General features: G+C 35.8%; 128 protein-coding genes, 1 tRNA gene, 1 pseudogene and 2 riboswitches (2 of these 132 cut by a window edge). Of the genes and pseudogenes, 103 read left to right on the top strand and 27 right to left on the bottom strand.

The window, feature by feature from the left end; genetic code table 11:
* Both MNO09_RS08045 and MNO09_RS08050 read right to left on the bottom strand, forming a co-directional pair.
* A protein-coding gene (locus tag MNO09_RS08045) for an alpha/beta fold hydrolase (protein WP_088107367.1) crosses the window boundary here: on the bottom strand, positions 1-87 show its beginning. Its footprint begins 792 nt before the window's first position; 87 of the gene's 879 nt are visible here — the first part of the coding sequence; it begins with the start codon at positions 85-87; the stop codon falls past the left edge of the window.
* A 15-nt stretch (positions 88-102) separates the two neighbouring features.
* Positions 103-936: a GNAT family N-acetyltransferase gene (locus tag MNO09_RS08050; protein WP_000848980.1), complete on the bottom strand. Its 834-nt coding sequence runs from the start codon at positions 934-936 to the stop codon at positions 103-105.
* 261 nt (positions 937-1,197) lie between these two features.
* Between MNO09_RS08050 and MNO09_RS08055 the strand changes: the two genes are divergently transcribed.
* The gene (locus tag MNO09_RS08055; protein ID WP_000714910.1) at positions 1,198-2,583 is read left to right on the top strand and encodes an alkaline phosphatase; all 1,386 of its coding nucleotides are present in this window, start codon (positions 1,198-1,200) and stop codon (positions 2,581-2,583) included.
* 54 nt (positions 2,584-2,637) lie between these two features.
* Positions 2,638-3,105, top strand: a complete 468-nt coding sequence (locus tag MNO09_RS08060; protein ID WP_070169125.1) for a hypothetical protein — start codon at positions 2,638-2,640, stop codon at positions 3,103-3,105.
* Positions 3,106-3,174: 69 nt separating this feature from the next.
* On the opposite strand, the gene MNO09_RS08065 is transcribed toward MNO09_RS08060, so the two are convergent.
* Positions 3,175-3,825 carry a GTP pyrophosphokinase gene (locus tag MNO09_RS08065; RefSeq protein ID WP_000456213.1) on the bottom strand — a complete coding sequence of 217 codons (651 nt, stop codon included), beginning with the start codon at positions 3,823-3,825 and terminating at the stop codon, positions 3,175-3,177.
* Positions 3,826-4,177: 352 nt separating this feature from the next.
* Here MNO09_RS08065 and MNO09_RS08070 point away from each other — a divergent pair, with 352 nt between their 5' ends.
* From MNO09_RS08070 to MNO09_RS08080, 3 genes are all read left to right on the top strand, one after another.
* Positions 4,178-4,801, top strand: coding sequence for a nitroreductase family protein (locus MNO09_RS08070; protein ID WP_001008509.1), 624 nt, complete (start codon positions 4,178-4,180; stop codon positions 4,799-4,801).
* 143 nt (positions 4,802-4,944) lie between these two features.
* Complete coding sequence (gene rpmG, locus MNO09_RS08075; protein WP_001265617.1) at positions 4,945-5,094, top strand: 50S ribosomal protein L33; 150 nt, start codon at positions 4,945-4,947, stop codon at positions 5,092-5,094.
* A 132-nt stretch (positions 5,095-5,226) separates the two neighbouring features.
* Positions 5,227-6,684 (top strand): YcdB/YcdC domain-containing protein, encoded by a 1,458-nt coding sequence (locus tag MNO09_RS08080; protein WP_088107366.1) that lies wholly within the window; start codon positions 5,227-5,229, stop codon positions 6,682-6,684.
* Positions 6,685-6,739: 55 nt separating this feature from the next.
* Here the strand turns inward: MNO09_RS08080 and MNO09_RS08085 are convergent, their stop codons facing one another.
* Positions 6,740-7,516: a hypothetical protein gene (locus tag MNO09_RS08085; protein WP_241950111.1), complete on the bottom strand. Its 777-nt coding sequence runs from the start codon at positions 7,514-7,516 to the stop codon at positions 6,740-6,742.
* A gap of 187 nt (positions 7,517-7,703) precedes the next feature.
* Here MNO09_RS08085 and sigK point away from each other — a divergent pair, with 187 nt between their 5' ends.
* Together sigK and MNO09_RS08095 are read left to right on the top strand one after the other, a co-directional pair.
* Positions 7,704-8,417, top strand: coding sequence for an RNA polymerase sporulation sigma factor SigK (gene sigK, locus MNO09_RS08090; protein ID WP_000051382.1), 714 nt, complete (start codon positions 7,704-7,706; stop codon positions 8,415-8,417).
* A gap of 290 nt (positions 8,418-8,707) precedes the next feature.
* The gene (locus tag MNO09_RS08095; protein WP_001255006.1) at positions 8,708-9,496 is read left to right on the top strand and encodes a phosphatidylserine decarboxylase; all 789 of its coding nucleotides are present in this window, start codon (positions 8,708-8,710) and stop codon (positions 9,494-9,496) included.
* Positions 9,497-9,644: 148 nt separating this feature from the next.
* On the opposite strand, the gene MNO09_RS08100 is transcribed toward MNO09_RS08095, so the two are convergent.
* The gene (locus MNO09_RS08100; protein ID WP_000853283.1) at positions 9,645-9,800 is read right to left on the bottom strand and encodes a sporulation histidine kinase inhibitor Sda; all 156 of its coding nucleotides are present in this window, start codon (positions 9,798-9,800) and stop codon (positions 9,645-9,647) included.
* A 247-nt stretch (positions 9,801-10,047) separates the two neighbouring features.
* Here MNO09_RS08100 and MNO09_RS08105 point away from each other — a divergent pair, with 247 nt between their 5' ends.
* The 8 genes from MNO09_RS08105 to MNO09_RS08140 all read left to right on the top strand — a co-directional run bounded on the left by MNO09_RS08105 (position 10,048) and on the right by MNO09_RS08140 (position 15,184).
* Positions 10,048-10,560 (top strand): YqeG family HAD IIIA-type phosphatase, encoded by a 513-nt coding sequence (locus MNO09_RS08105; protein ID WP_000765308.1) that lies wholly within the window; start codon positions 10,048-10,050, stop codon positions 10,558-10,560.
* 3 nt (positions 10,561-10,563) lie between these two features.
* Positions 10,564-11,670: a ribosome biogenesis GTPase YqeH gene (yqeH, locus tag MNO09_RS08110; RefSeq protein WP_000140794.1), complete on the top strand. Its 1,107-nt coding sequence runs from the start codon at positions 10,564-10,566 to the stop codon at positions 11,668-11,670.
* 15 nt (positions 11,671-11,685) lie between these two features.
* Entirely contained in the window at positions 11,686-12,519 is an 834-nt protein-coding gene (gene aroE, locus MNO09_RS08115) for a shikimate dehydrogenase (RefSeq protein ID WP_000812085.1), read from the top strand.
* 5 nt (positions 12,520-12,524) lie between these two features.
* Entirely contained in the window at positions 12,525-12,827 is a 303-nt protein-coding gene (gene yhbY, locus MNO09_RS08120; RefSeq protein WP_000955225.1) for a ribosome assembly RNA-binding protein YhbY, read from the top strand.
* 129 nt (positions 12,828-12,956) lie between these two features.
* On the top strand, positions 12,957-13,526 hold the full coding sequence (gene nadD, locus MNO09_RS08125; RefSeq protein WP_001226041.1) for a nicotinate-nucleotide adenylyltransferase: 570 nt from the start codon (positions 12,957-12,959) through the stop codon (positions 13,524-13,526).
* Positions 13,516-14,085, top strand: a complete 570-nt coding sequence (gene yqeK, locus MNO09_RS08130) for a bis(5'-nucleosyl)-tetraphosphatase (symmetrical) YqeK (protein WP_001078363.1) — start codon at positions 13,516-13,518, stop codon at positions 14,083-14,085. The genes nadD and yqeK overlap by 11 nt, the downstream gene beginning before the upstream one ends.
* A complete protein-coding gene (gene rsfS / locus MNO09_RS08135; RefSeq protein WP_000653202.1) occupies positions 14,082-14,438 on the top strand; it encodes a ribosome silencing factor in 357 nt (118 codons plus the stop codon). The genes yqeK and rsfS overlap by 4 nt, the downstream gene beginning before the upstream one ends.
* Positions 14,435-15,184 (top strand): class I SAM-dependent methyltransferase, encoded by a 750-nt coding sequence (locus MNO09_RS08140; RefSeq protein WP_000873068.1) that lies wholly within the window; start codon positions 14,435-14,437, stop codon positions 15,182-15,184. Before rsfS ends, MNO09_RS08140 begins: the two co-directional genes overlap by 4 nt.
* Positions 15,185-15,355: 171 nt before the next feature.
* Here MNO09_RS08140 and comER read toward each other — a convergent pair whose 3' ends face one another.
* Complete coding sequence (comER, locus tag MNO09_RS08145; protein WP_001020548.1) at positions 15,356-16,183, bottom strand: late competence protein ComER; 828 nt, start codon at positions 16,181-16,183, stop codon at positions 15,356-15,358.
* 77 nt (positions 16,184-16,260) lie between these two features.
* Here comER and MNO09_RS08150 point away from each other — a divergent pair, with 77 nt between their 5' ends.
* The 3 genes from MNO09_RS08150 (at position 16,261) to MNO09_RS08160 (ending at position 19,817) form a co-directional block, all read left to right on the top strand.
* Positions 16,261-16,860, top strand: coding sequence for a helix-hairpin-helix domain-containing protein (locus tag MNO09_RS08150; RefSeq protein ID WP_000989938.1), 600 nt, complete (start codon positions 16,261-16,263; stop codon positions 16,858-16,860).
* 63 nt (positions 16,861-16,923) lie between these two features.
* The gene (locus tag MNO09_RS08155) at positions 16,924-17,481 is read left to right on the top strand and encodes a ComE operon protein 2 (protein WP_000439786.1); all 558 of its coding nucleotides are present in this window, start codon (positions 16,924-16,926) and stop codon (positions 17,479-17,481) included.
* A gap of 14 nt (positions 17,482-17,495) precedes the next feature.
* Complete coding sequence (locus MNO09_RS08160) at positions 17,496-19,817, top strand: DNA internalization-related competence protein ComEC/Rec2 (RefSeq protein WP_241950112.1); 2,322 nt, start codon at positions 17,496-17,498, stop codon at positions 19,815-19,817.
* 29 nt (positions 19,818-19,846) lie between these two features.
* Here the strand turns inward: MNO09_RS08160 and MNO09_RS08165 are convergent, their stop codons facing one another.
* Entirely contained in the window at positions 19,847-19,981 is a 135-nt protein-coding gene (locus MNO09_RS08165) for a YqzM family protein (RefSeq protein ID WP_000997609.1), read from the bottom strand.
* Positions 19,982-20,327: 346 nt separating this feature from the next.
* Between MNO09_RS08165 and holA the strand changes: the two genes are divergently transcribed.
* A complete protein-coding gene (holA, locus tag MNO09_RS08170) occupies positions 20,328-21,338 on the top strand; it encodes a DNA polymerase III subunit delta (protein WP_001279911.1) in 1,011 nt (336 codons plus the stop codon).
* A gap of 81 nt (positions 21,339-21,419) precedes the next feature.
* Here the strand turns inward: holA and rpsT are convergent, their stop codons facing one another.
* Positions 21,420-21,677 carry a 30S ribosomal protein S20 gene (gene rpsT, locus MNO09_RS08175; protein WP_001274014.1) on the bottom strand — a complete coding sequence of 86 codons (258 nt, stop codon included), beginning with the start codon at positions 21,675-21,677 and terminating at the stop codon, positions 21,420-21,422.
* A 181-nt stretch (positions 21,678-21,858) separates the two neighbouring features.
* Here rpsT and gpr point away from each other — a divergent pair, with 181 nt between their 5' ends.
* The 31 genes from gpr (at position 21,859) to MNO09_RS08330 (ending at position 52,944) form a co-directional block, all read left to right on the top strand.
* A complete protein-coding gene (gene gpr / locus MNO09_RS08180; RefSeq protein WP_000662624.1) occupies positions 21,859-22,962 on the top strand; it encodes a GPR endopeptidase in 1,104 nt (367 codons plus the stop codon).
* The gene (locus MNO09_RS08185) at positions 22,959-23,324 is read left to right on the top strand and encodes a YqxA family protein (protein WP_002096303.1); all 366 of its coding nucleotides are present in this window, start codon (positions 22,959-22,961) and stop codon (positions 23,322-23,324) included. The genes gpr and MNO09_RS08185 overlap by 4 nt, the downstream gene beginning before the upstream one ends.
* Before the next feature lie 210 nt (positions 23,325-23,534).
* Positions 23,535-25,358: an elongation factor 4 gene (lepA, locus tag MNO09_RS08190; RefSeq protein ID WP_001030960.1), complete on the top strand. Its 1,824-nt coding sequence runs from the start codon at positions 23,535-23,537 to the stop codon at positions 25,356-25,358.
* A gap of 160 nt (positions 25,359-25,518) precedes the next feature.
* Positions 25,519-25,893: a winged helix-turn-helix transcriptional regulator gene (locus tag MNO09_RS08195; protein ID WP_001293536.1), complete on the top strand. Its 375-nt coding sequence runs from the start codon at positions 25,519-25,521 to the stop codon at positions 25,891-25,893.
* 51 nt (positions 25,894-25,944) lie between these two features.
* Positions 25,945-27,084: a radical SAM family heme chaperone HemW gene (hemW, locus tag MNO09_RS08200; protein WP_033657623.1), complete on the top strand. Its 1,140-nt coding sequence runs from the start codon at positions 25,945-25,947 to the stop codon at positions 27,082-27,084.
* Positions 27,085-27,217: 133 nt separating this feature from the next.
* A complete protein-coding gene (hrcA, locus tag MNO09_RS08205; protein WP_000954947.1) occupies positions 27,218-28,234 on the top strand; it encodes a heat-inducible transcriptional repressor HrcA in 1,017 nt (338 codons plus the stop codon).
* Positions 28,235-28,348: 114 nt separating this feature from the next.
* Positions 28,349-28,915: a nucleotide exchange factor GrpE gene (grpE, locus tag MNO09_RS08210; protein WP_000392716.1), complete on the top strand. Its 567-nt coding sequence runs from the start codon at positions 28,349-28,351 to the stop codon at positions 28,913-28,915.
* A gap of 26 nt (positions 28,916-28,941) precedes the next feature.
* Complete coding sequence (gene dnaK, locus MNO09_RS08215) at positions 28,942-30,777, top strand: chaperone protein DnaK (RefSeq protein ID WP_000034697.1); 1,836 nt, start codon at positions 28,942-28,944, stop codon at positions 30,775-30,777.
* A 193-nt stretch (positions 30,778-30,970) separates the two neighbouring features.
* Positions 30,971-32,086: a molecular chaperone DnaJ gene (gene dnaJ, locus MNO09_RS08220; protein WP_000043953.1), complete on the top strand. Its 1,116-nt coding sequence runs from the start codon at positions 30,971-30,973 to the stop codon at positions 32,084-32,086.
* Between the two features lie 28 nt (positions 32,087-32,114).
* Positions 32,115-33,053: a 50S ribosomal protein L11 methyltransferase gene (gene prmA, locus MNO09_RS08225; RefSeq protein ID WP_088107364.1), complete on the top strand. Its 939-nt coding sequence runs from the start codon at positions 32,115-32,117 to the stop codon at positions 33,051-33,053.
* A 145-nt stretch (positions 33,054-33,198) separates the two neighbouring features.
* A complete protein-coding gene (locus tag MNO09_RS08230) occupies positions 33,199-33,948 on the top strand; it encodes a 16S rRNA (uracil(1498)-N(3))-methyltransferase (protein WP_001190160.1) in 750 nt (249 codons plus the stop codon).
* 6 nt (positions 33,949-33,954) lie between these two features.
* A complete protein-coding gene (gene mtaB / locus MNO09_RS08235) occupies positions 33,955-35,307 on the top strand; it encodes a tRNA (N(6)-L-threonylcarbamoyladenosine(37)-C(2))-methylthiotransferase MtaB (protein WP_000108686.1) in 1,353 nt (450 codons plus the stop codon).
* 461 nt (positions 35,308-35,768) lie between these two features.
* Positions 35,769-35,942, top strand: a complete 174-nt coding sequence (gene rpsU, locus MNO09_RS08240) for a 30S ribosomal protein S21 (RefSeq protein ID WP_000048061.1) — start codon at positions 35,769-35,771, stop codon at positions 35,940-35,942.
* A 15-nt stretch (positions 35,943-35,957) separates the two neighbouring features.
* A complete protein-coding gene (locus MNO09_RS08245; protein ID WP_000054579.1) occupies positions 35,958-36,401 on the top strand; it encodes a GatB/YqeY domain-containing protein in 444 nt (147 codons plus the stop codon).
* A 108-nt stretch (positions 36,402-36,509) separates the two neighbouring features.
* Positions 36,510-36,803 (top strand): sporulation protein YqfC, encoded by a 294-nt coding sequence (gene yqfC / locus MNO09_RS08250; RefSeq protein ID WP_000732264.1) that lies wholly within the window; start codon positions 36,510-36,512, stop codon positions 36,801-36,803.
* 178 nt (positions 36,804-36,981) lie between these two features.
* On the top strand, positions 36,982-38,181 hold the full coding sequence (gene yqfD / locus MNO09_RS08255; protein WP_000792474.1) for a sporulation protein YqfD: 1,200 nt from the start codon (positions 36,982-36,984) through the stop codon (positions 38,179-38,181).
* A gap of 3 nt (positions 38,182-38,184) precedes the next feature.
* The gene (locus MNO09_RS08260; RefSeq protein ID WP_000840500.1) at positions 38,185-39,144 is read left to right on the top strand and encodes a PhoH family protein; all 960 of its coding nucleotides are present in this window, start codon (positions 38,185-38,187) and stop codon (positions 39,142-39,144) included.
* Between the two features lie 193 nt (positions 39,145-39,337).
* On the top strand, positions 39,338-41,482 hold the full coding sequence (locus MNO09_RS08265; RefSeq protein ID WP_000946269.1) for an HD family phosphohydrolase: 2,145 nt from the start codon (positions 39,338-39,340) through the stop codon (positions 41,480-41,482).
* Positions 41,479-41,949 (top strand): rRNA maturation RNase YbeY, encoded by a 471-nt coding sequence (gene ybeY / locus MNO09_RS08270; protein ID WP_000054689.1) that lies wholly within the window; start codon positions 41,479-41,481, stop codon positions 41,947-41,949. The genes MNO09_RS08265 and ybeY overlap by 4 nt, the downstream gene beginning before the upstream one ends.
* Positions 41,946-42,299 carry a diacylglycerol kinase family protein gene (locus MNO09_RS08275; protein WP_000715484.1) on the top strand — a complete coding sequence of 118 codons (354 nt, stop codon included), beginning with the start codon at positions 41,946-41,948 and terminating at the stop codon, positions 42,297-42,299. The genes ybeY and MNO09_RS08275 overlap by 4 nt, the downstream gene beginning before the upstream one ends.
* Positions 42,300-42,398: 99 nt before the next feature.
* Positions 42,399-42,797: a cytidine deaminase gene (locus tag MNO09_RS08280; protein ID WP_001086293.1), complete on the top strand. Its 399-nt coding sequence runs from the start codon at positions 42,399-42,401 to the stop codon at positions 42,795-42,797.
* Positions 42,790-43,695, top strand: coding sequence for a GTPase Era (gene era / locus MNO09_RS08285; protein ID WP_001080239.1), 906 nt, complete (start codon positions 42,790-42,792; stop codon positions 43,693-43,695). Before MNO09_RS08280 ends, era begins: the two co-directional genes overlap by 8 nt.
* 176 nt (positions 43,696-43,871) lie before the next feature.
* The gene (locus MNO09_RS08290) at positions 43,872-44,015 is read left to right on the top strand and encodes a YqzL family protein (RefSeq protein WP_000883924.1); all 144 of its coding nucleotides are present in this window, start codon (positions 43,872-43,874) and stop codon (positions 44,013-44,015) included.
* A gap of 33 nt (positions 44,016-44,048) precedes the next feature.
* Entirely contained in the window at positions 44,049-44,795 is a 747-nt protein-coding gene (recO, locus tag MNO09_RS08295) for a DNA repair protein RecO (RefSeq protein WP_000487012.1), read from the top strand.
* Between the two features lie 107 nt (positions 44,796-44,902).
* Positions 44,903-45,535, top strand: coding sequence for a transcriptional regulator CcpN (gene ccpN / locus MNO09_RS08300; protein ID WP_002077328.1), 633 nt, complete (start codon positions 44,903-44,905; stop codon positions 45,533-45,535).
* A gap of 29 nt (positions 45,536-45,564) precedes the next feature.
* A complete protein-coding gene (locus MNO09_RS08305) occupies positions 45,565-46,377 on the top strand; it encodes a pyruvate, water dikinase regulatory protein (RefSeq protein ID WP_000368940.1) in 813 nt (270 codons plus the stop codon).
* An 850-nt stretch (positions 46,378-47,227) separates the two neighbouring features.
* The gene (gene dnaG / locus MNO09_RS08310; RefSeq protein ID WP_000528234.1) at positions 47,228-49,024 is read left to right on the top strand and encodes a DNA primase; all 1,797 of its coding nucleotides are present in this window, start codon (positions 47,228-47,230) and stop codon (positions 49,022-49,024) included.
* 59 nt (positions 49,025-49,083) lie between these two features.
* The gene (gene rpoD, locus MNO09_RS08315; RefSeq protein ID WP_000764061.1) at positions 49,084-50,211 is read left to right on the top strand and encodes an RNA polymerase sigma factor RpoD; all 1,128 of its coding nucleotides are present in this window, start codon (positions 49,084-49,086) and stop codon (positions 50,209-50,211) included.
* A 385-nt stretch (positions 50,212-50,596) separates the two neighbouring features.
* Positions 50,597-50,953: a cytochrome c550 gene (gene cccA, locus MNO09_RS08320; RefSeq protein WP_000828147.1), complete on the top strand. Its 357-nt coding sequence runs from the start codon at positions 50,597-50,599 to the stop codon at positions 50,951-50,953.
* Between the two features lie 165 nt (positions 50,954-51,118).
* Positions 51,119-51,826: a tRNA (adenine(22)-N(1))-methyltransferase gene (locus MNO09_RS08325; RefSeq protein WP_001006530.1), complete on the top strand. Its 708-nt coding sequence runs from the start codon at positions 51,119-51,121 to the stop codon at positions 51,824-51,826.
* On the top strand, positions 51,823-52,944 hold the full coding sequence (locus MNO09_RS08330; RefSeq protein ID WP_000036228.1) for a Nif3-like dinuclear metal center hexameric protein: 1,122 nt from the start codon (positions 51,823-51,825) through the stop codon (positions 52,942-52,944). The genes MNO09_RS08325 and MNO09_RS08330 overlap by 4 nt, the downstream gene beginning before the upstream one ends.
* A 40-nt stretch (positions 52,945-52,984) precedes the next feature.
* Here MNO09_RS08330 and MNO09_RS08335 read toward each other — a convergent pair whose 3' ends face one another.
* Together MNO09_RS08335 and vrrA are read right to left on the bottom strand one after the other, a co-directional pair.
* Positions 52,985-53,935: a 4-hydroxy-3-methylbut-2-enyl diphosphate reductase gene (locus MNO09_RS08335; protein ID WP_000706674.1), complete on the bottom strand. Its 951-nt coding sequence runs from the start codon at positions 53,933-53,935 to the stop codon at positions 52,985-52,987.
* An 89-nt stretch (positions 53,936-54,024) separates the two neighbouring features.
* Complete coding sequence (gene vrrA / locus MNO09_RS08340) at positions 54,025-54,765, bottom strand: VrrA/YqfQ family protein (RefSeq protein ID WP_000484131.1); 741 nt, start codon at positions 54,763-54,765, stop codon at positions 54,025-54,027.
* 180 nt (positions 54,766-54,945) lie between these two features.
* Between vrrA and MNO09_RS08345 the strand changes: the two genes are divergently transcribed.
* On the top strand, positions 54,946-56,256 hold the full coding sequence (locus MNO09_RS08345; protein ID WP_000194012.1) for a DEAD/DEAH box helicase: 1,311 nt from the start codon (positions 54,946-54,948) through the stop codon (positions 56,254-56,256).
* A 191-nt stretch (positions 56,257-56,447) separates the two neighbouring features.
* Positions 56,448-57,344: a deoxyribonuclease IV gene (locus tag MNO09_RS08350; RefSeq protein WP_000912444.1), complete on the top strand. Its 897-nt coding sequence runs from the start codon at positions 56,448-56,450 to the stop codon at positions 57,342-57,344.
* Between the two features lie 26 nt (positions 57,345-57,370).
* Here the strand turns inward: MNO09_RS08350 and MNO09_RS08355 are convergent, their stop codons facing one another.
* The gene (locus MNO09_RS08355; RefSeq protein ID WP_001048965.1) at positions 57,371-57,625 is read right to left on the bottom strand and encodes a DUF2624 domain-containing protein; all 255 of its coding nucleotides are present in this window, start codon (positions 57,623-57,625) and stop codon (positions 57,371-57,373) included.
* A gap of 149 nt (positions 57,626-57,774) precedes the next feature.
* Here MNO09_RS08355 and MNO09_RS08360 point away from each other — a divergent pair, with 149 nt between their 5' ends.
* From MNO09_RS08360 to MNO09_RS08375, 4 genes are all read left to right on the top strand, one after another.
* Entirely contained in the window at positions 57,775-58,653 is an 879-nt protein-coding gene (locus MNO09_RS08360; RefSeq protein ID WP_000435954.1) for a YitT family protein, read from the top strand.
* A 396-nt stretch (positions 58,654-59,049) separates the two neighbouring features.
* Positions 59,050-59,820: a metal ABC transporter ATP-binding protein gene (locus tag MNO09_RS08365; protein WP_001059649.1), complete on the top strand. Its 771-nt coding sequence runs from the start codon at positions 59,050-59,052 to the stop codon at positions 59,818-59,820.
* Complete coding sequence (locus MNO09_RS08370) at positions 59,820-60,653, top strand: metal ABC transporter permease (protein ID WP_000613831.1); 834 nt, start codon at positions 59,820-59,822, stop codon at positions 60,651-60,653. The genes MNO09_RS08365 and MNO09_RS08370 overlap by 1 nt, the downstream gene beginning before the upstream one ends.
* Positions 60,654-60,666: 13 nt before the next feature.
* On the top strand, positions 60,667-61,080 hold the full coding sequence (locus tag MNO09_RS08375; protein WP_001054512.1) for a Fur family transcriptional regulator: 414 nt from the start codon (positions 60,667-60,669) through the stop codon (positions 61,078-61,080).
* Between the two features lie 79 nt (positions 61,081-61,159).
* On the opposite strand, the gene ispG is transcribed toward MNO09_RS08375, so the two are convergent.
* The 3 genes from ispG to MNO09_RS08390 form a co-directional block, all read right to left on the bottom strand.
* Positions 61,160-62,263: a flavodoxin-dependent (E)-4-hydroxy-3-methylbut-2-enyl-diphosphate synthase gene (ispG, locus tag MNO09_RS08380; protein ID WP_075308387.1), complete on the bottom strand. Its 1,104-nt coding sequence runs from the start codon at positions 62,261-62,263 to the stop codon at positions 61,160-61,162.
* A gap of 164 nt (positions 62,264-62,427) precedes the next feature.
* On the bottom strand, positions 62,428-62,793 hold the full coding sequence (yqfZ, locus tag MNO09_RS08385; protein ID WP_000825407.1) for a protein YqfZ: 366 nt from the start codon (positions 62,791-62,793) through the stop codon (positions 62,428-62,430).
* Positions 62,794-62,866: 73 nt separating this feature from the next.
* Positions 62,867-63,625, bottom strand: coding sequence for a DUF1189 domain-containing protein (locus MNO09_RS08390; protein WP_000021902.1), 759 nt, complete (start codon positions 63,623-63,625; stop codon positions 62,867-62,869).
* A gap of 242 nt (positions 63,626-63,867) precedes the next feature.
* Here MNO09_RS08390 and MNO09_RS08395 point away from each other — a divergent pair.
* The 14 genes from MNO09_RS08395 (at position 63,868) to glcK (ending at position 78,111) form a co-directional block, all read left to right on the top strand.
* Positions 63,868-63,941: transfer RNA gene (locus tag MNO09_RS08395), tRNA-Ile, on the top strand.
* A gap of 221 nt (positions 63,942-64,162) precedes the next feature.
* Positions 64,163-64,774: a superoxide dismutase [Mn] gene (sodA, locus tag MNO09_RS08400; protein WP_001052034.1), complete on the top strand. Its 612-nt coding sequence runs from the start codon at positions 64,163-64,165 to the stop codon at positions 64,772-64,774.
* A gap of 116 nt (positions 64,775-64,890) precedes the next feature.
* Positions 64,891-66,168, top strand: a complete 1,278-nt coding sequence (locus tag MNO09_RS08405; RefSeq protein ID WP_000871366.1) for an MFS transporter — start codon at positions 64,891-64,893, stop codon at positions 66,166-66,168.
* Positions 66,169-66,277: 109 nt separating this feature from the next.
* On the top strand, positions 66,278-68,404 hold the full coding sequence (locus MNO09_RS08410; protein ID WP_070169123.1) for a peptidoglycan D,D-transpeptidase FtsI family protein: 2,127 nt from the start codon (positions 66,278-66,280) through the stop codon (positions 68,402-68,404).
* A 330-nt stretch (positions 68,405-68,734) separates the two neighbouring features.
* Complete coding sequence (gene phoX / locus MNO09_RS08415; protein WP_070169122.1) at positions 68,735-69,652, top strand: phosphate ABC transporter substrate-binding protein PhoX; 918 nt, start codon at positions 68,735-68,737, stop codon at positions 69,650-69,652.
* A gap of 27 nt (positions 69,653-69,679) precedes the next feature.
* Positions 69,680-70,630: a phosphate ABC transporter permease subunit PstC gene (pstC, locus tag MNO09_RS08420; RefSeq protein ID WP_070169121.1), complete on the top strand. Its 951-nt coding sequence runs from the start codon at positions 69,680-69,682 to the stop codon at positions 70,628-70,630.
* A 1-nt stretch (position 70,631) separates the two neighbouring features.
* Positions 70,632-71,498 carry a phosphate ABC transporter permease PstA gene (gene pstA / locus MNO09_RS08425; RefSeq protein ID WP_001242550.1) on the top strand — a complete coding sequence of 289 codons (867 nt, stop codon included), beginning with the start codon at positions 70,632-70,634 and terminating at the stop codon, positions 71,496-71,498.
* A 28-nt stretch (positions 71,499-71,526) separates the two neighbouring features.
* On the top strand, positions 71,527-72,342 hold the full coding sequence (pstB, locus tag MNO09_RS08430; protein ID WP_000226688.1) for a phosphate ABC transporter ATP-binding protein: 816 nt from the start codon (positions 71,527-71,529) through the stop codon (positions 72,340-72,342).
* A gap of 165 nt (positions 72,343-72,507) precedes the next feature.
* Positions 72,508-73,164 (top strand): phosphate signaling complex protein PhoU, encoded by a 657-nt coding sequence (phoU, locus tag MNO09_RS08435; RefSeq protein WP_033657724.1) that lies wholly within the window; start codon positions 72,508-72,510, stop codon positions 73,162-73,164.
* A gap of 384 nt (positions 73,165-73,548) precedes the next feature.
* On the top strand, positions 73,549-75,903 hold the full coding sequence (locus tag MNO09_RS08440; protein ID WP_000679319.1) for a sugar phosphate nucleotidyltransferase: 2,355 nt from the start codon (positions 73,549-73,551) through the stop codon (positions 75,901-75,903).
* A gap of 68 nt (positions 75,904-75,971) precedes the next feature.
* Complete coding sequence (rpmG, locus tag MNO09_RS08445; RefSeq protein ID WP_001265616.1) at positions 75,972-76,121, top strand: 50S ribosomal protein L33; 150 nt, start codon at positions 75,972-75,974, stop codon at positions 76,119-76,121.
* Between the two features lie 104 nt (positions 76,122-76,225).
* A complete protein-coding gene (locus tag MNO09_RS08450) occupies positions 76,226-76,804 on the top strand; it encodes a 5-formyltetrahydrofolate cyclo-ligase (RefSeq protein ID WP_001206434.1) in 579 nt (192 codons plus the stop codon).
* 103 nt (positions 76,805-76,907) lie between these two features.
* A complete protein-coding gene (locus tag MNO09_RS08455) occupies positions 76,908-77,108 on the top strand; it encodes a YqgQ family protein (protein ID WP_000253699.1) in 201 nt (66 codons plus the stop codon).
* 19 nt (positions 77,109-77,127) lie between these two features.
* Positions 77,128-78,111, top strand: a complete 984-nt coding sequence (gene glcK, locus MNO09_RS08460; protein WP_000391711.1) for a glucokinase — start codon at positions 77,128-77,130, stop codon at positions 78,109-78,111.
* 81 nt (positions 78,112-78,192) lie between these two features.
* Here glcK and MNO09_RS08465 read toward each other — a convergent pair whose 3' ends face one another.
* Positions 78,193-78,366, bottom strand: a complete 174-nt coding sequence (locus MNO09_RS08465) for a DUF2759 domain-containing protein (protein ID WP_000524847.1) — start codon at positions 78,364-78,366, stop codon at positions 78,193-78,195.
* Positions 78,367-78,536: 170 nt separating this feature from the next.
* On the opposite strand from MNO09_RS08465, the gene MNO09_RS08470 reads away from it, so the two are divergent.
* Positions 78,537-79,166: an MBL fold metallo-hydrolase gene (locus tag MNO09_RS08470; protein ID WP_000871246.1), complete on the top strand. Its 630-nt coding sequence runs from the start codon at positions 78,537-78,539 to the stop codon at positions 79,164-79,166.
* A 9-nt stretch (positions 79,167-79,175) separates the two neighbouring features.
* Positions 79,176-80,288, top strand: a complete 1,113-nt coding sequence (locus MNO09_RS08475) for a class I SAM-dependent methyltransferase (RefSeq protein WP_000425116.1) — start codon at positions 79,176-79,178, stop codon at positions 80,286-80,288.
* Positions 80,289-80,439: 151 nt separating this feature from the next.
* Here MNO09_RS08475 and MNO09_RS08480 read toward each other — a convergent pair whose 3' ends face one another.
* The 4 genes from MNO09_RS08480 to metI form a co-directional block, all read right to left on the bottom strand.
* The gene (locus MNO09_RS08480; RefSeq protein ID WP_000894375.1) at positions 80,440-80,730 is read right to left on the bottom strand and encodes an ArsR/SmtB family transcription factor; all 291 of its coding nucleotides are present in this window, start codon (positions 80,728-80,730) and stop codon (positions 80,440-80,442) included.
* A gap of 433 nt (positions 80,731-81,163) precedes the next feature.
* Positions 81,164-81,676 (bottom strand): cysteine hydrolase family protein, encoded by a 513-nt coding sequence (locus MNO09_RS08485; RefSeq protein ID WP_000379163.1) that lies wholly within the window; start codon positions 81,674-81,676, stop codon positions 81,164-81,166.
* Between the two features lie 161 nt (positions 81,677-81,837).
* Positions 81,838-83,001, bottom strand: a complete 1,164-nt coding sequence (gene metC / locus MNO09_RS08490; protein WP_000122282.1) for a cystathionine beta-lyase — start codon at positions 82,999-83,001, stop codon at positions 81,838-81,840.
* Positions 82,998-84,110 (bottom strand): cystathionine gamma-synthase/O-acetylhomoserine thiolyase, encoded by a 1,113-nt coding sequence (gene metI / locus MNO09_RS08495; RefSeq protein ID WP_000103902.1) that lies wholly within the window; start codon positions 84,108-84,110, stop codon positions 82,998-83,000. Before metI ends, metC begins: the two co-directional genes overlap by 4 nt.
* A 242-nt stretch (positions 84,111-84,352) precedes the next feature.
* A riboswitch (SAM riboswitch) is annotated at positions 84,353-84,462 on the bottom strand.
* Between the two features lie 203 nt (positions 84,463-84,665).
* A riboswitch (SAM riboswitch) is annotated at positions 84,666-84,775 on the top strand.
* Between the two features lie 70 nt (positions 84,776-84,845).
* On the opposite strand from metI, the gene MNO09_RS08500 reads away from it, so the two are divergent.
* The 6 genes from MNO09_RS08500 (at position 84,846) to MNO09_RS08525 (ending at position 92,699) form a co-directional block, all read left to right on the top strand.
* Complete coding sequence (locus MNO09_RS08500; RefSeq protein WP_000770340.1) at positions 84,846-86,678, top strand: bifunctional homocysteine S-methyltransferase/methylenetetrahydrofolate reductase; 1,833 nt, start codon at positions 84,846-84,848, stop codon at positions 86,676-86,678.
* Positions 86,678-90,076 carry a methionine synthase gene (metH, locus tag MNO09_RS08505; protein WP_070169119.1) on the top strand — a complete coding sequence of 1,133 codons (3,399 nt, stop codon included), beginning with the start codon at positions 86,678-86,680 and terminating at the stop codon, positions 90,074-90,076. The genes MNO09_RS08500 and metH overlap by 1 nt, the downstream gene beginning before the upstream one ends.
* A gap of 18 nt (positions 90,077-90,094) precedes the next feature.
* Positions 90,095-91,153 (top strand): undecaprenyldiphospho-muramoylpentapeptide beta-N-acetylglucosaminyltransferase, encoded by a 1,059-nt coding sequence (gene murG, locus MNO09_RS08510; RefSeq protein WP_000724751.1) that lies wholly within the window; start codon positions 90,095-90,097, stop codon positions 91,151-91,153.
* Positions 91,154-91,400: 247 nt separating this feature from the next.
* Positions 91,401-91,661, top strand: a complete 261-nt coding sequence (locus MNO09_RS08515) for a DUF3966 domain-containing protein (RefSeq protein WP_000817963.1) — start codon at positions 91,401-91,403, stop codon at positions 91,659-91,661.
* A 95-nt stretch (positions 91,662-91,756) separates the two neighbouring features.
* A complete protein-coding gene (locus MNO09_RS08520; RefSeq protein ID WP_001012498.1) occupies positions 91,757-92,131 on the top strand; it encodes a nucleoside 2-deoxyribosyltransferase in 375 nt (124 codons plus the stop codon).
* A 79-nt stretch (positions 92,132-92,210) separates the two neighbouring features.
* On the top strand, positions 92,211-92,699 hold the full coding sequence (locus tag MNO09_RS08525) for a hypothetical protein (protein WP_000764275.1): 489 nt from the start codon (positions 92,211-92,213) through the stop codon (positions 92,697-92,699).
* A 38-nt stretch (positions 92,700-92,737) separates the two neighbouring features.
* Here MNO09_RS08525 and MNO09_RS08530 read toward each other — a convergent pair whose 3' ends face one another.
* Positions 92,738-93,049, bottom strand: a complete 312-nt coding sequence (locus MNO09_RS08530; protein ID WP_001093232.1) for a hypothetical protein — start codon at positions 93,047-93,049, stop codon at positions 92,738-92,740.
* A 254-nt stretch (positions 93,050-93,303) separates the two neighbouring features.
* Between MNO09_RS08530 and MNO09_RS08535 the strand changes: the two genes are divergently transcribed.
* Complete coding sequence (locus MNO09_RS08535; RefSeq protein ID WP_001008334.1) at positions 93,304-93,519, top strand: DUF3912 family protein; 216 nt, start codon at positions 93,304-93,306, stop codon at positions 93,517-93,519.
* A gap of 98 nt (positions 93,520-93,617) precedes the next feature.
* On the top strand, positions 93,618-94,025 hold the full coding sequence (locus MNO09_RS08540; RefSeq protein ID WP_000875386.1) for a hypothetical protein: 408 nt from the start codon (positions 93,618-93,620) through the stop codon (positions 94,023-94,025).
* A 233-nt stretch (positions 94,026-94,258) separates the two neighbouring features.
* Here the strand turns inward: MNO09_RS08540 and MNO09_RS08545 are convergent, their stop codons facing one another.
* The 3 genes from MNO09_RS08545 to MNO09_RS08555 all read right to left on the bottom strand — a co-directional run bounded on the left by MNO09_RS08545 (position 94,259) and on the right by MNO09_RS08555 (position 96,824).
* Positions 94,259-95,653, bottom strand: coding sequence for an L-cystine transporter (locus tag MNO09_RS08545; RefSeq protein ID WP_001094342.1), 1,395 nt, complete (start codon positions 95,651-95,653; stop codon positions 94,259-94,261).
* A 106-nt stretch (positions 95,654-95,759) separates the two neighbouring features.
* Positions 95,760-96,002, bottom strand: coding sequence for a DUF2626 domain-containing protein (locus MNO09_RS08550; RefSeq protein WP_000440714.1), 243 nt, complete (start codon positions 96,000-96,002; stop codon positions 95,760-95,762).
* A gap of 126 nt (positions 96,003-96,128) precedes the next feature.
* Positions 96,129-96,824, bottom strand: a complete 696-nt coding sequence (locus tag MNO09_RS08555) for a helix-turn-helix transcriptional regulator (protein ID WP_000434122.1) — start codon at positions 96,822-96,824, stop codon at positions 96,129-96,131.
* Positions 96,825-97,030: 206 nt separating this feature from the next.
* On the opposite strand from MNO09_RS08555, the gene comGA reads away from it, so the two are divergent.
* The 10 genes from comGA (at position 97,031) to MNO09_RS08605 (ending at position 102,645) form a co-directional block, all read left to right on the top strand.
* Entirely contained in the window at positions 97,031-98,074 is a 1,044-nt protein-coding gene (comGA, locus tag MNO09_RS08560; protein WP_033657726.1) for a competence protein ComGA, read from the top strand.
* On the top strand, positions 98,067-99,098 hold the full coding sequence (gene comGB / locus MNO09_RS08565) for a competence type IV pilus assembly protein ComGB (protein WP_000471915.1): 1,032 nt from the start codon (positions 98,067-98,069) through the stop codon (positions 99,096-99,098). The genes comGA and comGB overlap by 8 nt, the downstream gene beginning before the upstream one ends.
* An 11-nt stretch (positions 99,099-99,109) precedes the next feature.
* Complete coding sequence (gene comGC / locus MNO09_RS08570; RefSeq protein WP_001178693.1) at positions 99,110-99,409, top strand: competence type IV pilus major pilin ComGC; 300 nt, start codon at positions 99,110-99,112, stop codon at positions 99,407-99,409.
* Positions 99,406-99,861: a comG operon protein ComGD gene (comGD, locus tag MNO09_RS08575; RefSeq protein ID WP_000810391.1), complete on the top strand. Its 456-nt coding sequence runs from the start codon at positions 99,406-99,408 to the stop codon at positions 99,859-99,861. The genes comGC and comGD overlap by 4 nt, the downstream gene beginning before the upstream one ends.
* Complete coding sequence (locus MNO09_RS08580; RefSeq protein WP_000829519.1) at positions 99,854-100,156, top strand: hypothetical protein; 303 nt, start codon at positions 99,854-99,856, stop codon at positions 100,154-100,156. The genes comGD and MNO09_RS08580 overlap by 8 nt, the downstream gene beginning before the upstream one ends.
* Positions 100,126-100,596, top strand: coding sequence for a competence type IV pilus minor pilin ComGF (gene comGF, locus MNO09_RS08585; RefSeq protein WP_000923107.1), 471 nt, complete (start codon positions 100,126-100,128; stop codon positions 100,594-100,596). The genes MNO09_RS08580 and comGF overlap by 31 nt, the downstream gene beginning before the upstream one ends.
* Entirely contained in the window at positions 100,593-100,964 is a 372-nt protein-coding gene (comGG, locus tag MNO09_RS08590) for a competence type IV pilus minor pilin ComGG (RefSeq protein WP_001231189.1), read from the top strand. Before comGF ends, comGG begins: the two co-directional genes overlap by 4 nt.
* 175 nt (positions 100,965-101,139) lie before the next feature.
* The gene (locus tag MNO09_RS08595; RefSeq protein WP_000183839.1) at positions 101,140-101,790 is read left to right on the top strand and encodes a 2OG-Fe(II) oxygenase; all 651 of its coding nucleotides are present in this window, start codon (positions 101,140-101,142) and stop codon (positions 101,788-101,790) included.
* 118 nt (positions 101,791-101,908) lie between these two features.
* Positions 101,909-102,406, top strand: a complete 498-nt coding sequence (locus tag MNO09_RS08600) for a shikimate kinase (RefSeq protein ID WP_000836644.1) — start codon at positions 101,909-101,911, stop codon at positions 102,404-102,406.
* 38 nt (positions 102,407-102,444) lie between these two features.
* Complete coding sequence (locus tag MNO09_RS08605) at positions 102,445-102,645, top strand: YqzE family protein (RefSeq protein WP_000106080.1); 201 nt, start codon at positions 102,445-102,447, stop codon at positions 102,643-102,645.
* Between the two features lie 67 nt (positions 102,646-102,712).
* On the opposite strand, the gene MNO09_RS08610 is transcribed toward MNO09_RS08605, so the two are convergent.
* A complete protein-coding gene (locus MNO09_RS08610) occupies positions 102,713-103,345 on the bottom strand; it encodes a VC0807 family protein (protein WP_001073110.1) in 633 nt (210 codons plus the stop codon).
* 140 nt (positions 103,346-103,485) lie between these two features.
* Positions 103,486-103,603 (bottom strand): annotated as a pseudogene (locus MNO09_RS08615) (GTP pyrophosphokinase).
* A gap of 73 nt (positions 103,604-103,676) precedes the next feature.
* Between MNO09_RS08615 and MNO09_RS08620 the strand changes: the two are divergent.
* Together MNO09_RS08620 and MNO09_RS08625 are read left to right on the top strand one after the other, a co-directional pair.
* Positions 103,677-103,904 (top strand): hypothetical protein, encoded by a 228-nt coding sequence (locus MNO09_RS08620; RefSeq protein ID WP_000032702.1) that lies wholly within the window; start codon positions 103,677-103,679, stop codon positions 103,902-103,904.
* 97 nt (positions 103,905-104,001) lie between these two features.
* A complete protein-coding gene (locus MNO09_RS08625) occupies positions 104,002-104,133 on the top strand; it encodes a hypothetical protein (protein ID WP_000064661.1) in 132 nt (43 codons plus the stop codon).
* A 36-nt stretch (positions 104,134-104,169) separates the two neighbouring features.
* Here MNO09_RS08625 and MNO09_RS08630 read toward each other — a convergent pair whose 3' ends face one another.
* Positions 104,170-104,964 (bottom strand): YqhG family protein, encoded by a 795-nt coding sequence (locus MNO09_RS08630; protein ID WP_001183977.1) that lies wholly within the window; start codon positions 104,962-104,964, stop codon positions 104,170-104,172.
* Positions 104,951-106,633, bottom strand: coding sequence for a DEAD/DEAH box helicase (locus MNO09_RS08635; protein ID WP_001100048.1), 1,683 nt, complete (start codon positions 106,631-106,633; stop codon positions 104,951-104,953). The genes MNO09_RS08630 and MNO09_RS08635 overlap by 14 nt, the downstream gene beginning before the upstream one ends.
* Before the next feature lie 392 nt (positions 106,634-107,025).
* Between MNO09_RS08635 and gcvT the strand changes: the two genes are divergently transcribed.
* The 11 genes from gcvT to MNO09_RS08690 all read left to right on the top strand — a co-directional run.
* Complete coding sequence (gcvT, locus tag MNO09_RS08640; RefSeq protein WP_000631766.1) at positions 107,026-108,126, top strand: glycine cleavage system aminomethyltransferase GcvT; 1,101 nt, start codon at positions 107,026-107,028, stop codon at positions 108,124-108,126.
* 20 nt (positions 108,127-108,146) lie between these two features.
* On the top strand, positions 108,147-109,490 hold the full coding sequence (gene gcvPA / locus MNO09_RS08645) for an aminomethyl-transferring glycine dehydrogenase subunit 1 (protein ID WP_000903245.1): 1,344 nt from the start codon (positions 108,147-108,149) through the stop codon (positions 109,488-109,490).
* Entirely contained in the window at positions 109,487-110,962 is a 1,476-nt protein-coding gene (gcvPB, locus tag MNO09_RS08650) for an aminomethyl-transferring glycine dehydrogenase subunit 2 (RefSeq protein WP_000795692.1), read from the top strand. Before gcvPA ends, gcvPB begins: the two co-directional genes overlap by 4 nt.
* 293 nt (positions 110,963-111,255) lie before the next feature.
* Positions 111,256-111,459: a DUF3929 family protein gene (locus tag MNO09_RS08655; protein ID WP_000639160.1), complete on the top strand. Its 204-nt coding sequence runs from the start codon at positions 111,256-111,258 to the stop codon at positions 111,457-111,459.
* Positions 111,460-111,529: 70 nt separating this feature from the next.
* On the top strand, positions 111,530-111,721 hold the full coding sequence (locus MNO09_RS08660) for a hypothetical protein (RefSeq protein ID WP_000535935.1): 192 nt from the start codon (positions 111,530-111,532) through the stop codon (positions 111,719-111,721).
* A 118-nt stretch (positions 111,722-111,839) separates the two neighbouring features.
* Positions 111,840-112,214 (top strand): GntR family transcriptional regulator, encoded by a 375-nt coding sequence (locus tag MNO09_RS08665; RefSeq protein WP_001021362.1) that lies wholly within the window; start codon positions 111,840-111,842, stop codon positions 112,212-112,214.
* A gap of 3 nt (positions 112,215-112,217) precedes the next feature.
* Positions 112,218-113,090 carry an ABC transporter ATP-binding protein gene (locus tag MNO09_RS08670; RefSeq protein ID WP_000891313.1) on the top strand — a complete coding sequence of 291 codons (873 nt, stop codon included), beginning with the start codon at positions 112,218-112,220 and terminating at the stop codon, positions 113,088-113,090.
* Positions 113,071-113,739, top strand: a complete 669-nt coding sequence (locus MNO09_RS08675; RefSeq protein WP_001249422.1) for an ABC-2 transporter permease — start codon at positions 113,071-113,073, stop codon at positions 113,737-113,739. Before MNO09_RS08670 ends, MNO09_RS08675 begins: the two co-directional genes overlap by 20 nt.
* Before the next feature lie 14 nt (positions 113,740-113,753).
* Positions 113,754-114,386, top strand: coding sequence for an ABC-2 transporter permease (locus MNO09_RS08680; protein ID WP_001186567.1), 633 nt, complete (start codon positions 113,754-113,756; stop codon positions 114,384-114,386).
* 31 nt (positions 114,387-114,417) lie between these two features.
* Complete coding sequence (locus tag MNO09_RS08685) at positions 114,418-115,041, top strand: ABC-2 transporter permease (protein ID WP_000595364.1); 624 nt, start codon at positions 114,418-114,420, stop codon at positions 115,039-115,041.
* 10 nt (positions 115,042-115,051) lie between these two features.
* Positions 115,052-115,343, top strand: partial view of an ABC-2 transporter permease gene (locus MNO09_RS08690; protein WP_033657727.1) — the 5' end (the start) only. Its footprint extends 305 nt past the window's final position; the window shows 292 of its 597 coding nt (coding positions 1-292); its start codon is at positions 115,052-115,054; its stop codon lies off the right edge, out of view.

The following is a 115,343-nucleotide window of genomic DNA, read 5'->3' on the forward strand; positions in this document are numbered from 1 at the left end:
TTGTTCTACTGGCTTTTCTGCTGCACTACATCCTACTAATAGTGTAAGAGTAAGACAACCTACCATAAAATAGCTAAATCGCTTCAATTAGGTGTCCCCTTTCTAACATAACGCTGTGTCTATCATAGCAAATAGCATATTACGATTTCCAGGAAGTTGGCTACCATTTTTCATCATAAGAGGTGAAAGGAGCGTTTCTTGGAAATTTTCTGTTTGAAGAAATTTGCGAAATGAAAATTGTGAATGTGGGACATCAATCCTTACTGTGCCATTCCAATATTCACAGATCTTCTTGATTAATTGAATAGCATCCTTCTCTTGTTTTGCGATAAGCGGATTGACGCATAATATATTACCTTTTTGTATACATAAGGAAAAAGCTTCTACACAGTTATTTCTCTCAATTTTAAAAGAGTGGCTCGTTCTTGGTAATAGTAATGAATAAAGTAAAGAACGATTCGCACCAGTTGTAATTTGATCGAGAGAAATAAGTGATACAAGATCGGGTTCTGTCACTTGTTGTGTATGAGAAATATGTGTCTTAGTAGTTTGTTTTTCAAAACGATGAATCGTCGTTACTGTTTGAAATTCGCATGATGTATAAAGAGGCTCGCCAGCTTTTGTTGCAATAAGTGCAATTGGTTGTTTTGGGAGAGTGTGTTCTAAGCAACGATTTAGCAAAATACGCCCGATGCCTCGGCCTTGAAAATTAGGATGAACGATTAACATGCCAATAGTAGAAAAACTATCTTTAAAAGGAAATACTCCTCCAGCTGCAATCAGTTTATTTTCATGCATATAACCGATAAGTGTGCCGAGAGAGAGATACATTTCAAATTGTTTTTTCATAAATGCTTTATCTTGTAACCATCCAATAGATTTGCAAAGGTCGAGTAAATCAAAAATAAAAGTTTCATCTAGCTTTATTGTTTTCATAAATGCTCACCACTTTTCTATTAATTTTCATAAAAGTAGATTGAAAATGTTAAATAAGAGATTTACTTTAAATGAAATCCAACTTATTTATATTTTGATTGTAAAGGGGAAGGAGGTTGCTATGAAAGGACAAAGTTATACAAATTATAACTGATATTTACATAAGTTAACAAAAAATTTACATATAACTAATTTTCTCTTAATAGTCTTCTATTAAATTTGATAGTGGGAAATGAATAACCTAATTAGGGGGACAATATAGTGAAAAAGTTTGTAAAAAAAGCATGGCCATTTGCAGTTGTGGCGTCGTTAGCAGTTACTTCGGTAGCAACATGGAATTTTACTCGTTCTAGTGAGGTTAATGCAGATGAGAACGGAAGCAATGCAAAGATTAAAAATGTCATCGTATTAATTGGGGATGGTATGGGACCTTCATATATGACGGCTCACCGTTATATGAAAGATAATCCAAAAACTTTTGAGATGGAATCTACAGAATTTGATAAGCATCTTGTAGGAACGCAAAAGACATATCCGGAAGATGAACATGAAAATATTACAGACTCTGCATCTGCAGCAACAGCTATGTCAGCAGGAATTAAAACATATAATGCAGCAATTGCAGTTGATAATGATAAAGCAGAAGTGAAAACTGTACTTGAACAAGCGAAAGAAAAAGGGAAATCAACGGGACTCGTTGCTACTTCTGAAATTACACATGCAACACCAGCTGCTTTCGGTGCGCATGACATTAGTCGTAAAAATATGGATGCAATTGCAAATGATTATTTTGATGAGAAAATTAAAGGGAAGCATAAAGTAGATGTTATGCTTGGCGGCGGCGTAAAAAACTTTGTTAGAAAAGATCGTAATCTTACAGAAGAGTTTAAGAAATCTGGTTATAGCTACGTAACAGATCGAGATCAATTGTTAAATGATAAAAATGATCAAATTCTTGGTTTATTTGCACCAGGTGGATTAGATAAAATGATTGATCGTAATGAGAAGACACCTTCATTAGAAGAAATGACAAATGCAGCAATTGAGCGTTTGAACAAAAATAAAAATGGTTTCTTCTTAATGGTTGAAGGAAGCCAAATTGACTGGGCTGGACACGATAATGATATCGTTGGTGCAATGAGTGAAATGGAAGACTTTGAAAAAGCATTTAAAGCAGCGATTGAGTTTGCGAAAAAAGATAAAAATACGTTAGTCGTTGCAACGGCGGACCACGCTACTGGCGGATTATCTTTAGGTGCAAATGGTGAGTATAACTTTAAAGTAGATCCAATTAAAGCTGCAAAACGCACACCAGACTTCATGGCAAATGAGATTGCAAAAGGTGCAAATGTAGAAGAAACATTGAAAAAATATATTGATTTACAATTAACACCAGAAGAAATTAAAGCGGTAAATGATATAGCTCCTTCAAAAGATGTAACAAAGATTGATAATACGATTGAGGATATTTTCAATAAACGTTCGGTTACAGGATGGACGACAGGTGGACATACAGGGGAAGATGTAAACGTATATGCATTTGGCCCAGGTAAATACTTGTTCTCTGGCGTTCAAGAGAATACAAATATCGCTAAACGTGTCTTTGATATTGTTGGCGGTGGCGATCCGAATAAAGGAAGACGCTAATTATAAATGAAAGTGAGGCGAAATGCCTCACTTTTCTTTTTAGGAGATGGAAAGATGAGATCTTTTTTCATGGGAATCGGACCTTTGCTAGTAGGTATATTATTGCTCGCTGGATGTCAATCTCAAGAGAATCATATAGAACAAAAATCTACTACTAAAAAAATTGAGGAAAAGGTACAAATAACGAAAGAAGAAGAGAAATCGATTCAAGATGTTATGGAGAAATTTGTACGGACGACAAATGAAAAAAATCTGGCTGAACATATGGAATTATTTTCAAAGAAGATGCCTAGTGCTGAAGACTTAAAAACACAAAAAGAAGCAGCTTTTCAAAAGGGAAATAAGAAAATTGAATTGGAACATATAGACATGAAAGCTAGTAAAGCAGGATATGTCGTAGTTGAAACAAAGGAAAAGGAAATAGATGGGGAGGTCACTCTTCAGAAAAATGTACAGTATGCGCTTGGAAAAGAAGAAGATGGATGGAAAATTGAAGAAGTTCGCACGATAGGAAAAAAATAACGTAAAACTTGGGAGCTTACTGCCCGTAAATAGCGAAATAAAAAAGGTTCTCATTGGAGAGAACCTTTTTTATAGTGGTAACATAATTTGATTTGAACATGCTTCGATATCATCAATATCTTGGCGAATTGTTGCCATTTTATTATCAAGATCTTCAGCCTTCATTGCCGCATCATGAAGTTCATCTTTTAAATATTCAGGTATTTTCCCTTCATATTTATAGTAAAGTTTATGTTCTAAACTTGCCCAAAAGTCCATTGCTAGCGTACGTAACTGGATTTCTGCAAAGACATCTTTTGTACCAGAATTCAGTGATAAAGGATACTTAATGATCATGTGTAAACTTTTATATCCGTTGCCCTTTGGATTAGCGATATAATCTTTTACTTCTATGATTTCCATATCCTCACGCTTTTGAATGACTTCTTTTAAATGATAAATATCTTCTACGAAGCAACATGTAATACGAATGCCGATGATATCTTGTAAATGCGTTTGCGCATTCTCAACTGTCGGTAATAAATTTTTACGCTCAAGCTTTTTAATAATACTTTCAGGTTGTTTTAATCTTGTTTTTATATGTTCAAACGGGTTGTAATCCTCTAAAAATTGAGCTTCCCGGTTCATAATTTCAAATTTAGTTTTTAACTCTTCTAAAGCAAATGTATACGGTAGTACAAAAGCTTTCCAGTAGTTAACTGTTGATTGATTATATTCCATTTATATACACACCTTTTCCTATTTACAAGTGAGGTTGTTGTTATACTAAATACCAAAGCATATAAGCGCAAGCAGCAAATGATGAGATCATAAAACGATATTTAGTTTTCATACTTTCAACTCCTTTCGAGTAAGATTCTATATGAATAAACGTGATTGTTAATAAATTCACTATGTACAATTCTTATAGTAATAGATTCGTGTGAATTTCGTATGAACTAATTGTTTCAGATTTTTGTCTTTTTCTTGTAAAGCATCATTATTATCCATAATTTAAAGTGTTTTCATTTGATTTATTTAATTATATAAATTGATGTATATTTGAATTTGCGGTTATTAAGGAGGCTATACGGTGAACTTTGAAGAATTAGCAATTGCCAGACGTTCCGCAATGAAATTTGTACAAGGAATAGAAATCCCTGATGAGGATTTTAAAAAAATATTTGAGCTAACAAAGCTTTCGCCATCTTGTTACAATTTGCAACATACACATTATGTTGTAATTCGTGATCAAGAGCGAAAAGAAAGATTAAAAGAGTTAGCTTTCAGACAATATAAAGTTTCAAGTGCATCTGCGGTAATACTTGTTTGTGGTGATAAGAGAGCATACCAAAATGTCGAAAATATTTATTTTGGTATGAAGGTTTTAAAGATGATTGATGAATGTGAATATGAAGATACAATTAAGCAAACGAAAGGGCTATATGAAGGAAAAGGAGAACGCTTCATGGAAGAGGAAGCGATTAGAAATGCATCGTTAAGTGCGATGACTTTTATGTATGCAGCTAAATATTACGGCTATGATACGTGCCCAATGATCGGTTTCGATGAAAAAGCAGTGCAAAGTGAATTAAATATGCCGGGGCATGTAGTACCTGTTTTAATGATTACGATAGGAAAAAGCGATACTACTAAAATTCGCCCACGAGGATATCGAAAGCCGATTAGTGAGTTTGTTACATATGAAACATTTTAAAAAAGGTATAGATTACTTAAACAAAAGGGTTCTATTTAGATCCCTTTTGTTTTGTAATTGACAAATAGAATAAAGTTATATAACATATAAATCGTAATCATTACGTTTTAGTTTGCAGTCTTTGAAAGAAAGGAGAATTACATATGCGTGTAAATATTACATTGGCTTGTACAGAGTGCGGTGATCGTAATTATATTTCTAAAAAAAATAAACGAAACAATCCAGAGCGCATCGAACTAAAAAAATATTGTCCACGATTAAAGCGAGTAACGCTACATCGTGAGACGAAGTAGAAGACTAGAGATATCTCTAGTCTTTTTTGTTTATAGCCATTTAGTTTTATTTGTTATAATTACCTTAAATTGTAATAAAGGAGAGGTATGGTGAATCAAAAAGATAAAGAAAGAAAAGAGTAAGTGGCTCATATGATTGATATTCCAGATGATTATAGGCTTGTCGTAGATGATCAAGAAGGTGTGGATGACCCATATCATCTATTATGGTGGGAACATAAAGAGGATGAGGAGAGAACGATACAAATTACGCTGAATAGACATACTGGTAATTTAATCGAATTTAGTATAGATGATAAAAAATATTTTTCGAGTGGTAAGGAAGCGATAGGAGAGAATAAAGCAAGAGAGATTGCAAATGCATTCTTAAAAAAATATACAAAAGAAGGATATGAATTTTATACATATGTAATGGTTAAGGACGACAGGCGTGGTCGGAAAGAAGTAAATTATATGCAAGAAGTGAATGGTTATCCATTGCCGAATACAGGCTGTATTGTGCACGTTCATTCCTCAGGGGAAGTTGTCCACTTTTATTATAATGGAAAAAAAGCTATACAAGAAAAACCGCTATGGCCAAATAAAATTGTTGAGAAGAACATCGTTTTAGAGAATTTAAAAGCTAGACAAGATATGAGACTTGTATTTGTAGATTTGACATTCTCTTCATGTAAATATGAAAGTGGAGAAGAAGGAACCGGGTACCATCTTGTATATGAGCCAGAACCTAGCCATGCGTTTATTGATGCCAGTACGGGAGAAGATTTATTTGAACCGGAACACTATAAATTAGCTCCTACAGTACCTGTTGAAAAAACGGTAAAAAGTAGGCAGAAAAAAGATGTTTTCGATTTATTAGATTGGGACGTAGAAAAGTTTATAAAAGTAGATGAAAAAGAAGATGAGTATGAAGTCCAAATGAAATTTGTATTGAAAGAAGCAGTGCAAAAAGAAATAGAAGTGAAGGATCCATATTCAATGAATGAGTTCTATAAAAAGAATTTTCCTATGTTGCAGCATGATAAATTCGTTGTAATTACTGTAGATAAAAAAACAAATCAATTGATCTCCTGTTTAATGTGGACGGACGAGAAGGACAGGAAATCAATATTATCAAGAGAGCAATGTTTAGAAAAAGCACTTCAATTTTTAGAGGTAATTATTCCAAACGCAACAAAGTATGTTCAGCTTTGGGATGATTATGATTATGAATCGGAAGAGGGGGTAGAGAGATTTTCCTTTTCGATATATGTAAATGGCTTTTGTGTAGCGGGAAAATATATCATGCTCAACATTAATACAGAAAATGGTGCTGTGATGCACTACTCTGGAGAATCTAGCAATTTTATAAAAGAATTGCTTACATATGAAACAACACCAAAAGTTACAAAAGAAAAAGCGTTACAAATATACAAAGAGGCCATCCGAGTTAATTTAGAATGGGACATAGATAATGATGCAGAAGAAACGGTATATAAATTATTGTATAAACAAACGACAGATGAAAATTATAAAGAACCTTTCGAGTGTAGTCGAGAAATTCGTTATATTGATGCGCATACTGGGGAGAAAATTTGGAGTGAGTATTAGTAAAAGCCAATCGATACGTATCGATTGGCTTTTACTATGTTCTTAGAATCATTTATTAATTGCCGTTAAGTGGTTGAAGAATACCATCTTGAGCTTTTGACCAATCATATAGGTTTCCATCAGATCCCACTGCAAAATTTAGCGCACGAGAGTTTTCAGGAGATTCGCGTCCGTATAATACGTCGTATAGCTTAATACCATTTATTGTGCCAATTAGTTTGTCTTCGCTGGAGCCGTAACGAATTTCATTTGAGCGAGCTCCCATTCTTTTTTCTAGAACTTTTATAGCATCTTCACTTGTGAATGTAATAGTATCAGTTTGTTTATTTGGTTGCTTAGCTGGTTGTTGCTCTTTTTGTGTGTTTTTAGATTCTGCTTCAGGTTTCGTATTATTTTCAGTTTTTGTGTTGTTCTCAGTTTTTGCATTGTTTTTAGTTGTTGTGCTGTTCTCAGTTTTTGTGTTGTTCTCAGTTTTTGCATTGTTTTTAGTTGTTGTGCTGTTCTCAGCTTTTGCGTTGTTCTCAGCTTTTGCGCTGTTTTTAGTTGTTGTGTTGTTCTCAGCTTTTGCGTTGTTTTCAGCTTTTGTGTTGTTCTCAGTTTTTGTGTTACTCTCAGTTTTTACGTTGTTCTCGGTTTTTGCGTTGTTCTCAGCTTTTGCACTGTCTTCAGTTTTTTGGGTATCTTCCGTTTTTGTACTGTCTTTTGATACGGCAGTATCTTGTTTAGTAGCCTCGGTTTTTGTAGGAGACGTTTGTTGTCCACAAGCTGAAAGTAAGAAAAATGATGATGTGAGTATTACAAGGTTTCTGATTTTTGATGTAGCGTATCGCATGAAAACACCTCTTTCAAAATTTTGGAATCTTACATATTGTAATACATTGGAAAAAATATTCAAGGTATGAAAGACTTATTTCGTTCGACAAAAAGCTAAGGATTCCATATTTATATCGTACAGACACAAACAACCTCACGCCCACATACACATAATAAAGACCACTATTTTGGCGGAGGTGAAAGGTTTGAGTCTATTCGCCGCAATTGGATATATGGTTCGAGAAGTGTTTGTCTTTGTTTCTTATGTGAAGAATAATGCGTTTCCGCAGCCGTTATCATCAGACGATGAGAGAAAGTACTTAGAGTTAATGGAGCAAGGTGATGCTCAAGCGAGAAATCTGTTAATTGAACATAATTTACGGCTTGTAGCTCATATCGTTAAAAAATTTGAAAACACAGGGGAAGATGCAGAAGATTTAATTTCAATTGGTACAATTGGGCTCATCAAAGCCATCGAGAGCTATTCGGCTGGAAAAGGAACAAAACTTGCGACGTATGCAGCACGCTGTATTGAAAATGAAATTTTGATGCATTTACGTGTACTGAAAAAAACGAAAAAAGACGTTTCACTTCATGATCCAATCGGGCAAGATAAAGAGGGGAATGAAATATCGCTTATTGATATATTAAAATCAGAGTCTGAAGATGTAATTGATATGATTCAGCTTAGTATGGAGTTAGAAAAGATTAAAGAGTATATCGATATTTTAGACGAACGAGAGAAAGAAGTAATCGTGAAGCGTTTTGGACTGGGGCTTGATAAGGAGAAAACGCAACGAGAGATTGCGAAGGCACTTGGTATTTCCAGAAGCTACGTATCAAGAATTGAAAAGCGCGCTTTAATGAAAATGTTCCATGAATTTGTAAGAGCTGAGAAAGAGAAAAAAGCGAAAGAATAATGTACATTGCAAGCAGCCATATTTTAAAATGGGCTGCTTTTCTTTTTGTAAATAAGGAAAGAAAAAGAGTTGTGTTCAGAATAAATCTATGTTCACTGTTGAAAATGACGGATTCTATCTGTAATATTAGAGGGTGCTAAACAATTTAAGAATAATACCATACTTAGTTTTCCGCATGTATAATGAAACAGTTCTATATGATATGTGGGAATAAGAACCAATTTTACATATGATATAGAAGGAAAAGAAGGGGAAGCTAAAGTTATAGACTGATTAGGAGGTTTCGCAATTTGCGACGTACATTATATCGACTTATGATCGAACTTACAAATGGTCGTTTTACTTCTTATATATTACGTAAATTTGCACAATCTCGTTTGAGTTCTATCATTATTCCATCGTATGCGAAAGTTTTTCAAATTAACCAAGATGAGATGGAAAAGGGTTTGAAGGAATATAGAACATTGCATGAATTATTTACGCGTAAGCTAAAAGAAGGAAAGCGTAGTGTTGATACAGATGCATCGAGTATCGTTAGTCCTGTTGATGGTGTTTTTGCTGATCACGGTCCTATTGAGGACACAAAAACATTTGATATTAAAGGTAAGCGTTATTCAATCGTGGATATGCTAGGTAATGAAGAACGTGCAAAGCGATATGCAGGTGGTACATACATAGTTATTTATTTAAGCCCAAGTCATTATCATCGTATTCATAGTCCGCTTTCTGGTTCTGTGACTGAAAGGTTTGTACTTGGTAGAAAATCATATCCGGTAAATGCAGCTGGTATGGAATACGGGAAAGAGCCATTATCAAAAAATTATCGCTCTGTTACAGAAGTAAATAGTGACGGTGAACATATGGCACTTGTAAAAGTAGGAGCTATGTTTGTCAATAGTATTGAGCTGTTGCATGAAAGAAGTACTGTTCAAAAAGGTGAAGAAATGGCATACTTTACATTTGGCTCAACAGTTGTGTTATTGTTTGAAAAAGATATGATAGAAGTAGTGCAGAATTTGAAGAGTGGACAAGAGCTTCGTCTTGGTGAAAAAATTGCTACTCGTTCGGCTCATAAGTAAAGAAAACATTTTATAACTGTAAGCAAGAGTTATGGACAAAGATGCTTAATGATGAAATTCCCTAGATGGGAGTACTTGTTTATTCGAGAGCCATCGCAGGATGGCTCTTTTTACAAGGTAGCTCATTAAAATTTCACTTTATATGTAATCAAGACGATTTGACAAGCTTGTCCTCTAATGAGCGTCTAATCATTTCTTGTTTTATAAGTAAAATGAAGTCGGGATTTAATTTTAGTTCTTTTGCTTTATAATAAGACTCAGTGAGTAACTCAGTAGATAACTGTTCCATATATTTTGTTTTCAAGGTGAGTCACCTCCTAATAATTTAAGGATTGATTCGTTGTTGCATTTAATGTACCAAAAAAATATGACAGTCACAAACGAGTGGTTATCCACATACCTAGGTGGATAAAATGTGTATAGATTGTTAGTAAATTCCAAATTGGCTGAAAAATTAATGTGGAAAATGTGTACAATTTTATCCACAGGTCATATATCGAAATATGTTGTCGAAAAATTTTTATGAAAACTCCTCAAAGAGGTGAAAGAAATTGAAGCTATTTTTACCAAATGAATATGTGAAAAATGTATATCATGTTCAACCAGAAGATTTGAAAAAACGTGGAATTAAAGGTGTCATTACTGATTTAGATAACACGTTAATTGAATGGGATCGTCCAAATGCAACGCCACAACTTGAAGAATGGTTTTTGAAAATGAAAGAGCAAGGCATTCAAGTAACGGTCGTTTCAAATAATAATGAGCAACGTGTGAAAGACTTTGCTGATCCATTAGGTATTCCATTTATTCATAGTGCGCGTAAGCCATTTGTTCGCGCGTTTAAGCGTGCGATACAAGAAATGCACCTGCAGCCAGATGAAGTTGTAGTAATTGGGGATCAGTTACTAACGGATGTGTTAGGTGGAAACCGAGTGGGACTTCATACGATTTTAGTTGTACCGGTAGCACAAACGGACGGATTAGTAACGCGCTTTAATCGAAAAATTGAACGAAGAATTATGAGAAATATGAAGAAAAAAGGTTTAATTAACTGGGAGGAATAAAGTTTGACTGAAACAATTAAATGTATTGGTTGCGGTGTAGAAATTCAAACAGAAGATAAAAATGAAGTAGGATATGCTCCTGCCTCATCTTTAGAGAAAGAACAAGTAATTTGTCAACGCTGTTTTCGCTTGAAGCATTACAACGAAATTCAAGATGTATCATTAACAGATGATGACTTCCTACGTATTCTAAACGGAATTGGAAAATCAGATGCATTAGTAGTTAAGATTGTAGATATTTTTGATTTTAATGGTAGCTGGTTACCTGGCTTACATCGTTTCGTGGGAAATAATAAAGTATTACTTGTTGGAAATAAAGCTGATTTAATTCCTAAGTCAGTAAAACATGATAAAGTAAAGCATTGGATGCGCTATAGTGCAAAGCAGCTAGGATTAAAGCCAGAAGATGTCTTTTTAATTAGTGCAGCAAAGGGACAAGGGATTGCTGAGCTGGCGGATGCTATTGAGTATTACCGCGGCGGAAAAGATGTTTACGTTGTTGGATGTACGAATGTAGGAAAATCAACATTTATTAATCGTATGATTAAAGAATTTAGTGATGAGACTGAAAATGTAATTACAACATCTCATTTCCCAGGAACAACACTGGATTTAATTGATATTCCGTTAGACGAAGAATCCTCTTTATATGATACGCCAGGTATTATTAACCACCATCAAATGGCTCATTATGTTGGAAAAGAAAGCTTAAAGCTTATTACACCAACAAAAGAAATTAAGCCAATGGTGTTCCAATTAAATGAAGAACAAACATTATTCTTCAGTGGATTGGCACGTTTTGATTATGTAAGTGGTGGTCGTCGTGCATTTACTTGTCACTTCTCGAATCGTTTAACAATCCATCGTACAAAGCTTGAGAAAGCAGATGAATTGTATAAAAATCATGCTGGGGATTTACTAAGCCCGCCAACACCAGAAGAATTAGAAAATATGCCAGAGTTAGTGAAATACGAATTTAATATTCGTGAACCAAAAACGGATGTTGTATTCTCTGGATTAGGATGGGTTACGGTAAACGAACCGGGAGCAAAAATTGTTGCACACGTACCAAAAGGAGTAAGTGTTTCGCTACGTAAATCTTTAATTTAATATGGAGAGGGATTTATGAAACAATTATATGGTGTAATCGGAAATCCAATTGGACATTCATTATCACCCGTTATGCATAACGATGCATTTGAACACTTGAATATGGATGCCCATTATCATGCATTTCTTGTTAAAGAGGAAGTGCTAGGGGAAGCAGTAAGAGGTTTAAAAGCATTAGGTATTTCAGGATTTAATGTAACAACTCCGCACAAAGTTGCTATTATGGATTATTTGGATGAGATTGACCCACTAGCAAAAAAAATTGGTGCAGTAAATACAGTGGTTCATAATGATGGGAAATTGATTGGCTACAATACAGATGGAATTGGTTTTGTCCGAGCGCTGCAGTCAATTAGTAGTGAACCACTTCAGGAGAAACGTATTTTATTGCTTGGCGCAGGTGGTGCTAGTCGAGCTATTTATTTTTCTCTTGCTGATGTAGGTGTGAAAGAGATTGATGTAGCTAATCGTACAGTAGATAAGGCGAAAGAACTTATTGCTGCATGTACGGCTACTGTTAATTCTGTTGCTTTATCGCTAGAAAAAGCAACGGAAGAACAAGGGAATTATGATATTATCATTCAGACGACAACAATAGGTATGCATCCACGCGTTGAACATACGCCATTACAAATTTCTTCGTTAAAAAAAGGGACGATTGTATCAGATATAATTTATAATCCATTTGAAACGAAAATTTTATGTGAGGCAAAAGAGCAAGGTGCAATGATTCAAAATGGTATTGATATGTTTGTTTATCAAGGTGCGCTTGCATTTGAAATGTGGACAGGGCGTGTACCAAATATCGATAGAATGAAACAATTAGTTATAAGAAAGCTTGGAGGCTAACATATATGTTAACAGGAAAACAAAAAAGATTTTTACGTGCACAAGCACATCATTTAACACCAATTTTTCAAGTAGGAAAAGGCGGAGTAAATGAAAATATGATTAAACAAATCGCAGATACTTTAGAAGTTCGTGAACTATTTAAAGTAAGTGTGCTACAAAACTGTGAATTCGATCGTCGTGAAGTTGCAGAAGAACTTGCAAAAGGCGCACGTGCTGAAATCGTTCAAGTAATTGGAAGTACAATCGTTTTATACAAAGAATCTAGAGAAAATAAACAAATTAAACTTCCGCGATCAAAAGAATAGCATATGCTATTTTTTATCGTTAGTGCGTAATGATGTAGAGAGCGAAACCAATTGAACTTTTATTAACGGTAACTCTCTTCGGATAGGAATGAAGAGAGTTACTGTAGGTAAAAGGAAGGGGCGTTTCTTTTGAGAAAAATTGGCATCATTGGCGGTACATTTGATCCGCCGCATTATGGGCATTTGCTAATTGCAAATGAAGTATATCACGCTTTGAATTTAGAAGAAGTATGGTTCTTACCGAACCAAATTCCGCCGCATAAACAAGGGCGTAATATTACAAGTGTAGAAAATCGCTTACAAATGTTAGAGCTTGCGACTGAGGCAGAGGAACATTTTTCTATTTGTTTAGAAGAGCTAAGCAGGAAGGGCCCATCTTATACGTATGACACTATGTTACAATTGACGAAGAAGTATCCGGATGTGCAGTTTCACTTTATTATTGGTGGAGATATGGTTGAGTATTTACCGAAGTGGTATAACATTGAAGCGTTACTCGATCTTGTGACGTTTGTTGGGGTTGCAAGACCTGGTTATACATTGCGTACGCCTTATCCTATCACCACTGTGGAAATTCCGGAGTTTGCAGTTTCTTCATCTTTATTGCGTGAGAGATATAAAGAGAAGAGAACATGTAAATATTTACTTCCTGAAAAAGTACAGGTGTATATCGAGAGGAATGGGTTGTATGAATCGTGAGAAAGCACTTCATATTGTCAAACAACAAATGCATGAAAAACGTTATATACACACAATAGGTGTAATGGAGACAGCAATTGAACTTGCTAAGTTATACGGTGTGGATGAAAAAAAGGCTGAAGTTGCAGCTATATTCCATGATTATGCGAAGTGTAGAGCGATTTCTGAGATGGAAGAGATTATTAAAAGTGAAGATTTGCCGAAAGATTTACTTTGTTATAACAAAGAGTTATGGCATGCACCTGTTGGGGCATACTTAGTAGAAAAAGAAGTAGGCATTACGGATCCTGAAATCCTGCAAGCTATTACATATCATACAAGTGGTCATGAGAAAATGACGATGTTAGATAAAGTAATTTATGTAGCTGATTACATTGAGCCTGGGCGAAAGTTTCCAGGGGTGGAGGAAGCTCGTAAACTCGCATATACGGATATAAATCAAGCTTTATTATTTGCGTTAAAGCGAACAATTCAATTTTTAATGGAAAAAAATCAAACGATTTATCCATTAACATTCCAAACATACAACGCAGTTATCAAGGAGGAAATTAGTAAATGAAAGATAAAGATTTATTAGTATTAGCAGCAAAAGCGGCTGATGATAAGAGAGCAGAAGATATGGTTGTCCTAAATATGCAAGGTATTTCACCAATTGCAGATTATTTCATTATTTGTCACGGTAACTCAGATAAGCAAGTGCAAGCAATTGCGCGTGAAATTAAATCAAAAGCACATGAGTTTGAAATCGACGTACAACGTATGGAAGGTTTTGACGAAGCACGCTGGGTACTAGTTGACCTTGGAGATGTAGTTGCTCATGTATTCCATAAAGATGAGCGTAATCACTATAATTTAGAGCGTCTTTGGGGCGATGTGCCACGTGAGGATATTACAGACGAGCTAGACCAATGAAATACGAACAATTTGCATTGTTGTACGACGAACTAATGAATGATGTTCCTTATGATAAATGGGTGGAATTCACAGAGGAAAGTTTACAGCAAGCGGATATGAAAGAGGCGAAGATTCTTGATGTAGCATGCGGTACTGGTAATGTAACACTTCCGCTTGTACAAAAGGGTTACGATTTAATCGGTGTCGATCTTTCAGAAGAGATGTTAACGGTCGCTCAGCAAAAACTAGGCGGAGAAGGATACTTTATTCCTTTTTACCAACAAGACATGCGAGAGCTTGATGTTCCAGGTGAGTTTGACTGTGTAACGATCTTTTGTGATTCATTAAATTATGTATTGCAAGAAGATGGAGTGCAAGAAACATTTCGAAGAGTGTTTCACCATTTACGTCAAGATGGTTTGTTTTTATTTGATGTACATTCTTTATATAAAATACATCATGTATTTCAAAATGAAACATACACAGTGAATGGAGAAGAAATATCTCTTATTTGGAATTGCTTCCCTGGTGAAGAATCAAATAGTGTAGAACATGATTTAACATTCTTTGTTCAAGACCCAGAAGAAGATGTGTACCATCGTTTTGACGAATGTCACGTGCAACGTGCATATCAGGTTGAAGAGTTAACGAAATGGCTTGAAGAAGCTGGTTTTACAGTGCTTCGTGTGACTGGTGACTTTGAGCGACTTGAAGTTACAGAACAAACAGAGCGTATTTTCTTCATGGCGAAGAAAAACGCATAAAACAAAAGCAACCGAGAAGGTTGCTTTTGTTTTATAAAGAAGTTGTAATTTTAGTTCTAGCATAATAGGAAGATGATATACGTGAAGTGTGAAAATGCTAGTTTAAGTGAAAATGTAATGTAAAAAAGTAAGTATTTATAAAAAGGATTTGGAATGACGATGACGTATTTATTATGTGTGTTTATTGAATTGTTGATCGACGCATTTTAAATCTTCATCAAATTTCTCATGTGTCCGCTCAATTAATTTATGAAACATATCCCCAACATGTTCTTCTAAAACACGAATGCCTTCTCCTGTAACGCCGCCTTTAACACATACTTTTTCTTGTAAAGTAGGCAATGTGAAAATCTCTTTTTCAAGTAGTTTCCCCATTCCAACGACCATTTCACTTACTAAAGTAGTGGCTTCTTCATGTGTAATATTTGTTTTATCTACAGCAGCGTTAATGAAACATTGTAATAAATAACTAAAGAATGCAGGGCCGCAGCTTGCTATATCAGATGAAACGCGCGTTATATCTTCTTCTATCATAAGAGGAGTAGAAATGTTTTTGAATAGGCGAAATAGCTTTTGTTGCCACTCTTCAGAGCATTTACTTCCAAATGTAAATAGTGATGCGCCAGACAGGGCGCGGTTTGTAATGCTCGGAATGATACGTGCAATGTGGCAAGGTACAAGCGTCTCTAATTGTGACGGAGATATTGGACTTGTGATAGAAACTAAGCACTTTTCATCAGAAAAATGTTCAGCGTATTTTTGTAGGATCGGGTATATATCTATCGGCTTTACGCAAATAAAAATAAGATGTGATCGTTCGATTACCTCATCGATAGTTTTGGCTATATGAACAGAAGGGTATTTTTCCTTTATATGATATGCTTTGGCGGGCGTTCGATTAATGATTGTAAGGCACGAAGGTTTGACAGCACGGGTTTCTAAAAATGCGTCGATTAGTATATTCCCCATGTTCCCTGTCCCTATAATTCCTATGTTCAATGTTTCATCCCTCCTTCGTAACAGCTTTCTCCTAAACAATATGAATGATGTTATAAATTTATGATTAGAGGTGTAAAATGATGTGGGATTTTCCAAAGAAATGGTTAGGATTAGTAGCTATTATTGGAACTGTATTTTTTCTTCTTTTTTGGAAAACGAACCAGCATACAGAGCGAACGGTCATTGCAACGGATGTTCAAGCGAAAGAGCTAGAGAAGAAAAGTAAACCGAAAATATCGGATACAAAGCAGCAGAAAAAAATAATTGTAATTGATATGAAAGGTGCTGTTGTTAAAGAGGGGGTGTATGAAATGAAAGAAGGGGACCGGGTCAAGGATGCTATTGAAAAGGCAGGTGGTTTTTTACCCGAGGCAGATAGGAAGAAGGTAAATTTAGCACAAATGGTACAAGACCAAATGATCCTTTATGTACCGAATGAAAACGAACAAGTGCAAGAGGTAGCTGCTATTGCAAAGGGGGAGGGGAAAGTTCAAATAAATGCAGCTTCTAAAGAACAACTTGAAAAAATTACAGGCATTGGTTCTCGGAAAGCAGAAAGTATTTTGAAATATCGAGAAGAACATGGTCCTTTTCAGAAAATAGAAGATTTGTTAGAGATTGATGGGATCGGTGTGAAGTCATTGGAAAAAATAAAAGATCAAATTATTATTCCGTAAAAGATTGACGAAGTTTTTCTTCATTCGCTACACTACAAGTAGACAAAAAAGTAGGTGAAAAATATGGAACGAATTTCATGGGATCAATATTTTATGACGCAAAGCCATCTGCTATCTTTACGTAGTACATGTACAAGGCTTGCAGTAGGAGCGACAATCGTTCGTGATAAACGAATTATTGCTGGTGGATATAATGGTTCAATTAAAGGTGGCGTACATTGTATAGATGATGGATGCTACGTTATTGATAATCATTGTGTTCGTACAATTCACGCAGAAATGAATGCTTTATTACAGTGTGCAAAATTCGGTGTGAAAACGGAGGAAGCGGAAATTTATGTTACGCATTTCCCTTGTTTACAATGCTGTAAGGCGATTATTCAAAGTGGTATTACAGCAGTTTATTATGCGCAGGATTATAAAAATCATCCATATGCCGTAGAGTTATTTGAAAAAGCGAATGTAACAGTGAAACACGTTCCGCTAGAATATAATATTGCAGCATTAGAGGATCAAAAGCGTCATATGGAGTTAAAAGAACTATTTGCATCTTTAGAAAAAGAAAACTTATCAATGGAAGAATTACAGCATGTATTCACGAAAGCAAAAATGATGCTATAAGGAGTGAGTATGAGTTGTATGGACAATGGGGCTATGTTGCAATCTCGTTTATCATAGGGATTGCAATTGCCTTTTCCACTTCAGTTTTATTGCTGACTTGTTGTCTCGTTTTGTATGTTTTCTATTGTTTATACCGTGCTTCGCGTAAAACCTTCTTTTTTTGTATGTTAGCGTGTTTTAGTGGCGCTATGTACACTACGTATATTCAAGGGCAAAACAAGCCTCTAGGAGAATCTTACGAAGTTACAAGGGGATTAATACAAAATACACCTCTTATTAACGGGGATCGCCTAACATTTCAAGTTGAAGATCAGAATAAAAATATAGTGCAGTTAAGTTACAAAATTAAATCGGCCTTGGAAAAGAAACAACTGCGACAATTACATGCAGGAGTATCATGTGTATTCGAAGGTGAGAGGAAAGAACCACCAATAGCTCGGAATTTTCATGGTTTTAATTATCGTGATTATTTGCATAAGCAAAATATTCATTTCATATTGGAGGCTACATATATTTCTGAATGCCAAAAAACTTCGTTGTCACTCGTGCAATGGATTCTTCTTTTGAGACAGCAAGCAATCTCGGGCGTTACAGAAATGTTTCCAGCGCAATCAGGTGCTTTTATGAATGCATTAGTATTCGGTGATAGACAACAAATGACATTTGAAGTTGAAGAGCAATATCAGCAATTTGGTCTTGTACATTTGTTGGCGATTTCAGGATCGCATATCGTATTGTTAATGGTGATTGTGTATTTTGTTTTGCTAAGAAGTGGTGTAACGAGGGAGGTAGCGACAGTATGTCTTATCTTTTGTATTCCTCTATATATGATTTTAGCAGGAGCATCACCGTCTGTTATAAGAGCTTCTATAACAGGAGTTTTGATGTTGATTGCTTTCATATGTTCTATTCGTTTATCTAGCTTAGATGCTTTAAGCGTTACAGCTATATGCATGCTTATATTTGATCCGTATCTTGTTTTTAATATTGGCTTTCAGTTTTCGTTCGTTGGTAGTTTCGCCTTGCTTTTGTCAGCCCCGCTTTTACTAGATAGTAGTAATGGAGTAATCCGAAATTCCATTTATATTTCTTTTATTTCACAACTCGTTAGTACTCCGATTTTGTTATATCACTTCGGTTATTTTTCTCCATATAGTATTTTTCTTAATATCCTATACGTTCCGTTTTTATCTCTTATTGTATTGCCGGGTAGTATTATCGTTTTGGTATGTATACCGATCGTCCCGTTTCTTGCAAAAGGACTTGCGAATGTACTATCAATAGGTTTGAATCTTTCTAATGATTTTCTAAGTTATTGTGAAAATTTACCGTTTATCCGCCTTGTTTTCGGGCAAACACCTATATTTCTTGTAGCTCTATATTACGCGAGTATTGTTAGTATATTGATGGTTTGGGAAAGGCGGGTGTCGAAGAAAATTATGTTCGTAGCTTCGGGTATATTTCTTTTTGTTTGTACATGTCATTATGTATATCCGTATTTTAGAGAAAGTGGGAGTGTTACATTTCTTGATGTTGGACAGGGAGACGCAATTTTAATTCGCCTCCCGTACGATAAAGAGACTTACCTCATTGATACTGGTGGAACAATGCGTGCAAATAAGGAAGAATGGCAACGGAAAAAGCATGAATTTTCTGTTGGAAATGATATTTTAATCCCTTATTTACAAAAGGAAGGGATTAAAACAATCGATAAATTAATCGTAACGCATGGAGATGCGGATCATATAGGTGCTGCGCAAGAGTTATTATCAAATATAACCGTAAAAGAAGTTGTATTTGGCCGAAAAGAACAAGATGCGGTATTAGAAAAAGTATTAAAGAAACAGGCATTAGAAAAGGAAGTGAAAATAAGTGAAGTGGGAGAAGGAGAGAGTTGGAGCGTAAATGAAGCGGAATTTTTTGTGTTAGCTCCAACAGGAAAAGCGAGGAGTGAAAATAACGCTTCAATTGTAATATGGGCAAATTTAGGAGGGGTAACGTGGCTGTTTACAGGTGATTTAGAAGAAGAAGGAGAGAAATTTTTAATAGCTACGTATCCAGATTTACGGGCGGATGTTTTAAAGGTTGCTCATCATGGGAGTAATACGTCATCTATAGTGCCTTTTTTGAGCGCTGTACAGCCTGATGTAGCGATTATTTCTGTCGGTGAGCGTAATAGGTATGGGCATCCTCATAAGGAGGTGATAGAGCGTTTAGAGAAGATGGGGATTGAAATATGGCGTACGGATAAGCAAGGCGCTATTTCCTATGTTTTTAAAGTGGAACACGGAACCTTTCGTAGCAAAATCACATATGATGAAACACATAATAGATAAAAAAGAAGACTGCCAGTAAGCAGCAGTCTTTAAGAACCGATAAATTTAATAACAGTTGCAATGATGAAAAGTGTTGCGAAAAAACCAAATGAGACGATAAATCCTACCCCTGAATCAATAGCGTCATTGCGTTTACTTTGAACGTTTTGTTCAAAATCATTCATTTAGAATCCCTCCCCAACATTCCACTTTAGTATAAAATATTGTCAGAAAAAAATCTACAATTTCCATATGAAGAGAAATCGAGCGTTTTTACTACTTTTAAATCGTTAAGGAACGTGAGTTTTTTGTTTCCAAGCATGTTAACAGTTGGCACTTATACTTGAATTTTTATTGTGAATAATAAAGGGAAGGTGATTACCGCACACCAATAAGAAACCCGGGGCTTATTGCGTGGCGTTTAATATAAATAAAGGAACGGGTCATAAAGCCTGTTCCTTTGTACTTGTAAAACGAAAGCTAGGGCATTAGTATAAATATATATTGCCAAGTTAGGGAGTAGGAAAAAGTATGAGTGATATACATAAAAAGATTAAAAAGAAGCAGTTTGCGCCGTTGTATTTACTGTATGGAACGGAAGCGTTTTTTATAAATGAAACGATAAAGCTTATTACAACAGAAGCGCTTGAAGAGGAAGATCGCGAGTTTAATGTTGTGACATATGATTTAGAAGAAGCGTATTTAGAAGATGTGGTTGAGGATGCACGTACACTTCCTTTTTTCGGGGAACGTAAAGTGATAGTAATAAAATCACCACTATTTTTAACTTCACAAAAAGAAAAATTAGAGCAAAATATAAAAATTTTAGAAGAATATATTGGGGAGCCTTCTCCATTTTCTATTCTTGTTTTTGTTGCGCCTTACGAAAAACTTGATGAACGAAAAAAAATTACAAAACTATTAAAGAAAACAGCGGACTTAGTAGAAGCGAATGCGATGCAAGTGCAGGATGTTCAGAAGTGGATTGTTGCTCGTGCAGATGAAGTGCATGTGCATATAGATAATGCAGCTGTTAGTTTGTTGTTAGAGCTTGTGGGAAGTAATGTAACGATGTTGGCGAAGGAAATGGACAAGTTAACGTTATACGTCGGTATGGGCGGAGAGATTACACCGAAACTTGTTGCGGAGCTTGTGCCAAAATCGGTTGAACAAAATGTGTTTGCTTTGACAGAAAAAGTGGTAAAAAAAGATATCGCGGGTGCGATGCAAATTTTGGATGGATTATTTACGCAGCAAGAGGAACCCATTAAACTGCTTGCGTTATTAGTAAGTCAATTCCGCTTGCTCTATCAAGTGAAAGAGTTACAGCAGCGTGGTTATGGACAAAATCAAATTGCGTCTCATATTGGTGTGCATCCATATCGTGTAAAGTTAGCGATGAATCAAACGAAGTTTTTCTCTTTTGAAGAATTAAAAAAAGTGATTATAGAATTAGCGGAAGCTGATTATAGTATGAAGACTGGAAAAATGGATAAGAAACTTGTACTTGAGTTTTTCTTAATGCGGTTAAATCATATGTGATGAAACAAAAAGTTCACGTGCTAAGCACGTGAACTTTTTGTATATAAAAAAACGATCCAAATGGATCGTTTTTTAAACGCCTTACGCGTTTACTTGTTTCGCTAAGCGAGATTTTTGACGAGCTGCAGCGTTTTGGTGGATAAGACCTTTACGAGCTGCTTTGTCAAGTTTTTTAGAAGCAGTTTTGAAAGCTTCTTTAGCATTTTCAAGATCGTTATTAGTAACTAAAGCTTCTACAGTTTTAACAGCAGAACGCATGTCAGACTTGATAGAAGCGTTATGTGAACGACGCTCTTCGCTAAGTTTAGCGCGTTTGATAGCAGATTTGATGTTTGCCATACTTTTCACCTCCCTGGTGCAATCGAATGACTCGATTCTTAACATAGAACAAGTGATATTCTATCAAACGGTGAAGAGAATTGCAATAGTATATCAATGAAATTTCACGTAAAGGAAAGAATGACCTTATATAACTTTGGGAAATCTAACGATATTTACTATGAATTACGGAGGAGATACGATGAAAGAACCATTAGATTTAAGTAAATATAGTGTTAGAACGGACCTTGCTGTAGAGGCACATGAAATGCTGCAAGAGAGTCAAGAAGAGCAAAAAGGGATACAAGGAGTTATTGTAAAAGAGAGGGAAGAAGAAGGTATTACCATTACAAAAGTAACGATTGATGAAATTGCCTCTGAATCGATGGGTAAAAAACCTGGAAGTTATTTAACGCTTGAAGTACAAGGCATACGTCAACAAGATACGGAACTGCAACAAAAAGTAGAGCGCATTTTTGCAAAAGAATTTTCTTATTTCTTAGAAGAGGTTGGCGTTACGAAAGAAGCGAGTTGTTTAATTGTTGGTCTTGGGAATTGGAATGTAACGCCAGATGCGCTTGGACCGATCGTTGTAGAAAATGTATTGGTAACGAGACATTTGTTTCAATTGCAGCCTGAAAGTGTAGAAGAAGGGTTTAGGCCTGTTAGTGCAATTCGGCCGGGAGTAATGGGAATTACAGGAATCGAAACGAGCGATGTCATTTATGGAATCATTGAGAAGACGAAGCCAGACTTTGTCATTGCAATTGATGCATTAGCTGCCCGCTCTATTGAACGAGTAAATAGTACGATACAAATTTCTGATACGGGAATTCATCCTGGATCGGGTGTTGGGAATAAGCGTAAGGAACTCAGTAAAGAAACATTGGGTATTCCTGTTATCGCGATTGGTGTCCCGACTGTGGTTGATGCAGTTTCGATTACAAGCGATACAATTGATTTTATTTTGAAACATTTTGGACGGGAGATGAAAGAAGGAAACAAACCTTCCCGTTCTTTGTTGCCAGCCGGTTTTACATTTGGAGAAAAGAAAAAATTAACAGAAGAAGATATGCCGGATGACAAGAGTCGGAATATGTTTTTAGGTGCTGTAGGTACACTGGAAGATGAAGAGAAGAGAAAATTAATTTATGAAGTGTTATCTCCTCTTGGCCATAATTTAATGGTGACTCCGAAAGAAGTGGATGCTTTCATAGAAGATATGGCAAATGTAATAGCGAGTGGTTTAAATGCAGCCTTGCATCATCAAATTGACCAAGATAATACAGGAGCATATACACATTGATGGGAAGAGACGATAATCGTTTAAGCCGTTTTTCGCTTTTATGTATATGTAGTGCGGCCTTATGTTTACTTATGATAATAGCAGGGGTGGCACTTGCTAATCATGGTTTGAAAAGTATGAAAGGTTATCAGCAAATGTCGTATGAACAAATAGCTCATATGACAGGAACAGAGGGTGCGGGTGCTGAATCAGAAATTTTGGGAAGTTCGTTTTCCGTTACTGAAAAACAAAAACAATTAGAAAGCTTAAAAAGCTTTAATGTTGTAGAAGGAATTGGTATGGCAATAGCAAGTGCTACTTATGAAGTAACAAAGTTTGGAACGGATATAGTTGTTGGGAAAGTGAGAGATATTTTTAGTTAAGGGTAGCAGGAAGAACGGTTGTCTTACCATTTTGTACGACAGCCGTTTTTAAATTTGAAAAAGGTTTGTCTCTTATGGTTTGTTCGCATAAGATATAGATAGAATGATTTGTATTGTAAGCAGCACGAGTTTTCATTGAATCTTTGCTGCTCTATTGATATAATCAGTGCTAGTGTATATTGGCGAGACTATTAGGAGTTGAGAACATAGATGAACAAAGAAGAAAGAGCAAAAAGACAGTCCAAAATCCGTAATTTCTCTATCATTGCTCATATTGACCACGGAAAATCAACGTTAGCAGACCGTATTTTAGAGAAAACAAACGCGTTAACACAACGTGAAATGAAAGCTCAATTGCTTGACTCTATGGATTTAGAGCGTGAGCGCGGTATTACAATTAAATTAAATGCAGTACAACTAACGTATAAAGCGAAAGACGGCGAAGAATATATTCTTCACTTAATTGATACACCAGGACATGTCGACTTTACGTACGAAGTATCTCGTAGTTTAGCGGCTTGTGAAGGTGCAATTCTTGTTGTGGATGCAGCACAAGGGATTGAGGCGCAAACATTAGCGAACGTATATTTAGCGCTTGATAATAATTTGGAAATATTACCAGTTATTAATAAAATCGACTTACCAAGTGCGGACCCAGAGCGTGTACGTCAAGAGGTAGAAGATGTAATTGGTTTAGATGCATCGGAAGCTGTACTTGCTTCAGCGAAAGCTGGTATTGGTATTGAAGATATTTTAGAACAAATCGTTGAAAAGGTACCGGCTCCAACGGGGGATTCAGAAGAGCCTTTACAATGTATGATTTTCGATTCTTTATATGACCCGTACCGCGGTGTAATTGCATATATCCGTGTTGTAAATGGAACGGTAAAAGTTGGCGATAAAGTACGTATGATGGCAACTGGAAAAGAATTTGAAGTAACAGAAGTAGGTGTGTTTACACCGAAAACAACGCAACGTGACGAGTTAACAGTAGGTGATGTAGGTTTCTTAGCGGCATCTATTAAAAACGTAGGTGATACACGCGTAGGTGATACGATTACACATGCGAAACGTCCGGCTGCAGAGGCGTTAGCAGGGTATCGTAAGTTAAACCCGATGGTATTCTGTGGTTTATATCCAATTGATTCTGCCCGTTACAACGACTTACGTGATGCGTTAGAAAAATTAGAGTTAAATGATTCTGCTCTTGAGTTTGAACCAGAAACATCTCAAGCGCTAGGATTTGGTTTCCGTTGTGGCTTCTTAGGACTTCTTCACATGGAAATCATTCAAGAACGTATTGAACGTGAATTTAAAATCGATTTAATTACAACAGCACCAAGCGTTATTTATAAAGTTTATTTAACAAACGGTGAAGATGTTATTGTTGATAATCCATCTAATATGCCAGATCCACAGTCTATCGATCGTGTAGAGGAGCCGTTTGTGAAGGCTTCAATTATGGTTCCGAATGACTATGTGGGAGCTGTAATGGAAATTTGCCAAGGTAAACGTGGAACGTTTATTGATATGCAATATTTAGATGAAACACGTGTTACACTAACATACGAAATTCCGTTATCAGAAATCGTATATGACTTCTTCGATCAGTTGAAATCAAATACGAAAGGATATGCATCGTTTGACTACGAGTTAATTGGTTACAAACCATCGAAACTTGTGAAAATGGATATTCTTTTAAATAACGAACAAGTCGATGCTCTATCATTTATCGTACACCGTGATTCAGCATATGACCGTGGTAAAGTAATCGTAGAGAAATTAAAAGAATTAATTCCAAGACAACAGTTCGAAGTACCAATTCAGGCGACTATCGGAAACAAGGTTGTAGCACGTTCTACAATTAAGGCGATGCGTAAAAACGTACTTGCGAAATGTTATGGTGGTGACATTTCTCGTAAGCGTAAACTTCTTGATAAGCAAAAAGAAGGTAAAAAACGTATGAAGTCTGTTGGTTCTGTAGAAGTACCGCAAGAAGCATTCATGGCTGTACTGAAAATGGATGACAACTAATAATTGATTGTTATTTCGTACGAATTGAGATAAAAAAAGAAGTCGTTTATACGGCTTCTTTTTTATGTATAATTACTTTTTAGACAACGTAGCTTCTCTCATTTACAATAGTGAGGTGGCTATATTTATGAATGATTGATATAGAGTTAGGAGACTATTAATGTCCGAAAATATTCGAAAAGATATTCACGAGAAAATACAAAATGGCAATTTTAATTGTGAAAAGGAATTGACGCTTTCTATTATTAGCGGGAAGTGGAAAGTTGTGATACTGTGGCATCTTGGTGTGGAAGGGCCTCATCGTTTTAGTGAATTACAACGATTATTCCCAAGCATTTCTCATAAAGTTTTGTCGAACCAATTAAAAGAGTTAATGGAAGATGGGATTGTTGACCGAACAGTATACCCAGAAATTCCTCCGCGAGTAGAGTATTATATGACGGAATTAGGCATGTCGCTTTTACCGATCGTTGAAATGATGTATGATTGGGGAAAAATGCGAATGGAACAAATTCGTAATACGTTAGAGAAGTGAAGATTCCTCCGGAGTGCGGAGGTTTTCTTTTTAGAAAGGTAGGAGTTATATTTGGTGCAAGCTGCATATATTCATATTCCATTTTGTCAGCATATTTGTCACTATTGTGATTTTAATAAAGTGTTTATTGAACGCCAACCGGTCGATCAATATTTAGAGTATTTAGAGAAAGAAATAATAAATACAGTTCAAAAAGTACCGTTTGATAGTATGAAAACGATTTTTGTTGGTGGAGGAACTCCGACAGCTTTAAATATGGAACAGACAAAAAAGTTACTAGATATTATAAACCGTCGCTTACGTCCGTTTGCTCCAAATTGTGAATTAACATTTGAAGCGAATCCAGGTGATTTACCGAAAGAGAAGTTAAATGTATTGCTAGAAGGTGGAGTGAACCGAATTAGTTTTGGTGTGCAAACATTTCGGGATGAGTTGCTTGAGAAAATTGGGCGTAAGCATACGAGGGAAGATGCGTTTGTAGCAATTAGAGAAGCGCAGGAAGTGGGCTTTAAAAATATAAATGTAGATATTATTTATGCTCTGCCAGGGCAGACGATAGAAGATGTAAAAGAAACATTAGACATTGCTTTTACGCTTGGTGTACAACATTTCTCGGCATATTCATTAATTGTGGAACCGAAAACTGTGTTTTATAACTTAATGAATAAAGGGAAATTAAGACTTCCAGGTGAAGATCATGAAGCGAAAATGTATGAAATGGTAATGGATGAAATGGAGAAACACGGCTATACTCAGTATGAAATTAGCAATTTCTCAAAAGGTGATAATGAAAGTAGACACAATCTCACATACTGGAATAATGAAGAGTATTATGGATTTGGAGCTGGAGCGCACAGTTATGTAAATGGAGAACGTATCCAAAATGTAGGGCCGCTCAAGCAATATTTCAATAAAATTGATGAAACTGGATTTCCATATTTAGATGTTCACGCGGTGACGGAGAAAGAAAGAATGGAAGAAGAGTTGTTCTTAGGACTTCGAAAAACACAAGGTGTATCTAAAATATTGTTTCAAAAGAAATTTAATATGGAGATGAATCAAGTTTTCGCGAAGCAGTTGCAAAAAAATCAAGAACAAGGATTGCTTGAAGAGAAAGATGGATATGTTCGTTTAACGCGAAAAGGAAAATTATTAGGGAATGAAGTATTCCAATCATTTTTGATTGACTAATTAAATGTTCCATAAACGTGAAAAAGTTTCATTATTTCGTGACGTTTCCGTTGACAATTGAATGTCAATTTTGGTAAGTTATTAATAGATTTAGCACTCGAAGACAAAGAGTGCTAACAGAGGTGATGATGAGATGCTTACGGAACGTCAGCTCTTAATTTTACAAACAATTATTGATGACTTTATTGGATCAGCGCAACCTGTTGGGTCGAGGACGTTGGCTAAGAAAGATGAAATTACGTTTAGTTCAGCTACTATTCGAAATGAAATGGCTGATTTAGAGGAACTAGGATTTATTGAGAAAACGCATAGTTCTTCAGGACGTGTTCCTTCTGAAAAAGGATATCGTTTTTATGTAGACCATCTTTTAGCGCCGCAAAACTTACCGAACGATGAAATTGTACAAATTAAAGATTTATTTGCTGAAAGAATTTTTGAAGCGGAAAAGATTGCACAGCAATCGGCTCAAATTTTATCAGAGCTTACGAATTATACGGCCATTGTTCTTGGACCGAAGTTAAGCACAAATAAACTTAAAAACGTACAAATTGTACCGCTTGATCGTCAAACTGCAGTCGCTATTATTGTAACGGATACAGGGCATGTACAAAGCAAAACGATTACCGTTCCGGAATCTGTTGATTTATCAGATTTAGAAAAAATGGTTAATATTTTAAATGAAAAGCTGTCGGGTGTACCGATGGCAGAACTGCATAACAAAATCTTTAAAGAGATTGTTACAGTTTTACGTGGATATGTTCATAATTACGATAGTGCAATAAAAATGTTAGATGGTACATTTCAAGTTCCTTTATCGGAAAAGATATACTTTGGAGGCAAAGCAAATATGCTTTCGCAACCAGAGTTCCATGACATTCACAAAGTAAGATCCTTGCTGACGATGATTGATAATGAAGCCGAGTTTTATGACATTTTGCGTCATAAACAAGTAGGTATTCAAGTGAACATTGGTAGGGAAAACTCTGCGACGGCCATGGAAGATTGTAGTTTAATTTCTGCAACATATTCGATTGGAGAAGAACAGCTTGGAACAATTGCTATTTTAGGTCCGACAAGAATGCAATACTCTCGGGTAATTAGTTTGTTACAGTTATTTACGAGACAATTTACTGATGGACTTAAAAAGTAAATGAGAGTAATACATTCGCTCAAGTAATGAAATTTTCATTGCTGTGTGTAATATATAATGCTTAGGTAATTGTGTTCAGCATAATACCTAATACCTTTTAAGGAGGTGAATATTGTGGAAGAGCGTAACGAACAAGTGGTAGAAGAAGTAAAAGAAGCGCAAGTTGAAGAAGCTGTCACGACAGAAAACAGTGAAAAAACTGTAGAAGAAAAAAGTGAGGCTGCTCTTTTACAAGAAAAAGTAGATGAGTTACAAGCGAAGCTAACGGAAACGGAAGGTCGCACATTACGTCTACAAGCTGATTTTGAAAATTATAAGCGTCGTGTCCAAATGGATAAACAGGCTGCTGAAAAATATAGAGCACAAAGTCTAGTTTCAGATATTTTGCCAGCTCTTGATAATTTTGAAAGAGCGATGCAAGTGGAAGCGACTGATGAGCAAACGAAATCCTTGTTACAAGGTATGGAAATGGTGCATCGTCAATTGCTAGAAGCGTTGACTAAAGAAGGTGTTGAAGCGATTGAAGCTGTTGGTAAACAGTTTGATCCTAATGAACACCAAGCTATTATGCAAGTGGAAGATAGTGAATTTGAATCGAACGCGGTAGTTGAAGAATTCCAAAAAGGTTATAAACTAAAAGACCGCGTGATTCGCCCATCAATGGTAAAAGTAAATCAATAATTTACATAAAAGTAGGAGGATTCGCCATGAGTAAAATTATCGGTATTGACTTAGGTACAACAAACTCTTGTGTAGCTGTTATGGAAGGTGGAGAACCGAAGGTTATCCCAAATCCAGAAGGAAACCGTACAACACCTTCTGTTGTAGCTTTCAAAAATGAAGAGCGTCAAGTTGGGGAAGTTGCAAAGCGTCAAGCAATTACAAACCCAAATACAATCATGTCTGTTAAACGTCATATGGGTACAGACTACAAAGTAGAAGTTGAAGGTAAAGATTATACACCTCAAGAAATTTCTGCAATCATTTTACAAAACTTAAAAGCTTCTGCTGAAGCATACTTAGGTGAAACAGTAACGAAAGCTGTTATTACAGTACCTGCATACTTCAACGATGCAGAACGTCAAGCAACAAAAGATGCTGGTCGTATCGCTGGTTTAGAAGTTGAGCGTATCATTAACGAACCAACAGCAGCAGCGCTTGCTTACGGTTTAGAAAAACAAGATGAAGAGCAAAAAATCTTAGTATATGACTTAGGTGGCGGTACATTTGACGTATCTATCCTTGAGTTAGCAGATGGAACATTTGAAGTTATTTCAACTGCTGGTGACAACCGTCTTGGTGGAGATGACTTTGACCAAGTTATTATTGACCACTTAGTAGCTGAGTTCAAAAAAGAAAATAACATTGATTTAAGCCAAGATAAAATGGCACTTCAACGTTTGAAAGATGCAGCTGAAAAAGCGAAAAAAGATCTTTCTGGCGTAACACAAACACAAATTTCATTACCATTCATTAGTGCTGGAGCTGCTGGTCCATTACACTTAGAATTAACGTTAACAAGAGCGAAATTCGAAGAGATTTCAGCAGGTCTTGTTGAAAGAACGTTAGAGCCAACTCGTCGTGCATTAAAAGACGCTGGTTTTGCTCCAAGCGAATTAGATAAAGTTATCCTTGTTGGTGGATCTACTCGTATCCCAGCTGTACAAGAAGCTATTAAACGTGAAACTGGTAAAGAACCATATAAAGGTGTAAACCCTGATGAAGTTGTAGCATTAGGTGCTGCAGTTCAAGGTGGCGTACTTACTGGTGATGTAGAAGGCGTACTATTATTAGACGTAACTCCACTTTCTTTAGGTATTGAAACTATGGGTGGTGTGTTCACGAAATTAATCGAGCGTAACACTACAATTCCAACAAGTAAGTCACAAGTATTCTCAACAGCTGCTGATAACCAACCGGCAGTAGACATTCACGTATTACAAGGTGAGCGTCCAATGTCAGCTGACAACAAAACATTAGGTCGTTTCCAATTAACAGACCTTCCACCAGCACCACGTGGTATTCCACAAATCGAAGTAACATTCGATATTGATGCGAACGGTATCGTTAACGTACGTGCAAAAGACTTAGGAACAAGCAAAGAGCAAACTATTACAATCCAATCTTCTTCAGGTCTTTCTGATGAAGAAGTAGATCGTATGGTACAAGAAGCAGAAGCAAATGCTGACGCTGACCAAAAACGTAAGGAAGAAGTTGAACTTCGTAACGAAGCTGACCAACTTGTATTCCAAACGGATAAAGTTGTAAAAGATTTAGAAGGTAAAGTGGATGCGGCTGAAGTTGCAAAAGCAACAGAAGCGAAAGAAGCATTACAAGCTGCGATCGAGAAGAACGAGCTTGAGGAAATCCGTGCGAAAAAAGACGCTTTACAAGAAATCGTACAACAATTAACTGTTAAATTATACGAGCAAGCTCAAGCAGCTGCAGGGCAAGCGGAAGGTGCACAAGGAGCACAAGATGCTGGCGCGAAGAAAGACAATGTAGTAGACGCTGAGTTTGAAGAAGTAAAAGAAGATAAGTAATATAAATAAGTAAGATGACAAAAAGTCAAAGTCAAGCGTGCCTTGACTTTGGCTTTTTTCACGAATGAAAAGAAAAGTGTGAGGTTCTTAAGTTTTTTACTTTGCATACTGTAAGTGAGGAAACTTTGTTGCAAAGCACTTTCTTTCGGTGTTAAAATTACGTTTATGTGAAAGATTCGGGGGTTGTAAATTTATGAGTAAACGAGACTATTATGAGGTCCTTGGACTTAGCCAGGGTGCTTCAAAAGATGAAATAAAAAAAGCGTATCGTCGTTTGGCTAAAAAATATCATCCAGACGTAAGTAAAGAAGAAAATGCAATTGAAAAGTTTAAAGAAGTACAAGAAGCATACGAAGTATTAAGCGACGATCAAAAGCGCGCGCAATATGATCAATTTGGTCATGCTGGTGCAAATCAAGGTTTCGGTGGCTTTGGCGGCGGAGGAGACTTCGGCGGTGGCTTCGGTTTCGAAGATATCTTTAGTTCGTTCTTTGGCGGCGGCGGTGGTAGACGTCGTGATCCAAATGCTCCACGTCAAGGTGCTGACTTACAATATCAAGTTACTTTAGAGTTTGAGGAAGCTATTTTTGGTAAAGAATTAAATGTTGAGATTCCAGTAGAAGATCCATGTGATACTTGTAAAGGTAGCGGAGCGAAACCAGGAACTTCAAAAGAAACATGTAAACATTGTTCAGGATCAGGGCAAGTAAGTGTAGAACAAAATACACCATTTGGTCGTATCGTAAACCGTCAAGCTTGTGGTCATTGTTCAGGAACTGGTCAAATGATTAAAGAAAAATGTACGACATGTCACGGTTCTGGTAAAGTACGTAAACGTAAAAAAATCAACGTTAAGATTCCGGCAGGTATCGATAATGGTCAACAAATTCGTGTATCTGGAAAAGGCGAAGCGGGCGTAAATGGCGGACCGGCAGGAGATTTATATGTTGTTGTTCATGTGAGAAATCATGAATTCTTTGAGCGTGAAGGAGATCACATTATTTGTGAAATGCCATTAACATTTGCGCAAATGGCACTTGGTGCTGAAGTGGAAGTTCCTACTGTACATGGGAAAGTGAAGCTGAAAATTCCAGCAGGAACACAAACAGGAACAGAATTCCGCTTAAAAGGAAAAGGTGCTCCGAACGTACGTGGATACGGTCAAGGAGATCAATATGTAGTCGTTCGTGTTGTTGTACCGACGAAATTAACTTCACATCAAAAAGATTTATTACGTGAATTTGCGGGACAAGAAGAGCAGGATGATAGTTTATTTGGAAAGCTTAAACGTGCTTTCAAAGGGGAATAATGGAAATGAAAAATGGAGTTGGTAAATTGTGAAATGGTCAGAAGTTAGTATTCATACAACAGAAGAAGCAGTAGAAGCTGTCTCTCATATTTTACATGAAGCTGGTGCTAGTGGAGTTGCGATTGAGGATCCAGCGGAGTTGACGAAAGAGCGCGAGCAACAATATGGTGAAATTTATGCATTGAACCCAGGTGAATATCCGGCGGAAGGTGTATTAATAAAAGCATATTTCCCACAAACGGATTCTTTACAGGAAACGATTGCGGGTGTAAAATCATCTATTGATATGCTTCCATCTTACGACATCGAAATTGGTACTGGAAATATTACCGTTAACGAAGTCAATGAAGAAGATTGGGCTACTGCTTGGAAAAAATATTACCATCCAGTACAAATTTCTGATACATTCACAATTGTGCCGACGTGGGAAGAATATACACCAGCTTCTCCGGAAGAAAAAATTATTGAATTAGATCCAGGTATGGCGTTTGGGACAGGAACTCATCCGACAACAACGATGTGTATTCGTGCTTTAGAAAAAACAGTTCAGCCAGGTGATACTGTCATTGATGTAGGAACAGGTTCTGGTGTACTTAGTATTGCAGCGGCAAAATTAGGTGCGTCTTCTGTTCAAGCGTATGATTTAGATCCGGTTGCAGTGGAAAGTGCAGAAATGAATGTACGTTTAAATAAAACAGATGATATCGTGTCTGTGGGACAAAATAGTCTTTTAGAAGGTATTGAAGGTCCTGTTGATTTAATCGTAGCTAATTTATTAGCGGAAATTATTCTTTTATTCCCTGAAGATGCAGCAAGAGTTGTGAAGTCGGACGGATTATTTATTACATCGGGCATTATTGCAGCGAAGGAAAAGATAATTTCTGAAGCGCTAGAAAAAGCTGGATTTACAATTGAAGAAGTATTACGAATGGAAGATTGGGTAGCAATTATTGCACGAAATGCGTAATATAGATTTTAGTTTATAATGAAAAGGGGAGTCTCTCACTATAAGGTGAGGGACTTGCCGTTTGTTATATGAAAAAATGATAACGTTTCGTTCTTTTCGTAAGTGTTGACTTACGAAAGGAACGAAACTCTACTAAGGTGATTATATGCAACGTTATTTTGTAGAAGAGAAATATGTAAATGAGACAAGTATTCGCATTGTAGGTGATGACGTACATCATATCGCAAGAGTGATGCGTATGTCAGCTGGTGATCACATTTATTGCTGTGTAAACGGAAAAACAGCAGTATGTTCAATTGATGAAATTACCAGTGAATTTATTAATACGGCTATTGTAGAATGGGTAGAGGCGTCAAGTGAACTTCCTGTTTTCGTGACGATTGCAAGTGGACTGCCGAAAGGAGACAAGCTAGAGTTAATTTTCCAAAAAGGAACTGAGCTTGGGGCGGCCGCATTTTTACCATTTCAAGCATCTCGCTCTATTGTAAAATGGGATGCGAAAAAAGCTGATAAAAAAGTTGAGCGTTTAAGAAAAATTGTGAAAGAAGCTGCGGAACAATCGCATAGAAGCGAAATTCCAGAAGTGCATGCTCCGGCATCATTTAAGCAATTGCTTTCAATGAGTAATGAGTATGATGTATGTCTTGTTGCGTACGAAGAGGAAGCAAAACAAGGTGAGAAATCCAATTTTGCTAAAGCTTTAACGACGATGAAACCAGGCCAAAAACTATTGATTGTATTTGGACCAGAAGGTGGTTTAGCGGAGGAAGAGATTACTGCGCTTCGTGAACATAAATTTGTACCATGTAGTTTAGGACCAAGAATTTTAAGAACAGAAACGGCGCCGTTATACGCGTTAAGTGCTGCTTCGTATCATTTTGAATTGATGGGGTGATGATCAATGTCAACTGTTGCGTTCCATACGTTAGGTTGTAAAGTAAACCACTATGAAACAGAAGCCATTTGGCAATTGTTTAAACAAGGTGGATATGAAAGAACTGAATATGAAAAAAAAGCTGATGTATATGTTATTAATACGTGTACAGTAACGAATACGGGAGATAAGAAAAGCCGTCAAGTTATTAGACGTGCTGTTCGTCAAAATCCGGATGCGGTTATTTGTGTAACGGGATGTTATGCACAAACATCTCCAGCGGAAATTATGGCGATTCCAGGTGTAGATATTGTAGTTGGTACACAGGATCGTGAAAAGATGTTAGGATACATCGAAGAATTCCGCAAAGAGCGTCAACCAATTAATGCTGTCCGCAACATTATGAAAACACGTGTATACGAAGAACTGGATGTACCTTATTTCACGGATCGTACACGTGCATCTTTAAAAATACAAGAAGGTTGTAATAATTTCTGTACATTCTGTATTATTCCTTGGGCACGTGGTTTAATGCGTTCTCGTGATGGGAAAGAAGTTATTAAACAAGCGCAGCAATTAGTAGATGCAGGTTATAAAGAAATCGTATTAACAGGTATTCATACAGGTGGGTACGGTGAAGATATTAAAGATTATAACTTAGCTGGATTACTTCGTGACATGGAAGCGGAAGTAGGCGGATTAAAACGTCTTCGTATTTCTTCTATTGAAGCGAGTCAAATTTCAGATGAAGTAATTGAAGTGTTAGATAAGTCTGAAGTAGTTGTACGTCACTTGCACATTCCATTGCAATCTGGATCTAATACTGTATTAAAGCGTATGCGTCGTAAATATACGATGGAATTTTTCCAAGAGCGTTTAGATCGATTGAAAGAAGCGTTACCAGGCCTTGCAATTACATCGGATGTAATTGTTGGTTTCCCAGGTGAAACAGAAGAAGAATTCATGGAAACATACAATTTCATTAAAGAGAATCGCTTCTCTGAGTTACACGTATTCCCTTACTCAAAGCGTACAGGAACACCTGCAGCACGTATGGAAGATCAAGTTCCTGAAGATGTGAAGAATGATCGTGTTCATCGCTTAATTGAATTATCTAACCAATTAGCGAAAGAGTATGCGTCACAGTTTGAAGGGGAAGTGCTTGAAATCATTCCGGAAGAGCAATTTAAAGAGGGCGACCGTGAAGGGTTATATGTAGGCTATACGGATAACTACTTAAAAATTGTATTTGAAGGATCAGAAGAATTAATTGGTAAGCTAGTGAAAGTGAAAATTACGAAAGCTGGTTATCCATATAACGAAGCACAATTTGTTCGTGTTCTTGAAGATGATGTAAAAAAAGAATCAGCAAGCGCATAAAATGAAACTTTAATCAGTGGGGATTTTGTTCCTCCCCACTAATTATCAGCCGGACTCCCACCTAAGTTCTTTGCTTTTGCTGAATTTTGAGATTGGGGTCTTACTGCCCGGCAAATAGCGGGATAAAAAAAGCATGCAAACGGAAACGATTTGCATGCTTTTTTTTCGTGGAGAAGTTAAGTACTGAAAAGGCAGGTACGTCGAATGAGTAGTTATTTAATATTTTCTTGTATTAAAAAAGATGTAATGATAAAAATATAGTTGTCTTCAGGGGAAAAGGATAATAGCTATCTACATAGCTTTTGAACAGGGAAAGGCATCTATTCTTCTTTTATTCTGCCAAATAGTTGACCTGAAGTGATAAAATGTATTATAATCGTAAAAGACATGCTGAAGAAGGGTTTCTTTTTGCATGCTGAAATTAGTATGTAAGTGTGATGTTTCGGAGGGAGGGAAAGAGAATGTCAAAAACAGTCGTTCGTAAAAACGAGTCTTTGGAGGATGCACTTCGCCGTTTTAAAAGATCGGTTTCTAAAACTGGTACACTTGCTGAAGCAAGAAAGCGCGAGTTTTATGAAAAACCAAGTGTAAAACGTAAGAAGAAATCTGAAGCGGCAAGAAAGCGTAAATTCTAAGAGAGGGTGTAAGTTATGAGTCTTCTCGGTCGTTTAAACGATGATATGAAACAAGCGATGAAGAATAAACAAAAAGAAAAATTAACCGTTATTCGTATGGTTAAGGCTGCTTTACAAAATGAAGGTATTAAACTGCAACATACTCTTACTGAAGAAGAGGAATTAACAGTTTTAGCTCGTGAAGTAAAACAGTATAAGGACTCCCTCCTTGAATTTAAAAAAGCTGGTCGTGAAGACCTTGTTAATAAACTGCAAAGTGAAATTCAGATTTTAAGCGCATATTTGCCGGAGCAATTAACAGAAGAAGAACTAGCGAATGTAATTAAGCAAGTTATTTCTGAAGTTGGTGCGACTTCTAAAGCAGATATGGGTAAGGTGATGACTGCTGTTATGCCGAAAGTAAAAGGTAAAACAGACGGATCACTTGTGAATAAGCTGGTTATCCAGCTATTAGCATAAAAAAACGTCTCATTTCGTATGAGACGTTTTTTTATGCTTTTTTTCAGTTTGGACGTGATATTACAAGCTCTTTTTTCATACATATGGGATGAGAGGGGGTCTTTTGAGATGAAAAAATTAGAACAAATGAAGAATTGGTTAACAAAGCAAATAGACCTGCCAGTGGATGTGCTAATGGATCTACCTCGGATCACGCTTGTTGGGCAAGTGCATATCTATATAGAGAATCATCGGGGTTTATTAGTGTTTTCAGATAAAGAAGTAAGATTGTTATTAAAGCACGGTCAATTATTAATTAAAGGGCAATCCTTTATTATTAAAACAATCCTTCCAGAAGAACTTTTGCTTGAAGGAATAATTGAGCAAGTGACGTTTTTAGAAAACGAAAAAAAAGAGGAGTGAGGGAAACTTCCATATGTGAAGTTTTTCTTCGTTATTTTCGTAATTCGACCTTACTATTCAGTTTATCTCGCTATTTATGGGTGGTAGAACTCTTTATTTCATTTTCGTACGAGCTATTTTGCTAATTAAAGTGAAAAAAGTAGTGTGTATACTTTTGGAAAGGTAGTGGAGATAGTAGATGAAAAATAAATGGTTTATAAAGTGGCTTGGATATGTAAAAGTACGAATTGAAGGTAGAGGTGCGGAACGGTTCGTTAACGAATGTGTACGTAGAAAATTATTAGTTTGGGATGTTAAGAAGATTGCTGATGAAACGTTAGTTTTTTGTATGTTATTACGAGATGTGAAGAAAATAAAACCAATTTATAGAAAAAATGAATGTAAACTATATTTTATTGGGCGTTACGGTTTTCCTTTTTTGAATAAGCGTTTAATTAAAAATAGTGGATTCTTAATTGGTTTTTTAATTTTCTTTTTTGGCATGATTGCATTATCCAATATGGTTTGGAAAATTGAAATTACAGGAGCGAAACCTGAAACAGAATATATATTGATGAAAGAATTGGACAAAATGGGTATTAAAAAAGGGAAATTACAATTCCAAATGCCTAATGTAGAAGATGTACAACGTCATTTGACAGACAATATTAATGCGATTACTTGGGCGGGATTAGAAATAAGAGGAACGACGTACCATTTTAAAATTGTTGAAAAAAACGAGCCGAAAAAAGAAAAGGAACAAAGGCCGCAAAATTTAGTTGCAAAAAAAGAAGCGATTGTGACAAAAACATTTGTTGAAGTAGGAAAACCAGTCGTCTTGAAAAATGACCATGTTGAAAAAGGACAGCTTCTCGTATCAGGGATATACGGTAATGAGGAGAGTCCGACGATTGTTTCGGCGAAAGGTATTGTATATGGAGAAACGTGGTACACATCTGAGGTGAGTGTGCCACTAAAGACGCAATTTCAAGTATATACTGGCAATGCATATAATGAGCATTACCTTACATTTGGGAGTGTGAAAATAAAAATATGGGGATTTCAACATGATAAGTATAAACGCTCTCGTACTGAAAGTGTAAAACACGATGTGAAACTATTTGGTTTTACACTGCCGATCGCGTATGAAAAAGATATTGTACGAGAAGAGGAAGAAGCGAATCGGGAATATACAGAAAAACAGGCAATGAAAGTAGCGAAAGAGATGGCTGAAAAAGAACTAAAGAAAAAATTGGATGAACATGCTATGATTGTAAGTGATAAGATTTTGAGTAAAGAGGTTGAGGCGGATCAACTAAAAGTCACATTGCATTATACTGTGATCGAAAATATTGCAGAGCCACAACCAATATCCGAATCCGATATTCAAGGAGACTGAGTAATGGCAGAACAATTAGTAGAAATGAACCAACAATTGGAAAATGCTAACGAAGCAATCGCTCTTTTTGGAGTCAATGATGCTCATTTGAAAGTAATTGAACGGGAACTGAATGTATCGATTGTAACTAGAGGTGAAACTGTTCATGCATCTGGAGCAGTTGAAACTGTGACACTCGTAGAAAAAATCTTACAGCAATTACTTGTTGTTATTCGAAAAGGTATATCAATTACAGAAAGAGATGTTGCGTATGCAATTCAGCTCGCACAACAAGGGAAAATTGCTCAATTTGAAGAGTTATATGAAGAAGAAATCTTTAAAACGGCAAAAGGTAAATCCATTCGTGTAAAAACAATGGGGCAAAGAAGATATATTCATGCAATGAAGAAGAATGATATTGTATTTGGAATGGGACCTGCTGGGACTGGGAAAACATACTTAGCTGTAGTAATGGCTGTGAGAGCTTTAAAGCAAGGGTATGTAAAGAAAATTATTTTAACGAGACCGGCTGTAGAAGCTGGAGAAAGTTTAGGTTTTTTACCAGGAGATTTGAAAGAGAAGGTAGATCCGTATTTACGTCCATTGTATGATGCTTTGCACGATATTCTTGGACAAGAATATACGCAACGTATGATGGAGCGAGGGGTAATTGAAATTGCACCTCTTGCTTATATGAGGGGGCGTACGCTCGATGATTCATTTGTTATTTTAGATGAAGCGCAAAATACAACGGGTGCACAAATAAAAATGTTTTTAACTAGATTAGGTTTTAGCTCTAAAATGGTTATTACGGGGGACCCTTCACAAGTAGACTTACCAAAAGGGGTAAAATCAGGGCTTTCGCTAGCTTCTAACATTTTATCTGGTGTATCAGGTCTTTCATTCATTACATTAGAACAAACGGACGTTGTGAGGCATCCGCTGGTGCAACGTATTATTGAGGCATATGATAAAATGGAATGATCCTATTTGTCAGGATCATTTCTTTTTGTATTAAGGTTGGCGAACGGCATATTTTTTACTATCATAAAAGATAAGAGAAATAAACTAAAGGTACTGGTGTATCAAAATGTTACTTAAAAGTATCGTTGGCTAGAAGAAATGAAAGCTATAAATAGTTTCACTTTATTTCTGGAGAGGAGAAGGTATTGAAATCATGTTAAGATCTGAAGAAATTTCTAAGTGGTTTCGTAATTTACAACATTCGAAAAAACTAAGTTGGATTTCTTACGTTTTATTAGGAGCAGTGCTGTTTTTTGCACTTATGAATAATGTAAAACCAGAGCAATTAGATGTTGATATGTATTCTATTGCGAAAAAAACAATTCATTCTCCTATTAAAATTGAAGATAAGGTTATAACGGACAGAAAAAAACAAGAGGCCGCTCAAAAAGTTGGGGATCAATATACATATAGAAGTGAATATAAACAAAATAGAGTAGATATTGTAAATGATGTTTTTGCTAAGGTAAATGAAGCAATTCAAGAGATGAAAGCTGCTGGACCTGAAGAGCAAAAAAAGATGACCGATGCAAATAAATTAGAAAAATTGAAGAAGAAGTTGCCATCTAATTTAACAAAGGAATTATCTGATGAGAATTTATTATATTTTATTAATGCAGAACCGGATCAATTAGAATTAGCAAAGAACGCGGCTCTAACGTCTATTAGTGTTATTATGGGTGGAAATATTAAAATGTCCGAAGAAATAGCAGCAAAAGAGCGATTTGTTAATGAAATGAAAAGCCTCAATGTGAATAGCGGATTGAAGGAAGCTGTGAACGCGCTAGGATCATATGCGATTACAGCAAATTATTTTTATGATCCGACTGTAACGAAAGAGAAGAAGAAAGCGGAAGAAGATTTAATTCCACCTGTTTATATTCTTCAAGGACAAGTTATTGTTAGAGAAGGTGAAACAATTTCAAGTGATATGTATAATCAGTTGAAATTAGTCGGTTTATTAGAGAAAGGTAATAGTTTTCAGCCTTATGTTGGATTAGCAGTGCTCATTGGTGTGTTACTGTACTTTATGCATAAGCAGTTTGAAGTATTTTTACAGCGTAAAAGAGAAGATAGACCGTATATTTTAGCGTATATTACAATTTTATCTATCACGATTGTTTTAATGAAAACGATTAGTTTGTTTCAAAAGCTTGAATATGCAGGAATTGCGTATGTTGTCCCGGTTGCGATGGGAACAATACTTGTAAAACTAATGATTGGCGATCGATTTGTATTTTTAACAAGTATGATTTTTTCTGTGTGCGGAAGTATTATGTTTAATGAAGGGGTAACAAGTACACTGAATTATAGTGTTGGTATTTATGTGTTGTTAAGTTCATTATCAGTAAGCATTTTCTTAAGGGAAAAAAATCGTCGTACGATGATTTTGCAAGCTGGTATACTCGTTTCTATCTTAAATGTGGTCGTCTTAGCGGCGTTATTATTATTACGTAATGGGAATTTTTCACCTCTTGAAATTGGAACGCAATTATTGATGGCTTCCGTTTCGGGAATTATCTCATCCGTTTTGGCTATGGGGATATTACCATATTTAGAGAGTGGACTTGGAATTGTATCAAGCATGAAGCTTATGGAACTATCAAGTCCGAATCATCCGCTTTTGCGTAGAATTTTGTTAGAAGCGCCAGGAACGTATCACCACAGTGTAATGGTAGCGAATCTTTCTGAGGCAGCGTGTGAAGCGGTTGGAGCAAATGGTGTATTAGCACGTGTAGGGGCGTATTATCATGATGTAGGAAAAACGGTACAACCGCAATTCTTTATTGAAAACCAGATGGGAATTGAAAATCCACATGATAAATTAGATCCTGTGACGAGTAAAGATATTATCATTGCTCATGTAACAGATGGAGTCAGAATGCTCGAAGAACACCATATTCCGCAAGAAATTATCGATATTGCTGGACAACACCATGGTACAACATTACTTAAATATTTTTATTATAAGGCGATTAAAGAAGATAAAGAAAAATATACAGAAGAGATGTTTCGCTATCCGGGATCAAAAGCAACTTCTAAAGAGTCGGCAATTGTTGGTATTGCTGATAGTGTTGAGGCGGCGGTACGTTCTATGAATCACCCAACGCCAGATCAAATTAATAATTTAGTACAAAGTATTATTAAAGATCGCCTGCAAGATGGGCAATTTAGTGAATGTGATTTGACGTTTAAGGAACTACAAATCGTTGGAAAAACGTTATGTGAAACGTTAAATGGTATTTTCCATTCGCGTATTACATATCCGGAACCACCGGAAGAGAAGGAGAAAGAATGAGTTTATTAATTGATTTCATTGATGAAACAGAAGAAGTGAAAGAAGAATATGTGAATTTAATTCGTGAGATATTAGAAAAAGCAGCTCAAATGGAAAAAATAGAGGATGGTGCGGAGTTATCAGTGACATTTGTAGATAACGAACGCATTCGCGAGATTAATCGTGATTACCGAGATAAGGATCAGCCTACTGATGTCATTTCCTTTGCTATGGAAGAAATGGGAGAAGGAGAAATGGAAATTGTAGGTGCAGAGATGCCTCGTATGTTAGGTGACCTTATTATTTCTATTCCGAGAGCGAAAGAACAAGCTGAAGAGTATGGACATTCTTTTGATCGTGAACTTGGCTTTTTAGCGTTACATGGCTTTTTACATTTACTTGGTTATGACCACATGACAGAAGAGGATGAAAAAGAAATGTTTGGAAGACAAAAAGAAATTTTAGAGGCATTTGGATTAGGTCGATGAAAAAAGGAAAACTTATAAATAGTTTTGGATATGCTATAGCAGGTATATTCTTTTGTCTTCGTCATGAACGAAATATGAAAATTCATTATTTAGCCGCAGTCATTGTTATATGCTGCGGCTTTTATTTCCATATTACGAAGGTAGAGTGGATGGTATTACTTATTGTAATAGGAATTGTAATGAGTTTAGAGATGGTAAATACGGCTGTGGAAAAAACAGTAGATTTAGCGACTACCGATATACATCCGTTTGCGAAAATTGCAAAGGATGTCGCAGCCGGATCGGTTTTATTGTTTGCGATAATAGCCGTTATAATTGGTGCTATTATCTTTTTGCCGTATGTGGTATAGTTGCATTCCAAAGCTTTTATGAAGCTTTGAAAGTGCTGTAAAGGCCTTTAATAAGAGAGTGTATCTATTCACAGCTGTGGACAGGAAGGATGCGGGAATATGAATAGTAAACAATTAATTCAAGAAGCAATCGAAGCGCGTAAACAAGCGTACGTACCATATTCTAAATTTCAAGTAGGTGCAGCATTATTAACACAGGATGGAAAAGTATATCGTGGATGTAATGTTGAAAATGCATCATATGGTTTATGTAACTGTGCAGAAAGAACAGCTTTATTTAAGGCGATTTCTGAAGGAGATAAAGAGTTTGTAGCTATTGCAGTTGTAGCGGATACAAAGCGTCCGGTACCTCCTTGTGGAGCATGCCGACAAGTTATGGTAGAATTATGTAAACAGGATACGAAAGTATACCTATCAAATTTACATGGTGACGTTCAAGAGACTACAGTTGGAGAATTGTTACCAGGAGCATTTTTAGCGGAGGATTTACATGAATAGAAAAGGTTATAAATCAGGTTTTGTCTCTATTATTGGCAGACCGAATGTTGGAAAATCTACATTTTTAAATCGTATTATCGGCCAGAAAATTGCCATTATGAGTGACAAGCCACAAACAACTCGTAATAAAATTCAAGGCGTATATACAGAAAATGATTCACAAGTAATTTTCATTGATACACCAGGAATACATAAACCTAAACATAAATTAGGCGACTTCATGGTGAAGATGGCTCAAACGACATTAAAAGAAGTTGATATTGTTCTGTTTATGGTCAATGCAGTTGAAGGATTTGGTCGTGGTGAGGAATTCATTATTGAGAAATTAAAAGAAACGAAACAACCAGTATTTTTAGTAATTAATAAAATTGACCAACTTCATCCAGAGCAATTATTAGAGTTAATTGATCAATACCGTAAACTATATGAGTTTGCAGAGATTGTACCAATTTCTGCATTAGACGGCAATAATGTGGATGCTTTAATTGGAACAATTAAAAAGTATTTACCAGAAGGACCGCAATACTACCCAGATAATCAAGTAACGGATCATCCAGAGCGATTTATTATTTCAGAGCTTATTCGTGAAAAAGTATTACATTTAACACGTGAAGAAGTGCCGCACTCTGTAGCGGTTGTTATTGATGCAATTCAAAAACGTGAGGGCGGAGCGGTTTATATAAACGCAACGATTGTTGTTGAACGTGCATCACAAAAAGGAATTATTATAGGTAAGCAAGGAAAGATGTTAAAAGAAGTCGGTAAGCGAGCTCGTTTTGACATTGAAGCATTACTTGGTTCTAAAGTATTTTTAGAAGTATGGGTAAAAGTGCAAAAAGATTGGCGTAATAAAATGTCTCAGCTTCGTGACCTTGGTTTCCGCGAAGACGAGTACTAAAATAGAGTAAAGCTGTAATCAGCGGATGTTTTGTTCATCCGCTGATTATTGGTTTTTATGAGTTTTGATAAATTAGGAAAAATTTTTCTCACATGAAAATGGACAAAATGGGTCAATTTAATAACAACAAAGGAAATTGGTTTATAGGCTACGCTTATTGAGAAAGGTGGATTCTTATGCTAGATTTTACCTGGAAGTTTTTCTCCAAAACAGGAAGCATTGAAACGTACTTGCTTTTGAAAGAAATGGAAAAAGACGTAAACGATGAGATGGATCAACATGAAGAGGAGCTAGCGCATCTAGACTCTCCAATTTCTTGACCCGTTTTGTTCAAACCTTGGATGGTGACGAACATGTTTCAAAAAGTTGAGGGCATCGTTATCCGTACGACAGATTACGGAGAAACGAACAAGATTGTTACAATATTCTCAAGAGAATTGGGTAAGGTAAGTGCAATGGCAAGAGGAGCGAAAAAACCGAAAAGCCGGTTAGCATCTGTTTCGCAACTTATGACCCATGGTAATTTTCTTATTCAAATGGGATCTGGACTTGGAACTTTGCAACAAGGCGAGATTATTTCAACTATGAAAGAAATTCGCGAGGATATATTTTTAACTGCTTATGCATCATTTATTGTTGAGTTAACTGATAAAGCAACAGAAGATAAAAAACATAATCCATATTTATTTGAAATGTTATATCAAACGTTGCATTATATGTGTGAGGGTGTTGATTCAGAAGTATTATCATTAATTTATCAAACGAAAATGCTTCCGGTATTAGGGATGCGCCCGTACTTTGATACATGTGCGATTTGTCATCAAGAAACAGATTTTGTCGCCTTCTCTGTCCGGGAAGGCGGTTTTCTGTGCTCGCGTCATGCTGAGCAAGACCAGTATCGTATACCAGTGGGGGAAGCTGTTCATAAATTATTACGTCTTTTCTACCACTTCGATTTACATAGACTTGGCAATGTATCGGTGAAGGATAGCACAAAAAAACAAATGCGTTTAGTATTGAATACATATTATGATGAATATTGTGGGATTTATTTGAAGTCAAGACGTTTCTTAGAACAACTTGATAAGTTTCAAATATAATTTTGGGCCGTATACGGTCCTTTTTACATCCTATCTTTTTCAAATAGCATATTTAGTATATAATATTTAAGAGATAGTATAACTTTTTTCGTTGTGCATTAAAGGTGGTGATTATCATAGAGCTGAATAAACGGCAAGAACATATCATTCAGATTGTAAAAGATCACGGTCCTATTACAGGGGAGTCAATTGCTGCGCAATTAGGATTAACACGTGCAACACTAAGACCAGACTTAGCAATTTTAACGATGGCTGGTTATTTAGAAGCGCGTCCACGCGTAGGTTATTTTTATACGGGTAAAACCGGGGGGCAGCTATTATCTGAGGCTGTTAAGAAAATTAAAGTACAAGATTATCAATCTAGACCAGCTGTAATTGATAAAAATGTATCAGTATACGATGCGATTTGTACAATGTTTTTAGAGGACGTAGGTACCTTATTTGTTGTAGATCAGGCGATTCTATTAGTTGGTGTTGTATCTCGTAAAGATTTATTAAGAGCTAGCCTTGGAAAGCAGGATTTAACCTCTCTTCCGGTTAATATTATCATGACAAGGATGCCAAACATTGCGATGTGTCGTAGAGAAGATTCTTTATATGATATTGCGATGGAATTAATAGAAAGACAGATTGATGCGATGCCAGTTGTAAAAGATACGAAACAAGGTTTAGAAGTGATTGGACGAATTACAAAAACAAATATTACACGTGCGTTTGTAAACTTAGTAAATAACGAATAAGTGTAATTTGTTTAAAGTGAGGTAATGTAATGGATAATAAAATCGTATATGTCGTATCCGACTCTGTTGGAGAAACGGCTGATTTGGTTGTTCGAGCAGCGATGGGACAATTCCCATTTGCTCCTGATATTAGACGTGTACCGTATGTAGAAGATACAGGGACATTAAAAGAAGTGATTTCGATTGCTAAGAGCAATCAAGCACTTATTTGTTTTACGTTAGTAAAGCCTGACATGCGTCAGTATTTAGTGACAGAGGCTGCGAAAGAAGGCGTAGAGGCATATGATATTATCGGGCCTCTTATCGATCAAATTGAAGAAATTACAGGGCAAGTACCAAGATATGAGCCGGGTGTTGTTCGTAGATTAGATGAAGAATACTTTAAAAAGATTGAAGCGATTGAGTTTGCTGTAAAGTATGATGATGGTAGAGACGCACGTGGTATTTTAAAAGCAGATATCGTGTTGATTGGGATTTCGCGCACATCAAAAACACCGCTTTCTCAATATTTAGCTCATAACAAACGTTTGAAAGTTGCCAATGTACCGCTCGTACCAGAAGTAGATCCGCCTGAAGAATTATATCAAGTGGCTAAAGAAAAATGCTTCGGTTTGAAAATTACGCCAGATAAGTTGAATCATATTCGAAAAGAGCGATTGAAATCACTTGGACTAAGTGATGGTGCAACATATGCCAATATTAATCGTATTAAAGAAGAAATTGATCACTTTGAGAATGTAGTTGGTAAAATAAATTGTCAAGTAATTGATGTATCGAATAAAGCGATTGAAGAAACAGCCAACATTATTGTGAATGCAGTGCAAAACCAAAAATTGTTTTAGCACATTTACCAAAGGTGAATGTGCTTTTTTCGCTCGTGAGAAACACAATACCTGTTGATTTCGTAATAGATTATAGCGGAGTGGTTATACTTATATTCTTCTGTCTTTTTATTATGCTAAAGGCAGGGTTTCGTTATCCTGAAATAGAAGATGAAAAAATAAAGGGATATGTAGCGTAGTTGAAGAAAATATATTATAATAAAAAATTGTGATAAAAACCTATATTTTACGTTTAGACTTTAATTTTTCAGAATAAACTAGGGATAGGATTTACGAAAAGACATGTAATTACGTTAAATCGACAAAATCTATACAAGAAAACGCACATTATGGAAGGATTCGCAGAAGGGATGTAGAATACAGAAATATGCAAAACATCAATATCGTATTAGTTGATGCAGATGCATAGCCTGTGAATGCTGAAAATTGTGCAAGTTGGAACGAAAGTTCATGTCGAAATTTTGTTTGTCACATCGTATGCTCATCGTTTAAGGAAGTAGCAAGGAAAATTGGATCTATGTAGATACTGAATAAGCTAAAGTTGATTTTTTATATGTATCAACATGCAAAAAACAGATCTCGTGATCACATAGGATATGGTGCTTGCTAGTCTTCTTGTAAAAAAGTGTATATGTATTGTCTCCAGGAGGTACATTTGTAACAGGTGAGCAAATGGATACAATTTTATATAGTAGGTACGTATGTGCGAAATTACGCAGAAAAGGGCCTACAAAATCGTTTGATAACGTGATCGACAACACTTTCTAATAAGTTTAGAAAAAATATTGTCGAATTATAAAGGAATTTTTTAATTTTTATCGAATACAAAATACGACACGGAGATGGATTTATGGGGAACAGAATTCCCGAAGAAGTTGTTGAACAGATTCGGACGTCATCGGATATTGTAGAAGTGATTGGTGAATACGTTCAACTTAGAAAACAGGGGCGTAACTATTTTGGCCTTTGTCCATTTCATGGTGAGAATTCTCCTTCATTCTCTGTTTCATCTGATAAGCAAATTTTTCATTGCTTCGGATGTGGAGAAGGTGGAAATGTATTTTCCTTTCTAATGAAAATGGAAGGATTGGCTTTTACCGAGGCTGTTCAAAAGCTAGGTGAAAGAAATGGAATGGCGGTTGCAGAGTATACATCAGGGCAAGGACAACAAGAAGATATATCTGATGACACTGTCATCATGCAACAGGCTCATGAACTTTTGAAAAAGTATTATCATCATTTATTAGTAAATACAGAAGAAGGAAATGAAGCACTTTCGTATTTGTTAAAACGTGGTATTACGAAAGAGATGATTGAGAAGTTTGAAATTGGTTATGCGTCACCTGCTTGGGATGCAGCAACGAAAATTTTACAAAAAAGAGGTTTATCGCTGTCTAGTATGGAACAAGCTGGTCTTCTCATAAGAAGCGAGAAGGATGGTAGTCATTATGATCGCTTCCGTGGAAGAGTTATGTTTCCAATCTATACGTTACAAGGTAAAGTGATAGCGTTTAGTGGAAGGGCATTAGGAGATGACACTCCGAAATATTTAAATAGCCCTGAAACACCGATTTTTCATAAAAGTAAATTGTTGTATAACTTCCACCAAGCGAGGCCGTTTATTAGAAAACGTGGGCAAGTGGTCCTTTTTGAAGGGTATGCCGACGTAATGGCTGCGGTAAAAAGTGGTGTGGAAGAAGCTGTCGCGACAATGGGAACAGCTTTAACTGAAGAACAAGCAAAACTTCTGCGACGTAACGTTGAAACTGTTGTTCTTTGCTATGATGGTGATAAAGCAGGGCGAGAAGCAACGATGAAAGCAGGGCAATTATTGCTAAAAGTTGGTTGCCAAGTGAAAGTTACATCCTTGCCAGATAAGCTTGATCCTGATGAATATGTGCAACAATATGGGACAACTGCTTTTGAAAATCTTGTGAAATCAAGTATAAGTTTTGTTGGTTTTAAAATAAATTATTTGCGTTTAGGGAAAAATTTGCAAGATGAGTCTGGCAAAGAAGAATATGTGAAAAGTGTTTTAAAAGAGTTATCGTTGCTACAGGATGCGATGCAGGCAGAATCATATTTGAAGTCATTATCGCAAGAATTTTCGTATTCAATGGAAACTCTTTTGAATCAATTGCACCAATATCGCAAAGAACAAAAGGTACAGCAAAAACAAGTAAAGCAGGTTTCTAAGCCGTCTCAAATTGTTCAAACAAAACCGAAGTTAACAGGTTTTGAAAGGGCAGAAAGAGAAATTATTTATCATATGTTGCAAAGTCCAGAAGTGGCTGTTCGTATGGAATCCCACATAGAAGATTTTCATACAGAAGAACATAAAGGGATTTTATATGAACTATACGCATATTATGAAAAGGGAAATGAACCTTCAGTCGGAACATTTTTAAGTTGGCTCTCTGATGAGAAGTTGAAAAATATTATCACTGATATTTCGACGGATGAATTTATTAATCCAGAATACACAGAAGAAGTGTTACAAGGCCATTTGGAGACGCTCAGCCGTCATCAAGAAAAACTTGAAAAGATGGAAATCATCTTTAAGGTAAAACAAATGGAAAAAACAGATCCTGTAGAGGCTGCTAAATATTATGTAGCATATTTACAAAATCAAAAAGCGAGAAAATAGCTTTTTTGATAAATTTTTAGTATAATGAATGTTTGTATCTCGCGTAAGGAGGGGAACAGATGGCTGACAAACCAGCTCGTTCTAAACAAATTGAAACTGAAATGACCCTTGAGCAAGTGAAAGAACAACTCACTGAGCTCGGAAAAAAACGTGGCGTTCTTACATATGAAGAGATTGCAGAACGCATGAATGGATTTGAAATTGAATCCGATCAAATGGATGAATACTATGAATATTTAGGTGAACAAGGAATTGACTTAGTTGGTGACAATGACAACGACGAAGGTCCTAATAATCGCCAAATTACAAAAGCGGAAGAAGAATTTGACCTTAATGATTTAAGTGTACCACCTGGGGTTAAAATCAATGATCCCGTTCGTATGTATTTAAAAGAAATTGGTCGTGTAGATTTACTATCTGCAGAAGAAGAAATTCGACTTGCAACGCGTATTGAAGAAGGCGATGAAGAAGCGAAACGTCGTCTTGCAGAAGCAAACTTACGTCTTGTAGTAAGTATTGCAAAGCGCTACGTGGGCCGTGGTATGCTTTTCTTAGACTTAATCCAAGAAGGGAATATGGGTCTAATTAAAGCGGTTGAAAAGTTCGATTATCGTAAAGGTTTCAAATTTAGTACGTATGCAACTTGGTGGATTCGCCAAGCGATTACACGTGCGATTGCAGACCAAGCACGAACAATTCGTATCCCAGTTCATATGGTTGAAACGATTAATAAGTTGATTCGTGTACAACGTCAATTACTACAAGATTTAGGACGCGAACCATCTCCTGAAGAGATTGGTGAAGAAATGGATCTTGCTCCAGAAAAAGTACGCGAAATCTTAAAAATTGCACAGGAGCCAGTTTCTCTTGAAACACCGATTGGTGAAGAAGATGACTCCCATTTAGGTGATTTTATTGAAGACCAAGAAGCAACATCGCCTGCGGACCATGCAGCGTATGAATTGCTAAAAGAACAATTAGAAGATGTGTTAGATACACTAACAGATCGTGAAGAAAATGTTCTACGTCTTCGTTTTGGTTTAGATGATGGACGAACTCGTACGCTTGAAGAAGTTGGGAAAGTATTCGGCGTAACGAGAGAACGTATCCGTCAAATTGAAGCAAAAGCACTTCGTAAATTAAGACATCCAAGCCGTAGTAAGCGTCTTAAGGATTTCTTAGAATAGGCTACCTTTAAGTTTACTTCACCTTTGTGAAGTAAACTTTTTTATTTTGTTAACTTTTGTTAAACTTTAGCTATCGGCAACGATTACAATTTCTTGTAATTTATTTTACAGAATTGTCTTTTGATTTGCAAATGCTCATTTTTCGATTTTTCGATTAATTTTGTGTATTCTATACAAAAATATATGTAGAAAAGTGAAAAATATGATGAGAAACGTTAATAATTATCGAAATAATAAGCGATATAACAATAAAAAACAATAAACTGAATTTATGGAATATTTTTAACGATTAGTAGTTTACTCTTTTCTGATAGAGCGTTTTCAAGTACAATGGAAATGACTGAATCATCTAACTATTTAGGGGTATAGAGGGGGGAGAAGAGATATGAAACGTAATCCGCTGATTCCGTTCGCTCTTATTGCAGCATTAGGTATTATCGTTATGTTTGTATTTTCATTTCAGGGGCTAAATAAATCTAAAGAGTTAGCTGATGCAAAAAATGGCGGGAAGCCAGCACAAACAGCATCAAAACCAGAGGATATTGTGAAGCAAAGCTGTACGAGCTGCCACGGTGATCAGTTACAAGGGGCGGTAGGGCCTAATTTACAAAAAATTGGTGGGAAACTTTCGAAAGAAGAGATTCAAGAAGTTATTTCGAAAGGAAAAGGAAATATGCCACCAAATATAGTTCCAGCTGATCAAGCCGCTAAAGTAGCTGATTGGTTATCGAAGAAAAAATAAAGTTCCGTATGAGAAGCCTTTTGCTTATGCAAAGGGCTTGTTTTTCTATATTTTCTAAAATACGATGAGTGATAGAGAATGGAATTGTTGTTATAGGCTTGCAACAACTACTATAAATTCATTATCATGGAGACAGACTGACAAGAGAAGGAGTAATGGAAATACATGAATGAAGTAAAGCTTTCAAAACGATTAGAAGAAGTTGTGCGTGAAATACCGGCAGGATCTACAGTTGCTGATATTGGATCGGATCATGCGTATTTACCGTGTTATACAATTATAAATAATATTGCTACAAAAGCAGTTGCTGGAGAGGTTGTAGATGGGCCATTTCGCTCTGCGCAAGCAACTGTAGCTGAAAGTGGCTTACAAGATAAAGTAGATGTGCGTAAAGGGAATGGATTAGCTGTTATCGCGCCAGGAGAAGTAGATGTAATTACGGTTGCTGGAATGGGCGGAGCGTTAATTCGTGACATTTTAGAAAGTGGTAAAGAAAAATTAGAAGGGGTAACTCGTTTAATTTTACAGCCGAATATTGCAGCGCATCACATTCGTGAATGGTTTATTGAGAATGGATGGGAGCTTATCCATGAAAAAATCGTAAAAGAAGATGGGAAAATTTACGAGATTTTAGTAGGCGAGCGAGGAAACATTGCGGTGCCTTATTCTGAAAATAAACAAGCGGAATTATTTATGGGACCATTCTTAATAAAAGAAAAAGGGGAGGCTTTTGTTGAAAAATGGGAAGGGGAATTGAAAAACTTCCAAAATATTTTAAAGCAGTTAGAACGTGCGGCTGATTCTGAAGAAACAAAAGCGAAGCGTGCGGAAGTAGAAGCGAAAATGAAAATGATACGGGAGGTTTTATCATGAGTAAAATTCCAAATGGCCATGAAATTATTTCTTTATTTGAAAGTATGTATCCGAAGCATTTGGCGATGGAAGGGGATAAGATTGGCCTGCAAATTGGAGCGCTTAATAAACCCGTACAACACGTATTGATTGCGTTAGATGTAACGGAGGAAGTTGTGGATGAAGCAATTCAATTAGGGGCGAATGTCATTATTGCACATCACCCTTTAATTTTTAATCCGTTAAAAGCGATTCATACAGATAAAGCGTACGGAAGAATTATTGAAACGTGTATTAAAAATGATATTGCCATTTATGCAGCACATACAAATGTGGATGTTGCTAAGGGCGGGGTAAATGATTTACTTGCTGAGGCGTTAGGATTGCAAAATACAGAAGTTTTGGCACCGACATATGCAGAAGAAATGAAAAAAGTTGTTGTGTTTGTGCCAGTAACTCATGCAGAAGAAGTACGAAAAGCATTAGGAGACGCAGGTGCTGGTCATATCGGCAATTATAGCCACTGTACGTTTAATAGCGAGGGTACAGGCACGTTTGTACCTCAAGAGGGAACAAATCCTTATATCGGGGAAACTGGGCAGTTAGAACGCGTAGAAGAAGTGCGAATCGAAACGATAATTCCAGCTTCACTACAACGAAAAGTGATTAAAGCAATGGTAACTGCACATCCATATGAAGAAGTAGCATATGATGTGTATCCACTTGATAACAAAGGTGAAACATTAGGGCTTGGAAAAATAGGATATTTACAAGAAGAAATGACACTTGGACAGTTTGCGGAACATGTAAAGAAAGCATTAGATGTAAAGGGTGCACGAGTAGTTGGGGATTTAAATGATAAAGTGCGCAAAGTAGCTGTACTTGGTGGCGATGGTAACAAATACATCAATCAAGCTAAATTTAAAGGAGCGGATGTATATGTAACAGGTGACATGTATTATCATGTTGCTCATGATGCGATGATGCTCGGTTTAAATATAGTTGACCCAGGACATAACGTTGAAAAAGTAATGAAGCAAGGTGTACAAAAGCAATTACAAGAAAAAGTGGATACAAAGAAATTCAATGCACACATTCATGCTTCGCAATTACATACAGATCCATTTACATTTGTATAAGAAAAATAAAAACCGTTGCTCGTATAGGCAACGGTTTTTATTATTGTTCTTTTTTCACTTTTACACGAGGTAATATTTTTTGTAACGGTACTTTTCGAACTCTCTCCCATGTAGCGGGATTCATTGGATCATATTGATCTAAGAAAGCGATAACTTCTTTCGTAATTGGCGTTGGAGTAGAAGCACCTGCTGTAACAGCTACGTTTTCTACACCTTGTAGCCATTCTAATTTAATCTCACTTACGTCTGCAACACGGTATGCTTTCGTACCAGCGATTTCTTGTGATACTTGTGCTAAACGGTTTGAGTTGTTACTTTTCGGATCACCGACAACAATTGTTAAGTCTGCAACATCAGCTTGTTTAGCGACAGCTTCTTGGCGAACTTGAGTTGCTAAACAAATTTCCTTATGGAATTCTGCTGTTGGGAATTTTTTCTGAATGTCCTCCATTAAATGTTGAACATCCCATTGGCTCATCGTTGTTTGATTTGTAACTAAAATTTTATCTGTTGGAATTTCTAATGTTTTTAAATCATCAGCTCTTTCGATAAGGTGAACGATGTCAGGTGCAATACCAACTGCGCCTTCTGGTTCTGGATGATTTTTTTTGCCGATATAAATGACATGGTAACCTTCAGCTTTCTTTGCTTCAATAAGGTCATGTGTTTTTGTAACATCTGGACAAGTGGCATCGATTGTCGTTAAACCTTTTTCTTTTGCACGTTGTTTAACTTCTGGAGAAACACCGTGTGCAGTGAAAATAACAGTACCAGATTCGATTTTATCTAAAATTTCTAATCGACTTGGACCGTCTAATGTAATGATGCCATCTTCTTCGAATGCATCTGTTACATGTTTGTTGTGAACAATCATACCTAAAATATAAATAGGTCTTGGTAATGATGTATCTAATGCGGCGTTACGTGCAATAACCATCGCGTCCACAACACCGTAGCAATAACCACGAGGGGAAATTTTAACAATTTTCATATGAGTAATCCTCTCCTTCTAAACAAGGGATACTTTTGTGCATAGTCTTTTACATTATAAAGGAGGAATGGATAGAAAACAAAGGATTGTTACACATATAGTTTTGGTTTTGTTGCTATTTTTTGAACAGGCTCCTCTCGTAATTCTTTTTCTATGACAGGCTCAATCACTATTTTTTTTCTTTTTCTTTTTTTTTGTGGAGGAGGCGGAGTTGCTACCTCAACCTTTTCTGTTATGTCTTCAGTTGGATTTTCAGTGGGATCTTCTTCCGTACTTTTTCCAGAGGTGAGGATTTTAACAATGCTTGGTAGGTTACGCATAATAGGACCGTACTGTTCGACGACAGGGCTTACAGATTGAACGACTTGGGATACTTTTTCAATATTGTTTATCATATTAGTTGGATTCGAAATTAAATTTGCAAAAAAACTGCCGATGCCGCTACTTGATGCTGCTGTAGTTGCTGCACCGCCGCGCGTTTCATTTGATTCATACATTTGAGGGGGGATCATTTGCTCTGGATGTTGCTGCATGTATGGTTGATATTGTTGTGAGTATTGCTGCGGATATTGTTGTTGGTATTGGTATTGTTGTTGATATTGGGGCGGCGGTTGCTGGTGCTGGTGCATCATTGGCGGCGGTCCATCCATTTGTCGATAAGGTGGAACCATTTGCATGAAAGGCTCGGTTGGATCGTGTTTTTTAAAGAGTTTAGCAAGGAACCCTTTCTTTTTTTGTGCCATCGGTGGTAGTTGTGGAATTGGATATGGTGTATAAGGTTGCTGTCCTTGATTCGGATACATTTGCCTAGTATGGGATTTTGGAAACATGTGAGAAATCCTCCTTTCTTCAGTTAGGTATATACACATACAATATGCAATAAGAGGGAAGAAGGTTAGTTTTTGAAGTAAAAACCTAAACTAAAGATGGATTTTACTTGTAGATTTCGATATAATGTAGACTTGACTGATTTGTGCGCGCAGTAGAAATTTAGAAAGAAGGTGTAACTTATGACACAACAAACTTTTACACAGTATGATTTTAAACCATTTTTAATAGATGCAGTTCGTGAACTACGCTTTACAGAGCCGACAGGAATTCAAAAGAAAATTTTCCCGGTCGTGAAAAAAGGTGTAAGTGTAATTGGACAATCCCAAACAGGTTCTGGGAAAACACATGCATACTTACTTCCTACATTGAACAGAATTAATGCAAGTCGTGAAGAAGTACAACTTGTTATTACAGCGCCTACTCGTGAGTTAGCACAACAAATTTACGAAGAAATCGTGAAATTAACAAAGTTTTGTGCGGAAGATCAAATGATTACAGCACGTTGTTTAATTGGTGGAACTGATAAACAACGATCAATTGAAAAGTTGAAAAAACAACCTCATATTGTAGTTGGAACACCAGGACGTATTAAAGATTTAGTAGAAGCGCAAGCATTATTTGTTCATAAAGCAAATACTATTATTGTCGATGAAGCAGACTTAATGCTTGATATGGGATTCATTCATGATGTAGACAAAATTGCATCACGCATGCCTAGAAACTTGCAAATGCTAGTTTTCTCTGCAACAATTCCTCAAAAACTAAAACCGTTTCTTAAGAAATATATGGAGAATCCAGAGCATATTCATATTAATCCAAAACAAGTTGCGGCTGGGAATATTGAGCATTATTTAGTACCTTCTAAACATCGTAACAAAATTGATTTAGTGAACAAAATGTTGCTACAATTTAAACCGTATTTAGCAGTTGTTTTCACGAATACGAAGAAGATGGCGGATCAAGTTGCTGACGGATTAATGGAACGTGGCTTAAAAGTTGGACGAATTCACGGAGATTTATCACCGCGTGATCGTAAAAAAATGATGAAACAAATTCGTGATCTTGAATTCCAATATATTGTTGCAACTGATTTAGCAGCACGTGGTATTGATATTGAAGGAATTAGTCATGTTATTAACTACGAACTTCCATCAGATTTAGATTTCTTCGTTCACCGCGTTGGAAGAACAGCACGTGCGGGGCATTCAGGTATTGCAGTGACGATTTATGATCCAGCAAACGAAGAAGCGTTAGATAGTTTAGAAAAACAACGTCATATTGAGTTCAAGCATGTAGAGTTACGCGGAGATGAGTGGGCGGATTTAGGTGAACGTCGTCGTCGTAAGAGCCGTAAAAAACCAAATGATGAACTTGACGTTATGGCAACGAAAGTTATTAAAAAGCCGAAAAAAGTAAAACCAAACTATAAACGTAAACTTGCAACAGAACGTGACAAAGTGAAGAAAAAATATAGCAATAAAAAAAGATAAGGGGAGCCCCCTTATCTTTTTTTATCCGGCTATTTGCGGGATAATAATCAGTGGGGAATGGAAAAAACACTGATTAAAGTTTCGGTGTAGCTAGTTACAATTTGCGTAGTGTTTTAGGAACAAGCAATTCACTACATATTTCTACAAATTATGCTATCATTATATCTATTGTATATTGAAGAGGTGATTGTATGTTAAAGATTGGATCTCATGTTTCCATGAGTGGTAAGAAAATGTTATTAGCAGCAAGTGAAGAGGCTGTTTCATACGGTGCAACGACGTTTATGATTTATACAGGTGCGCCGCAAAATACACGAAGAAAACCAATTGAAGAATTGAATATAGAAGCAGGAAGAAAACATATGGAACTAAACGGTATTGAAGAAATTATCGTACATGCGCCATATATTATTAATCTTGGGAATACGACGAAGCCAGAAACATTCCAATTAGGTGTAGACTTCCTTCGCATGGAAATTGAAAGAACATCGGCATTAGGTGTAGCGAAACAAATCGTTCTTCACCCAGGAGCGCACGTTGGTGCAGGAGCGGATGCTGGTATTCAACAAATTATTAAAGGGCTTAATGAAGTATTAACGCCAGAGCAGACGGTTAACATTGCGTTAGAAACGATGGCAGGAAAAGGAACAGAATGCGGTCGTAGCTTTGAAGAAATTGCAAAGATTATTGATGGTGTCAAATATAATGAAAAATTATCAGTATGCTTTGATACGTGTCATACGCACGATGCAGGATATGATATTGTAAATGATTTTGACGGCGTATTAAACGAATTTGATAAGATTGTTGGTATGGATCGTTTGCAAGTACTTCATATTAATGATAGTAAAAATGTATGCGGCGCAGGAAAGGACCGTCATGAAAATATCGGCTTCGGTCATATCGGTTATAAAGCGTTACATCATATTGTGCATCATCCGCAGTTAATGCACGTACCAAAAATTCTTGAAACGCCATATGTAGGTGAAGATAAAAAAGATAAGAAGCCACCATATAAATTAGAAATCGAAATGCTGAAAAATGGTACTTTTGATGAAGGGATTCTTGAGAAAATTAAAGCGCAATAAGCAATAAGGAGGGGATTTTCCCCTCCTTATTTTAGTAGTTGCTGAAATAAAGTATTTACTTGTTGGGCAGTAGCAGGGGAGGTTACTTTTGCTATTTGTTTTAAGAGCTCTAGCCGTTCGTCATTATCGTAAATGTTAATATTCTTACCTTTCATAAGTAAAACAATTTGATCCGCTTGTGCAGTCGTAATAGAAACTTCATACTCTTTACTATATTTCAATAACTCTTTTGTAGAAATATGATTTAATTTTTTATTTACAAGTTGTTTAATGAGGTTCATTGAGTTATCCTCCTTCACACGTTCTTCTATCGAAATATATGAGTACGTAGCTTGTACATATTCGCGTAGAGTTTCTTTTTTCATGAGAAAAAGAAGCGTATGTTATAATATAAGGACAAAACTATAGAAAAAGAGTATAAGGAGGACTTATGGAACAAAAGCAACATCGAAAAGAAAGTGTTATCCATCTTATTTATCGTTTAGTTATGATTATTTTTGGGGCAGCATGCGCAGCGGTAGCGATTGAACTATTTTTAATGCCAAATAAAATTATTGATGGTGGAATTATTGGTATTTCTCTTATATTAGATTATCTTACTCCTAATATTTGGTGGTTAAGTTTCTCTACTTTAGTCGTTATTCTCAATATCCCATTTATGTATTCAGGTTATAAGCAAATCGGAAAAACATTCATGCTATCTTCGGCTTTCGGTATTGTAGCTTTAGCGTTTATTGAATCAACGTTACATGCTGTTCCGCCATTTACAACAGAGCCAATTTTAGCAACAGTGTTTGGGGGTCTTATTTTAGGTATTGGTGTAGGGCTCGTTATTCGCCATGGTGGATCAATGGACGGAACAGAAATCATGGGTATTTTATTAACGAAGAAATTGCCTTTCTCTGTTGGCGAATTTGTAATGTTTGTGAACTTATTCATTTTTGCATGGGCAGCATTTGTATTTGGTGTTGAACAAGCTATGTATTCTGTTATGGCGTACTATATCGCCTTCAAAACAATTGATACAGTCATTCAAGGTTTAGATGAAACGAAAGCAGTTTTAATTGTATCAGATCAATATGAGGAAGTATCAAATGCGATTTTGCATCGTCTTGGTCGTGGAACTACAAAGCTTGTAGCGAAAGGCGGTTACACGGATAAAGAAAAAGAAGTTATTTATGCAGTTGTAACACGTCTGGAAGTGACGAAGTTAAAATCAATTGTGTATGAAATTGATGCGAATGCGTTTGTTACGATTATGAGCACACAAGAGACAAATGGTGGAAAGTTTAAATCGGCTATTCACTAAAAAACATGTATCCCGCTATTTGATGGCAAATAATCAGTAGGGGATGGCCTCATCTGATTAAGGTTTCATTTTATCCCGCTTTAATGGGCAGTAAGACCCCCACCTCAAAATGCAGCGAAAGCAAAGAAGTTAGATGGGGGATCAACTGCCCATAAAAGTCCGATTGGTTCAACTAATAATCAGTGGGGGATGAAGAAAACCCCACTGATTAAAGTTTCACTTTATAGGAATACTTTTCGAAAGCAGAGAATTTTTCTCTGCTTTTTGTTATAATAGTAAGGTTTCTTGAAAAAATTGATATATTTTAGGCAGATTGGTTTACAACTATAATAAGCTGTACTATAATTCAAATAGATATAAATCGGAATCATTCTGAATTAAAATAGGTGAGATGATATGAATAATATATTAGAAATAGAAGGATTGTCATTTCGATATGAAGATCGAAATGTGTTAGAAGATATTAATTTGCAAGTTCCGAAGGGAGCTTTTTTAGGTTTAGTTGGGCCGAATGGTTCTGGGAAATCAACTTTGCTAAAATGTTTATTAGGCGTTTTAAAGCCAAAACAGGGAAGTATTCGTTTGTTTGGTGTTGATAGTAAGAAGTTTAAAGAATGGAACAAAGTTGGTTATGTGTCGCAAAAGGCAAATAGCTTTAATTCTGGTTTTCCGGCAACTGTTTTTGAAGTTGTATCAATGGGACTTGTTTCTAAAAAAGGGCTGTTTCGCTTTTTCACGAAAAACGATAAGGAAAAGGTAGAAAAAGCGATTGCTGATGTAGGGATGAGTGAGTTTCAAGGGCGCAATATCGGAGAACTTTCTGGTGGACAACAACAGCGTGTATTTATTGCTCGTGCGCTCGTTAGTGATCCTGAATTACTTATTTTGGACGAGCCCACTGTTGGAATAGATGTGAAGAATGTAGAAAGTTTTTATGAGATATTAGAGGATTTAAACAAAAGGTTAGGAATCACATTAATTCTCGTTACTCATGATATGGGAGCTGTTACTGAGAAGGTAACACATGTTGCATGCTTAAACCAACATCTACATTTCCATGGAAATGTAGAGAAGTTCCGAGAGTTAGAAGATGCAGAAATGTCCGTCTTATATGGACATCATGTTCATCGTTTAGAACACGAGCATGAGCATCACGGGAGGATATAATGATACAAGATTTTTTACAATATGACTTTTTACGTAACTCTTTATATGCAGGGGTTTTAATAGGACTTGTTGCACCACTTATCGGTGTATTTGTTGTCATTCGCCGAATGTCGCTTATTGCGGATGCATTAAGTCACGTGACATTATCGGGTATTGCTGCAAGTTTACTACTAGAAAAAACAATTTTCACAGGAGGATTTTTAAATCCGTTATATATGGGAATGATTTTTTCTATTGGTGGGGCGTTACTAATTGAAAAATTACGTACTGTATATAAACATTATCAAGAATTAGCAATTCCGATTATTCTTTCAGCAGGAATGGGGATTGGGGTTATTTTTATATCACTTGCAAATGGATTTAACACTGATTTATTTAGTTATTTATTTGGGAGTGTAAGTGCTGTAACAAGTACGGATTTAATAATCATCGGCATTGTAGCAATTGTTGTTATTGTAACGATCACTTTATTATACAAAGAGTTATTTTTACTATCGTTTGATGAGGAATATGCTGTATCAACCGGTTTGAGTGCAAAGTGGATTCACTTTATTTTCATTATATTGGTTGCTCTTGTCATTGCAGTATCAATGCGTGTAGTAGGGGTTCTTCTCGTATCATCATTAATGACGTTACCAGTTGCAGCAAGTATTCGTATTGCGAATGGATTTAAACAAACAATTTTCTTTTCCATTTTATTTGGTGAAATTGCAGTAATTGGTGGAATGTTTGCTTCATATCAACTTGATCTAGCACCAGGTGGTACAATTGTTATGATAGCAGTTCTTATTTTAATTGGTGCGATTTTATGGAAAAAGAAAAAAACTGCATAAAGTAGGGATAGATATGAATCTAACAGAAGCTTTACGCCTAATGAAAGATAAAGGATACAAACATACTGGGAAAAGGGAAGAAATGCTCAGGTTATTTGCAGCTCACAATCGTTATTTAACGGCGAAAGACGTTTTAGAGCATATGAAGGATGATTATCCAGGTCTTAGCTTTGATACGATTTATCGTAACTTAACGGTGTTTGCTGAAATCGGTGTTTTAGAACAAACGGAATTAAATGGTGAAAAACATTTTCGTTTTACATGTTCTATTATGGAACATCATCATCATTTTATTTGTTTAGATTGCGGGGGGACGAAAGAGATTACTTCCTGCCCGATGGATTTTATGAATAAAGATTTTAACGGTTATGAAGTAACCGGGCATAAGTTTGAAATATACGGCCGTTGTCCAAAATGTGCAAAATAAGAACTCGTCGGTTACGTAACTGACGAGCTTTTTTACGTAAAAAAGAAGGTTGCCCACAAATATTGTGGCAACCTTCTTTTTATTGTTCTTGTGTTTCTTTTTCTTTTTCTCGTTCAGCAGCCATTTCAGCAGCAATTACATCGATTTCTTTTTTCAGTTCTTCTACCATTATTTCTTCTGGTACTTTACGAACAACTTGCCCTTTACGGAATAATAATCCTTCTCCACGTGCACCGGCAATACCGATATCAGCTTCACGAGCTTCACCAGGACCGTTTACAGCGCAACCAAGTACTGCAACTTTAATCGGTACTTTTAGTGTAGAGATGTATTCTTCCACCTCGTTAGCGATGCTAATTAAATCAATTTCAATACGACCACAAGTTGGACAAGAAATAAGTGTTGCTGCATTAGATGCAAGACCGAATGACTTTAATAGTTCACGCGCAACTTTTACTTCTTCAACTGGGTCAGCACTTAATGAAATACGTAGTGTATTTCCGATGCCTTTATTTAAGATTGCGCCAAGACCAGCGGCACTTTTTACAGTTCCGGCAAATAATGTTCCGGATTCTGTAATACCTAAATGTAATGGGTAATCAAAAGCACGAGCAGCTTTTTCGTATGCTTCAATTGCTAAGTTAACATCAGAGGCTTTCATAGATACGATAATATCGTGGAAATCTAAGTCCTCTAAAATTTTAATGTGATGTAGGGCGCTCTCGACCATACCATCTGCAGTTGGGTATCCGTACTTTTCTAAAATGTGACGTTCTAATGAACCTGCGTTTACACCGATACGGATTGGAATACCGCGTTCTTTTGCTGCATTTACAACAGCTTCTACTTTATGGCGACGACCAATGTTACCTGGATTGATACGTACTTTATCAATGCCACCTTCAATTGCTTTTAAAGCAAGGCGATAATCAAAATGAATATCAGCAACAAGTGGAATGTTGATTTGTTTTTTAATATCAGCAATAGCATTTGCTGCGCGTTCGTCTGGAACAGCAACACGGACGACTTGACAGCCAGCTTCTTCTAAACGCTTAATTTCAGCAACTGTTGCTTCAACATCATGTGTTTTTGTTGTTGTCATACTTTGTATAATTAATTCATTATTACCGCCAATTGTTAAATTACCGACTTTAACTGGACGTGTTTTTGTACGATGAGTCATTTCATTCACGAATAGATCGCTCTCCTTATAAAAGAAGTTTCTTATTTAGTCCCTCATATCAATGAAAGTATACGTGATACAGGGCTATAGAAACCGAAGTGCTCGGTTTCACTTTTACTATTGTATCAGCGCCTTTATGTAATTGACAAGGATTAAGTAATTGCTTATTGATATAACGGGAATTTATAAGACTTTCCAATTTGTATTTTTGTAGCAGATGTACTTTTGTTTAGTTGTTTAAAGTCATCAATTACCTTTTCAATGGAAGGGATTTTTTTCTTATTAATTTGTTCGGTAATAGAAAGAACTGTCTCACCTGTTTTGACTTCAATTGTTTTATAAGTTACATCTGTTTCTTTTTCTGCTTTGTTCTCTTTCTTTTGTTTTGTATCTGTACTTTCTTGTTTTATCGTTTGGGCCGCATTTGTTTTTTTATATGAACTTAACATCGGTAAAGTGCCGATTTTTATATCGTAATAAAATATATAACCAAGAACAAGCACGAATAAGAATATACCTAATCTCTTCATATTCTTCACTCCTTTGCTAGGAATATATGCTTGTCCAAAAAAAAAATGCCTATTTAGGCATTTTTTTTCGTTCTTATTTTTCTTTCGGTTTTGGAACTTCTTTAATCGTTAAGTAAAGAACAATTAAAACAACTGCGATATAAATGAATGTTGAACCAGGTACAACAATTTTGAATAGATCCATAATCATAAAGAAGATTGTTGGAATTGTGTAGCTGTACGCAGTTAACGTCCATACTTGCTTATAAGATAATTTACGTTGACCGCTCATAGCAGAACCAATAAACGCAAGTAAAGTAATTCCTAAGAAAGTAATAAACAATTGGAATAGGTATACTAACACGCCGATAACAGCTAGTAAAATTGGATAAATACTATCGAATACAGAAATGAAATCTTGCAAATCTTTCTTCTCAAGAGATGTCCCTAATAAATCATTATAGGAGTATGTTTGTGTTTGACCATTTCCTATAGAAACTACTTTATCTTTTAAAATAAATAAACCAGTTTTGTTTTGATATGTTTCTATATCTGTTGTATTGGGATCAAATACGAAAAGAGCATCTCCCTCTTCCTTTAGAATAGGTTGTTCAATATCTGCTTTTAGTTCACCGTTTTCGATTTTAAAATCAGGTAAATCTTTTTCGATTGCTTGATTTACCATGGTAACACTATCTTGAATAAAGCTACCGTAAAAGAATGTTCTTGGAATAGTAGTGATTAGACAAAGTAGCATAATATACAAAATGGTTTTTCCGATTTTTTGAAAACGGAATAGCGCCATATCTTTAGGCGAATATACGCTTTTTGCTAATTGGGTAAATATGGACATAGATTCACTTCCTTTATGTATGTATAAAATCATTGTAACGTAGGAATCTAGAGAATCTCAAGATATATTATATTTACATATAGTGGAGATAACTAAATTTCTTTTTATTAATTTTCTTCTTTTATATGAGAAAAATACAATTGACACTTTTCTTTGCCATATGGTAAATTTATCTTACATTTCTTAAAGGATATATCTGATAGGAATTCCTTTATTTGATATGTTGTTACATACATAATTGTGGACCCTTAGCTCAGCTGGTTAGAGCAGACGGCTCATAACCGTCCGGTCGTAGGTTCGAGTCCTACAGGGTCCATATCCATTTCACATGTTTATTATGTTAGTGGGAAGCTTCCTTGTAGAAGGGAGCTTTTTTTACGGAATATATGAGCATTTTAATTGAAAAGAAGTGGGATTTTTGCTACGTTAATGATAGCAAGACAATGTGATTTATTTGTTTGCACCCTATGGCAATTAGGGTAGAATGAAGTTGTATGTCACTTAAGTGGCAATACATAAACTGGGAGGAATATAACAATGGCAAAACACGAATTACCAAATTTACCTTATGCGTATGATGCTTTAGAGCCTCACTTTGACAAAGAAACAATGAACATCCATCATACAAAACATCATAACACTTACATTACAAACTTAAACGCTGCTTTAGAAGGTCATGCAGAATTAGCTGACAAAAGCGTAGAAGAATTAGTTGCAAACTTAAACGAAGTACCAGAAGCGATCCGTACAGCAGTACGTAACAATGGTGGCGGACATGCTAACCATACATTCTTCTGGACAATCTTATCTCCAAACGGCGGCGGACAACCAGTAGGCGAACTTGCAACTGCAATTGAAGCGAAATTCGGTAGCTTCGATGCATTCAAAGAAGAATTCGCAAAAGCTGGGGCAACTCGTTTCGGTTCTGGTTGGGCTTGGTTAGTAGTAAACAATGGTGAGTTAGAAGTAACAAGCACGCCAAACCAAGATTCTCCTCTAACTGAAGGTAAAACTCCAGTTGTAGGTTTAGATGTTTGGGAACATGCTTACTACTTAAATTACCAAAACCGTCGTCCTGACTACATCGGTGCATTCTGGAACGTTGTAGATTGGAACGCTGCTGAAAAACGTTACCAAGAAGCAAAATAATTGTAATAACGATAGAAAAAGCTAGGAGAATGCTCCTAGCTTTTTTCTATGCTTTCCTTTTACATAATTGGGCTTGTCTTTGGAAGACTAGAACATGAAGTAAAGGAGAGTTGTGTATGAAGTGGAAACATATAATTGGTGACGTTGAAGTGAATCGGGATTTAGTGTTGTTGCTCCTTATTGGAGGTTTATACACGCTCGCAATTTCTTTATCGAATACGTTTGTTAACATTTATTTATGGAAACAAACACAAAATTATGTGAATCTTGGCTTGTATAATTTGGCCAGCGTTGTATTACAGCCTCTCACATTTCTTATAGGTGGGAAATTAGCGAAGCGTATTGATCGCTCAATCTTGTTACGAATAGGCGTAGGCACGTTAGCTATTTTTTTTATCGTTGTTTTAGTAGCGGGAAAAAGCGCTTCTCACTATATTTTATTAATGGGGGCTCTTTTAGGAGTCGGATATGGTTTTTACTGGCTCGCGTTTAACTTATTAACATTTGAGATTACAGAACCAGAAACAAGAGATTTCTTTAATGGGTTTCTTGGACTTCTTACATCCTTCTCTGGCATGATTGGACCGATAGCAGCTGGATACACAATTTCACGTATGGAAAAATGGAGTGGCTATACGGTCATATTCTTTCTTTCGTTACTGTTGTTTGCAATTGCTGTCATTTTAAGCTTTTTTGTATCTAAGAGAGAATGTGAAGGACGGTATGAAATTGTACAAGTATTGAAAGAGCGGCAGATTGATAAAAATTGGGGAAGAATTACACGTGCTCATTTTTTCCAAGGGTTGAGAGAGGGAACGTTTATTTTTGTGATTTCCGTATACGTGTATTTAGCGACGGATAGCGAACTCGCCTTAGGAAAATATAGCTTAGTAAATTCTGCTGTATCATTTGTATGTTACTACTTAGTCACTCGTATGTTAAAGAAAGAGTGGCGGAAAAAAGCAATTTTGCTTGGAGGCATTATTTTATATGCTGTCGTATTTTTAGTTATATTCAATGTTACATACGCAAAATTACTTATTTATGCAGCGTGTATTGCGGTTGCATACCCTATTTTGCTCGTTCCGTACGGATCCATGACATATGATGTAATTGGCAGAGCGAAAAATGCGAGAGAGTGGCGTGTAGAGTATGTAGTTGTCCGGGAATTATGGTTAAATGCAGGAAGAATTTGTTCGATTTTAAGTTTTTTATGTGCTGTATTATTCTTTCCGCCTGAAAAAAGTTTGCCTTACTTATTATGTATTTTAGGTGCAGGACATTTCCTTATTTATTTTGCAGTTAAAAATGTCAAATATGATGAGGAAAATGCGAGTAAAACAAGTGTTGTAACGCAAGCGACTGCGCAGAATCAAACAGAACCAGAAGGTTAACTTCTCGGTTGTTTTATGCTAGAATAGAAAAAGATGTAAGACAGCAGTGAGGACACCTGTATGAAGGTGTCCCTTTCACATTACATAGCTGTTGGTAGAGGGGGTTTGTATGAGCAAGAAGCAGAAACAACAAAAGAAAAAGACTCACGTTCCTTTTCGGTTAAACGTGCTGTTTTTCTGCGTGTTTTTAATGTTCTCCGCGGTTATTGTAAGGCTTGGATATGTACAAATTGTTCGCGGTGAGGAATATAAGAATGAAGTGGAGAGGAAAGAAAACTCGACGATAAGTAATCCTGTACCACGTGGGAAAATATTTGACCGTTATGGGCGAGCTGTAGTAGATAATGCAGCTGTTCGTACGATTACATTTACAAAAATGAAAGGATCAACTGCAGAGGCTCGTTTAGAAACAGCGAAAAGGCTAGCAGAGTTGATTGAAGTACCGACAGATAAATTAACAGATCGTGATAAAAAAGATTATTGGCTTGCTATGCATAAAGAGGAAGCGAAAGAAAAAATTACGAATAAAGATCGTCAAGAGTTAAAAGATAAAAAAATTGACGATAAAGAATTAGATGAGCGTCAACGAAGTCGCGTGACAGAAGAAGAAGTGAATCAATTATCCGCAAAAGATTTAGAAATACTAGCGATTAAAAGCAAAATGGACGGCGGATATGCAATGACACCACAAGTTATAAAAAAAGATGCTACAGAAGAAGAATATGCGATTATTAGTGAAAACCTAGCAGCATTACCGGGTGTAGATACGAATGTTGATTGGGATCGAAAATATACGTATGATGATTTATTCCGAAGTGTACTTGGCGGGGTGTCAACGTCTGATGAAGGGTTACCGAGAGAAAGGCTAGATTACTATCTTGTTCGTGATTATAATCGAAATGACCGCGTAGGGAAAAGTTATCTTGAACAGCAATATGAAGATAGCCTACACGGTACGAAAGCAGAAGTGAAAAATATTACAGATAAAAACGGTAATATTTTAGAAACGATTAATGTCGCACAAGGACAACGAGGTAATGACCTGAACTTAACAATCGATATGGAATTACAAAAACGTGTAGAAGAAATTATCACTAAAAATTTATTGAAATATAAAGGGGGACAACCTCTTTTAGATCGTGCATTCGTTGTAATGATGAATCCGAAAAATGGTGAAGTTTTATCTATGGCAGGGAAACAGTTAGTGAATGAAAATGGCGAAACGAAAGTACAAGATTTCGCCTTAGGAACGATGACAAGTTCTTATCCGATGGGATCAACTGTAAAAGGTGCGACAGTACTTACAGGGTATCAAACAGGTGCGATTCAACCAGGTTCAGTTCAACTCGATGAACCAATCGTATTGAAAGGAACGCCGAAAAAATCTTCTTGGAAGACGATGGGGTATATTAATGATCTGACAGCGTTAAAAATGTCTTCTAACGTATATATGTTCAAAACAGCGATGAATCTCGCAGGTGTTCAATATGTGAGAGGTGGTACGTTAGATATACCACAAAAAGCATTTGATACGATGCGTTATTATTTCGGACAGTTTGGACTTGGTGTGAAAACAGGTATTGATTTACCGAATGAATCTGCGGGTCAAATAGGTAAGGGAACTCAGCCAGGTTTCCTATTAGATTTATCAATTGGACAGTACGATACGTATACACCACTTCAATTAGCACAATATGTTTCAACAATTGCAAATGGTGGTTACCGTATGCAGCCGCAAGTTGTAAAGGAAATTCGTCAGCCGGCAGCGAAACCAGAAGAAACTGGAAAAGTTGTTCATTCAATGGAACCGAAAGTACTAAACCGTATTGATATGCCTGAATCACAAATTAAACGTGTTCAGGAAGGATTTAGACAAGTATTTAACGAGTCTAGTGGTACAGCTTCGAAATACTTTGCAGGTGCACCTTATAAAGCTGCTGGTAAAACAGGTACAGCTCAAACTGTGTATGGCGGAGATAAAGAGATTGGTAGAAAGGCAAACGGTGAGCGTAAAGAAACATATAACTTAACGTTAGTAGGCTATGCGCCACTTGAAGATCCTGAAGTAGCATTTTCTGTTGTTGTACCTTGGGTAGATGATAAATCAGGTATTAACGGATATATTAGCCGTGACATTATGGACGCGTACTTTGATTTGAAAAAAGTAGAAAATGGCGAAGTTTCAAAAGATGAAATAGATAATAAAAAGAAAAATAGAGATCAAGATGACGAATAAAAAAGTTGTAAAAAAAGCACACTATCTGAAAAGATAGTGTGCTTTTTTTTATGATTCATGCATACGTTTTAATAAGGCGGACAAGCATATTATATCGAAAAAATAAGAGATCTCACAAATGATACTTACACAAGCCTCTAGAGGATAACGATTTTATGAGCCAATCATTAGTGAAGATGAACGATGGCTACGGATTAAAGTTTTACTTAATGTTGATTCTTGTGGAACTTTACAAAACTTTTACAAACAATTAAAACCGAATTAATAGTTTAGCAGTATTCTTATATCTGTAATCCTGTTATTTCCGGTTACTTCTAGGAGGAAGAACACGTGAAATGGATAAGTGCATCGATTAAAGTTTTCATACTGTCGACTTGTTTCCTTTATGTTGGCACGTCTACTGTATTTGCTGTGAATGAAATGGGAGAAGTGAGAGTTGATGGATCCTCAACAGTTTTTCCTGTTATAGAAGCAGTAGCGGAGGAATATACAAAGGTGCATCCAAACGTGAAGATTTCCATCAGTGTTTCTGGAACAGGAGGAGGATTTAATCGTTTCAGTAAAGGAGAAGTAGATATAAATAATGCTTCGAGAGCAATGAAACAAGTAGAAGAAAATGAAATGAAGAAAAACTCCATTCAGTTTACACCGTTTGAAGTCGCTTACGATGGTCTTACGATCGTTGTGAATCACCAAAATACTTGGGTAGACAATATGACGGTAGACGAGTTACGTCTATTATGGAGTGAAGATGAAAGCGAAAAGCGATGGTCACAAATTCATTCATCATGGCCACGTGAACAGGTGAAGTTTTATGCGCCAGGTGTAGACTCTGGTACGTATGATTATTTTCAAAATGTCATCTTACAAAATAGTCGCATTGTAAAAAAAGTCTCTTTGTCTGAAGATGATCAAGTTATTATGCAAGGGGTAATGAATGATAAAAATGCCATTGCTTTTGTAGGATATGCTTATTATATGGCCAATCGAGATAAGGTGAGAGCAATAAAAGTGAATGGTGTACTTCCGACGAAAGATACCATTCAATCAGGTAAGTATAAGCCATTATCTAGGCCACTATTTGCTTATGTGAATGATGCATCTATCCGAAATAAAATGAATGTAGCAAATTATATTGAGTTTATGATTCAGCATGTTGGTAATCTCGCTGAAGAGGTTGGATATGTAAAATTACCAAAAGAAAAATACAATGAACAGCTGCGGATGTTAACAGAAATAAAAAGGTAATGTCAGGGTGGAAAGGGGTTTTCATCTTTGGCTCATAATGACAAAAGTCAAATTACATTTTCTGTACAACATTTGATTGAAAGAAATACAAAACAAAGAAAAAAAACGCAGCGAATCAATCGAATCGTTCCATTATTACTAAAAATAATTGCTAGCGTGTCTATTGTAACGACACTTGGAATTATTTTTACATTGGTAAATGAAACAATGATGTTTTTTCAAACAATACCATTACACTCCTTTTTGACGGGAAAAGAATGGTTACCTTTTTTTGAAGATCCTAAATTCGGTATATTACCACTTATATGTGGAACGTTCCTTGTAACAGCAATTGCCATGTTCGTAGCAATTCCTATCGGTTTAGCGTGTGCCGTATTTTTAAGCGAATATGCTTCAAGCAGTGCAAGGAAAGTATTAAAACCGATGTTAGAATTATTAGCAGGTATCCCGACAATTGTATATGGTTTTTTTGCATTAACAGTTGTCACACCACTTTTACAACGGATTATACCAGATTTACAGTTTTTTAATGCGATTAGTCCAGGTATTGTTATTGGCTTTATGATGATACCTACAATTGCATCTCTATCTGAAGACGCGATGAGAGCTGTAGCGAAAGGAACGAAAGAAGCTTCGTTAGCACTTGGAGCAACTCGGTTTGAGATGGTAAAACAAGTCGTGTTTCCTTCGGCTTTTACAGGGATTATGGCAGCGATCATATTAGCTGCTTCCAGAGCAATTGGTGAAACGATGATAGTTGTAATTGCAGCGGGATCTACACCGAATGTATCGCTCGATCCGACACACTCTATTCAAACGCTAACAGCCTATATTGTGCAAGTGAGCTTAGGTGATGCTCCGCATGGAACAATTACGTATTACAGCATGTACGCTGTAGGCGCAACGTTATTCTTGTTTACTCTTATAATGAACATCATTTCATACTCTATTATGCGCCGCTTTAGGAGGGTGACATAATATGCGAATGTTGAATCATAAAAAAATACAAGAAAATATGGCATCACGTTTTTTAAAAGACCGAGTTTACAAGTTGTTATTTTATATAGCAATTTTGTTTTCAATAGTAATACTGCTTATTTTACTTTTTCAAATTTTTGAAAAAGGTATAAGTTACCTTTCGTTAGATTTCTTTACAAACTTCGCTTCGCGTAATCCGAAAGAAGCTGGGATTGCTGCAGCTTTGTCAGGAACAATATTATTTATGAGTATTGTTATACCAGTCTCCTTTATATTTGGAGTTGGAACTGCTCTTTATTTGGAGCAATATGCGAAGGAATCTATATTTAAAAAGGTAATAGAAATTAATAATCAAACGTTAGCAGGAGTACCTTCCGTTGTATTTGGATTACTCGGCTTAACTATTTTTGTATATGCTCTTCATTTAGGGGAGAGTATTATTGCGGCGGCACTGACGATGAGTTTACTCGTTTTACCGACAGTTGTTGTAGCGAGTCAAGAAGCGATACGATCTGTACCAAGTTCATTATTAGAAGCTTCTTACGGATTAGGTGCTACGAAGTGGCAAACGATGTATCAAATTGTATTGCCATCTGCTTTCCCGGGAATTATAACGGGTTGTACGTTAGCGATATCAAGGGCAATTGGAGAAGCGGCACCGCTATTAGTTATCGGGGCACTTGCATTTGCAAATTATGTTCCATTTAGTATGTTTGATAGATTTACAGTTTTACCAATTCAAATTTTTAATTGGATGAGTAGACCGCAAGAAGAATTTCAGTATGTAGCAGCTGCTGGGATGATTGTTTTGTTAGGTTTATTACTCTTTATCAATATGTTTGTCTTATGGTTACGAAATCGAAAATAAGTTGGAAATGGATGAAAGGGGAATTCAAATGGTAGCAACAGTAGTAAATGTACAGGTGAAAAACGAGGAGAAAATCGAGACTGCACCAAAGAAAGTAGTATTTGATACGAAAAACTTAAATTTATGGTACGGAGAAGACCATGCTTTAAAAGATATTAACTTAAGCATTCATGAGAATGAAGTTACAGCAATTATTGGGCCAAGTGGTTGTGGTAAATCAACGTACTTAAAAACATTAAATCGTATGGTAGAGTTAGTACCAATCGTGCGAACTACAGGTGTAATTGAATATAGAGAGCGCAATATATTTGAAAAATCATACCCAGTTGAAGAATTAAGAACTCATGTGGGAATGGTGTTCCAAAAGCCAAATCCATTTCCGAAATCTATTTATGAAAATGTAGCATATGGCCCGAAAATTCATGGTATTGGTGATAAGAAAACATTGGATGAAATTGTTGAAAAAAGTTTACGTGGAGCAGCGATTTGGGATGAGTTAAAAGATCGTTTGCATGATAATGCATACGGTTTATCTGGTGGACAGCAACAGCGTCTATGTATCGCACGTTGTTTAGCAATTGAACCAGACGTTATTTTAATGGATGAGCCAACGTCGGCACTAGATCCAATTTCAACATTAAAAGTAGAAGAATTAATTCAAGAGTTAAAGAAAGACTTTAGTATTGTGATCGTAACGCATAACATGCAACAAGCAGCACGTATTTCAGACAAAACTGCTTTCTTCTTAAGTGGAGAAGTTGTGGAATATACAGATACAAATAAATTATTTACGACACCTTCAGATAAGCGTACAGAAGATTATATTACAGGCCGATTCGGTTGATATCGTTGCAAGGATAAGAGTAAATACCCTCTTAACAGAGGGTATTTCTTATTTTTACCTCATTTAATTAGAGAAGTAATACTTCTCCTATCTTAAGGCTTATTACAAGTAGGCTAGGTAGGAGATCTATATATAATGGCACATAATATTGAGGGGGAAGAAACAATGGTAAGAGAACAGTTTCAATGTGATTTAAAAATGTTACAGCAAAAGGTGATTGAGCTTGGAGAGCTAGCGAGGGAAGCTTTATTGCTTGCTATGGAAGGTCTTCATAAAAGGGATGTAGAGAAAGCGTTAGAGGTAATAGATGGTGATTATCGTATGGATAATTTAGAAGAGGAAATAAATGATCTTGCGCTTATGCTTATTACGAAGCAGCAACCTGTAGCAAGTGATTTAAGAAGGATTTTCATTTCAATTAAAACAGCGACAGATTTAGAGCGTATTGCAGATCATGCTGTTAATATTGCGAAATCAACAATTCGTCTTGGGGAAAAAGAAGTGGTTGTTAGTTTGCACAATCTTGATGAAATGTTTGCAATTGCAAATAAGATGCTACAGTTAGCGCTAGAAGCATATGAGCAAGAAAATTTAACTTTTGCGAAACAAATTGCCGAAATGGATGATTCAGTTGATGAAATATATGGGAAAGCGATTCGTGAATTTATATCTTCAGTTCCAGAACAACCAGAAGCAATTACACAAATTACACAATTATCCTTTGTGGCGAGATATATCGAGCGTGTAGCGGATCATATTACAAATATTGCTGAAAATGTTTTTTATTTAGTAAAAGGAAAGCATTACTTATTAAATGAATAAAGAAAAAAGGCAGGTGAAACATCACCTGCTTTTTTTAGTCAAAACATGACAAAAAAAGCTCGTTGTTTCCTTTAGTTTATGATGATAAGATGTATCATAATATAATGGAAAAAATAGGACATATATGTTGTTCACTTCTTAAGGAATATTTTACTAAGTTAATGGTAAGCGCTTTCTTTCGCGGCGTTTAAAAGGTACATGTATATAGGGAGTTTTACTGCCTGTAAAAGCCCGAGTCAAGTAATCAAGGCTAATAATCAGTGGGGGATGCACAAAATCCCTACTAATTAAAGTTTCATTTTATACTGCTAGTTAATGCGGGGTAGATAATATACATATCGTATATGAAGTTACTGAACATTATATAAGTGGAGGCTGAAGTATATGAAGGGGGTTATTTTAGCTGGAGGAAAAGGACGACGCCTTAGACCATTAACATGTAATACTCCAAAGCCGATGTTGCCATTATTAGAAAAGCCAGTTTTGGAATACAATATTGAATTATTACGTCAGCATGGTATTCGTGAAATTGCAATTACTGTTCAGTATATGAGTACAGCCATTAAGCAATATTTTGGTGACGGTAGCAAATGGGGCGTTAACTTGTACTATTTTGAAGACTCTCCACCGCTTGGAACCGCAGGGAGTATTAAACAAGCGGAAACATTTTTAGATGAAACGTTTGTTGTCATAAGCGGGGATGCGTTAACTGATTTTCAATTATCAGAAGGAATTATGTTTCATGAACAAAAGAAAAGAATGGTAACTATGTTTGTAAAGGAAGTAGAAAACCCACTCTCATTCGGTTTAGTTGTAATGAACAAAGAACAAGAGGTTACACGATATATAGAAAAACCGAGTTGGAATGAAGTAGTCTCTAATATTGTGAATACAGGTATATATATTATGGAGCCAGAAATTTTTTCTTACATACCGCCCCGAGAGTTTTTTGATTTCAGTCAAGATGTGTTTCCGTTATTGGCAAATAAGAACGCATTATTTGCATATTTGTCAGAAGGTTATTGGTTAGATATCGGTACATTTGATCAATATCGACAAGCACAATTTGATTTGTTAACGAAAAAATTGCAAGTACCAATTCCTTATACGGAAGTATTGCCGATGGTATGGATGGGAGAAGGTGTGACGATAGGAAAAGGAACGAAAATTCACGGTCCTTCTTTTATTGGAGAAGGAGCAAAGATTGGTGCTGGAGCTGTAATTGAACCGTACTCTATTATCGGGAAAAATAGTATTGTTTCAAGTTATTCTCATCTTCAAAAAAGTATTGTTTTTGCAAATGCGCACATTGGGCAGTATTGCGAGCTATTAGAAACGACAATAGGAGAGCATACAATGGTGGAAGATGACGTTACACTGTTTCAAAAAAGCATTGTAGCGGATCATTGTCATATAGGTAAAAGTACGGTAATTAAGCAAAAGGGAAAACTATGGCCATATAAGGCGATTGACAGCTATTCGGTAGTAGGGTCGGCTGGTGTTCAAGAAAGTGAAAAGAGTGCAGGGTGGTTGCAAAAAAGCCGCATTGTAGGAAGAGGTAATGTTGAGATCACTCCTCAATTTATTGTAAAGGTTGCAATGGCGTACGGGTCCCTTTTTGCGAAAGGGGAAAGTATATTAATTGGGAGTCAAGAACATATAGAAACGACTTCTTATAAAAATCTCTTTCTTCATGCGATTCATGGTATCGGGGTTCATACGATGGAATGCAAAGAAATGAACGAGTCGCTTTTTCAGTATAGCATTCAGGATTTACAATGTGCTGGTGGGGTTTTCATTCAAGTGGAAAATGAAAAAGAGGTTGTTATAAAGTTATATGGTAAGGATGGGGTACAATTAACGTATAAGCAGCAAAAAGCGATAGAACAAGTATATATGTCTGAGTCGTTTTATTACGTATGTGAGAAAGAAATGGGGCGAAATAAGCTAGTCCACGTTTCTTTACATGATTATATAGAGGCTGTATTAGAGCGCGTTGATATTGAGAAAATACAAAAACAAAAGTTTCATCTGCTTATTAATAAGAGCAATGATATGTTACAACATTTACTGATGCTCTTTTTACAAAGGCTCGGATGCACAGTTACATGGATTTATGCGGGCGAACAAAAGGATCATGTGAAAGCTTTGATGAAATCAAGTAAAGCAAATATGGCACTTATGTTTTCAGAGCAAGGAAATTATTTCGAGTTATATGATAATCATAGTAATATTTACCAAGGAACAGATTTTGAAGAGGTAGATATTCCAGATTTATTACTTGAATCGGCAGGAAATATTTACCCGATGTCTTTGAAATTAGGAGAATGTTACCTTCTATTTTATACGCAGGATGAAAAAAAGTCGTTTCAAGCGAGATGGAAGCGAGATATTTTATATCGAATTGGAAAATTATTCGAGTTAATAGCATTGCAGGGGAAAACATTTCTCAGCATAGTAGAGCAATCACCGCCGCTCTACCTACTTTGTGATGAAGTTGTATGTTCATGGAATGAAAAAGGGAAAGTAATGAGGAAATTATTAGCTGATATGGAAAGAAAAGAAGAAGGTATATTTGAAGGTGTACAGTTCAAATATACAGAAAAAGAGTGGTCTTATATCGTTTCTGACACAAAACAACCGAAATTTTTAGTGTATTCGCATGCTAGAAACCCAGTAATAGCAAGGGAAAACATGAAAAATCTTATAGAAAAAATTAGACAATATCAAAAGGTGTAGAATTTTTATTTTAAAAGTGGTATTATAGTATAGTCTGATTTAAGTTATTAGTACTGGAGGGAATAAGAATGCGTGTGAATATTACTCTAGCATGTACAGAATGCGGAGATCGTAACTATATCTCAAAGAAAAACAAACGTAACAACGCTGAGCGTATCGAGCTTAAAAAGTATTGCAAGCGTGACAAGAAGTCTACGTTACACCGTGAAACAAAGTAAGCAGTAGGAATATTTTCCTACTGTTTCTTTTTTTATTCGATTCCTCTGTTAAAAGTGATACACTATCATCGTAGAGCAAAGTATCACTGTGAGGGGGAAAGTGTGTGAGAGAAGAGAAAGTACGTTTACGTAAACAAATAATAGAGCACATGAATTCTTTATCAGAAGAACGATATACAACTTTATCAGAGAAAATTGCATTTTCGTTGTATGCGCAAAAAGAGTGGGCTGAAGCTAAAACAGTTGGAATCACTCTCTCAATGGAAAATGAAGTGAATACATATCCTATTATCGAAAAAGCTTGGGAAGAAGGAAAGAAAGTTGTTGTTCCGAAGTGTAATAAAGGAACACGAACGATGTCTTTCCGGCAAATTAGTAATTTGGATCAATTAGAAATAGTGTATATGAATTTACGTGAACCAATTCCGGCGCTTACGGAAGAAGTGAATGCAGATGAAATTGATCTTCAAATCGTGCCAGGCGTAGCTTATACAGAGCGAGGAGAACGGATTGGATATGGCGGTGGCTATTATGATCGTTATCTCGTGCATTATAAAGGGAAAACGCTATCATTAGCTTATAGTTTTCAAATGGTAGAACATATTCCAGTAGAGCCATTTGATAAAAATGTAGAAAAAATTATTACAGAAAAAGGAACAATGGTTAAAAATGGGCTTGTATAGACAAATAAAAATTGACGAGACTTTTTCTTCTTGATTATAATAAAATATGTGAACGTTTTCTTATTATAATTTTTTATAGTAAGTGAGCATAGAGGGTGATGAAATGGTATCTATTTATGATATTCAACAATTGCTAAAGAAATTTGGTACGATTATTTATACAGGTGATCGAATTGCAGATTTACAATTAATGCAAGATGAATTGCGTGAATTAAATCAATCACAGTTAATCGATCCACAAGACTATCAAACAGCTTTATTTTTATTGAAGCAAGAAATTCAAAAAGAGCTAAATAAGAATTAGATAAAGGTAGGTAAGCAACATGGAAGAGAAATGGTTAGTTGGGGTTGACCTTGGTGGTACAACGATTAAATTAGCATTTATTAATGTGTACGGTGAAATTTTACATAAGTGGGAAATCCCTACGAATACAAATGAGCAAGGAAAACATATTACGCTTGATGTAGCGAAAGCTATTGATAAAAAGTTAGAAGAGTTAGGTGAATTGAAAAGCAAGTTAATCGGTATTGGTATGGGAGCTCCTGGTCCTGTACACGTGGCGTCTGGAATGATTTATGAAGCGGTTAATTTAGGATGGAAAAACTATCCGTTAAAAGATTTATTAGAAGTAGAAACAGGATTACCTGTTGTTATTGATAATGATGCAAACTTAGCAGCGCTTGGTGAAATGTGGAAAGGTGCTGGTGAAGGAGCAAAAGATTTAATCTGTATGACACTTGGCACTGGTGTTGGTGGTGGTGTAATCGCCAATGGTGAGATTGTACACGGCGTAAGCGGAGCTGCTGGTGAGATTGGACATATTACAGTAGTTACAGAGAATGCTTTCCCATGTAATTGCGGGAAGTCTGGTTGTTTAGAAACTGTAGCATCTGCAACGGGTATTGTGCGTGTTGCTATGCAAAAAATACAAGAGACTAATAAAGAGAGTGTTCTACGTTCTATGTTAGCAGAAGAAGGGCGTATTACATCAAAAGATGTGTTTGAAGCACTTGGACAAGGTGACGAGCTAGCAGGCGAAGTAGTAGAAAAAGTAGCTTCTTATTTAGGATTAGCTGTAGCGAACCTTGCTAGTACGTTGAACCCAGAGAAAATTGTTATTGGCGGGGGCGTGTCTAAAGCTGGAGATGCACTATTAGAGCCAATTCAACGTTATTTCGAGCAATATGCTTTCTCACGTGCTGTAAAGAGCACAAAGTTAGCGATTGCAATACTTGGTAATGATGCAGGTGTTATCGGAGGAGCTTGGCTTGTAAAAAAGCACAAATACGAAGCGAAGATGGTATAAGTTGTGAAATATGAAAAGAGGAAGGGGAAACCCTTCCTCTTTTTTGTGTGAAATCTTGATGAAGAATAACATGTAAATGAATTAAGCTGCTGGTGGGTACCCGTTATATAGAACAGTCATAATCGTAAACCATCCGAAAACGAGTACAGTTGCAATTGCAAAGCCGCCCGCGAATAAGTTTTTTTCGCGAAGAGTTCTAAGCGTAGCGAATACAGCTAACAGAGTGACTAGCGCAAAAATAATAACAAGGCCCATACAATATCCTCCTCTGTCTACCCATTCCTCAATATGAGTTTTTAGAATATTAACTCTTTTATATTGTACATGTTTTAAAAATGATTGTCGAGATAGCATCCTTTCTTTTCCTAAGAGAAAAAAATGTTGTATCATTGAAAGTAAGTTTAATAATTGGAGGAGATTTTCATATGAAATGGATACAAATGCCGTTAGGCCCATTACAAACGAATGCTTATATTTTAACGAATGATCAAAATGAGTGTATTATCTTTGATCCTGGTCACGAAGGCGAGAAGCTCGTTACATATTTACAAGAAGAACAATTAAAGCCACTTGCTGTTTTATTAACACATGCTCACTTTGATCATATTGGTGCTGTTGACGCGGTAAGAGACGCTTTTCATATTCCTGTGTACGTACATAAAGAAGAAGCAGATTGGTTAGGCGATGCAACTGTAAATGGCTCTCAAATTTTTATGATGAATCGCAGTATTACAGCAAAACAAGCAGATCATATTATTGATGCAGAAGGTGCATTAGCAATTGGTTCATTTAATTTTGAGATTTTTGAGACGCCAGGACATTCTCCAGGCAGTATTTCTTATTATTGTAAAGAGGCGAATGCTGTATTTTCTGGTGATGTATTGTTCCAAATGAGCATCGGAAGAACAGATTTACCCGGTGGAAGTTTTGCTGAATTGATTGGAAGTATTGAAGAAAAATTATTTGTATTACCAGATGATACAGCGGTGCTATGTGGACATGGTCCAGAAACAAGCATTGGTTTTGAAAAAGAAAATAATCCATTTTTACAGTAAGGAGCTAGTATGGAGATGGAGCTCATTTTAAAAGAATGGATGGAGAAAGAGAAGGATTATTCAATTTCATATAGTACGTATATGAACCTCGTATTGTACACAGAGGGACATGGCTATTATATGAAGGAACGTGAAAAAATTGGAAGACAAGGGGATTTTTTTACAAGTAGCAACGTATCCTCTGTTTTTGCAAAAACATTTGCTAAGTTTTTTATTCGTCTTGTTGAAAATGGTGAAGTTGCTCCGAATATTTGTGAGATTGGTGGGGGAACAGGAAGGTTTGCCTATGATGTTTTACAAGAGTGGAAGCAAGTATCTCCAGAAACCTTTATTGATTTAAACTATTCAATGATTGAAATGAGCCCTTTTCATAAAAACTTACAGCAGAAAAATCTTTGTTCGTTTTCTAATGTGTCGTATTATACGTCGCATAGTGAAATGGGAGAATCGTTCGAAGGGATTCTTTTTTCGAATGAGTTATTTGATGCATTTCCTGTTGAAGTAATTGAGAAGAGAAATGGAATATTGTATGAAGTACGTGTTACGTACACAGAGGAGGGGAAACTCGCAGAAGTATGTAGACCGCTACAGAAAAATATTGGTCGATACTTATTGAAATATAATATTCATCTTGCTGAAGGTCAGCGTTTTGAAGTGCCACTTGCGATGGAAGAATATATAGTAGAAATTGCGAAATGGTTTCAACGAGGTGTATGTATTACCGTTGATTATGGATACACAAAAGAAGAATGGATGCATCCTGCACATCAAGAAGGAAGTTTAAGAGGATATTACGAGCATAAGTTAATCGGTAATCCTTTAGAGCATCCAGGTGAAATGGATCTTACTACTCATATTCATTGGGACGAACTGAAAGAGATGTTTAGCCTGCAAGGCATGAATATAGTATGGCATAAGAAGCAATCGGAGTTTTTGTTAGCAGCAGGAATATTAGATCAGCTTACGGGTCACCAAGATCGAAATCCTTTTTCTGAAACTCAAAAACAAAATCGTGCAGTTCGTTCTATGATTTTGAGCGGAGGATTAGGGAGTGCATTTGATGTTGTGATACATACGAAACATATGCAACAGTTACACTTGGATCAGCATTTGAAAATATAAAAAAACAAGACACAGCATATTTCTGTGTCTTGTTTTTTAATACGACTTTTTAATTATGTAGCATCATATATTTTCTCTCATGATATATATTTATATTAAAGATATGAGATAAAAAATATAAAATACGCCCTTTTTCTCTGTTTATGAGCTCTTAACCTAATAATACGCGAACGAGTTGAATAATTGTCTCGTTTTCCACTTTGTAATAAATTTCCAATCCTTTTCTTTCACTTGAAACGATTTTAGCACTTTTTAATTTTGCTAAATGCTGTGAAATTGTAGATTGTGGCATGTTTAAGCCAGTGTACATTGTAGAAACGTTGCTTGGACCACGTTCAATTAATCCTTTTACAATACATAAGCGAACAGGATGAGCAAGTACTTTCAATAATTCTGCATTGCTTTCATATAGTTCTATTTCTTTTTGAAAGGTTTCTAACATGTTCTTTTCCACCTCCGTGTGAGCTGTTATACCATACTATACATACCAAAAAATTAAAGAAAAGAAAACAGTTGTTGCAGAAAAAAATTCCTAAAGTAAAGAAATTGTAAGAAAAGAGACCCTGATGTAAATAAAGTAGATAAATTTGCATGGTTTTGTAAAATGACACTTTTGGGTGAAAATTTCGATGCGTTTTAAAAATTGAAAGATATAGATATATTTGTAACACAATTTTATCATGATTTTCTTATTCTTTCAAATGAATATACAAAATTTTTAAAATAATAAGAAAAAGGAATTATAATGCTATATATAGAATATAAAACAGGTTAAAAGAAAAGAAGCTGAATGTAGTTAGCTTCTTTATGGTGATAACAAAATATTTGAGTATAGCTGATAAATTTTAGAATTACCAAGAAAGTAGTTATGTATTCTAGAGTTCATCTTTTATCAGCTTTAAAAATCTGCGGTTCCATATGTTCTCATAAAAATCAATTGTCTCTTTTGCGGACATAAACGGATTATTTAACGTAGAGGTTGCTTTCTGTACCATGAAGTTTTCGTATTCTAGTCCATGGGAAAATTTAATCGTAGCATCCATACAGTACTCTGTTTGGGCACCACAAAATTCAATACGGTGTACAGATAATTGTTCTAAAATCTCTTTCAAGTTTGTTTTATAAAATGAATTGGCATGTGTTTTTCTTACAAAAAAATCTTGTTCCTGAACATCTAGATCAGCATGAATAGCCCAAAGTTCTTTTTCGGGTACTAAATCATCATCACAATGTTGAATAAAAATGATTGGTTTATTTGATTTTCTGTATGAAGAAATTCTTTTATTTACTTTTGTAAGTAAATTTTGTAAATCGAATAAATGCTCTTCGCTATAACATACTCCATTTTGTAAATCGATAACGATTAAAACATCTGCACAAGTATCCATTATTTTTGCCCCTTTTTTACTTCTTAATATATCAATTAATTCATTATTTAGAAATAGATGGTGCTCTTTCGTTTTTTTATGAACTATACGAAAAGTAAAAAATATACGTAACGGCATAAAAAAGAAGATATGAAAACTTAATTTCATATCTTCTGTTCGTTCTATGCATTTACAGGTTCTTCTACATAAGAAAGGGCATTTTCAAAATCGGATATTAAATCGTCAACATTTTCAAGGCCGACGGATAACCGAAGTAATGAATTAGAAATCCCTCTTTCATCACGAGCTTCTTGCGACAGTGCTGCATGTGACATTTTAGCTGGGTAGGAAAGAATCGATTCGACAGCTCCTAAACTAACTGCAAAGACAGGTAATTTTACTTTTGATAAAAATTGGCGGAGTGCGTCTTCTGATTGTAAAGTGAAAGATAGGACAGCTCCAGCTGATGTAGCTTGAGATTGTTGAATATCAAATCCAAGATGTGTTTGTAAGCCAGGATAATAGACATTTTTAACTTTAGCGTGCTCTTGTAAATAATGTGCAATTTTATTGGCGTTTGCAGCTGAATGCTCAAGACGTACATGCAATGTTTTTAGACCGCGAAGTACGAGAGAACAATCTTGAGGACCTAAAATAGCGCCAAATGCATTTTGTAAAAATCCAAGTTTTTGAGCGAGTTCGGCATCTTTTACAACGGCTAATCCGGCAGTAACATCACTATGACCGGCAATGAATTTTGTGGCACTATGAAGAACGACATCGGCGCCAAGATCAAGTGGTTTCTGGAATAGTGGTGTCAAAAATGTATTATCAACAAAAGTAAGGGCGTCAATAGATTTTGCAAGTTTAGAAACAGCACGAATATCTGTCACTTTTAAAAGTGGATTAGAGGGTGTTTCCACATAAAAGAGTTTTGTATTTGGCTTAATTTTTTGCTTTATTTCTTCTAAATTGGTCATATCAACAAATGTATGTGACACACCGTAACGGGAGAGCACTTCAGTTATAATTCGATAAGTGCCTCCGTATACGTCCTCTGAAATGAGTACGTGATCGCCTTGTGAAAGAAGGAGGAATGCAGTAGAAATCGCTGCAATTCCTGATGCGAAGGCAAACCCCTTTGTTCCTCCTTCTAATAAAGCAATGATATCTTCAAGAGCTTCACGAGTTGGATTACCAGAGCGACTATAGTCATATTTTCCGAACGTATCTACATCAAACTGGTGGAATGTTGATGTATTATAGATGGGAACGTTAACAGCTCCTGTTTGCGAGTCATGTTTATATTGGTTGTGCAGTAAGAGTGTATCTATAGAATAACTCATATTCTTATACCTTCTTTTACAAGTTTAATGGCTTGCTTTAAGTCTTGAATTAAATCGTTACTATTTTCAATGCCAACGGAAAATCGCAGAAGACGATTACATACACCGTTTGCTGTTCTGATTTCTTCAGGAATATCAGCATGTGTTTGCGTTGCTGGATACGTCATTAAACTTTCAACACCACCAAGACTTTCAGCAAATGTAATTAAGGATAAAGATTGTAAGAATGGATTAATCCATGTTTCATCTTTCAGACGAAATGAGATCATGCCGCCTCTTCCAGGATAAAATACATCTGTCACCCCGTCTTCATCATTTAAATAAGCAACAACTGCTTTTGCATTTTCTTCATGTTGTCTCATGCGAAGCGCTAACGTTTTCATACCACGAATTAATAGCCATGAGTCAAATGGACTTAAGACCGCACCAGAGGCATTATGATAATGAGCGATTTCCTCACAAAGTTCCTTTCCTCTTGCAACGACAAGTCCGCTTAGGACATCGTTATGTCCCCCTAAATATTTCGTTGCGCTATGAAGTACAATGTCGGCACCTTCTGTTAATGGCTGCTGTATATAAGGCGTATAGAATGTGTTGTCTACAATAAGAAGTAGTCCGTGTCTTTTGGCTACGGTTGCGACAGCGGCAATATCGGTAACTTGCATTAACGGATTAGTTGGAGTTTCTATGAAAATAGCCTTCGTTTCAGTTGTGATAGCTTGCTCAATTTGTTTAATAGATTGTGTATTTACGTATCTACATCGAACGTTCCACTTTTTTTCATGCTCAGAAAATAATCGATAAGTGCCCCCGTATAAATCTTCGGATACAATAAGTTCGTCTCCAGAACGGAATAGGGAGAGGACGAGGAGAACAGCTGCCATCCCTGAACTACAGGCATAACCTTGTTCACCATATTCTAAGTCTGCGATTGCCTGCTCTAAAAGACCACGAGTTGGATTGCCAGTTCGTGAATAGTCAAAGCCAGTAGAGTTACCAATTCCTTCGTGACGATAAGCAGTTGAAAAATAAACAGGTGGGTTAACAGTTCCTGTTGTAGTTTCGCTCCGGTTTCCGATTTGTGCTAGTTTTGTTTCAATAGTTGACATGTGAAAATTCCTCCTTTTTAAATTAACAATTAAGTGAATGTAAAGTGAAACTTTAATCAGTGAGGGGGGCATTCCCCACTGATTATCAGTCCTCACCAATCGGGCTTTTACGGGCAGTCGATTCCCACCTAACTTCTTTGTTCTAGCTGAATTTTGAGTTGGGAATCTTACTGCCCGTTAATGCGGGGTAAAATAAAAAAAGCCTTCTAAAGAAGAAGGCTTTCGGTTTGAATAGAGTCTTCTTCTCATCTGTCAAATCTTTCACAATTTGCTGGAATTAGCACCTTATTAACAAATGTTAATGGTTGCTGAGGCGTCATAGGGCCAGTCCCTCTACCTCTCTAGATAAGAATGTTCGTATGAAATTTTATTATGTTTTTAACTTTACAACAAAAGATAATTGAATTGCAACTTTATTTTAAATAATTTTTATTTTTCCGCAAGTGTCATTGACTTTTGCATTTGTGCATGCTAAATTTATTAAAAAATTAACAAACATTGTTAAAAGGGGAACGTATTTCCTTTTAGCTACATAAATAAAATAATAAAGACAAACTCTTATTGAGAGCGGTGGAGGGAAAGGCCCTGTGAAACCCGGCAACCTTCAAACAAAATGTTTGAAACGGTGCTAATACCTGCAAAACGAATGTTTTGCATGATAAGAGGAGGATTGATTATGTCCCCCTCTTCAAAGTGAAGAGGGGGTTTTTATATTGATGGAAATGAGGGAGATTTGTGAAATTACTAGATTTATTATCAAAAGGAATTGTAATAGGTGATGGCGCGGTTGGAACGTTATTACATTCACATGGCTTGCAAAGTAGTTTTGAAGAATTAAATATATCTGATCCGGATTTAATTATATCGATTCATAAGCAATATGTAGCTGCTGGGGCTGATGTAATTCAAACAAATACGTACGGAGCAAATGAAGCGAAATTACGTATGTATGGTTTAGAAAATCAAGTTACTGAAATTAATAGAGCGGCAGTAAAATTGGCGAAAGCATCTGTGACAGAGAGAAATGCAATTTTAGGAACAATTGGTGGCATGAAACATATCGGAGCTGTTACAACAACTGATATGGAGCGAGAATTTATGCTACTTGAGCAGGCAAGTGCATTACTAGAAGAACAGGTTGATGGACTGCTATTAGAGACTTTCTATGATGAGTTTGAATTACTTCATGCTGTTCAGGTGTTACGAAAACAAACGAATATTCCAATTGTAGCTCAATTAGCATTGCATGAGGCAGGTACAACTCAAAATGGAAATGATGTAAATGAAATATTAAAACAGCTTTTAGATTACGGTGCAAATGTTGTTGGATTGAACTGTCAACTAGGGCCACTTCACATGACGGAAGCTTTTAAAATGATATCGATTCCGCAAAATGGGTACTTGTCAGCATATCCGAATGCAGGTCTCCCAAATTATGTGGAGGGACGTTACGTATATGAGGGAAGTCCAGCTTATTTCGAAGCGATGACACCGAAATTTATTGAGCAAGGTATTCGGTTATTAGGTGGTTGTTGTGGCACGACTCCAGAACATATTGAAAGTATGAAACGTGCAATTGCAAATGTTACACCTGTAATAGAAAAGGATACGATTCAAAGACCGAAAGTAGTTCATACACACGAGAAACGTTCAAAAGCTCATGTCACATTAGCAGAGAAAGCAAAAAAACAAACGACAGTAGTAGTGGAATTAGATCCACCGAAAACATTAGATACGCAGCGATTTTTTGAAGGAGCAAGAGCATTGAAAAGAGCTGGTGCAGATGCTATTACTCTAGCAGATAATTCATTAGCATCGCCTCGCATCTCGAATATGGCAATGGGGGCATTATTAACGAAGCACGATATTCCGGTATTGACGCATTTAACGTGTAGAGATCATAACGTCATTGGACTACAGTCTCATTTATTAGGCTTATCGGCGTTAGGTATGGAAGAAGTGTTAGCTTTAACTGGTGATCCAGCACGCGTTGGTGATTTTCCAGGTGCCACTTCTGTATATGATTTGTCCTCTATTGAGCTCATTAAAATGATTAAAGAAATGAACGACGGACGCTCGATTTTAGGGAAATCAATAGGTCCAGCAACAAGGTTTTCAGTGGGAGGTGCGTTTAATCCGCATGTAAGACATTTAAAAGCAGCGGTTAAGCGGATGGAACGGAAAATAGATGCTGGAGCGGAATATTTCTTAACTCAGCCAATTTATGATATCGCGTTAATTGAAGAAGTGTATGAAGCGACAAAGCATTTGGAACAACCTATTTTTATTGGGATTATGCCATTAATAAGTAAAAGGAATGCAGATTTCCTTCATTTTGAGGTGCCGGGTATTACTCTACCTGAAGAAATAAGGGAGAGAATGGATGGACATGAAACGAAAGAGGCAGCAATTGAGGAAGGGATTCGCATTTCACAAGAATTGATCGATGTGGCGATGAAATATTTTAACGGCATTTATCTTATTACACCATTTCTAAAATATGAAATTACAGAACATCTTGTTAAATATGTGAGAGAAAAGCAAGAAGTGAAAGAAGGTATTAACTGATGAAATGTATAGAAGAAAAATTACAAAATAATATCTTAATATTAGATGGTGCAATGGGAACAATGATCCAGCAAGAGGACTTAACTGCGGAAGATTTCGGAGGAGAAGAGTACGAAGGGTGTAATGAATATTTAGTAGAAACAAGACCTGATGTCATTTTAAAGATTCATAAAGCTTATATTGAAGCTGGAGCGGATATTATTGAAACAAATACATTTGGGGCGACAAACATTGTATTAAGTGATTATGCGTTGTCTCATTTAGACGAGGAACTAAATGAGAAGGCAGCACGTTTAGCAAAGCAAGCGGTCAACGAAAGCGGAAAAGAAGTATATGTTGCGGGAGCAATGGGGCCGACAACGAAAGCGATTAGTGTTACTGGTGGTGTAACGTTTGAAGAATTAATTGAAGCCTATACAAGGCAGGCAAGAGGCTTATTAAATGGCGACGTAGATGTATTACTCGTTGAGACGAGTCAAGATATGCGTAACGTGAAGGCTGCTTATATTGGAATTCAAGCAGCTTTTGATGAGCTAAATAAAATTGTACCTATTATGATTTCAGGAACGATTGAACCGATGGGAACGACTCTGGCCGGGCAAACAATTGAGGCTTTTTACTTATCAGTAGAACATATGAAGCCACTATCTGTTGGATTAAACTGTGCGACTGGTCCGGAGTTTATGAGAGACCATATTCGTTCACTATCTGATTTGTCGGAGTGTTACATTTCTTGTTATCCAAATGCAGGTCTTCCTGATGAAGATGGACATTATCATGAATCACCATCTTCACTCGCTGAAAAAGTGAAGCGATTTGCTGAAGAAGGATGGGTTAATATTATCGGTGGTTGTTGTGGCACAACACCAGAACATATAAAAGCAATGAAATCTGCATTAGTTTCTCTTAAGCCGCGTGAACACCACGAAAGAGATGGACACGGGGTTAGTGGATTAGAGGCACTTCAATATGATGACTCTATGAGACCATTATTTGTTGGTGAAAGAACAAATGTTATTGGGTCACGTAAATTTAAACGATTAGTAGCAGAAGGGAAATTTGAAGAGGCTGCTGAAGTCGCAAGAGCGCAAGTGAAGAAAAATGCTCATATTATTGATATTTGTATGGCAGATCCTGATCGCGATGAAATAGAAGATATGGAAAACTTCTTGGCAGAAGTTACGAAAGTGTTAAAAGTACCAATTATGATTGATTCAACAGATGAAAATGTGATAGAGCGAGCTCTTACTTATATTCAAGGAAAAGCTGTTATTAATTCAATTAATTTAGAAGATGGAGAAGAACGATTTAAAAAAGTGACGCCGCTTCTTCGGAAATATGGTGCTGCTATTGTTGTAGGAACAATTGATGAAGATGGTATGGCGGTTAGTGCAGAACGAAAACTCGAAATCGCGAAAAGAAGTTATGAGTTATTGACAACGAAATATGGTATACGCCCGTCAGATATTATTTTTGATGCACTTGTATTTCCTGTAGGTACAGGTGATGAAGAATATATTGGTTCAGCGGCAGCGACGATAGAAGGAATTCGCCTTATTAAAGAAGCCTTGCCAGAGTGTTTAACGATTTTAGGTGTAAGTAACATATCATTTGGTTTACCACCAGCTGGCCGCGAAGTATTAAATTCCGTCTTTTTATATCATGCAACTAAAGCAGGATTAGATTACGCGATTGTGAATACGGAAAAATTAGAACGGTATGCGTCAATTCCAGAGGAAGAAAAACGTCTTGCAGATGCATTACTTTTTGAAACGACGCAAGAGACGTTAGAAGAATTTACAAATTTCTATCGTGCGGCAAAAAAGAAAGATGTCGTTATCCAAGAAACATTAACTCTTGATGAAAGGCTGGCAAATTACATTGTAGAAGGTACGAAACAAGGGCTACAAGAAGATTTAAGTCTCGCACTTACAGAAGGAAGAAAACCTTTGGATATTATTAATGGCCCACTTATGACAGGAATGGATGAGGTGGGACGATTATTTAATAATAATGAGCTTATCGTTGCCGAAGTATTGCAAAGTGCTGAAAGTATGAAAGCTGCCGTAAGCTATTTAGAGCCACATATGGAATCTAGCGAGAGTGCGAAAAAAGGGAAAGTATTATTAGCAACTGTTAAAGGTGACGTACATGATATTGGGAAAAACCTCGTTGAAATTATTTTATCGAATAACGGATATGAGATTATTAATTTAGGAATCAATGTTCGCTCAGATCGAATTGTACAAGAAGTACAAGAAAAGAAGCCTGACATTATTGGCCTTTCTGGTTTATTAGTAAAATCAGCGCAACAAATGGTAACGACTGCTGAAGATTTAAAAGCGGCAAATATTGATATTCCAATCGTTGTAGGCGGGGCAGCGTTAACGAGAAAGTTTACAGATAACCGTATATCCCCATCATATACAGGGCTCGTATGCTATGCGAGTGATGCGATGACGGGGCTTGATATTATTAATAAGCTTCAAAAAGAAGAAGAGCGTGAGAAGATGAAACAAGATAAAAAAGAGCGTCATCTTCATATCGTAAAAAAAGAGGAGAAGAAAGTAGAAATTCCAGCAGTAATTGAACCATTACCCAAGGCTGAGGTTATGATACCTGATTCAACAAAGCGAATTGTATTACGAGATATTCCAGTTGCACATCTCGCTCCATTTTTAAATAGACAAATGCTACTTGGACATCACCTTGGATTAAAAGGAAATGTGAAGAAGCTTTTGCGAGAGGGAGATAAGAGAGCACACGAATTAAATGATTTAATAGATGAATTATTGCAGGAAGGACGATCTTGGTTAAAACCGAAAGCGGTGTATCAATTTTTCCCAGCGCAAAGTGACGGACAAAACATTGTAATATATGATCCAAAAGATCATACGCGTGTTATAGAGCGTTTCACATTCCCAAGACAAGGAAAAGCACCATATCGTACTTTAGGTGATTATTTACGACCAGTTGGAGATGAGATGGACTATGTTGCTTTCCTATCTGTTACAGTTGGGGAAGGCGTTCGGGACATTGCTGAAGAGTGGAAGGCGAAGGGTGATTATTTACGCAGCCATGCGATCCAATCGTTAGCGCTTGAACTAGCAGAAGGACTTGCTGAAAAAACACATATGCTTATCCGTGACCGCTGGGGCATTCCGGACTCACCTGAACTGACGATGGAAGAACGCTTCCGTACGAAATATAGAGGGATACGCGTGTCTTTCGGTTATCCAGCATGTCCAGAACTTGCGGATCAAGAAAAGTTATTTCGCCTTATTCATCCAGAAGAAATAGGTATTTCATTAACGGAAGGATTTATGATGGAGCCAGAAGCGTCTGTAACGGCTATGGTATTTTCTCACCCTGAGGCAAGATATTTTAGTGTATTATAGTGTAGAAGGGGGAGACGTATGAAGAAAATAGTCTTTACAGGTGGCGGTTCGGCAGGGCATGTAACACCTAATTTAGCCATCATTCCACATTTACAAGAACAGAATTGGGATATTTCTTATATTGGTTCTCATCAAGGAATTGAGAAAACGATTATAGAAAAGGAAGGCATTCCGTATTATAGTATTGCAAGCGGCAAGCTACGTCGTTATTTTGATTTAAAAAATATAAAAGATCCTTTTCTTGTAATGAAGGGTGTTATGGATGCGTATGTAAGGATTCGAAAACTAAAACCGGATGTGATTTTTTCAAAAGGTGGTTTCGTATCTGTACCAGTCGTAATTGGAGGCTGGCTAAATAGAGTCCCTGTTTTATTACATGAATCTGATATGACGCCAGGACTAGCAAACAAAATTGCGCTCCGTTTTGCTTCGAAAATATTTGTTACATTTGAAGAAGCTGCGAAACATTTACCGAAAGAAAAAGTAATCTATACAGGATCTCCTGTACGTGAAGAAGTGCTAAAGGGAAATCGTGAAAAAGGTTTAGTGTTTTTAGGTTTTTCACGTAAAAAGCCAGTTATTACAATTATGGGAGGAAGTTTGGGCGCAAAGAAAATTAATGAAACGGTTCGAGAAGCGTTACCAGAACTTCTGAAAAAATATCAAATTGTTCATCTTTGTGGAAAAGGTAATCTTGATGAAAGCTTACAAAATAAAGAAGGATATAAACAATTTGAATATATACATGGGGAACTGCCAGACATATTAGCGATAACAGATTTTGTTATTTCACGTGCAGGCTCTAATGCCATTTTTGAGTTTTTAACATTGCAAAAGCCGATGGTTTTAATTCCGCTATCAAAATTTGCAAGTCGTGGAGATCAAATACTAAATGCAGAGTCTTTTGAAAGACAAGGATATGCTTCCGTATTGTATGAAGAAGATGTGACTGTGAAATCACTTATAAAGCATGTCGAAGAATTAAATCAAAATAATGAGATGTATAAAACAGCACTAAAAAAATATAATGGAAAAGAAGCAATTCAAACAATCATTCAACATATTTCAGAGGCATGATGAAACAATCATGTCTTTTTTAGTAGGATGAAAGATTCCAAGGATTGATATTTTTATGTTACAATAAAGTGAAACTTTAATCAGTGGGGGAGGGGTTAATCCCCACTGATTATTAGTTGAACCAATCGGGCTTTTACGGGCAGTTAATCCCACACCTAACTTCTTTATTTTTGCTGAATTTTGAGGTGGGGGTTTTACTGCCCGTTAATGCGGGGTAACAAATGGATTAGTAGGGAAATTCCGATTAATGAAGCGTGAAAATACGAATGGATTAGGAGTGACTGTGTTGGAGCTAAGTCTCTATGAAAATACTGCACTTATTATATGCTTTGTGTTGTACGTTGGTAGTGTTATTGTTTATATTTCAAGGAAATTTTCGCAAGAAAGAGAGCTTGAAAAATCAGAAATAACAGCTGAACTAGAAATGTTAGCTGATGAAAGTTATAAAAAGAAGAAAATAAAAGAAGAGCATGAAGAATCCCATCATTTAAACGCAAATAAGTTTTAAAGATGGGGATTTTTTTTTTGAAGTCGTTCTTTATTATGTTTATAGCAATTAACGCTAAAAGGAGTTTCCCGTACATAATGAAGGAGTGTATATAAATGAATTTTTATGTCGCCTCAGGATTCCAAAATAAACATCTTGTACGTTCTATAGCAAATGAACTGAAACATGCAGGATGGCACCATACATATGATTGGACAAGAAACGAAAGAGCAGTGAATCAAGATCAATTAAGAGAAATTGGTCAGGCAGAAAAGAATGCTATTAAAGAAGCGGATGTCTTTTTACTTATATTAGATGGCGGAAACGGGAGCCATACAGAGTTTGGAATGGCGATTGCGCTAGAGAAAAAGATATATGTATATCATGAAAGAAACCCGCTTCAAACAACGTTCTATCATTTGCCAGAAATAAATATTTTTGAAGGAGATGCAACTGAATTTGCATCTCATGTTATGAATCATGTGAAATAATAGTAATGACCTAAAAGATTATAAAAGTGATCTTTTGGGTACAGTGATGATAAGAAACGTATATAAAGGAGTATATAATATGAAATTAGAAAATGGATGGGAAACGAGCTTTTTAGAAGTCGTACAAAATAGTGAATTTAAGAAAGAGGCCGTTCTTAGTCAATTGCTTTGTGAGGATAGTGAAGAAGTAGAAGAGCTTGTGGATGATTACGGATATGAAGAGATTATTGAACGCGAACATGATGATGAATTAGCAGAAGTTTTAGGTGAAGAACTTTTCGATGAGATGGAACGACACGTATTCTTATCTTCACAGCCAGAAGAAAAACTTATTTCATTCGTAAATGGATTAGGTTTTCATGTGTTAGATTGGATTGTTCTTCTTGAAACAGAATTTGGCATTGATAGTGTACACTTTACGTCGGACGCCGTGAAAATGTTAGAAAAACGCTTTAGACAATTTCCATACATAGAAGATAAGACAATTTTTGATATGACATTTGGAGAAGCAATGGATGTGTTAGAATCCATTACAGGATTACAATTGAAGGAAAAGATGAACGTATAATGTAAAAAAAAGAACGTGATATTCTCACGTTCTTTTTTTTACATTATAATAATTTTGTCATCTAGTTTTGTTTGTCCGCTAAGAAGTGCGTTTAAATATTCCACTTTTCTTATACAGGCCTGTATATGTCTTTCAACCTCTTGTAACTCTGCTTGGTGATGTGTTTCAATCGGATGAATTTGTACGTTGAATTTTTCAAATTGACTACTATATGTTATTTCTGCATAGCCGCTCATAATATCCATTTCGTTATGAAATAAAAATTGTTTCGTTTTGTCACAGAATGATACATTCTGAAAGCCATATACTTTTAATGCGTCAATTACTTTTTTAATCATTTTTGTATTCATTTTTTTTAACCCTCTTTGCGAAGTTCTACTCATATATTATAACATAAAAAATTACATAGAAAGCGCTTCCAAGTGTATTTTATTATAAACTTTACGTTTCAATCACAAAAATGAAACAAAGAAAAAATAATTGTAAAGAAGGGAGGACTCTTTTATTGTTTCGTCATATATATAGAGAAATAGTGCAAGGAAAGGGAATTTTCCGAATTTGAGTTCGTATTTCAAATTTAAGCGCAATAAAAGAGGTGAGAGACTTGAACTTTGATATTGTAGGACAAAAAGCATATATAAAAGATGGACCGCATCGGAACCGAATTGGAATTGTAAAGAACAGCGAGACAAAATTAGAATCGCAGTTTGCTATTGTAATTGGAGAACAAATCATTGATGTAGAGCTAAAGGATATCGTGTTAGTTGGAGTAGACGTAGGACAATTTCATAAATGGTGCGAACAAAATGGTTATTTGTAAGAAGGACGGGCTGTGAGATAATAAAAATAATTGTAGCAGCATAAGAATGAGAGAATACGAGATTGGTATTCTCTTGTTCAGTGTTTTAGGAGGCGAGAATGAAGTATAAAGAACAAGATTTTACATTGGAGTTAAAAGAGAAAATTCAGTGTATGGAGAAGGAAACAGAGAGAATATCATTTAAACTTTTTAAAGATTATTCACATTTGTACATAGAAAAAAACATGGAATTATTTATAGAACTCATCAGAGATAAAGGAGATCCTTTTGAAACAGGATATTCTTCATCCATTTCGATAGCTGTATTAGATGAAGAAGGAGAGATGACTGAATTTTATACAGTTCCTATCTGGGAATGTTGTAATTATTTTTTAGGGGTACCGCTTCAAATAAGGTTTTGGGGAAGTAAGTTAAGTGGTGAACTTGTTGATGAAACTTATTGTGAGATAGAGGAGGAGTTAAAGGAGCGGTTGGAAGAGTTTTTACAGTTTGCAGATGAGGAATAATAGTTAGTCTTTAGTTTATAATTAATAGTTATTAAAAAAATGAAAAATGGTATAATTTCGTTATATCTATACATAGTGATACGTAAGTGTTGTTTTAACATGGCTGAAGTAATTGGTAGAGCTTTATACATAGTGTTTGGAACAATATGTTATGCCTTATGTATAAAAAGACAAAGAGGAAGATGAAAAGAACTAAAAAAGGACGCTAACAGTTTTTATTAGCGTCCTTTTCATTATGAAGCAATTTCACCAGTTTTTGTATCATCTTGATTGTACGTATCTTGATCTAATTCACCAAGCCATTTACTAGAAATAAGACCTGCTGTCATAGAACCACTTACGTTAAGAGCTGTACGACCCATATCGATTAATGGTTCAACTGAGATAACAAGAGCGACAATACCGATTGGTAAGTTCATTGTAGATAGTACGATTAACGCTGCGAATGTTGCACCGCCACCAACACCGGCAACACCGAATGAGCTAATAGCAACGACAGCGATTAAAGTTAAAATAAATTGTGGTTGTAATGGATCGATTCCTACAGTTGGAGCGACCATCATTGCAAGCATTGCTGGATAAATACCTGCGCAACCGTTTTGTCCGATAGATACTCCAAATGATGCTGCGAAGTTTGCAATCCCTTCGGAAATACCAAGCTTTTCTTTTTGCGCTTCAATATTTAATGGCATTGCACCAGCACTAGAGCGAGATGTGAATGCAAATGTTAATACAGGGAACACCTTTTTTAAATATTGAATTGGATTTAAACCAGATAGAGCAATTAATAATAAGTGGATAACGAACATTAAGATAAGTGCCACGTAAGACGCTAACACGAAGTTACCAAGTTTTAAAATAGCATTAATGTCGCTACCAGCAACTGTTTTTGCCATAAGAGCTAATACGCCGTATGGAGTAAGACGTAAAATTAATGTTACCATACGCATTACGATTGCATATACAGCATCAAGCATTTTCTTAAATAGTTCTGCTTGTTCTGGATATTTTCGTTTTACCCCTATAAAGGCGATACCGATAAAGGCTGCAAATATTACAACAGAAATTGTTGATGTTGGACGAGCACCTGTTAAATCAAGAAACGGATTTGTAGGCAACAGCTCTAATAATTTATCTGGAATTGTTGTTTTTTCAATAGAAGTAAATCTTTCTTCAACTAACTTCAGACGAGCGGATTCTGCATCACCTTGTTGTAAGCCTGTTGCTGATACATCAAATCCTGCACTTGCAGCAATACCGACAGCTGCAGCGATTCCTGTAGTAAGAATTAAAATTCCGATAATAAGACCACTAATTTTACCAAGGTTTTTCGTTAACTGTAATTTTGTAAATGCGGAAATAATAGATACTAAAATAAGTGGCATAACGATCATTTGAAGTAATTTCACATAACCGTTACCGATCAAGCTAAACCAAGTATTTGATTCAATAATTACTTTAGAAGTTGGCTCATAAATAAATTGTAATATAAGACCGAATATAATTCCGACTCCTAAAGCAGTAAATACACGTTTATTAAAAGATACATGCTTACGTTGCATATAATATAATACGCCAACTAAGATGAGCATGACTGCAACGTTAATTCCGACAAGCAGTGTATTCATGTTGATTCCCCCTAATTCCAATCTGTTATATAGAATATAAGGTAATAAAACCTATAAGTCAACTAGGGAATTGCGGAATTAAAAAAAAGATGGCAAAATGCCATCTTTAATGTCCAGCTCCAGGGACAAGTAAAAACGTCGTGTAGTATGTAAATCCTATGAAGAAAACAGTTAAATATGCCCCGAATACGTATATATACATACGCTCTGTTAAATTTAAATAGCTTAAAAGTACGAAGAAACCTGTTTGTCCTAAAAATAGTAGTGCGGTCGAATGCATATCCCCTACGTAAAACATAACCGAGAAAATTCCAGTCCAAAAGCCGAGAACGCGAAACATGCGCTCCATGCCATCTCCCTCCTTTTCTAAAAAAAGTAAACCTCACCTCATTATAGTTTATTTTTCTTACTATTGTAAATATTCGTTCATATAAAAAGAAGCCAATTATAATTGGCTTCTTTTTATATGAGAAAATTAAATTGTTAGTTTGTAATTACAAGATTTACATCCATCTAGTAGACTATCATTTCGTGTTAATTCCGTGTTAGGGAATAGGATTTCAAAAATCCCTTTCATCATATCTCCGTGCATATTACAAATTTCAGTTGGGTGATGAACAGCAACCTCTTTAAATGGACAATTGTGTACATCGTAGAAAATTTTCGTTCCATCTGCACTTAATTCAAATGCAGGTGATAAACCAGCTGTTGAGAAAGCTTCTTTTGCAATTTGGACTTTTTGCTCTACTGTTAAAGCATCTTCATTCACATGTAAACGCTGCATATGTTGTTGCATTAACTCGGCCCCGAATTGTTTTCCTGTTTCGTATAGCGCTTTTTCACCAGCGGCGCCAAGGCTAAGTAAAGAATTAAATGCTATTCTTGCTAACAATTGATAATCGCGGAATGGAAATTGTAATTGAATCACATCTTCAGATAATACATATAATCTGCTTGGTCTTCCGCCTTTTCCAGTTTTTTTCGTTTCCGATTTCAGCATATGAACATCTTCTAATTTAGATAAATGTAAACGTGCTACGTTTGGATGAATGTCAAACTCATCTGCAATTTCTTGTACAGTTACGTAACTATGTTTTTGAGAAATATATTTATAAATGTAATAACGAGTTGGGTCAGATAATACGCCTGTAATTTTTAAAGCTTGTTCCATGAGGATCTCCACCTTTATCACTTTATCCAAGATAATAACATTATAATACAGATAAACTTCCATATAGGTAATTTCAGACAATAATTCGGAAATTGTTCATAATTTCACAAACATATTTTCCCTTTTTCCTCTGGTGAAAATACAAAAATGTCGATTTTTCTTATCTGTTTTTTCATGCTATATACATAGTGGGGAGGGAAAAAATGATGAATGGAATTGAAATTTTTGCGAATACGATTTTGAAAGAGGCGTGCAGGGTACAAGCTTCGGATTTACATATTGTGCCCCGGAAGAAGGATGTAGCGGTTCAACTGCGTATAGGAAAAGATTTAATGACGAAACACTGTATCGAAAAGGAATTTGGAGAAAAGCTTGTTTCACACTTTAAATTTTTAGCATCCATGGATATAGGGGAGAGACGGAAGCCACAAAATGGTTCACTGTATTTACAAATGGATGGACAAGAAGTGTATTTACGCCTTTCCACGCTTCCAACCGTATACCAAGAAAGTCTCGTTATTCGTCTTCATTTACAAGCATCTATTCAGCCGTTATCTCATCTTTCGTTATTTCCAAGTACAGCGAAAAAACTACTCTCTTTTTTACACTATTCACATGGATTACTCGTATTTACTGGACCGACTGGTTCGGGGAAGACAACAACAATGTATGCATTATTAGAGGTAATTAAAAAAAAGAAAACACGTCGCATCGTTACACTTGAAGATCCAGTTGAAAAAAGAAATGACGATGTATTACAAATTCAAATAAATGAAAAAGCAGGTATCACATATGAGGCGGGACTAAAGGCCATTTTACGTCATGATCCAGATATTATTTTAGTCGGTGAAATTCGTGATGAAGAAACAGCGAAAATCGCTATAAGAGCAAGTTTGACTGGACATTTAGTAATGACGACACTGCATACTAGTGATGCGAAAGGGGCGATACTCCGATTTATGGATTTCGGTATAACGAGGCAAGAGATTGAACAATCTTTATTGGCTATAGCTGCACAGCGACTTGTCGAATTGAAGTGTCCGTTTTGCCAAAGAAAGTGCTCAATTTTATGTAAATCAATGAGGGAGGTAAGACAAGCGAGTATTTATGAGTTGTTATATGGATATGAGTTAAAACAAGCGATTAAAGAAGCAAACGGGGAATGTGTCACATACAAGCATGAAACATTAGAATCTTTGATACGAAAAGGATACGCTTTAGGATTTTTAGAAGAGGATGTTTATGTTTAAGGAGATATGGAGTTTAAGTGATCAAGTCGTATTGCTGAAACGATTGGGAGAACTATTAGAAAAAGGATACTCCCTTTTGCAGGCATTAGAATTTTTACGGTTTCAATTACCTTTAGAAAAGAAAGTACAATTGCAGCGCATGATTGATGGATTAAAAGATGGAAAAAGTCTACACGATTCTTTTCATCAATTAAAGTTTCATCAGGAGATGTTAAGTTATTTATTTTATGCCGAGAAACATGGTGATATTTCTTTTGCATTGCAACAAGGGAGCGCACTTCTTTATAAAAAGGATAAGTATAGGAAAGATATGATGAAAATAATGCAGTATCCTATGTTTTTGGCGCTCTTTTTACTAATCATGATTTTGATTTTTAATCGCATTTTATTACCACAGGTTGACATGGTATATAGTTCGTTTGGTTCCACAGCACCGTTATTTACAGAACAAATATTAAGTGCAATTAAGCTACTACCCTATCTTATTTTCAGCACTATTTTTATCGTTATGATTGGCTGTAGTGTATATATATTTTACTTTCAAAAACTCCCGCATATGAAGCAGGTAAAAATTAAGCTTTGTATCCCCCTCGTAAAAAAATTTCTTATTTTAAAGCATTCACATTATTTCGCCACTCAATTGAGCGGTTTATTACACGGCGGACTATCAGTACTTGAGGCTCTAACAATAATGATGGAGCAACATTATCATCCGTTTTTTCAATATGAAGCGGGCCGAATTGAACGTCAATTAATTGCGGGAGAACCGTTGCAATCTATTATTGCTAAAAGCGGATATTATGAGGAAGAACTTTCTTATATTATTACGCATGGACAAGCAAACGGTAATTTGGCGATTGAATTAGGTGACTATAGCGATCTCATTATGGAAAAAATGGAGCAAAAAGTTAAACGTATGTTAGTGATCATTCAACCAATTTTATTTACGTGTATTGGAGGAATAGTCGTTCTTATGTATTTAGCAATGATTATGCCAATGTTTCAAATGATGAATTCTATTTAGGAGGTATTTACATGCAGAATGAAGAAGGGTTTACCCTTTTAGAAATGTTATTAGTTATGGTCGTCATAACTGTATTATTACTATTAATTATTCCGAATGTAGTTACACAGCGTTCATCCGTCGAAGGAAAAGGATGTAAAGCCTATGTGAAATCTATAGAAGCTCAAATACAAGCATACCATTTACAACATAATAAAATTCCTTCGCTAAAAGAGCTAAGGGATGAAAAATATATTACAGCTGATGAGTGTCCGAATGGTGAATCCATTCATATTTCAAATGATGGCACAGTAACAACTGGGAAACTGTGAAACAAAAAGGTTTTACTCTTTTAGAAATGCTACTCGTTCTATTTGCAATTTCTGTACTAAGTATGGTCACGTATTTTAACGTACATTCATTACATGAAAAACAAAAAGTGGAACAATTTTTAAGACAGTTTTCAAACGATATTTTGTATATGCAACAATTAGCGATAAACCGTCAAAAACACTATACATTACGATGGTATAAAGATAGACATACGTATTATATAGGGGAGCTAAGTGAGAATCTTACTATCATTAAAAGAGAATATGATAGCGATATACAAATTGATTTGAATACTTTTCCAAATCCGATGACATATAATCCGAGTGGAAATATTAATAGAGGTGGCACTATTTTACTTTCGTATCGAAGTTATAAATATGAGATTGTATTTCAGCTTGGGAGAGGAAGATTTACGTATCGTGAAATGTCAAAAAGGGTCAGTGATGGCTGAGATGCTTGTAGCATTAAGTATAGTAATGATGACAGTATCTTTACTACTTCCGCAAACAGTATTGGTTATGCAAGAACGAAAAAACATACAAATTCGTTATAAAGCATTTGTATTATTAAAAAGGGAAGCAGCTTTATATATGTATGAGAATGGGGCGAAACGACCGCAAGAAAAAGTCGTAAACGGAAATGTATATTACACATATTGGGGAGGAAATGAAGTTTGTGCTATGTGGAAAGATGTGAAAGGAAGAATGATGGAACAATGCTTTTATGCAGGAGAAAAAATAAATTAGAAGTTGGGTTTACATTAATAGAAATGATCGTATGTTTTTTTCTGTTATCACTGTTCTTTTTACTCTTACCACGTTTGAATTTTATTGGAATAGAAAACAACCAATCAAAAGGATTAAATAATCGGGAATGGGATGTGTTTATAGGACAAGTACAGTTAGAGTTTCGTGAAGTATCTTTTGTAGAAAAAATAGTCCCTGAAAATAAAGATAATCTTTTGCGCTTCCGTCTTCGCACTGGAGATGAAGTGACGTATGAAAAATTGAATAATCATCTTATAAGAAAAGTGAATATGCGCGGAAGAGAAGTTATATTACAAAATGTTGAAATGGTTTCGTATGAAGTAACACCTCATTTGCTCTTTATAAATGTGAAAGATATGAGTGGGAAAATATATGAAGGTGTAGCTGTCAGATATAGCGAAATGGAAATAAATATATGAGAAAACAAGATGGATTTACGATGCCAGGAACAATCATTTTTCTTGTATTATTAACTTCGTTCTTTGTATACGAAACGAATATGTTGCTTATAGATAAAAAATTTTATATTGAAATAGAGCAAAAGTTTGTACTGGAAGAACTACTAAATCGATCAATTACAAATATAAAAAAAGACTTACAGCAAAAAGAAAAGGAAGATACTTTTTTCTTTCAATATGAAAAGGGCGAAGCAAGTGGAAATTACGTCTTTGAAAACGCTGATATTCTCGTTTCGTTGCAGTGCAAAATAAAACAAGAAGTTTTCTATAAAGTAAGCTTTCGGTATAGAAAAAAGGATGAGAAAATATTCGATTGGATAGAAGGATAGTATGTAAAATATACGGATGAAAATCATAATGTCTTATTTTAAAATAGGTTATTTTTTTGTGGAAAATGGATAAATAAAACAATTTAAAGTTTAAATTTTCTCAAAAAAGAGAAAGGTAGAAAGAATATGATATATTCATGCTATCCAAACATATTTTTTTAGGGAGAATAGGGAAATGACAAATAACAATCAAATAGGCGAAAATAAGGAACAAACTATTTTTGATCATAAAGGAAATGCAATTATGGCGGAAGATAGGGAAATACACATTATTTCAAAATTCGAAGAACCTCTTATTGTCGTGTTAGGAAATGTATTAAGTGATGAAGAATGCGATGAATTGATTGAATTGTCTAAAAGTAAAATGAAGCGTTCTAAAGTTGGTTCATCACGTGATGTAAATGATATTCGAACGAGTAGTGGTGCATTTTTGGACGATAATGAACTTACTGCGAAGATTGAAAAACGAATTTCATCTATCATGAATGTTCCTGTGTCGCATGGAGAAGGATTACACATTTTAAATTATGAAGTGGATCAACAATATAAAGCGCACTATGATTATTTTGCGGAACATAGTAGATCAGCTGCTAATAATCGTATTAGTACGCTTGTCATGTACTTAAATGATGTAGAAGAAGGCGGAGAAACGTTCTTTCCGAAATTAAATCTTTCTGTGCACCCTAGAAAGGGAATGGCAGTATACTTTGAGTATTTTTATCAAGACCAATCATTAAATGAGCTTACGTTACATGGAGGGGCACCTGTAACGAAAGGTGAGAAATGGATTGCAACACAGTGGGTGAGAAGAGGCGCTTATAAGTAAAAGCGTGTATATAACGTTTTGTTCTTCATTGTATAAGGAGAACAAAACGTTTTTTTATTAAATAATGAAATCTTTCGTTATAATAAAAAATAATAACGGATGATTGAGAGGAACGAACATGAAATCTATATACATAACCGGTTATATGGGAGCTGGGAAAACAACAATTGGAAAAGCGTTAAGTAAAGAACTTCATATGGATGTTGTCGATACAGACCAAAAAATTGAAGAGAATCAGGAGAAGGCAATTCGTGATATTTTTGCCGAAGAAGGCGAAATCGCTTTTCGGGAATATGAAAGTGAAATGTTACGTTCACTACCCAGTTGTAATGTAATTATTACAACTGGTGGTGGAATCATCGAGCGAGAGGAAAACCGAAAGTGGATGAAGGAAAATGGAACTGTCGTGTATTTATATTGTGATCCACATGTAATTGCAGAAAGACTCCGTGAAGATACGACGCGTCCACTATTTCAGAAGAAAGATATAGAGGCATTTGTGGCAAAATTTGAATCGCGCCGAGCTTATTATGAAGAGGCTCATATTCATATCGATACGACGAATAAGTCTGTAAAGCAAATTATGAATGAATTAAAAGAAAAGATTAATGAATAAAAAAGTGGACATACTAATCAAGTAGAGGTGATGATAATATGTCTACTAATGATTATGTTCGCTTTGTGACACAGCAGTTTGTCTCGTACATGGATGCTCCAAAGGAAGATCGTAAACAAAAGAAAGAACAACGCCGTGCTGAAAAAGAGCCATTTATGAATAAGTGGTTTGGTGTTATGCCGCTAAGTGCTGCTTTGTTTTATCGAAACGTAAAAGATAAAAGAAAAAAATCAAGTTAACGATTTCGTAATATGTGTAGCAAAATGAAAATCCCCTAGTAGTATGATGCTACTAGGGGATTTTCATTTACTGTACAGATTCTTTTTCTTCTGTAACAGCATGTATTTTATTGTTTACCCAAACAAATCCAATTCCGATACAAATGGAAATGCCCCACCCAACAGCAGTCATAATCGCTCTCATTTCACCATAGCCATCTACACCGAAAACAGAGATGAAATAAATTTTTAAGAAGCTTTTTAATATAAATTGTAGCCCGAAAAATAGCGTTAAATATTGTAGTGCTGGATAGATACGACTATCACGATACAGTTCACGACTTTTATCACGGTCATGGCCTTGCAATGCGGCAATATCTGCTGCGAAATATAACATAAGTGGTTTTTTTATAAAAATTGTACATATGACGATAATACCGAGTACGATGTGATAATACGCATCGTTCCACAACATTCGTTCAGCTGATCCAGATAATAGGTCTACTGTTGTATTAGAAATGAGTGTAATTAAAATAAAGAACCCTGTCACGTTAAACTGTTTTTCTTTTTTAAAGGTATACAGTGTATAAATAATCCCTGGAACAGAGGAAAGTAACATCGCGTAATAAGGATCGATATAAGGTTTTGCAAATTTCCAAATGAGGAATGGGATTACGAGATAAAAGACAAGATCTAATATAGCTTTTTTATTTTGATTCATATAAATCCTCCTTAAGTCATACATATATTTTATAATATAATTTCTGAAAATTGTATAAGGTTTAATGGGAAAAGAAAAAATATATTAATTTTTGAGGGATTAGTAGATTAAAAAAATTGCCCCTAGCGTAGTAAGTTTTTTTAGTATATAATAAAGGAAACGCTTTCATTTTTTGGTTTGTTCACAAAATGGACGGAAAATCACATATTTACTATCGATATGTTGCTTTATAATGAAACTAATTAAATATACATGCATACAATATTGTGAAATAAATAACATAAATAATCTATATAAATGTAAACGTTATCAAAATAGAGAGGTGGAGACAATGAGTAAATTTTTCTTCAATCATAATCCAGCAACAGTAGAGGATGGAAGGCTTGTTAAGTATGCTGAAATTATTTATGGAGAAGGTGGCCGTTCTGTATTAGAAAATTTAATGGTGAAGGCATCTATCAGATTGCGTGATCGTTATCCGAATAAATCTGACGAGCAGATCTCGAACCTAGTAAATAAAGGCATCCATGATATGTTTCAAAAATACGTGAGTGAGTAAGAGTAGCCAATGGCTGCTCTTATTTTTTTGTATAAGGATTGTATCTCTAGCTGAAAATAAGGATGTATTTTGAAAGATATAAAAAGGAGTGATAAAGATGAGCAATGGAATTGGTCGTTCAAAAGAAAATCTTCCAACTGATGCTAATCATGTGAGCGCAAAAGATCGTGCGCATCAAAAACGTATGGCAAAGCAAAAACAACAAGAGCGTAATGGCGATAGAGGATAACTCAAAAAAAGCTCCTTCTAAAACAGAAGGGGCTTTTTAAGAAAGAAAATGATTCGCAGTAACATAAAAGAGTCCGCCGTTAATAATTTGCACTGTAATGCGGGGTTCATATTGTTCTTGCAAGGCTTGCTTTTCAATTTCATAGCTTTCGGGAAGTTCATCACTCTCTTCATAAAAACGATTTAAAAGGTCTAAATCGTGATTCCAGCGCACTCTTGCTTCTTTCGCCCACGTATGGTCATCTTCTGCAATAATATTCTTTAAAGCATCCTCTATACGTTGTAAACCGCTTTGCGGTTTAATGATAGGCGAGAGCGTAAAACAAAAGTCAGGTATTTTCGGTGTAAGTTTAATTTTAGCTAATGTTTCATGAAAGTTTGCAATCATTGTGCCAGAAATGAGATGAATCCCAATGGAGTGAAGGATGTCTTTTTTTCGATCACATTGATAGGAAACCTTTATATTTACACCGAGCCAAGGATGGAGCGGTGTATGCGTTGCCCCGCTATGCCGTACTTCCTCATATAAACGTATGTAAGAGCCTAATTCTTTTGTCGTTTGGAAAATTTGATGAAGACGTGGTGAACCGTAGTGAATAAGCTCACCATCGTTTTCTTCACTTTCTGGATTTGTAAGAAGAGTAAGGCGCATCGGATTCGGTACGCCTCCTGTTTTCTCAAGATAGTGCCAATAAAAAGGACGGTTCATTAATAATTTATCCATCTCAATTGTTAACTGCACATCTAATAGATGAGGGGAGCGCTTTAAAATTTCGCAGTTATTCGCCTCAAAAAAATTGTATAAGTAATTATGAATTTCATGTTGCTGCATAGCCTTGCACCTCAGCTTCATTTCGTTTCGCGAAGTCGATAATAGATGTTAAGTTTTCCATCTTAATTCGGATTTCTCCTTCGCTTTTTGACTGCGCAAAGATTTCTTGAATATGCGCGTCGATGTTTTTCATATTAATTCTCGTTAAAATTTCATCAAGCTCGCCGATAACACGCTCAAATAAATTGATTTTTTCATATAACAGTTTCAAAATATGTTCTTCAACAGTATGTTTTGTAGCTAAGTTATAAATATGAACATCATTCTTTTGACCAAGACGGTGAATACGTCCGATTCTTTGTTCAAGACGCATTGGATTCCATGGCAAGTCATAATTGATCATATGGCTACAAAACTGTAAGTTAATCCCTTCGCCACCAGCTTCCGTTGCAATTAATACTTGTGCGTGGTTTTGGAAAAGCTCCTTCATCCAATCTTTCTTCCCGCGTTTAAACCCGCCGCGGAATGGAACGGAAGAAATACCGTGTTGTTGTAAAAACCATTGTAAATACATTTGTGAAGCTCTATATTCAGTGAAGATAATGACTTTATCGTCAATTTCTTTTATAAGCTCAAGAGCTTTATTCGCTTTTGAGTTGAAAGGAATATGATTAATTTTGTCCATTAGCACATCAATATGTGGGTCCTTTATGTAATGCTCATTTTCTTTCTGCCTTTTTTCCACATGTTTTTTTAATGAGTAGTAAACAGCTTCACGACTACTACACGCTTCCCGTTTTAAAGTTAACGATGAGAAAGCAGATGTGAAGGCATCTTGTCCTCGCCAATTTTCAATACCATTATACAAAGCTTGCTCTTCTTCATTAAACTCAACAAAAATTGTACGTACATGTCTCTTTGGCCAATCAATTCCGGTATTATGACGTCGATTTCGGACCATCACTTTGTTAATAAGAGCTTTTAAATCTTCATCAGATTCGGCGGAACGATTTTTTGAAGCGTAATATTCTTCAAAGTTGGATTGATTGCCTAAATGTCCTGGCTTTAATAAAGAAACGAGGTTGAAAATTTCATCAATCTTATTTTGAACAGGCGTAGCGGTTAATAATAAACAAAATTTCTTTTTTAATCGTTGTGCAAATTCATAGTTTTTTGTTTTATTATTTTTAAGTTTATGTGCTTCATCGATAATAATAAGGTCATATTCTAGGTTCAAAACGATATCGCGATGCGGTGAACGTTTTGCAGTATCAATTGATGATACAATCACATCGGCTTGTTCCCACGAGTAGCTTTTCTTTTGGGCTACAGCTGGAATAAAAAACTTTGTATTTAATTCGTATGCCCATTGTGATACGAGAGAGGCAGGGACGAGTATAAGTACTTTTTTCACAAGGCCGCGGACCATATATTCTTTTAAAATAAGCCCAGCTTCAATCGTTTTCCCAAGTCCCACTTCATCTGCTAGTATCGCTTTACCATTCATTTGTTCAATGACATTTTGAGCGACTTCTAATTGATGAGGAAGTGGTGTGAAATGAGATAAATGTTTCGGTGCTTGTAATCCATCGAAAGTAGGAACAAGTAACGATTTTTCTGTTTTATAAGCTAAATGATATAAATCCCAATTTGTCCAAGGACCATCTTCATTAATTCTATTTAAAAAATTGTTTTGCCACGTTCGATCTACGGAAATATCGACATTCATTACGACTCTCCCACCTTTTATAAACTAAAGTAATTATTAAAAAAATCTTTATTATATAAGCCTTGTAATAAGGAGCTATTACACATACTGAAAGTTAAAGAATAGGCAAAGATAAAGGGCTGAATTTTGAAAGTTGTATTTAATAAGATTAAGAATGAAAAATTCTAAATTATTTTTTATGCTAGAATATTGATGAAATATAGCGAATAATGTTAGGATAATGGTGTGAAATGTGTGGAATCTTTCGTATTTTATCCAAGAAAGTGATTTTTTATTTACGCTTTCATAAAAAAATATAATGAGATTCCGTATATCCTATCTTTTCAGAGTGAAAATGTTTAGATATGGCGAGCAACTTTTATTGATTTGTCAAAGCATAAGGGGGAGAGAGCATGATTACATTACAACGTACACCGTTATTTGATGTATACGCGAAGTATGGTGGAAAAACAATCGACTTCGGTGGTTGGGAATTACCAGTTCAATTTTCAAGCATTAAAGAAGAACATGAAGCTGTACGTACGGCTGCAGGTTTGTTCGATGTGTCTCATATGGGAGAAGTTGAGGTAAAAGGTGTAGATAGTTTAGCATTTTTACAACGTGTTGTTACAAATGACGTTTCTACTTTAAAGGTAGGAGGCGCACAATATACAGCTATGTGCTACGAAAATGGTGGTACAGTAGATGATTTATTAATCTACAAACGTGGTGAAGAAGACTATTTATTAGTAATCAATGCATCAAATATCGAGAAAGATTACGAATGGTTAGCTAGCCATGTAATTGGCGATGCGACAGTAGTCAATGTTTCTAGTGAAGTTGCACAGCTTGCAATTCAAGGTCCAAAAGCAGAAGGCATTTTACAAAAAGTTGTGTCAGAAGATTTGAAAGAAATTAAGTTCTTTAAATTTAAAAACGATATTCTTGTAGATGGAATTCCAGCACTTGTATCTCGTACAGGTTACACAGGTGAAGATGGATTTGAAATTTACTGTAAGAGTGAAGATGCTGCAAAACTTTGGGAGAAACTTCTTGAAGTTGGAGCAGAAGAAGGCTTAAAAGCATGTGGTTTAGGTGCTCGTGATACACTTCGCTTCGAAGCAACATTACCACTTTATGGTCAAGAATTATCAAAAGATATTACACCGATTGAAGCTGGCATTGGCTTTGCGGTAAAACCAAATAAAGAAGCAGACTTCTTTGGAAAAGAAACGTTAAAAGAGCAAAAAGAAAACGGTGCGCCTCGTAAGTTAGTCGGCATCGAAGTAATCGAACGTGGAATTCCTCGTACACATTACCCTGTATTTATTGGAGAAGAAAAAATCGGGGAAGTAACGAGTGGTACACAATCTCCAACGTTAAAGAAAAGCATTGGTTTAGCACTAATTGATGTAAAATACGCAGCAGTTGATACAGAAGTAGAAATTGAAATTCGTAATAAACGCGTCAAAGCAGTAGTTGTTCCAACACCATTTTATAAACGTTCAAAGTAACGGGGAGAGGGGTAGATTTCATGTTGCATCGTTATCTTCCAATGACAGAAGAAGACAAAAAAGAAATGTTACAAACGATCGGCGTTCAAACGATCGATGAGTTATTCTCTGATATTCCAGAGAGTGTTCGTTTTAAAGGGGATTTAAAAATTAAAGAAGCAAAATCAGAGCCAGAGCTGTTAAAAGAGTTGACTCAAATGGCTAGTAAAAATGCTAACTTAAAAGAGTACGCTTCTTTCTTAGGAGCAGGCGTATATGATCATTACGCTCCAGTAATTGTAGATCACGTTATCTCTCGCTCAGAATTTTATACAGCTTACACGCCATACCAACCAGAAATTTCACAAGGGGAATTACAAGCAATCTTTGAATTCCAAACAATGATTTGTGAATTAACAGGAATGGATGTAGCAAACTCTTCTATGTACGACGGAGGTACAGCTTTAGCTGAAGCGGCAATGCTAGCAGCTGGCCATACTCGTAAAAAGAAAATTCTTGTATCTAGCGCAGTTCATCCAGAATCAAGAGCAGTACTTGAAACGTATGCAAAAGGTCAACATCTTGAAGTTGTTGAAATTAATCATAAAGATGGTGTAACAGATTTAGACGTATTACAAAGTGAAGTAGATGATACAGTTGCTTGTGTAATCGTTCAATATCCAAACTTCTTCGGACAAGTTGAAAAATTAGCTGATATTGAAAAAATCGTTCATCAACAAAAATCATTATTTATCGTTTCTTCAAATCCATTATCATTAGGCGCATTAACACCACCAGGAAAATTTGGTGCTGATATTGTAATCGGTGATGCACAACCATTTGGTATTCCAACGCAGTTTGGTGGACCACACTGTGGTTACTTTGCAACAACGAAAGCATTTATGCGTAAAATTCCAGGACGTCTTGTTGGACAAACTGTAGATTCAGATGGTAAACGTGGGTTTGTATTAACGTTACAAGCACGTGAACAGCATATTCGCCGTGACAAAGCGACGTCTAACATTTGTTCAAATCAAGCGTTAAATGCATTAGCAGCATCAGTTGCAATGACGGCACTTGGTAAACAAGGTGTGAAAGAAATGGCACGTCAAAATATTTCTAAAGCACAATATGCAAAACGTCAATTTGAAGCGCAAGGCTTCACAGTTACATTTGCTGGACCATTCTTCAATGAGTTTGTTGTAGATTGCAAGCGTCCAGTGAAAGAAGTAAACGATGCATTATTACAAAAGAATATTATCGGCGGTTACGATCTAGGCCGTGATTATAAAGAGCATGAAAACCATATGCTTGTAGCAGTAACTGAGCTTCGTACAAAAGAGGAAATTGACACACTTGTAAACGAAATGGGGGCTATCCAATGAAGAACCAAGACCAAGCACTTATCTTTGAAGTGAGTAAAGAAGGACGCATAGGATATAGCCTACCAAAATTAGATGTAGAAGAAGTGAAACTAGAAGATGTGTTTGAGAGCGATTATATTCGAGTAGAAGATGCTGAGCTACCAGAAGTATCTGAACTTGACATTATGCGCCACTATACAGCACTTTCAAACCGTAACCACGGTGTAGATTCTGGATTCTATCCACTTGGATCTTGTACGATGAAATATAATCCGAAAATTAATGAGAATGTAGCTCGTTTCGCAGGATTTGCAAATATTCATCCATTACAAGATGAAAAGACAGTACAAGGTGCAATGGAATTAATGTACGACTTACAAGAGCATTTAATTGAAATTACAGGTATGGATACTGTTACATTACAACCAGCAGCTGGTGCACACGGAGAATGGACAGGCTTAATGTTAATTCGTGCATACCATGAAGCAAATGGTGACTTTAACCGTACGAAAGTAATTGTTCCTGACTCTGCTCACGGCACGAATCCAGCATCTGCAACTGTAGCTGGTTTTGAAACAATTACAGTAAAATCAAATGAACATGGTCTTGTTGACTTAGAAGATTTAAAACGTGTTGTAAACGAAGAAACAGCAGCACTTATGTTAACAAATCCTAATACATTAGGTCTATTCGAAGAAAATATTTTAGAAATGGCAGAAATCGTCCATAACGCAGGCGGTAAATTATACTATGATGGTGCAAACTTAAATGCGGTATTAAGCCAAGCACGCCCAGGAGATATGGGATTTGACGTTGTGCATTTAAACCTTCATAAAACATTTACAGGGCCTCACGGCGGCGGTGGCCCAGGTTCTGGTCCAGTAGGTGTGAAAGCAGATTTAATTCCGTACTTACCAAAACCAATTTTAGAGAAAACAGAAAATGGCTATCACTTTAACTATGATCGTCCAGAAGCAATTGGGCGCGTAAAACCATTCTATGGTAACTTCGGAATTAACGTTCGTGCATACACATACATTCGTTCTATGGGTCCAGATGGACTACGTACAGTAACGGAGTATGCGGTATTAAATGCGAACTATATGATGAGAAGATTAGCACCATTCTATGATCTTCCGTTCGATAGACATTGTAAGCATGAGTTTGTATTATCAGGTCGTCGTCAAAAGAAACTTGGTGTACGTACATTAGATATCGCAAAACGCCTGCTTGATTTCGGTTACCATCCACCAACAATTTACTTCCCATTAAATGTGGAAGAATGTATTATGATTGAGCCGACAGAAACAGAATCAAAAGAAACATTAGACGGTTTTATTGATAAGATGATTCAAATTGCTAAAGAAGTAGAAGAAAATCCAGAAGTTGTACAAGAAGCGCCACATACAACGGTAATTAAACGTTTGGATGAAACATTGGCTGCTCGTAAACCAGTTTTACGTTATGAAAAGTTAGCTCCTGTACAAGTTTGATTAGCATAACAAAGGAAGAACTCGCTATATGCGGGTTCTTTTTTTTGTATGGAGAATTTGTGCAGAATTAGTGAAGAAAATGTTAAAAGTTTATATTTTTTGTTTCATAATGGTGTAAAGAAGCAGTTTTATAGGTGATTTTGTTGAAAAAGTCAGTTTGATAAAAGTATTTATTTTTGTTAGAATTTTATTGAAATTAAGAAGATGTAATGAGATAGGAATGACTCATTTTTATGTATATGTGAAAAAACGAGCAAGCTGGGGGTGAAAATGTGGGATATCGGTGTTATAGAATGATATACCATTTAGAAAACGGAAAAACGATTAAAGATGTAAAAGAATTTTGTTATCGAGATCAAGGAAAAGTACTAGAAAGAGTAGCACATCGTGTAATGGATAATAGAGAAGTGACGGCAATTGATAAGCAAGGAACAATCATTTCAATAGCATGTGAGGACATTGTAAAGGTGGAACTTGATTACATAACAGAAAGTTAACCTTGAGTCATATCGAATTATTCGATACAATATACTGTTGAATGGTGACGAGAGAAGAGAGGAGTTTATTATGGGTAGTACAAGACACTTTTATATGTTTATCTTAGCGTTTGTTCTTGTTGTAGCATTAACGATTTATTTAATTGTTGATAGCACTTGGTACAATACAGTTCATCCGGCGTTCCTTCTGTTTATGTATGTAGGAATTGCGGTAGTGAGTTTTGGAATGAGAGATGAGATGTTAGATCGCTTTGAAAAGTGATACATATACGAAAGACCAACAGGAAAATGTTGGTCTTTTTTTCTTGCCAAAAATAGGATGGTGTGTATATACTGTATATATAAGGTATATACAGTATATACAAACACTGGAGGAAAACATGAATATTATTATTTCGAATTCTTCCCAAGACCCTATTTATGTGCAAATAAGAAAACAATTAAGCCAGCTTATTTTAAATGGTGGTTTAAAGGGTGGAGACCAATTACCGTCTATTCGTAGCTTAGCGAAGGAATTACAAGTTAGTGTAATTACAACGAAGCGTGCGTACGAGGAGCTTGAAAAAGAAGGATATATAGAAACTGTTGCTGGGAAGGGGACTTATGTTTCACGTAAAAATAATGAACTACTAAAAGAACAGCGGCTACGTCTATTGGAAAGTAAAGCGGAAGAGGTTGTAAATGAAAGTAAAGCGTTGCAGCTTTCACTTGAAGATTTACAGCAGATGATTGCGTGTTTATATGAGGGGGAATAAGAGATGTTAGAGCTAAAAAACGTTTGTAAAAGTTATCAAGATTTTGCAGTGAAAAATATAAGTTTTACGTTACCATGCGGATATATTATGGGATTTGTCGGACCGAATGGAGCAGGGAAAAGTACGACGATCAAAATGATTATGAATTTAATTAGAAAAGATAGCGGTGATATAAAAATTTTTGGCAAGGACAATAAAAAAGCCGAGAAGGAAATAAAACAAAATATCGGTTTTGTATATGATGAAAATCATTACTACGAAGATTTAACGTGTGAACAAATGAAACGTATTATTGCACCGCTATATAAAAAGTGGGACGAAGAGCAGTATCAATCGTATATGCATCGATTGCAAGTTCCGAAGTATAAAAAAATTAAAGAATTATCAAAAGGGATGAAAATGAAATTTGCGATTGCTATCGCACTTTCACATCACGCAGAGTTTATCATTATGGATGAACCGACAGCAGGGTTAGATCCAGTTGTTCGAAGTGAATTACTTGATATGTTGCAAGAAATTGTAATGGAAGATGAAGTATCCGTATTATTCTCAACGCACATTACAACAGATTTAGAGCGCATCGCAGATTATATTACGTTCATCAATGATGGAGAAATTATATTTACTGGTGAGAAAGATGAATTAATGGAGAACTACGTAATCGTAAAAGGAAGTAATGATTTATTAGATCGAGAAGGAAAAGAACAATTTGTTGGATTACGAAAAAATAAATTTGGTTTCGAAGGTTTAGCAAAAGATAAACAAGCAATTATCGATTGGTTTGGAAATGAGGTTGTACTAGAAAAGCCTACATTAGATGATATTATCGTTTACACTGCGAAAGGGAGAGGTGCCTATGCGTCAGCTCATTTATAAGGATTTGTTCTTTTTTCGGGTGATGTGGTTAGTAAATTTTGTTATGCCCCTTTTGTTTTTTATGTTAGAGCCAAGTGGTGAATTTTTATTTCCGATGAGTTGTCTATTTATAACCCTTTCCTCCGTTATGACGTTAATTTTTATGGATGAAAGGAATAACAGTGACATTATTATAAATAGTTTACCGGTAAGCCGAAAGGATATCATAATTGCTAGATATGTTTCCAGTGCACTATTTATTGTTGGTGGCATACTCTCTACGATGTTAGTTGTTTTTCTTGTAAGAGGTATTGTGGTCATTGGTGATATCGGTGCCTATCATCCTAATCTATACATTGAAATTCCATGGTATGAAGTAATAAATGGAGCTGTTTACGCCGTATTTTTTGTTGTGATACTTTTCCCTAGTTATTACGGTACAAAATCGAAGGTAGTAAGAAGTATAGTATCAGCAGCGTCAATGGGAGTCGGTGTAATTTTTTGGATGTTTATTAGTGATGGGCTGAATGAAACAACACCTTCATTCATTGAGTGGATTATGAATCCTATGCATATTGGTGTATTTATAGTTGGATTCATTACATTAGTTAGTATTTATATCGTTTCTATGTTTCTTACAATTAAAATTTATGAAGCACGTGATTTATAGAGAGGGGAATTCATATGCAACAGTTGATTTTGAAGGAGTTTTTCTTACAGAAGAAGATGTTTCCTTTCTATTTTTTAATACCTATTTTATCTGTTTTTAGAAATTCCATAGAACCGATGGGGATTGCAATAGGATTATTTATAACATGTAGTACGATTATATATATTTCTTTTTATTATGAAGAAAAAAGTAAAACAGAAAAAGTATTAGTGAGTTTGCCTATAATGAGAAAAGAGATAGTTATAGCTAAATATATTTCAAGCACATTATTTATTATAGTCGGTTTGAGTATAACTTCTATAGTCGTAATATTAGGAAATATTTTGTTGAACAGAGATATAGTTATTCCTGGATATGCAATATTTTCAGCAATAGTAGCAACTTTAATTTATTGTGTAGTAACGATACCTGCTAATTACATTGGGGGATATAAAGCTATTACTGTCTTGAATGTGATTATGCTATTTCCTCTAATGGGTATGATTGGTCTTATGTGCAATATTTTTGGTGATAAAACAATTATGTTAAAAGTACTCCACTCTCAAGAGGCTACACTAGCAATGAGTGTTCTTGGTATCGGAGTGTTAGTAAGTATAGTCATGTCAATGTTTCTCTCAATGAAAATGTTTCAGGAGGCAGAGTTATAGAAGGGACATTTTCATATTAGGAGGGTAAAACATGATCAAGCAATTAGTCTTAAAAGATATGATGTTGCAAAGAAAGTTAGGGTTTGCTTATCTTATATGTTTGTTTTTCCTTGCTATTGTTGATTTTCGTAGTGATAGTTTCCTTATGACGATTAGTGTATCTATACCTTTTCTTGGTATGGTACTGTCAATGAGTTATGAGGGGAAAAATAAAAGTGAGATGATAGTAAATAGTTTGCCGTTTGAGCGTAAAGAAATTGTCATAGCAAAATACATATTTGTAAGTATTTTAGTTGTTTTAGGTGGGATTTTCTCACTTGTAGTTGGTTTAATTCAGTTACAAAATGAACATATAACTGTATTTATGCTATGGGGAGAGATTCTTGGCGGAATAACGGGAGGATTGGTTTATAGCATGATTGTACTCCTAATCGAATTTTCAGTAGGATATAGCAGTGCAAAACAAATTGCTCCTTTCATCGGAATTGCATTTGGGTATTTAAGTGGATTGATTGTAAGTAACGTATGGTTAGATGTAGAGAATGCTTGCAACACGAGTCTAGTCGTAAATATTTGTTTTATAGCAGGACTCCTTCTTTTATATGTTATGTCTATGTTTTTCTCAATTCATTTGTACAATGAACGTGATTTATAAGGAGGGAGCGATTGTGAAGCAACTTATAATAAAAGACTTTATCGTGCAATGGAAATTTTTAATTTGGTACATACTGTATCCTGTTTTCTTTTATATGGCCGTAACAGATACGGAAAATCTGTTCATAATTATGTCAGTAATTTTTACAATTGGGGCAACAGTAAAAACATTTGAAGCAGATAGTAAAAATGAGAGTGAAGTTATAGTAAATAGTTTACCAATATTGAGAAAACAAATTGTGTATGCGAAATATATAGTAGCAATTATTACTCTTTTTATAAGCGTAACGGTTGGTTGTTTCA

Source organism: Bacillus sp. N5-665, assembly GCF_022637375.2.
Taxonomy (GTDB): domain Bacteria; phylum Bacillota; class Bacilli; order Bacillales; family Bacillaceae_G; genus Bacillus_A; species Bacillus_A wiedmannii.

Excerpts from the sequence above, each read along its gene's own strand:
- MNO09_RS08335 (WP_000706674.1), bottom strand. The coding sequence starts at position 53,935 with ATGAAAATTGTTAAAATTTCCCCTCGTGGTTATTGCTACGGTGTTGTG.
- yqfZ (WP_000825407.1), bottom strand. The coding sequence starts at position 62,793 with ATGAAGAGATTAGGTATATTCTTATTCGTGCTTGTTCTTGGTTATATA.
- holA (WP_001279911.1), top strand. The coding sequence starts at position 20,328 with ATGAGTGATATACATAAAAAGATTAAAAAGAAGCAGTTTGCGCCGTTG.
- rpoD (WP_000764061.1), top strand. The coding sequence starts at position 49,084 with ATGGCTGACAAACCAGCTCGTTCTAAACAAATTGAAACTGAAATGACC.
- rsfS (WP_000653202.1), top strand. The coding sequence starts at position 14,082 with ATGAAAGATAAAGATTTATTAGTATTAGCAGCAAAAGCGGCTGATGAT.
- MNO09_RS08655 (WP_000639160.1), top strand. The coding sequence starts at position 111,256 with ATGATATACCATTTAGAAAACGGAAAAACGATTAAAGATGTAAAAGAA.
- MNO09_RS08630 (WP_001183977.1), bottom strand. The coding sequence starts at position 104,964 with ATGCAGCAACATGAAATTCATAATTACTTATACAATTTTTTTGAGGCG.
- MNO09_RS08670 (WP_000891313.1), top strand. The coding sequence starts at position 112,218 with ATGTTAGAGCTAAAAAACGTTTGTAAAAGTTATCAAGATTTTGCAGTG.
- MNO09_RS08345 (WP_000194012.1), top strand. The coding sequence starts at position 54,946 with ATGACACAACAAACTTTTACACAGTATGATTTTAAACCATTTTTAATA.
- era (WP_001080239.1), top strand. The coding sequence starts at position 42,790 with ATGAATAGAAAAGGTTATAAATCAGGTTTTGTCTCTATTATTGGCAGA.
- gcvPB (WP_000795692.1), top strand. The coding sequence starts at position 109,487 with ATGAAGAACCAAGACCAAGCACTTATCTTTGAAGTGAGTAAAGAAGGA.
- comGG (WP_001231189.1), top strand. The coding sequence starts at position 100,593 with ATGAGAAAACAAGATGGATTTACGATGCCAGGAACAATCATTTTTCTT.
- MNO09_RS08375 (WP_001054512.1), top strand. The coding sequence starts at position 60,667 with ATGAATCTAACAGAAGCTTTACGCCTAATGAAAGATAAAGGATACAAA.
- MNO09_RS08525 (WP_000764275.1), top strand. The coding sequence starts at position 92,211 with ATGAAATTAGAAAATGGATGGGAAACGAGCTTTTTAGAAGTCGTACAA.
- MNO09_RS08330 (WP_000036228.1), top strand. The coding sequence starts at position 51,823 with ATGAGTAAAATTCCAAATGGCCATGAAATTATTTCTTTATTTGAAAGT.
- MNO09_RS08620 (WP_000032702.1), top strand. The coding sequence starts at position 103,677 with ATGAGTAAATTTTTCTTCAATCATAATCCAGCAACAGTAGAGGATGGA.
- MNO09_RS08080 (WP_088107366.1), top strand. The coding sequence starts at position 5,227 with ATGATTGATATTCCAGATGATTATAGGCTTGTCGTAGATGATCAAGAA.
- MNO09_RS08165 (WP_000997609.1), bottom strand. The coding sequence starts at position 19,981 with ATGAATGATTTTGAACAAAACGTTCAAAGTAAACGCAATGACGCTATT.
- MNO09_RS08520 (WP_001012498.1), top strand. The coding sequence starts at position 91,757 with ATGAATTTTTATGTCGCCTCAGGATTCCAAAATAAACATCTTGTACGT.
- gcvPA (WP_000903245.1), top strand. The coding sequence starts at position 108,147 with ATGTTGCATCGTTATCTTCCAATGACAGAAGAAGACAAAAAAGAAATG.
- MNO09_RS08635 (WP_001100048.1), bottom strand. The coding sequence starts at position 106,633 with ATGAATGTCGATATTTCCGTAGATCGAACGTGGCAAAACAATTTTTTA.
- MNO09_RS08355 (WP_001048965.1), bottom strand. The coding sequence starts at position 57,625 with ATGAACCTCATTAAACAACTTGTAAATAAAAAATTAAATCATATTTCT.
- metH (WP_070169119.1), top strand. The coding sequence starts at position 86,678 with ATGAAATGTATAGAAGAAAAATTACAAAATAATATCTTAATATTAGAT.
- MNO09_RS08465 (WP_000524847.1), bottom strand. The coding sequence starts at position 78,366 with ATGGGCCTTGTTATTATTTTTGCGCTAGTCACTCTGTTAGCTGTATTC.
- MNO09_RS08245 (WP_000054579.1), top strand. The coding sequence starts at position 35,958 with ATGAGTCTTCTCGGTCGTTTAAACGATGATATGAAACAAGCGATGAAG.
- MNO09_RS08540 (WP_000875386.1), top strand. The coding sequence starts at position 93,618 with ATGAAGTATAAAGAACAAGATTTTACATTGGAGTTAAAAGAGAAAATT.
- MNO09_RS08440 (WP_000679319.1), top strand. The coding sequence starts at position 73,549 with ATGAAGGGGGTTATTTTAGCTGGAGGAAAAGGACGACGCCTTAGACCA.
- yhbY (WP_000955225.1), top strand. The coding sequence starts at position 12,525 with ATGTTAACAGGAAAACAAAAAAGATTTTTACGTGCACAAGCACATCAT.
- MNO09_RS08455 (WP_000253699.1), top strand. The coding sequence starts at position 76,908 with ATGGTATCTATTTATGATATTCAACAATTGCTAAAGAAATTTGGTACG.
- recO (WP_000487012.1), top strand. The coding sequence starts at position 44,049 with ATGTTTCAAAAAGTTGAGGGCATCGTTATCCGTACGACAGATTACGGA.
- murG (WP_000724751.1), top strand. The coding sequence starts at position 90,095 with ATGAAGAAAATAGTCTTTACAGGTGGCGGTTCGGCAGGGCATGTAACA.
- MNO09_RS08140 (WP_000873068.1), top strand. The coding sequence starts at position 14,435 with ATGAAATACGAACAATTTGCATTGTTGTACGACGAACTAATGAATGAT.
- gcvT (WP_000631766.1), top strand. The coding sequence starts at position 107,026 with ATGATTACATTACAACGTACACCGTTATTTGATGTATACGCGAAGTAT.
- MNO09_RS08530 (WP_001093232.1), bottom strand. The coding sequence starts at position 93,049 with ATGAATACAAAAATGATTAAAAAAGTAATTGACGCATTAAAAGTATAT.
- yqeK (WP_001078363.1), top strand. The coding sequence starts at position 13,516 with ATGAATCGTGAGAAAGCACTTCATATTGTCAAACAACAAATGCATGAA.
- MNO09_RS08485 (WP_000379163.1), bottom strand. The coding sequence starts at position 81,676 with ATGGATACTTGTGCAGATGTTTTAATCGTTATCGATTTACAAAATGGA.
- MNO09_RS08515 (WP_000817963.1), top strand. The coding sequence starts at position 91,401 with ATGAAGCGTGAAAATACGAATGGATTAGGAGTGACTGTGTTGGAGCTA.
- MNO09_RS08480 (WP_000894375.1), bottom strand. The coding sequence starts at position 80,730 with ATGTTAGAAACCTTTCAAAAAGAAATAGAACTATATGAAAGCAATGCA.
- MNO09_RS08595 (WP_000183839.1), top strand. The coding sequence starts at position 101,140 with ATGACAAATAACAATCAAATAGGCGAAAATAAGGAACAAACTATTTTT.
- MNO09_RS08370 (WP_000613831.1), top strand. The coding sequence starts at position 59,820 with ATGATACAAGATTTTTTACAATATGACTTTTTACGTAACTCTTTATAT.
- dnaK (WP_000034697.1), top strand. The coding sequence starts at position 28,942 with ATGAGTAAAATTATCGGTATTGACTTAGGTACAACAAACTCTTGTGTA.
- rpmG (WP_001265616.1), top strand. The coding sequence starts at position 75,972 with ATGCGTGTGAATATTACTCTAGCATGTACAGAATGCGGAGATCGTAAC.
- MNO09_RS08410 (WP_070169123.1), top strand. The coding sequence starts at position 66,278 with ATGAGCAAGAAGCAGAAACAACAAAAGAAAAAGACTCACGTTCCTTTT.
- comGF (WP_000923107.1), top strand. The coding sequence starts at position 100,126 with ATGCTTTTATGCAGGAGAAAAAATAAATTAGAAGTTGGGTTTACATTA.
- MNO09_RS08405 (WP_000871366.1), top strand. The coding sequence starts at position 64,891 with ATGAAGTGGAAACATATAATTGGTGACGTTGAAGTGAATCGGGATTTA.
- mtaB (WP_000108686.1), top strand. The coding sequence starts at position 33,955 with ATGTCAACTGTTGCGTTCCATACGTTAGGTTGTAAAGTAAACCACTAT.
- MNO09_RS08275 (WP_000715484.1), top strand. The coding sequence starts at position 41,946 with ATGAAAAAAGGAAAACTTATAAATAGTTTTGGATATGCTATAGCAGGT.
- pstA (WP_001242550.1), top strand. The coding sequence starts at position 70,632 with ATGCGAATGTTGAATCATAAAAAAATACAAGAAAATATGGCATCACGT.
- MNO09_RS08660 (WP_000535935.1), top strand. The coding sequence starts at position 111,530 with ATGGGTAGTACAAGACACTTTTATATGTTTATCTTAGCGTTTGTTCTT.
- MNO09_RS08155 (WP_000439786.1), top strand. The coding sequence starts at position 16,924 with ATGGAACGAATTTCATGGGATCAATATTTTATGACGCAAAGCCATCTG.
- yqfC (WP_000732264.1), top strand. The coding sequence starts at position 36,510 with ATGAAAAAATTAGAACAAATGAAGAATTGGTTAACAAAGCAAATAGAC.
- MNO09_RS08600 (WP_000836644.1), top strand. The coding sequence starts at position 101,909 with ATGAAATCTATATACATAACCGGTTATATGGGAGCTGGGAAAACAACA.
- MNO09_RS08325 (WP_001006530.1), top strand. The coding sequence starts at position 51,119 with ATGAATGAAGTAAAGCTTTCAAAACGATTAGAAGAAGTTGTGCGTGAA.
- MNO09_RS08665 (WP_001021362.1), top strand. The coding sequence starts at position 111,840 with ATGAATATTATTATTTCGAATTCTTCCCAAGACCCTATTTATGTGCAA.
- MNO09_RS08265 (WP_000946269.1), top strand. The coding sequence starts at position 39,338 with ATGTTAAGATCTGAAGAAATTTCTAAGTGGTTTCGTAATTTACAACAT.
- MNO09_RS08085 (WP_241950111.1), bottom strand. The coding sequence starts at position 7,516 with ATGCGATACGCTACATCAAAAATCAGAAACCTTGTAATACTCACATCA.
- MNO09_RS08475 (WP_000425116.1), top strand. The coding sequence starts at position 79,176 with ATGGAGATGGAGCTCATTTTAAAAGAATGGATGGAGAAAGAGAAGGAT.
- MNO09_RS08675 (WP_001249422.1), top strand. The coding sequence starts at position 113,071 with ATGCGTCAGCTCATTTATAAGGATTTGTTCTTTTTTCGGGTGATGTGG.
- cccA (WP_000828147.1), top strand. The coding sequence starts at position 50,597 with ATGAAACGTAATCCGCTGATTCCGTTCGCTCTTATTGCAGCATTAGGT.
- MNO09_RS08680 (WP_001186567.1), top strand. The coding sequence starts at position 113,754 with ATGCAACAGTTGATTTTGAAGGAGTTTTTCTTACAGAAGAAGATGTTT.
- phoU (WP_033657724.1), top strand. The coding sequence starts at position 72,508 with ATGGTAAGAGAACAGTTTCAATGTGATTTAAAAATGTTACAGCAAAAG.
- MNO09_RS08260 (WP_000840500.1), top strand. The coding sequence starts at position 38,185 with ATGGCAGAACAATTAGTAGAAATGAACCAACAATTGGAAAATGCTAAC.
- MNO09_RS08350 (WP_000912444.1), top strand. The coding sequence starts at position 56,448 with ATGTTAAAGATTGGATCTCATGTTTCCATGAGTGGTAAGAAAATGTTA.
- MNO09_RS08360 (WP_000435954.1), top strand. The coding sequence starts at position 57,775 with ATGGAACAAAAGCAACATCGAAAAGAAAGTGTTATCCATCTTATTTAT.
- metI (WP_000103902.1), bottom strand. The coding sequence starts at position 84,110 with ATGTCAACTATTGAAACAAAACTAGCACAAATCGGAAACCGGAGCGAA.
- rpsU (WP_000048061.1), top strand. The coding sequence starts at position 35,769 with ATGTCAAAAACAGTCGTTCGTAAAAACGAGTCTTTGGAGGATGCACTT.
- metC (WP_000122282.1), bottom strand. The coding sequence starts at position 83,001 with ATGAGTTATTCTATAGATACACTCTTACTGCACAACCAATATAAACAT.
- gpr (WP_000662624.1), top strand. The coding sequence starts at position 21,859 with ATGAAAGAACCATTAGATTTAAGTAAATATAGTGTTAGAACGGACCTT.
- dnaG (WP_000528234.1), top strand. The coding sequence starts at position 47,228 with ATGGGGAACAGAATTCCCGAAGAAGTTGTTGAACAGATTCGGACGTCA.
- MNO09_RS08065 (WP_000456213.1), bottom strand. The coding sequence starts at position 3,825 with ATGGAATATAATCAATCAACAGTTAACTACTGGAAAGCTTTTGTACTA.
- MNO09_RS08050 (WP_000848980.1), bottom strand. The coding sequence starts at position 936 with ATGAAAACAATAAAGCTAGATGAAACTTTTATTTTTGATTTACTCGAC.
- MNO09_RS08470 (WP_000871246.1), top strand. The coding sequence starts at position 78,537 with ATGAAATGGATACAAATGCCGTTAGGCCCATTACAAACGAATGCTTAT.
- MNO09_RS08365 (WP_001059649.1), top strand. The coding sequence starts at position 59,050 with ATGAATAATATATTAGAAATAGAAGGATTGTCATTTCGATATGAAGAT.
- MNO09_RS08060 (WP_070169125.1), top strand. The coding sequence starts at position 2,638 with ATGAGATCTTTTTTCATGGGAATCGGACCTTTGCTAGTAGGTATATTA.
- MNO09_RS08610 (WP_001073110.1), bottom strand. The coding sequence starts at position 103,345 with ATGAATCAAAATAAAAAAGCTATATTAGATCTTGTCTTTTATCTCGTA.
- ispG (WP_075308387.1), bottom strand. The coding sequence starts at position 62,263 with ATGACTCATCGTACAAAAACACGTCCAGTTAAAGTCGGTAATTTAACA.
- MNO09_RS08545 (WP_001094342.1), bottom strand. The coding sequence starts at position 95,653 with ATGAATACACTGCTTGTCGGAATTAACGTTGCAGTCATGCTCATCTTA.
- ybeY (WP_000054689.1), top strand. The coding sequence starts at position 41,479 with ATGAGTTTATTAATTGATTTCATTGATGAAACAGAAGAAGTGAAAGAA.
- sodA (WP_001052034.1), top strand. The coding sequence starts at position 64,163 with ATGGCAAAACACGAATTACCAAATTTACCTTATGCGTATGATGCTTTA.
- comGB (WP_000471915.1), top strand. The coding sequence starts at position 98,067 with ATGTTTAAGGAGATATGGAGTTTAAGTGATCAAGTCGTATTGCTGAAA.
- MNO09_RS08605 (WP_000106080.1), top strand. The coding sequence starts at position 102,445 with ATGTCTACTAATGATTATGTTCGCTTTGTGACACAGCAGTTTGTCTCG.
- comGC (WP_001178693.1), top strand. The coding sequence starts at position 99,110 with ATGCAGAATGAAGAAGGGTTTACCCTTTTAGAAATGTTATTAGTTATG.
- rpsT (WP_001274014.1), bottom strand. The coding sequence starts at position 21,677 with ATGGCAAACATCAAATCTGCTATCAAACGCGCTAAACTTAGCGAAGAG.
- vrrA (WP_000484131.1), bottom strand. The coding sequence starts at position 54,765 with ATGTTTCCAAAATCCCATACTAGGCAAATGTATCCGAATCAAGGACAG.
- MNO09_RS08685 (WP_000595364.1), top strand. The coding sequence starts at position 114,418 with ATGATCAAGCAATTAGTCTTAAAAGATATGATGTTGCAAAGAAAGTTA.
- MNO09_RS08230 (WP_001190160.1), top strand. The coding sequence starts at position 33,199 with ATGCAACGTTATTTTGTAGAAGAGAAATATGTAAATGAGACAAGTATT.
- MNO09_RS08390 (WP_000021902.1), bottom strand. The coding sequence starts at position 63,625 with ATGTCCATATTTACCCAATTAGCAAAAAGCGTATATTCGCCTAAAGAT.
- MNO09_RS08150 (WP_000989938.1), top strand. The coding sequence starts at position 16,261 with ATGATGTGGGATTTTCCAAAGAAATGGTTAGGATTAGTAGCTATTATT.
- pstB (WP_000226688.1), top strand. The coding sequence starts at position 71,527 with ATGGTAGCAACAGTAGTAAATGTACAGGTGAAAAACGAGGAGAAAATC.
- yqfD (WP_000792474.1), top strand. The coding sequence starts at position 36,982 with ATGAAAAATAAATGGTTTATAAAGTGGCTTGGATATGTAAAAGTACGA.
- MNO09_RS08580 (WP_000829519.1), top strand. The coding sequence starts at position 99,854 with ATGGCTGAGATGCTTGTAGCATTAAGTATAGTAATGATGACAGTATCT.
- MNO09_RS08305 (WP_000368940.1), top strand. The coding sequence starts at position 45,565 with ATGGATAATAAAATCGTATATGTCGTATCCGACTCTGTTGGAGAAACG.
- MNO09_RS08195 (WP_001293536.1), top strand. The coding sequence starts at position 25,519 with ATGTCCGAAAATATTCGAAAAGATATTCACGAGAAAATACAAAATGGC.
- dnaJ (WP_000043953.1), top strand. The coding sequence starts at position 30,971 with ATGAGTAAACGAGACTATTATGAGGTCCTTGGACTTAGCCAGGGTGCT.
- lepA (WP_001030960.1), top strand. The coding sequence starts at position 23,535 with ATGAACAAAGAAGAAAGAGCAAAAAGACAGTCCAAAATCCGTAATTTC.
- MNO09_RS08555 (WP_000434122.1), bottom strand. The coding sequence starts at position 96,824 with ATGGAACAAGCTTTAAAAATTACAGGCGTATTATCTGACCCAACTCGT.
- rpmG (WP_001265617.1), top strand. The coding sequence starts at position 4,945 with ATGCGTGTAAATATTACATTGGCTTGTACAGAGTGCGGTGATCGTAAT.
- comGA (WP_033657726.1), top strand. The coding sequence starts at position 97,031 with ATGAATGGAATTGAAATTTTTGCGAATACGATTTTGAAAGAGGCGTGC.
- glcK (WP_000391711.1), top strand. The coding sequence starts at position 77,128 with ATGGAAGAGAAATGGTTAGTTGGGGTTGACCTTGGTGGTACAACGATT.
- MNO09_RS08290 (WP_000883924.1), top strand. The coding sequence starts at position 43,872 with ATGCTAGATTTTACCTGGAAGTTTTTCTCCAAAACAGGAAGCATTGAA.
- aroE (WP_000812085.1), top strand. The coding sequence starts at position 11,686 with ATGAAACAATTATATGGTGTAATCGGAAATCCAATTGGACATTCATTA.
- MNO09_RS08280 (WP_001086293.1), top strand. The coding sequence starts at position 42,399 with ATGAATAGTAAACAATTAATTCAAGAAGCAATCGAAGCGCGTAAACAA.
- hrcA (WP_000954947.1), top strand. The coding sequence starts at position 27,218 with ATGCTTACGGAACGTCAGCTCTTAATTTTACAAACAATTATTGATGAC.
- MNO09_RS08625 (WP_000064661.1), top strand. The coding sequence starts at position 104,002 with ATGAGCAATGGAATTGGTCGTTCAAAAGAAAATCTTCCAACTGATGCT.
- MNO09_RS08550 (WP_000440714.1), bottom strand. The coding sequence starts at position 96,002 with ATGGAGCGCATGTTTCGCGTTCTCGGCTTTTGGACTGGAATTTTCTCG.